Raw genomic sequence first — 115,343 nt, forward strand, 5'->3', positions numbered from 1 at the left:
GAAGTAGTAATTCCAAAAACAGGGTCTTTAAAATAACCTAAAACACTTACTGCCGTCCCGTTAGCTACAACGGTATCTTGTTTAGCTAATTTGGTAATAACTGTAGATGTATCTACTAGTTTTGAATTGATATCTAAAGTTGGGTCAACATCTAATCCAATTGTTGATGCGTTTTTGCAACCTCCTAAAATAAAAAGACTTACTAACGTGGTTAATAAGCCTGATTTAATAAATTTCATATAATTCTAAATAGTTTTAAGCAACTGATATTAATACATCAGACGCAATTTCTTGGTAAAAATTGTAATAATTTTCCAAATCTAATGTAGAATCGTATTCTAAAACGGGTTTTTCTGATTTTTTAACATAGTTTAACACCTCTTCAGATATTGTGTCGTCAGCAATAACAACGGCATCTGAATAATCAATAGCACCAATATTAAGTGATGTATGCGTTCCGTCATTATAGCTTTCTAAATCTTTACTTTCCATACCTTTCATCAAGGCTTTTTTAGTAAAATCTGCGCCTAATGAATTATCAAAACTTTGGTTATATAAAGAATAAACAATTTTAGCTTCTTTAAAAGTTGGATCGTCTTTGTAGCTGGTTTTTAGGTAAGCAGGAATCAAAGAGCTCATCCATCCATGGCAATGTACCACATCAGGTGCCCAACCTAATTTCTTAACAGTTTCTAATGCACCTTTGCAAAAGAAAATTGCCCTCTCATCATTATCTGCATAAAACTTGCCTTTATTATCATTAAAGACATATTTTCTGTGAAAGTAATCTTCATTGTCTAAGAAGTAAACCTGCATTCTTGCTGCCGGAATAGAAGCCACCTTAATGATTAAAGGGTTATCCGTTTCATCAATAATAATGTTCATCCCAGAAAGTCTGATTACTTCATGTAATCTATTCCTTCTTTCATTAATGTTACCAAAACGAGGCATAAGAATTCTAATTTCGAATCCTTTTTCTTGCATTGCTTGTGGTAATGTTCTTGTGATTTTAGAAATTTTTGTCAGTTCAAGAAATGGTGACATTTCATGTGTGATAAACAAAAGCTTGGTTTTTCCCATCCTAATCTTTGTTAAGTTTTTGTTAAGAAGTATTTTATAGAGCGCAAATATACGGAATATATAGCAATTTTTCAATTAAGCAATTAAATGCTTTGTATATTTAGAACTAATTATACACTTTTGCCGATTAAAACCTTGCATTTTTGAAAATTTTTAGAACCCAAAAACAACTGACCGATTTTTTAGGGACTTTAAATAATTCTATTCTAAAAATTGGATTTGTACCAACAATGGGTGCATTGCATCAAGGACACCTATCTTTAATCGAACAATCAAAGGAAATTTGTGATTTAACAATTGCTAGTATTTTTGTTAATCCTACTCAGTTTAATAACCCAAACGATTTATTAAAATATCCTAAACCCATTGAACAAGATATAGCCATGCTTGAAAAAGCTGGTTGTGATGTGCTTTTTAATCCTGAAACAGATGAAGTCTATACAACTGAAGAGGAAATTTGGAATTATAATGTGGGCGAACTTAACGCTTTGTTAGAAGGGGAGTTTAGACCAGGGCATTATTTAGGCGTAACACAAATTGTTTACAAATTATTTAACTGGGTTAAGCCAAATGTGGCTTTTTTTGGGCAAAAGGATTATCAACAATATTTAGTCATTAAAAAAATGGTTAAAGATTTTAATTTAAATATAGATGTTATTTCATGTTCAATTATCCGTGAAAAAGATGGCTTAGCAATGAGCTCTAGAAATATACGGCTAAATGCCGATGAACGTACCAAAGCACTAATAATCAATAAATCTTTAAAATTTGTAAAAGAAAATTTTGATCAGTTTAAGCTATCGGAACTAAAAGAACTAGCGAAAAACTTTTATAATGGTATTTATGGCGTGAAATTAGAATATCTTAAAATTTGTAAACAAAATTCATTAAAAGAGATAACTGAAGAGAAAGATAAATCTAATGCCATTGCACTAATTGCTTGTTACGTGGGCGAAACAAGGCTAATAGATAATATGATGCTTTCCTAACAATACTTTTAAATACTATTTTTTAAATTTGCATCATGATTATTGAAGTTTTAAAATCAAAAATCCATAGGGTAAAGGTTACTCAGTCTGAGTTAAATTATGTAGGTAGTATTACTATTGATGAAGATTTAATCGATGCTGCAAACATGATTCCTAATGAAAAAGTGCAAGTTGTAAATAACAACAATGGCGCTAGGTTTGAAACTTACATTATAAAAGGAGAACGTGGCAGCGGAACAATTTGCCTAAATGGTTCATGCGCTAGACTAGCCCAAATTGGAGATATAGTAATTATTGTATCTTACGCCCACTTAGAATTAGAAGAAGCTAAAAAACATGAGCCTGTTTTGGTTTTCCCTGATGAAAATAACCGTTTGATAAAATAGAAATTGAAAATAAGCCCAATTGCATTTTTAAAATATACTTTATTTTTTTTGCTGGGCATAGCAATTACCTATTACCTTTTTAAAACTCAATACCATTCTAATTTTCCGGATGATTTAGCTAACGCTGATAAGACTTGGATTTTAATAACAGCTATAACTGTTATGATTCCACATTATTTGAGAGCATTACGCTGGAAATTGTTAATTCAACCTTTAAAGAAAAGTAAAACATCAACTTTAAATGTATTTAACGCTATCATGATTGGTTATTTTGCCAATTTAGCGTTGCCAAGAGCTGGTGAAATAATGAGATGTGCCTGGCTATCTAAGAAAGAAGATTTAAGCACTGTTTCTCTGATTGGAACAGTAATTACTGAGCGAATCATTGATTTATTTGCTTTAGGGATAATTGTGTTGATGGGATTAGGTTTGTATTTTGAGATTATTCTTCATTTTACACAAGGCATTGATTTTAAGACATTAATATTATCTAAAATATATTTATTTATAGGATTAATTTTGATTTTATTGATTGGAACTTATCTGATTTTTAAAATTTTTACTTCACAAAATAAACTCGCAATTAAAATAAAAGGTTTTATAAATCAACTAAAAGAGGGATTGTTGAGTTTAAAAAAAATGGAGCAACCATTTCTGTTTAGTTTTTATACAATCGCTATTTGGTTTTTTTATGTTTTTTCTACCTATTGTGGGTTTAAAATGCTACAGGAAACTTCACATCTAACTTTATCTAATGCTTTATTAACCATTATTGGAGGTAGTTTTGGAATGATAGCTCCAATCCAAGGAGGTATAGGTGCATTTCATTTTATGGTATCTCAATGTTTAATACTTCTAAATGTTAGTGCAGGACCTGCGTTAGTTTATGCAACTATTTTACATGCCATACAAACTTTATTAGTAATCATTTTTGGTATTTTAGCATTGATAATAGGAATAGTTTATCAACCTAAACATAAAGTAGATGTTACAAAATCTTGATATTATCCAAAACAAAATATACGGTTCTTTAAAAGATTTTGAAGGGCAATTGAAGGTTTGGAAAAACGAAAATCAAAAATTGGTTTTTACCAATGGATGTTTTGATATTATGCACTTAGGTCATATAGATTATCTTTCTAAAGCTGCAGATTTAGGATCAAAATTGATTATTGGTTTAAATTCTGACGCTTCTACAAAAAACCTAAAAGGTCCAACTAGACCAATTTGTGATGAAACATCCAGATCTAGTTTATTAGCTGCTTTATTTTTTGTAGATGCAGTTATTCTATTTGATGATGAAACTCCTATAAAATTGATCTCTAACATTTTACCAAATGTTTTAGTTAAAGGCGCAGATTACACAATTGACCAGATAGTTGGCGCAAAAGAAGTTTTAGCAAACGATGGCGATGTAAAAGCAATCTCATTTTTAGAAGGATATTCTACTTCTTCTATAGAAAAGCGAATAATAAAAGCACATCAATAGACCTTCAATTTGCTATGCTTGCATAATATTTATTATATTTGAAAACAGTGTTGGTTTAACTACAGAGGTCTCGGAGCTTTTCATAAAGAAAACAGAGAATTCTTTGATTGAGATGATTCTTAAATATTTAAGGTTTGCGTTAGGGATAGCAGTGAAAATCCTTTTTGTTTTTCACAAAAAGATTGTATCCGCCAGCTGGCGGACCGACCCTTCCGCTAGCTAGTGGATGGGAAACGCCCAAATAATAAATATTTAAATCAGAAAAAATTAAATCAATCCATATTACATCTACAATCAAATTTTAATCGAACAAAAACTATCATAATTTAAAACTATGGATTTCCAGTTTACAGAGGAGCATTTAATGATACAACAGGCAGCAAGGGATTTTGCACAAACAGAATTAAAACCTGGTGTAATAGAGCGAGATGAGCATCAAAAATTTCCGACAGAGCAGGTGAGAAAATTAGGCGAGCTGGGCTTTATGGGAATGATGGTAGACCCAAAATACAATGGTGCCGGGATGGATGTAATTTCTTACGTTTTGGTAATGGAAGAGCTTTCTAAAATTGATGCTTCTACATCTGTGGTGGTTTCTGTAAATAACTCTTTGGTGTGTTACGGTTTGGAAGCTTATGCAAATGAAGCACAAAAACAAAAGTATTTAAAGCCTTTGGCAACCGGAGAAAAAATTGGTGCCTTTTGTCTTTCTGAGCCTGAAGCGGGTTCTGACGCCACTTCGCAACACACAACTGCCGAAGATATGGGGGATTATTATTTACTAAACGGAACTAAAAATTGGATTACAAATGGAAGTACTGCCTCTATATATTTAGTAATTGCACAAACGCATCCAGAAAAAGGTAGTCATGGTATAAATGCTTTGATTGTAGAACGAGGAATGGAAGGTTTTGCAATTGGACCAAAAGAAAATAAATTAGGAATTAGAGGTTCTGATACGCACTCTTTGATGTTTACAGATGTTAAAGTGCCTAAAGAAAATAGAATTGGTGCAGATGGTTTTGGATTTTCTTTTGCGATGAAAACTTTGGAAGGTGGTAGAATTGGAATTGCTGCGCAAGCATTAGGAATTGCTTCAGGTGCTTTTGAATTAGCCAAACAATACGCAAAAGAGCGCAAGACTTTTGGAAAACCAATTTCAGAACATCAGGCTATTGCGTTTAAATTGGCAGATATGGCAACAGAAATTGAAGCCGCAAGATTACTGGTTTTGAAAGCCGCCTGGCTTAAAGACCAAGGTTTACCTTATGCACAAGCAAGTTCTATGGCTAAACTTTTTGCATCTGAAGTGGCTATGAAAACCACTGTAGAAGCTGTTCAAATTCATGGTGGATATGGTTTTGTAAAAGAATACCATGTGGAACGTTTAATGCGAGATGCTAAGATTACTCAAATTTATGAAGGAACATCTGAAATTCAGAAAGTTGTAATTTCTAGGGAGATTTTGAGGTAGTTAATTTAATTCGAAATAGCTATTTAACATGATGTAAATGGCTATTTTTTTCTTTAAGAATAAATTAAAATATTAATTGTTTTATATTAACGTTTTTAATTATCACTATTCATTTTCATCACATGAAATCTCCCATTAAGTATATCCTAATCTCTCTATTTACAATCATCATTATAAATTCTTGTGATAAACCATCAAATAAATTACAAGCTGGTATTTGGCGAGGAGCATTAATAACAGAATCTGGAGCTGAAATTCCTTTCAATTTTGATGTGGTGGATAGTGAAGGGAAATATTATATAGAGATTATTAACAGTTCTGAAAGGCTTAAAGTTGATGAGATTACCCATTTAGGAGATTCTATCCATATCAAATTACCTCTTTTTGATTCTGAAATTAACGGAACTTTGGTTGATGGAAAAATAGATGGCATTTGGACAAAACATTTAGCCAATAAAGATGCTCAAATGACTTTTTACGCTCAGGCTGGTTCTGCATGGAGAATTAAAGAAAAAGCGATGCAACCAACTGTTGATGTTTCTGGCAGATGGGAAACTACTTTTATTAGTGCAGATAAAACAGATACTACTCAAGCGGTTGGCGAGTTTGTTCAAAATCAATCAAAAGTTACAGGGACTTTTTTAACCACCACTGGCGATTATCGCTACTTAGAGGGAATGGTAGAAGATAATAAATTGGTGCTTTCTACATTTGATGGTTCTCATGCCTTTTTATTTACTTCTACAATAAATCCTGATAGCACCATGTCTGACGGAAAATTTTATTCTGGCTTTTCTTCTATTGATAATTTTACCGCAAAAAGAAATGAAAAAGCCATTTTACCCGATGCTTATGGATTTACTTTTTTAAAGGATACCACCAAACAAATTGCTTTTACTTTTCCCAATTTAGAAGGGAAAAAGATTTCTTTAAGTGATTCAAAATTTAAAAATAAGGTAGTTATTCTTCAATTATTAGGTTCTTGGTGTCCAAACTGTATGGATGAAAGTGCTTTTCTAACTAAATTTTACGATAAATATCATGACAAAGGAGTGGAGATAATTGGTTTGGCTTATGAGCGCACCAAAGATTTTGAAAAATCTAAAACTAACCTTGAAGGGTTGAAAAAGCGTTTTGATATTAAATATGATATTTTAGTTACAGGTTATACCAACGATAAAGGCGAGGCTGCTAAGAGCTTACCAATGTTAAATAAAATAGCTGCTTTTCCAACCATGATTGTGATCGATAAAAAAGGAAATGTTAGAAAAATACATACCGGCTTTAGTGGTCCAGGAACTGGGAATCATTATGTGGAATTTGTGAACGAGTTTGATAAATTGATTGATGACTTATTAGCGAAGTAATTTTTATGATGCGATTAAGCTTTGTATTGTTATTATTTATCCTTTTTGCTTGTCAAAATAAATCTGCAAATGTTTTAAAAGATGAAATAAATATAGCGGTAAGTAAAGATTCTTCGTCATTGATAATTTCTAATATTGATGATTATATTCTAAGAGATCTTTCTACCGATACTTTATCAAATTCTATGTGGGCCCAAACCATTGCTGTCTATTCTAAAACAGATGATGAAGATTTGCAAGATTTAGAGAAACCCATTATTGGTAAATATGCTATTGCAGATAAAAACATCGTGTTTACACCAAATCTTTCTTTTAAAAAAGGGAAATCTTATTTAGTGGAACTTTATTTGCAAAACCCCAGCGGAGACATTACCGAGAATTTAAAGAAAAACAGCTCTTTATTTAATCAGGATGCCATCCAAAAAACTATTCAATTTTAATCGATAAAAAAATTGGCTTTAACAGATCCCTTAGCAGAAAGGATGCGTCCCAAATCTTTGGCGCAATATACTGGTCAACAACATTTAGTTGGCGAGGGAGCTGTTTTGCGCAAGGCGATTGAAAACGGACACATTCCTTCCATGATCTTTTGGGGTCCGCCCGGAGTTGGAAAAACCACTTTAGCATTTATTATTTCTCAAAATTTAGACCGTCCGTTTTTTCCTTTAAGTGCGATAAATTCTGGCGTTAAAGATGTGCGAGAGATGATTGACAAAGCCGCTCAATATAAAAAGGGTGGCATTGTTCCTATTCTTTTTATTGATGAGATTCATCGTTTTTCAAAATCGCAACAAGATTCTTTGTTGGGAGCTGTGGAGCGTGGTTTAGTGGTATTAATTGGTGCTACAACAGAAAATCCATCTTTTGAAGTGATTTCGGCTTTGCTATCTCGATGCCAAGTTTATGTGCTTAAAAACCTGACGGAGGAAGAATTGATTTCACTTTTAAAAAACGCGATTTCTCACGATGAAATCCTTCAGAAAAAAGAAATCGAGTTAAAAGAAACGGAAGCGTTAATCAGGCTTTCTGGCGGCGATGGACGTAAGCTTTTAAATATTTTTGAGCTGTTGGTAAATGCTGCTAATAATAAAAAAGTAATCATCACTAATGATTTTGTATTGACGCATATTCAGCAGAATATGGCTTTATATGATAAAACTGGCGAGCAACATTATGATATCATTTCTGCATTTATAAAATCTATCCGCGGCAGCGACCCAAATGGAGCAGTTTATTGGTTAGCGAGAATGATTGAAGGCGGCGAAGACCCTAAATTTATTGCTAGAAGACTTTTGATTTTAGCGTCAGAAGATATTGGAAATGCAAACCCGAATGCGCTCTTATTGGCAAACAATTGCTTCCAAGCTGTAAATGTAATTGGTTGGCCTGAGTCGAGAATCATACTTTCACAAGCGGTAACTTATATGGCATCATCGGCTAAAAGCAATGCATCTTATGAAGCAATCGCAAAAGCACAATCTTTGGTTAAACAAACTGGAGACTTGCCGGTTCCTTTACATTTGAGAAACGCCCCAACAAAAATGATGAAAAACATGGATTATGGTAAAGATTATAAATACGCCCATGCTTTTAAAGACAATTTTATAGACCAAGAATTTTTGCCAGAACAACTAAGCGGTACCAAGCTTTACGACCCTCAGGATAATCCTGCAGAATCAAAAATCAGGGAGCATTTAAAAAAGTTGTGGGGTAAGTATGGGTATTGATTATAAAATATATTTATACATTGCATAACAAACATAAATAAAAATTTATGTATTAGTTTTTTCAGATTTGTGAAGTCAAAAACTTTAACAATTTGAAAATGAATACAAATTCTTCAATTGAAAATCCTCCACCTAACGGTTTCAAAGAAAAGCAAACATTATATAATCTAAATCAAGATTCAACCACAGTTTTAGCCACCACAATCAATATTTTTTTGTGGATACTTTTTCTAGGAAATGCGTTCTTTTTAGCCATCAACTTTTCAAATAACCTAGTTTGGAATGTTGAAGAAATCATTCGCATTAACGGTTTCACTTTATTAATTTGGTCAACCGTTACATTTTTTAGTGCCATTTTAAGCACTTACTGTAAATACTATCTTGCTGGTTTCAAATACCAAAAAAAATTCATCGGCTTAAGCCTAGGTTTCACTTTTTCGGTAATGCTTTTTATTGCCTCTAATCACATTGCATTGTTATTATTATCATGGTTTGCAATGGGTGTTTTTATGGCGGGTTTAATAGGTATTAATGCAGAATGGAAAGAAGCGCAAGAAGCCAGAAAATTTGCGCAAAAATATTTCTTTTTAGGAACTCTGTTTTTAAGTTCCGGAGTTTTATTGTTGGCAGAAAAAACCAACACTCACACTTTAGAAGGCATCATTAAAAACGTAAATAATCTTTCTCAAATCACAATTGTCATTGCAGCTTTGTTTATCATTACCGCAGCAATTATTCAATCGGCAATTTACCCTTTCCACAGGTGGTTGCTTTCAGCAATGACGGCTCCAACACCAGCATCAGCATTGATGCATGCGGGTTTTGTAAATGGAGCAGGCATTTTATTGGCGCTTTTTGCTCCACTAATATTTGCTTCAAACACTTTTATCTTATTATTAATCATCGGCGGATTAACCGCCATTATTGCCCAGTTTACCAAGCTTTTACAAACCAACGTTAAGCAAAAACTGGGATGCTCAACCATTGCACAAATGGGTTTTATGATTATGCAATGTGGTTTGGGTTTCTTTAATACAGCGGTAGTTCACCTTATTCTTCATGGCTTTTATAAAGCTTATTTGTTTCTTGCATCAGGGGAAAACATACAACAAACCAAACCAGAAAAACCCGAGAAAATTGTGATTAAACCATTGCAAGCTATTGTGGTTCTTTTCTTTGGAATAATTGGCGCTTATCTTTTTGCAACATTAACCGGCAAAGGATTAGGTGTAAATAGTGGAATATTTTTAACCTTGATTGTAGCTATCACAGTCGGACAAATTACTTACAACATCGTCAAACAAAAAAATCTCAGCATTTGGCAAAAAGCATATATCCCGCCAATATTATTTTTATTGGGCATAGGTATTTACGCTTTGATTTATAATGGAGTAACTCATTTAATGGCAACAATGTCAATGGTTGATGTGCCTTTACCACTTAACGCTATACAAATCATATTCGGGATTATATTTTTGATAGGTTTCTTTATCATGAAACTTGGCATATACCGCAACTTTTCATGGCTTTATGTAAAGCTATTGAATGATTCGCAACCTTATCATAAAACTTTATTAATGTTTAAAAGCAAATAAATATGAGCGAGCAAAACTTTATCAAACTTATTGAAAAAGCATCTAATGTAGTTGGGAAAACATTTCCTTTATATGCTTTTGTTACCTCTAATCCCTTATCTGGTTATGAACAAGAGACCTTTTTTAATGCTACAGAAAGTGCTCAGAAATATTTTTCAGGTTCTTTTTTCCCTACTGCGGAGGTTTATAAACAAGCTTGGGATGCAAATGAAATTGACGGAAAGGTTTTAAAGAATATGCTTTTTGCTGATGGATTTACGGAAAGCCCGGCTACTTACTTACAACAACTAGTAAATCAAAAAACTTCAGTAGAAGAAAACCCAAATCATCATTTAGATACCTTAATGGTAAAATGGCTGAGTTCTTTTTTAGACGAAGGAATAGCTGAATGGGAAATGCCTAACAGAGAAGATGGTTTTTATAATGCTTGGAGAAAATTAGCAAAATATGATGGAAAGCTAAACATAAAATCCAAAAAAGAAATACCCGAATCGGCAATAGAATCATTACAACAAGCCCTTAAAGATTACTCCGATGATGAACAGTTACAAATTTTAGAATATCATATCGCAGCTTTAGCTGGCTGGACAGGCTACATAAAATATAGAGCAGAGAACAATACAGATTGGCAACAAAAATATCCTATTTCTTTAGCAGATTATTTAGCGGTTAGACTTTGGGTTGCAATTAAAATAAATGCTGAAATAATTTCGCCAACTAAAGATAGAACTTTACAAAAAGAGAAAGCAAAACTGCAATATGTTTGGTTAAAAGCTTGGGAAAAAACCTTACAAAATAAATTGGTACAAAAACTAGAGAAAAAGCAAACAACCGTTGAGGATGTGATTAAAGCAGATGAAACACCAGATGCACAACTGGTTTTTTGTATTGATACCAGATCTGAATTAATCAGAAGGCATATTGAAGCACATGGGAATTATGAAACATTTGGCTTTGCTGGTTTTTTTGGAATAGCTACAGATTATAAGGATTTAAATACCGGAATTGTTAGAAAATCTTGCCCACCAATAGTTAGTTCTGCTTATACCATTTCTGAAAAGTATCAAGATGGAAAAGCTAAAGAAATGGCAAACTTTAAAAAAACCACTGAAGAATTAAAGTTTAAAAATTACTTTCTAAAGAGATTAAAAAACATGTTGCCATCTGCATTTGGTTATGTAGAAGGTTCGGGTTTAGTTTATGGAGCTTCTTTGGTTGCGAGGTCACTTTTCCCTGGAAAGCTTTATCAAATCGAACAAAAAAACTCCAATTCTCATGAAAATTTTTGCGATGCAACACTTGAACACTGTCATTCAACAGAAAATTCTTTGGCTAATATTCCTTTAACGGAAAAAGTTGCTATTGTTTACTCTGCTTTTGCGGTAATGGGATGGCAAAAATTTGCTCCATTAGTAGTTTTCGCAGGTCATGGCAGTCATTCAAAAAACAATCCATTTGGTTCTAGTTTAGATTGTGGCGCTTGCGCAGCCAGTCCAGGAAGAAACAATGCCAGAATGTTGACAGCTTTAGCAAATTTGCCAGAAATAAAAAAAGCTTTAGCATCGGACCATAATTTGTTAATTCCAGAAAACACCTTTTTTATTGGGGCAGAACATAACACCACGACAGAAAGTATTTTATTGTTTGATAGCAATGTACCGGCATCACACCAAGAACATTTAAAAGCTTTAAAAGAGAATTTATCAAAGATTCAATTAAGAGCCATAAAAGAAAGAAGAGGACTAATTGATAACGAAATAAATCACGTCCACAAAAAAGCAAATAATTGGGCAGAAACCAGACCAGAATGGGGACTAGCAAAAAACGCAGGATTTATAATTGGGCATAGATCCTTATCAAAAAATGTAAACTTAGAGAGCAGATGCTTTCTGCAATCTTATAATTGGAAAACTGACGACAACGGCTCATTATTAGAGGCCATAATGCAAGGACCTATGACGGTTACGCAATGGATAAACAATCATTATTATTTTTCGACAGTTGATAACGATAGGTTTGGTGGAGGATCAAAAATTACACACAATGTTACTGGAGGTTTTGGTGTATTACAAGGAAATGGAGGAGATTTAAAAATAGGCATTCCCTTACAATCTGTTAATGCGACAGACGATGAAATGTTTCATCAGCCTTTAAGGTTATCAGTGATTATTGAGGCGCCGCTTGAAAGAGTTACTGCAATTTTACATAGAAACCCAAATTTGAAAAGTTTAATAACTAACGAATGGATTTATTTAATGGTGATGGATCCGCTAAAAGATGCGATTCCAAAATTGTATGTTGATGCTGCACAAATTGAGTTTGCATAATAAGTAAGCTGATTAAAGATGAAAGTTTTGGACTAAATTGAAAGCTTTCTGCTTTTAGCTTTCTGCTAAAGTGAACTCAATATTTCTCGTACCAATCAAATTTACTGTGAACAATATTCTCTTTTTCATCTTTCAGATACTTTAGAAAATGTGTTGCCGCTGGCGAATGGTTTTTACCTTTTAACCAAATCAAACTCCAAGTAGAAGTAATAGGTAATCCTTTTACAGGGATAATTTGTAAATCTTTATTATTAAGCTCGTTTTTAATCCCAATTAATGGCATAATTGAATAACCCATGCCGGCAATTACAGCTTGTTTAACCGCTTCATTAGAGGTTAATTCCATCTTTTTAAGAATAGAGACATTGTTTTTATCCATAAAATCTTGCATGGTTTGCCTTGTTCCAGATCCTTTTTCCCTAAAAATTATGGGTAGGGTGTTTAGTAGGGTTTTATCATAAATAGGTTTATGATATTCATTTTTTAAGCCTCCAACCAAATAAAGCTTATTTTGTAAAAGATCTAATTTTTCAATATTTAAATTGGTAGGTAAAACAGAAACTAAGGCGAAATCTACTTCGTTATTCTCTAAACTTTTTAAAACTCCTTTTTTATTAGTGACGTCAATCTGTAATTCTAAACCTTCATGTTGGCCTACAAAATCGGTAATAAAGAAAGGCATTACATATTGCCCTGTAGAAACTACTGATACTTTAAGTTTACCCGTTAATTGCCCTTTAAAAGCTTGTGTTTTATAATTAATGGCATGTACCTGATTCAATATGTTTTCTGCAGCTTCTGCAAGCTCTTTCCCAAAATCGGTAATGTAAATTTTACGACCAACTACTTCTGTTAAAGGAATATCAAACTGTAATTGTAAGTTCCTTAATTGTATAGAAACTGCTGGCTGTGTCAAATATAATTCTTCTGCGGCCTTGGTAACACTTTGCGTTTGTGCAATCTTTAAGAAAATGTGTAGCTGATTGAGAGTATAATTCATAAATATATGTTATGCTTACCATTACAAACATAAATAAAAACTAATGATTTAGAAAGCGCATTTTTGATTTGTAAATTAGGTGATTACCTATACAGTTATGATAAAAAAATAATAAAACATGATAAAAAAATTTAAACTAATTGAAGGGATTTTTAGTGCTTCAGACGCTAAAGAAATTTTATTAAACCTTATTGAGGAAAAAATTAAATTTCACGAATTAAGAAGTTTTAGTGATGAGGTAAAACAGGGTAAGAAGAATGATGAGTCATTATTAAAAGTTGCCGAATTAAATGATACAAAGTCTAAAATTAAAGCGTTGCTAGAAAAGGTGGAGAATGGGAAAAATCTCAAAATCAATTCATTTATTGAAATTGAAAACTAAAATTCAAGTAAATTTTAAAGCTTACAAATCGGATTCTTCTTAGATAATTTTAAAATTAGAACTTTATCACTAATTAATCGATTAAGATTAGTTAATTAGTGGCATATTAGACTTTAAATGAGGAGAAAGACAAGCGTATTACCATATATAATTTTCATTATTTTTTTAGTAATCATTAATTGGTATGTTACAAATGGATTCCAAATATTATTTCCAAATTTCTTTTTTCAAGAAACTTTTACCTCCGTTAATTTAATAATAAGCTTTTCTTTAATCGCAGCAATATTTAGGCTACAAAGCCACGGAATGGATGGTTTTTTTAAACTTGCCACGCACTTTTTTGTTGTGATTTTTGTTGCGGAAATAGTTGCATCTTTAATACTATTGGTTGGAGATATTGTGATATTAGCATTGGCATTCTTTGGCAATCATGATCCAGAAACTTTTTTACCTCTTAGGATTAATACGTTTTCAATAATTGCTTTAATTGCTTTTATCATAGTTATTCTTGTATTTATTGATGGAATTGTAAGGGGTAAATATGCCTATCGGGTAATTAAAAAAACTTTATTTTTTGATGATTTGCCACCAGCTTTCGAAGGCTTTTCCATTACTCAAATTTCTGATGTTCATTCAGGAAGTTTCAATAATAATAAGGCAGTTCAAAAAGGAATTGATTTAATTAATGCTCAAAAATCTGATTTATTAGTTTTTACCGGAGATTTAGTTAATAATAAAGCAGAAGAAATTGTTCCTTGGATTCCGCTATTTCAACAAATTAAAGCCAGCTATGGTAAATTTTCTATCCTCGGCAATCATGATTATGGTGATTACATCAAATGGCCTAATGATTTAGAGAAAAGAAAAAACTTACAAAACTTAAAGGATTATCATCAACAAATTGGCTTTAAACTATTGTTAGATGAAAATGTAACTATAGAAAAAGGCGGACAAAAAATCGATTTATTAGGAGTAGAAAACTGGGGAATTGGCTTTGGAGAAAGAGGAGATTTGAATAAAGCCTTATCAGGCACAAACCAAAATGATTTTAAGATTTTGTTATCTCATGACCCATCGCATTTTGATGCTCAAGTAAAAACCCATGCTTCAAAAATTAATCTAACATTAAGTGGACATACTCATGGAATGCAATTTGGAATTGAGGCCTTCGGGATTAAATGGAGTCCGGTGAAATACCGTTACAAGCATTGGGCTGGTTTAAAAGAAGAGCTTGGAAGGTTTTTATACATTAATAGAGGTTTTGGCTTTTTAGGTTTTTCTGGTAGGATTGGTATTTGGCCAGAAATTACGGTAATTGAGTTGAGGACTTTTAACCACAAAGCTCAATAAGAAAAAAAAGTTGCCACTAATTCACTAATAAAACACTAATCTAAATTTGAAAATTAAATTTGTCTGAATCTTGATTTTCAGGATTTAAAGATTTTCAGGATCAAATATTTTAAACTTAGATTGGTGCAATAAAATCATTTTACTTCATAAAGATTAGTGAAAATTAGTGCAATTAGTGGCAAAAAAGTCTGAATCTTGATTTTCAGGATTAAAGGATTTAATGATCAAATATTTTAAACACAGATTAGTAAAAATTGGGGCTATTAGTGGCTAAAAAAACTAACCTCGTTTCTCCAATACAGCTAAAGCCAATCTAATTTTATGATAAGGAACAGACTCCTTTAAATGTTCAAATATTGGTTTCATTATTTTGGTTTCTTTCAATGTTAAAGTTGCTTCCTTCACCATACTAACTTCATCCTCATTCACATATTTAGCTAGACTTTCTATTTTTCCGCTTAAATATAATTGTGCTAAATGTGAATAAACAGTTGCTTCTGCTATATTTCTTGTGATGGCAATTTCAGAAATGCTGATGTTTTGCTGCAACATTTTCAAGGTATCTAAATATGTACTTCCTTTCGATTTTTTAATTTCAGAAGTAGAAGAAAAATCGTTGATAGCATTTAGAAATGCTTCTCCATATTTAAAAAGTTTATGCTCCCCAACTCCCGAAATAGTTAATAATTCTTCGGCGGTAGTTGGTTTTTGACGCACCATTTCGTCTAAAGTAGCATCAGAAAAAATCACATAAGCAGGTACGTTTTCTTTTTCGGCAAAAATGCGACGTACTTTTCTTAAAGTATTAAATAACTCTTCGTAGTCACTTACAATTTTTGGTTGTCTTGTTTTTACGGTTTTTTCTACTGCTTTAATCGAGTTTAAAACAGTAAGTTCAATTTTCTTTTTGCCAAATAAAATGTCATTTCCTGCAGGAGTAATTTTTAAGGCAAAATTTTCATCATAAGCCATTTCTAAAATTCCCAAATTAAGCATTTGCATAATGTAACGCTGCCAATCAAAAAGTGGGATTTCTGCACCAGCTCCGTGGGTTTTAATTTTATCGTAACCAGCAGCGATAATTTCTTGTCTTTTACTTCCTCTTAAAACATCAACCAACATGTTCAAGCCTTCTTTTTCTCCCATTCGCATTACTGCAGATAATGCTTTTTGTACCGTTACCGTCCCATCAAAATGCTGACGTGGATTTGCGCAAACATCACAATTACCACAGTTTTGATCAGGACTTTCAGAAAAATAATTCAGTAAGATCTTCCTTCTGCAACTATCGGCTTCTGCATAATTTTGCATCCGCTTTAGCTTTTCTAAATTTACTTCGGCCATTGCGCCTTCACCAGCAAATTTATTTAGCAGTTGCAAATCGGCATAGTTATAATAAAGAATGGTTTCAGAAGGCAAACCATCCCTTCCGGCCCGGCCGATTTCTTGATAATATCCTTCAATATTTTTTGGTAAATTATAATGAATTACCCACCTCACATTAGATTTATCAATTCCCATCCCAAAAGCAACAGTAGCACAAACCACCTGTAAATCGTCATTTATAAACCTTTCTTGTACAGAAGAACGAACGGCAGCATCCATACCAGCATGGTAAAACATGGCATTTATTCCTTGGTTTTGTAAAGCTTCATAAGCCTCTTCGCATTTTTTCCGGCTTAAGCAATAAATAATGCCGCTTTGGTTTTTTCTTTCCTGTATAAAATCAATAATCTCGTTTATTTTTTCTTTTGGCTTAACGCCGATTTTCACTTCTAAGCTTAAATTTTTCCGGTCGAAAGAAGTAATAAATATTTGAGGTTTTTTTAATTTGAGTTGCTTAATAATATCTCTTCGGGTCAATTTATCTGCAGTAGCAGTTAAGGCAATAAAAGGAATCGAAGGATAACGTTCCCTCAAAAAACCCATTTGTGTGTATTCTGGTCTAAAATCATGTCCCCAAGAAGAAACACAATGTGCCTCATCAATTGCAAAAAGACTTATTTTACAAGCTTTCGTAATGATTTCTGTATCAGAAAGTAATTTTTCTGGAGATATGTAAAGTAATTTTATCTCGCCATTATGGCAACCATTTAATATCGCTTGTTGCTCCTCAAAACTTTGCGAACTGTTGTAAAAGGCCGCAGAAATTCCATTGCTCCGCAAAGCATCCACCTGGTCTTTCATCAAAGAAATCAATGGTGAAACTACAATGGCAGTTCCTGGTAAAAGCAAAGCCGGAATTTGAAAACATAAAGATTTTCCTCCGCCTGTTGGCATCAACACCAAAGAATCGGCTCCTGATAATGTTTGCTCAATAATTTCTTCCTGTTGCGGACGAAAATTCTCGTAACCAAAGTATTTTTTTAGGAGTTGATTTGGAGAGAGCATATCTTAAAATCCTAAAGATTTTTTCTCCATATAAGATTGCAAAATGATGGTTGCGGCAACAGTATCTATCAAATATTTATCCTTATGCGCTGCTTTCTTCATCCCACTTTGTGCAATAGCCGCGGCAGCCAATTTAGTAGTATAACGTTCATCCATCATAGCAATGGGAATGCTAGGGAAATTTTTTTTTAGGATGGTTATAAATCCTTTTACATTTTGAGCAGTTTGTGAAGGACTGCCATCTGTTTGTTTAGGCTCGCCCACTACAAATAATTCTACCTGTTCGGTTAACAGATATTTTTTAACGTAATCAATAATATCTTTAGGATGTATGGTTTCTAAACCGGTGGCAAACATTTGCAAAGGATCTGTAACGGCAATTCCGGTTCTCTTATTTCCATAATCAAAGCACATTATCCGCGGCATTTTTTGTTAATTTATTTTAGTAAAAGAGGTTTGCAAATGTAAAAATTTTATCTGTTTAAGGCATAAAATCGGTAGTCCAAGCAAAAGCAAATTTTTTATATTCTTAATTTATGTTTAATATTATTTCGAATATTAAACAATAGTTTAATTTAGCTTCTTAGTTTAAATTACTACTTAAAAAACCTGTATGAATAAAATTTACGCTTTGTTAATTATTTTTTTAATTATCACTTTTTCTTGTCGAAAAGATAACTCTACATTTAAGAATGGATCAAGCGGTAACGCTTCAACTGGTTCTTGTTTAATCAGTGGAGGTACTGTTGACGGTGAAAATTTAGTGCTTAAGTATCAACTAGACTCTATTATTGCTGAGGCTACCTATTCTTTAAATAGTGATGATAATCAATATCTAATTCAGGAAACACCTAAAAAGTTCATTCACACAAATAAAACTAAAGAATTAAAAAATGCAGATTATAGAGTATATCTTAATTCTTTTGGAGCTGTAGAAAAAGAAGTCAAAATAACATTGAATGCCGATAATAAAACATTTACAGAATCAAGTTCGCAATCTAATATTTATACTTACAATTCTAAAAATCTGTTAGTTAAAATGATAGGCAAGTTAGATGATGACCCCTCTGTTTATGGTACATTCGATTTAACCTATGATGCTAAAAACAGAATTAGTGAGATTACTTTAAAAGATGACACTGGAGCAAAGTATTTTACCTATAACAATTTTAAGTTTTTAGACCAGCCTAAGAAAAACAACTTAGTAACTGTAGGATTAACAGACACTTTTGGAAATAATTTTATTCCTTCCCTTAGAAACGCTTATGTTACACATTACGAAACTACATTTGAAGGAATAAGTTTAGAGCCAGATACCTACGATTTTAAATACACTTTTGGGAACAGCAATATAAAAGTTGATGGTAAATACATTCTTTTTGGCTTTGCAATAGATTTTACTGTAAACTATAATTTGATCTGTAAATAATGGGAACTTCTAAAAAAATTAAGAAGTTATTAGTAATTATATTATTATTTATCTCTTATCAAGTTAACGCACAAATTTTTATTAACGGTAAAGGACCCAGAAATTCTTACGGAGCTGGAGGTAAAACAGCAATCAGTATTTCATACGGCAGCTTATTTTGGAACGACTCTCAACAAAAAGAAATCAATGGTTCAACTGCCGGTTTAGAAGATTTTAATGTTTTATCATTTTCTGGGTTTGACAAGTTCAACTATAATATCTCTTTAAGGATTGGTCTTGAAAAAGGATTGAGTGATAAAATTTCGATTAAAAGCTACTTAACCACAGGGAGGCTTTTCAATGGAGTTTTAATAAGACCAGACTTAGAGGTAACGGATAAATCAAGAATCATCCAACTTTCTACTTACGGAAATCTGATACTCTCTAAACCAGAAAAGAAATTCAAATTTCACTTTTTATTTGGCCCCGATTTTATGTACGTAAAAAGAGACGCACTTATTAAAGATTATATCACTGCAGAAAATTCTGTTTCTGATGATTATCAAATAGATGAAAATATTTTCGAGGTTGGTGTTTCAACTGGTTTGGGTTTAAGCTATGACATTTCTAACCATGTTGTTATTTTTTCTGATGGCTTAATGGGTATTTCTCTTCCAGGAGGAGGTCTTAAAATCAGTAATTCTGGTTTAGGTTTAAAATATATTTTTTAGTAAACCCTGTTTTCTTTTCAAATTAACATTTGAGTATTTTTCTGTTAAATTTGATTGGAAATGGAAATTACTCAAGAAATTAAAGATCGATTAGCGCTGCTTCAAGAAAAATACGCCGCAATGGGACAGGATATGGTTTCCTATTTAGACGGTTTGCTTTACGCCGATTATTTAACTTATTGGGATTATATTCATTTGGATATGTTGCTAAGCCTGCAAACGCCTAAAACTTCCTTCCCCGATGAGAAAATTTTTATTCTCTATCATCAAATTACCGAACTTTATTTTAAACTGGTTTTGCATGAGTGCGAGCAAATTACACAGCATGAAAATTTGGATGTCGCGTTTTTTGCCTCTCGCTTAAAGCGGATAAATAACTATTTTGAAACCTTAACCCAATCTTTTACCATCATGATTGATGGAATGGATAAAGAGCAATTTTTGAAATTCAGAATGTCTTTATTACCCGCAAGTGGTTTCCAAAGCGGGCAATATCGTATGATAGAAATTTACTCTTCAGATTTAATCAATTTAGTAGCGAAAGATAAAAGAGAGGAATTTAAATCAGCAAATATAGATCAACAATACGAACAAATTTATTGGAGGTATGGCGCTACCGAATTGGCATCGGGAAAACAAACCCTTACTTTAAAACAATTTCAATCTAAATATGATACCTCATTTTTAACTTTATTAAAAAAAGTCGAAAAAAATAACCTTTGGCAATCTTATTTAAAACTTAAAGCTAAAGAAGGGGTTTTAACTGAAGTTGAAAATTTGTTAAAGAGACTGGATGTTTTGGTAAATGTAAACTGGCCTTTGGCACATTACAAATCTGCGGTAAGGTATTTGAATAGAGAACCAGAAGAGATTAAAGCAACAGGAGGTACCAATTGGCAAAAGTATTTGCCTCCACGTTTCCAAAAAAGGATTTTTTATCCAGAACTTTTAAGTTTAGAAGAAACCGAAGAATGGGGCAAAGCTTGGGTTTATGAGGTGTTAGCATCCTTAAAATAAAAAGAAATATTTAAACAAATTTGTAAATTGCCAGACTATTAAAGAGGAATAATCATGATAGAAACATCAAATATAAAAGTAACCAAAGCGGCAACTTCTAAATTGCCCCAAATAGATTTTGACAATTTACCATTTGGAAAAACTTTTTCTGATCATATGCTTACGGCAGATTATGCAGATGGCGAATGGAAAAATTTTGAGATTTTGCCTTTCGGCGATATTGGTTTAAGTCCTGCTATTTCTGCTTTGCATTACGGTCAATCTTTTTTTGAAGGATTAAAAGCATATCGCCATGCAGATGGGCAAATTTCTGTTTTCAGACCAGATCAAAATGCTGCTCGTTTCAATAAATCGGCAGAGCGGATGTGTATGCCAACCTTACCAGAAGATTTATTTATTGAAGGTATTTTAGCTTTGGTAAATGTAGATAAGGATTGGGTGCCCAGTAAAGAAAATTATACACTTTACATCCGTCCGTTTATGTTTGCTACCGACCCATTTTTAGGAGTTGCACCTTCTACTACTTATAAATTTATGGTGTTATTAGGCCCAACTGGTCCATATTTTTCTAAAAATTTAAGGGTTAAAATAGAAACAGAATACACTAGGGCTGCAGAAGGTGGTTTTGGTTATGCCAAAGCTGCTGGTAATTACGGTGGATCTTTATTACCAGCAAAAAAAGCAGCTCAACAAGGTTTTGATCAATTGATTTGGACAGATGCTAAATCCCATGAATATATCGAAGAAATGGGAGCTGCCAATGCGATGTTTGTTATTGATGGGAAATTGGTTACTCCTTCTACCCGTGATACCATTTTAGATGGAATTACCAGAAAAAGCATTATTGAGTTGGCAAAAGGTTTTGGAATGGAAGTAGAAGAGCGTAGAATTTCCGTTAAGGAATTATTAGAAGCCATAGCTAATGGAACTTGTACCGATGCTTTTGGAGCGGGTACTGCCGCAACTATAGCACAAGTTGCAGAGATTGAGCATGAAGGAAAAACTTATACTTTACCAAATCCAGCAGAAAGTGTTTTTGCCAATAAAATGAGAAAGGCTTTAGATGATATTAAATTTGGTAGGGTAGAGGATGTAAAGGGTTGGAATTATATGGTTTAGATTTTAATTTTGAAAATATAAAATGGTTCGTGGAAACACGAACCATTTTTGTTTAAATCTATATGCATAGATTTTTCAATTTTCTTTACATGAGAAAAGCGATATGTAAAGATTTTTCAATTTTCTATACATATACTATTACAAAGCTGCCAATTAAGCTGCTTTACGTCCTAAAATCACAATCTCATTGACTACAATTTCTGTAATGTATCTTTTAACGCCATCTTTATCATCATAAGTACGGGTTACCAGTTTTCCTTCTATGGCAACTTCACTTCCTTTGTTTAAATACTGAGCTGCAAACGCTGCTTGATTGCCCCACATTACCAATTGGTGCCATTGGGTCTCCTCTACTTTTTCTCCTTTTTGATTTTTGTAAATATCATTGGTAGCCAAATTTACTTTAGCTACTTTTTTAGATTTAGAAAATTCTTTTACTTCAGGTGCTGCACCCAAGAAACCGATTAACCTTACACTGTTTTTTAAATTAGTCATTGTCTTAAAAATTAAATTGTATATACTTGTTAACGAACAGCTAACCACCATGGCTAACCGACAAAACAAAGGTGAGAATTGTGCAGAAACCTAGTCGGATGTTAATCATTTATATCCGTATATAAACGGATAATACGGGAATTGGGTTGGAGGATTAGATATATATTTAAGTTATGTACAATATTAGCCGACCACTTACGACATTGCTTTTCACTTCATTGATGTTGTTTATGCAAGCTTGTCTGACAATTCCAAAATATAAGAAATCTGCAATTAAGCCTATCAACGACAGTCGTTTATTAGAAGGAACATATTCAAACTTTAACAATAACGGAATAAATCACAGAACTGCTTTTCAATTAATCAATTGGAAAGCAAATAAAATTAATAATGCCGACACGACAAATTTTTCTACTTTTAATATTAGAATTTTAAATGACCGAACTTTATCTTTTAATTTTTCAAATTCATTAGGCCGAACTGAAACAAAGAAAGTTAAATTTAGAGTGCAGGACAACGGTTTTTTCATTCTTAGAAATCATAATTTCAGACTGATAGGTATTCCTTATATTTTAGGCTATTACGACATTAAAAAAATGGAAATTGGATTGACAGAAAAAAACGAATTAATTATTAATGGCGTAGAAAAAGGAGAAGGTGCTATTTTAATTGTGTTGGGGTCCGGTTATCCTAAAACTAATTTCTCTCTGACTTATGAAAAAAAATAATACTGTACATAACAGCAAATTTGTACAAAAATGGCTGACGGTGGTTCAACTCAGGTTTTTCGTTAATTATTTGGTTCAGTGCGGTGCGACAATGGTTCTGCAAGCAATGCCATTTCTGCACAAATTAGCAAACCGTTATACGCAATTTTTATGAAGAAGACATTAACAGGATATATTTTGACAGACGATTATGAGAGAAAATTATGGTCAGAATGTATATTTGTTTTTGACAGTTCAGCTTTACTCAATTTTTATGAGTACTCAAATGACGCCATAAAAGAAATTAACAAGACCATTTTTAAGCAGCTTAAAGGAAGGCTTTGGATAACCAAACAAACAGAATATGAATACTTGAAAAATCGCGAAACTGTATTAGTTAAGCCAGCTAAACTTTATGACGAGTTATTATCCGTTCATTTTGATTTGAAGTCGTTTCAAACTTTCAAAAATCAGTTTAATCAATTAAAAGAAAGGACTAAAAAGACTAATAAACATCCGCATATCAAACAGGCAATATTGAATGATTTTGAAACTAAGATTGCAACCTTCGAAAAGGAAATTTCAACTTTCAAAGAGGAACTAAATAAGGAAATAGAGAAAAAGAAGACGGAAATACATAAAATCAAAACAAAAGACACGATTTTAAATCTCTTTTCTAGGTCGTTTTTAGTTGGTGCTGAATATTCCTTCGAAAAAAAGATGGAGATTGTGACAGAAGGAGAACTGAGATATAGAAATTCAATTCCACCAGGGTACGAAGACCTTAAGGAGAAAATAGGACTTCAGATATATGGGGACTTAATAATTTGGAATCAGATTCTAGATTTAGCAAAAGAGAAGAAGAAACCAATAATATTAATAATTGACGACCTGAAAATTGATTGGTGCTATAAGAATCAACGAGACAAGAACATCATTGATTCTCCAAGGGAAGAGCTGATTATGGAAATGAAGGACAAGTGTGGTGTTGAGTTTTGGTCGTACAGTTCGAATCAATTCTTAGATAAGTCCAATGATTTACTAGGAACTGTAATCGCGGAAAGTGTTATTGAAGAAGTTAAAGAATCTAACCAGTATATGATGGCTTCACGTGTTGAACAAATTGTCTATCATTGGGCTCAACAATATTTTCAAGGTGAAGTATTATATTTACAAGGACCTGACTATGGAGTAGATTTTTTAATCAAGACTCCAGAAATGCATATCGGACTTGAGGTAAAATACTATCCAAAATTTCGAAAGCAGAGCGTACAGAATTTATTAGAACACTTAATTCCTCGTTTCCGTTCAAGAGGTGTTTTAGACATTTTTGAAAAAATAATAATTGTTATTGCCTGCGAAACAAAGGAACTTGCTGAAGAAATTAATCTCACACGAAGTCAAACACTTACAGAATCAAAAATTCAGATAGTCATTGGACATATTGACCACGGACTATTTGTGACTATATAAAACTGCGTATAACACGGGTTTTGCGTTAGTGGGCGGACAGTGAGAATAGAAACATTTGAGCAATTAATAAACTTTAGTGATGGCAGATAGTTTTCGGTTTCAAAAGCCCACCAACGCAAAGCCCGAAACCGTTATAAGGCATTTTAACTAGACCGAATGGAACCAAATATTGAACAATTAAGAAAGAACTACGAACGTTTCGACGATAGAAAATTAATTCGTATTGCAACAGAAGAAGCTACTTCTTTAAGACCCGAAGCACTTGAATTAGTAAAGGAAATTATTAAAGAAAGAAATCTTTCAGAAGACGTTTTGAAAGGTGTAGAAGTTCAATTTAAAGAAGTCGACGAAAAAACTTTATCTGAATATACCGAACTACTAAGAAAACTTCCTTGTCCTGTTTGCAAATCGAATTCTGAAAAGCTAAATGCGACTATGACTGGAAATGTTATGAGCTTTATAATTATGACGAACTATGAAAAAGATATTAAAATAGCTTGTCCGAAATGTCTCGACAAATTACATAATAGAGCAATGATAAAGACAGCTTTGCTAGGCTGGTGGGGAATTCCTTGGGGAATAATAAGAACTTCACAGGCTTTAATCTTGAACAGTAAAATGAAAACTAAAAATCATTCTTTTGAGCCGACCGAGATTTTAAGTGGTTTTGTATCACAAAGAATTGGAAGAATAGAAGCAAATAGAAACAACAAAGAGGAACTTGAATCTTTAATTGAACATATTCGTTAATAACAAAACGACCTATAACATCAAATTCGCAAAAAAATGGCTGATAGTAGTTCACGTTAATTCATCAGTTATTTACTTAATTTATTTAAAGCAGGATTCGAAAGCACTCAAAAACTCATATGGAAATCTAACTTACTAATAACAAATATTTTATAGATTATTTCTTAACATCGTTTTATAAATGCTAATTTTTTTAGTAAAATTGATCTTTGTTATTTATCTAAATAAAATATTATGAGTAGAATACCACTTCCAAAATTAGAAGATAATCCATTTGTTAACCGTAAGAAGGTAACTTTTAAATTAAATAATAAGATAATCGAAGGTTTTATAACTGCAGTTCCTTACGAGTTAGCAAAAGTTGAAGTTGGTTATTATATTGAATTAGATGAAATAAAACTTGTCATTTGTTCATCAATTGATGGTTGGGTACAACTGAATAGAAAGTCTGATTTGGTTGAGTCAATAGGTAATTATATTGAAAAATATTCAGAAGAGATTGAAACTGATGAAATGAATATAAAGCAACAACAAAGTCTAATAAATAAACAAAGGTCGGATGAATTGATTAAGCATTATGAGAAGGTTATTAAAAAAACCAAGATAGCTGATATTTCAATTTAAATAGGTTAATAGTTTGTGTTTATATATAAGTTAAATTATTTATTTTAGAAATAATAATTAACCCCCATAAGCCAACCAAAATAGGGATGTTTAAGAGGTTTTATAGCACTTATATATAAGTTACATGCCATTATTACTGACTAAACTTAAGACTGAATATTGAAACAAAGACACTTTTAAGAATATCTGTAAAATATAGCTTTTTACTCCTTTTAGTTTTAATAATAGAATGGACTTTAACTAGATATTCTTTATTTAAAATCCCAGAAACCATTCCATCGACACCTATAAAGCTCGAAGGTTTATTACTTATAATTGCATTTTTGACCTTTATAATACTAGCAGAAAAGAAATATTTAAAATTAAACCCACAAGTAAGCATTTTAAAATTGACTTGTTTAGGAACAATTATATGTTTTTATACTGAAGTCATTTTTCAAATTTTAAGACAACCTTTTGTTAACACTATTTCATTTACAGGACATTTGTATTATATTTCAATTGGTGCAATTGTAATAACAATTTTTATGGGAGCAATATCTTTTTTGGTAGCTTTTCAACTAAAAACAAAACGAACGGCACAACTATTATTTTTTATAATAGGGTTTTTAATTATTATTAATTTGACCAAACATTTTATTCCTAATGCATTCGGACCTTATTGAATTTAAAAACATAACGGCATCTAACAGCAAATTGCACAAAAATGGCTGACTGTGGTTTACGTTAATTCATCAGTTATTTACTCAATTTAGTGCGGTACGACATCGGTTCCGCAAGGAATGCCATTTCTGCACAAATTAGCAAAACGTTATAGGTAAACTTAACGAACGTAACTACTGAATCAATTAATGACAATGCGAGTAATATTATATAAAACTTTATTATGGATATTCATTCTTGCAATACCTATCTTATGCTTTGGAATTTTGAACACAATGGTAAGTTTGAAATATGAAACTGACTTTAAAAATAATTGCATTTCAAAAGTAACAGGCGTCGACCTATGTGAATCATTGACGAACATAAAAATATTATTATTTTTATGTGTCATCTTTATTATCTGTCTATTGACTTTTAAGAAGAAACTTATGAATTAACTATTGAAATAAATATCTGTGAATAAAAATTCTACCTATAACAGCAAATTTGCACAAAAATGGCTGATGGTGGTTTATGTTATTTCATCAGTTATTTAATTAATTTAATGCGGTGCGACAATGGTTCTGCAAGCAATGCCATTTCTGCAAAATTTTTCAAAACGTTAGCAGTAATTATAAACGACGACAATGCTAAAATCAATTCTATTAATAATTTCAATATCGACATTGTTTTTTCGGACAGTTGACTCTTGTAGAATAACGCCGAGCAATGTGAATAAAATACTTCAATATGGGATAGATAGGAAAGTATTTTCGACAAATTGTTTAAGTCATTCAGACACGTTGACATTTTCTATCTATAAAAATGAAAGCAATATTTTTGAAGGACAAATATTTAAACTTGAAAATGGGAAGGTTGCAATTTATAGACAGTATCAAATAACAAATTCTTCCTTGGTACTGAAAAATCCAATAAAAGGAAAGACAGGTTATAACTTGGATTTCTCATTTGAATGTAGTGGTGGCAAGACAATAGGAGCTATGAAAATTAGTTGTTTCGAAAACGACTTTAAAATTTCAGATATAAACTATTTAACAAGTATAGAATAAATAACTACTGATAAACAGCAAGTTTGTACAAAAATGGCTGAACTGCTTAAAATAACTTTCTACAAATTAATTAAGTTTATGCAAGCTGAGATTGGTACTGCTTTAATGCCATTTTTATACAAACTTGCAAAACGTTATAAATAATTCTGTAAGACGTGAATAAATTTCCGACAGGCATACAAATAGAGTTTTTTAAACTTCTCAATGATGAACTATCAATTGAGAATTTTGAGCACTGGGTATATGAAACTAAAGAACTTGAATTTTTTTTTGAGCAGGATGACTATTTAGACTTTATTTCTTTAGATTTTAAAGACCGACATATTATTCACGAAATGAAAAAAATCGTGGACAAATATTTGAACTATGGAGAATATGAAAAGAGGAAAATAAATAGAATTTTAGCTGACCTGATTTCTAAAAATGACGATTTTTCAAAATCACTAATAGCAGCATACGATATGTATTGTGACGGCTATGAGTTCTTAGACAATATTGGAATGGGCTATGGACTGACCTTTGCAAATGAGTTTTTTGAATTTAAAGACTGGATGAATTTACCAATAGACGAAAAGAGCAGGAGAGTTAATGCTATCTATAAAGGAATAAAAACAGAAGCAGAAAAAGTTCAAGACTGGTTCGACAGAAAAAAAATTATTTTGACTGGAGAGGTAGACGAAATTGGACATTATGGTTATATCGACAACAGAACAATTGAAGAGAAAAAGCCGACAGGTTATTCGGTAATAAACTTAGACGAAAAGAAAAGCATTACATATAACAGCACCTTGCCAAAAGCGGGGCAGACGTGGTTACAGAAACTTTTCGGTAATTAATAAACATTGGTGCAACTTGAAAGGTTAATGTTCCGAAAGCCCCGCCTTCGAGCTGCAAAACATTAAAAAAAATGCCTACCAGAGTAAAAATATGTTGTATCAGTTCTATAGAAGAAGCTAAAATCGCTATTAAATATGGTGCATCTGCTTTGGGTCTTGTTGCAAATATGCCAAGTGGCCCAGGCGTTATTTCTGACGAATTGATCTTAACAATTTCTAAAATTGTTCCGCCTTCCATCTCAACATTTATGCTTACCAGTAAAACGGATGCCGAACAAATCATCCAACATCATAAACGAACTTTAACAAATACCATTCAGATTGTAGACGAGCTCAAAACAGGAGATTATGAAACAATTAGAAAAGCATTACCAGCAATAAAAATTGTGCAGGTAATCCACGTTATAGACGACAGGACAATAGACGAAGCAGTAAAAATTTCAGAATTTGTAGACGCTTTATTGCTAGACAGTGGAAATCCAAATTTAAAGATTAAAGAACTTGGCGGAACAGGACGAGTTCACGACTGGACCATCAGCAAAAAAATAGTTGAACAAGCCAAAGTGCCAGTTTTTCTTGCAGGTGGATTAACAGTTGACAATGTAAGGCAAGCTATTGAAGAAGTGCAACCTTTTGGTCTCGATTTGTGCAGTGGAGTAAGAACAGAACAAAAGCTTGACCCTAAAAAACTTGAAAAGTTCTTTGAGAATGTTTGGAAATAATAGGACATACTACTGAATCTAAAAAAGAACCACTTAAAAAAGTATTTAAAAATCATAAAAATCACGAGGCTATTGTAATATATCGGCTCTTATTGTATCTAATATGCTGCGTTATCATTGTATGAAGATGAGAATACTAGTTGTAATGAGGTTTATTTTAATAGTCTTTACTCTTATAGCATTTCAAATCAAATTAAATGCTCAGTCATTTAATTTCAATCAAGGAGGTTTTACCAACACTGATTACTTTATTGAAATTCCTTATACAAGGGTAAAAGGGAAAATAATTATCGAAGTTAAAATGGGTGCCGAAGTGCGGAAATTTATCTTGGATACTGGCGCACCCACTGCAATTAGCATAAGTCTTTTAGAAAAATTAAAACTTGATATTTTATCAAGTCAAGATTTTACAGACATCAATGGGAGAAAGAGCGTTTTAGAAGTTGCAAATATTAAAGAACTTAAATTGGGTGAATCAGTAGTTGCAGATATACCGGCTGTGGTATTAGATGAAAATATACTTACAAAATGTTTTGATGTAGACGGTTTAATAGGCAGTAATCTGCTTCGTAATTCAATTGTTCAATTTGATTACAAAAATAAAGTTATTAGAATTTCGAACGATATAAATAAAATAAACATATCGAATGCAAAACCTTCTGATATATTAATTGATAAGCAAAGTTCTCCCATATTTAACATTCAACTTGGAGACAAAGCCAAAGAAATGCTGCTCTTTGATTCGGGTGCAGATGAGCTTTATTCTATGAGTAACAACAATTTAGAAAAATTAAAAAAGGCTAAAGCTTTCAGCGTTATTTCTGAAAGTTTGGGTTCAAATTCTTTTGGCATAAATGGTTTAGAACGAGAATCAAAAAATTATAGATTGTTAATTCCTGAATTTAACATCATGGGATTTACTTTAAAAAATATAGTGTCAGAAACAACTTCAGATGGTAATTCAAGAATTGGTGCTCGTTTACTTGAATATGGGATGCTAACTATAAATTATAAAAACAGCAAAAGTTATTTCGAGCCATTTTCGCAAATTGCTATCAACAAGGAAGAATATTGGGACTTAAGTCCAACTTTTATGAACGGAAAATTAGTAGTAGGTAGAATTTGGTCTCAAGAATTAAAGAAAATAGCTGTTGGTGATCAAATTCTTTTTATCAACGATAAAGATATGACAAGCTTTACTGAATGTGAATTTCTTTTTAGCTCGCCATTAGCGGATATTAAAAAAGCAACTTTAAAAGTTCAAGACGCTAAAGGAGAAATACAGACAATTGAAATTAAAAAAATATAAAGCATTTTAACATTTCTACAATTTTAAAACAAAATTTATGCAAGGTCAAAATTCAGGACTTTAGGTGTAAATGCAATTTTTTTAAAAATAAAAAATAGAAAAATTCAGGATAATTGTAATTGATATGAATAGCTTTTATAAACAATCAAAAATAAGACAATGGATTGAAGCCACTCTGCTGTTATTATTAGGTTTTTGGCCAGCCATGGTTATTATTGAAAAAGGATATTCTCACCCACTATTTTATTTACTACTATTAATATATGTTCCTGTAGCACAATTTGCTTTTACACCATTCTTTAAACTAACTGGTGTTTACAACTACTATTCTCCAATGTTATTAGGTTATATGGCAAACCACCTTCAAATAGACTTACATAGCGGAACTAGTTTTGACTATCTCTTTGTGATGCGAAAATATAAACCAGGCTTTGAGATCAGAAATAGGTTATTGATGTATTATCTGGAAGGATTAATTAATCTTATCCAACAAATTGAAAATAAAAATATACCCGAGGATGTTAAAATTGTAGGTACTTCTTATTTTTTTAAAGAAAAAACATTGACTAAAATGGGATTTGAGATTACGAAATCCTCATTATTTTATAGAATAAACTTACTTGTAAACTTCATAGACTTAATTTGGATGAATTCTGTTTCTCAAGGAAAGCTGTCAATTCCTGCAATATGGAATGCAAAAACCATAAGTATTACAGGAATAAAATTAATAGAAAACAAAAAAGAGGTTGAAGAATTTTATGAAATGTTAAAAACAAAAACCAGCTTAAACTAGCCATTAATCAAAAAGCTAGCTCTTATGTTGAAGATCGTTTTAAAAAATATAAAAAAAACGCCCCAGGAAATCCTGAGGCGTTTAATATTTAAATAAAGTTTAAAAAACTTACTCAATCACACTTACTTTAATCATATTCGTTTTCCCTTTTTTCTCGATAGGAATAGCCGCTGTATTGATTACTAAATCGCCAGATTCAATTATTTTTTCGGCTACTAGGATTTTATTTACTTCGCTGATGGTTCTATCGGTACTATCAAATTTATCATAAAAGAAACCTTTAACACCCCATAACAAACTTAATGTATTTAATAAATTGATATTAGAGGTAAAGATATAAGTACCCGCTTTTGGGCGGTGACTACAAATTTGGAAAGCAGTGTAGCCAGAAGAAGTCATAGAAACTATACCTGCAGCATTAGTTTTTTGTGCCAAGAAAACCGCAGAACTACATACCGCATCAGCCATATAAGTTGCAGAAGTTTCATCTAATTCTTTTTCTTTATAATATGGATAAGAAGTATCCTCTACATGTTTAACAATTTTACTCATCGTTTCAATAACGATTAATGGAAACTCGCCAACAGAAGTCTCTCCACTTAGCATCACTGCATCTGCACCATCTAAAACTGAGTTAGCAACATCATTAACTTCTGCCCTTGTTGGGCGAGGAGTAGTGATCATGCTTTCTAACATTTGAGTTGCCACAATAACAGGTTTAGAAGCGATATTACATTTTCTTGCAATCATTTTTTGTAAAACTGGCACTTCTTCTAAAGGCATTTCAACACCTAAATCCCCACGGGCAACCATCACACCATCAGTTACTTCAATAATTGCATCTATATTATCAATGGCTTCTGGTTTTTCAATTTTGGCTATCACCCTGGCAGTTCTTCCGCTACGGCTAATTATTCTTTTTAAATCGATAATATCTTCAGCCGTACGCACAAAAGAAAGCCCAATCCACTCTACATCATTTTGTAAAGCAAAATCTAAATTGCTTAAATCTTCTTCTGTTAAAGATGGGATAGAAACCTTAGTATTTGGTAAATTTACTCCTTTACGGCTAGTTAAAACACCGCCATGTACCACCTCACAAACTACAGTCTCTTTTCTATCTGTACTTACTACTTTTAACTGCAATTTTCCATCATCTAAAAGAATAATTTCTCCTGCTTTAACGTCTTGAGGGAAAGTATCATAAGTCATGTAAATTTGATGGTCATCGCCTATACATTCTTTAGTTGTAAAAGTAATTTGGTTTCCGTTTATTAAATTGATACCGCCATCTTTTACTAAACCAATCCTAATTTTAGGTCCTTGTAAATCGGCTAAAATACCAACATTTGTTTTATATTTTTGATTGATTTCTCTGATGATATCAATTACTTTTTGATGATCTTCTACTTTTCCGTGAGAAAAATTTAATCGGCAAACATCTACTCCGGCCTTAATCATTGATAATAAAACGTCTTTATTAGATGAGGCTGGGCCAAGAGTTGCCACTATCTTGGTCTTTTTTTGAATAATTTTCATATATTTTTTAATATGGTTTTGGTCTATTTTTGAAGAATAATCTATTACTAACTTTCAAAAATAGTGTATTTTTAACACTAACTCAAATCTGATTTAAAATATCAGGTTTTCTTTCGATTTTAACTTGGCTGGATTAATATCCACAACGGCCTGTATTTCGTCTATCAGCTTTAACTGAGCAAGAAATAAATCCAAGTCTTCTTCATCAATATATTGTTTAATCAAGATAAAATAATCTGTTTCTTTCATTTCTGGAATTAAATAACCTTCCGTTCCTTTATTAGCGATAAGGTAAAACTCGCATCCAAAATCTGCTGTACAGTATAAATATTTTGAAAAATACTTTACAGGGAGGTTTTTAAATGCTAATGTTAAATCTTCATCTTTTCTAAAATCAGTTTCGGTATGTTTATTGATTACAAAACATAGCCTGTAATCTCTTAATTGAGAGGTTATGGCCAATAAATTAAAATTGAAGTCAAGTTCTAGCTTTAAAAATTTTTTAATCAAGATAATAAAGTTTAATTTCGGTGCTTGAAACCGATTTATAACATTTGTTAAACGCTGTAAAATTAGAGCAAAAACAAAAAGGTTTGATATTTAATAGAATTTATTTTTCTTTGCACAGAATTTTTAACCCTTAATTATAAGTATTATGTCTGATATCGCTTCTAGAGTAAAAGCAATTATCGTTGAAAAACTAGGTGTAGACGAAGGAGAAGTAACTCCTGAGGCTTCTTTCACTAACGATTTAGGTGCTGACTCGTTAGACACCGTTGAATTGATCATGGAATTTGAAAAAGAATTTAACGTGGCTATCCCAGATGATCAAGCTGAAACCATCAGTACTGTTGGTCAAGCTATCTCTTATTTGGAAAAAAACGTAAAGTAGTTATTGCTTAATTGAATAAATGGAGCTTAAAAGAGTTGTAGTTACAGGATTAGGGGCGCTTACTCCCATAGGAAAAACTGTTCCAGAATTTTGGGACGGTTTGATTAATGGAGTAAGCGGTGCTGCTCCCATTACACGTTTTGATACAGAAAAATTCAAGACAAAGTTTGCTTGCGAAGTAAAAGACTTTGTTGCTGAAGATTATCTGGATAAAAAAGAAGCTCGAAAATTAGACCCATTTGTTCAATATGCTTTGGTTGCTACCGAAGAAGCAGTAAAAGACGCTGGTTTAGACTTCACAAAATTAAACACTAATCGAATTGGTGTGATTTGGGGAGCCGGAATTGGCGGACTTAAAACATTTTTGGATGAGATTACCAATTTTGCCAAAGGCGATGGAACGCCAAGGTTAAATCCTTTTTTTATCCCAAAAATGATTATTGACATTGCTCCGGGACATATTTCTATGAAATATGGTTTACGTGGACCAAACTTCTCTTGCGTTTCTGCTTGTGCTTCTTCTACAAATGCTTTAATTGATGCTTTTACCTACATAAGAATGGGCAGGGCAGATATGTTTATTTCTGGCGGATCTGAAGCCATATTAAACGAAGCAGGAATTGGTGGTTTTAATGCGATGCATGCACTTTCTACCAGAAATGATGATCCAAAAACAGCTTCTCGTCCGTTTGATAAAGACCGTGATGGTTTTGTTGCCGGTGAAGGTGCAGGAACAATTATTTTAGAAGAGTTAGAACATGCAAAAGCTCGTGGTGCAAAAATCTATGCAGAAATTGTTGGTGGCGGCATGAGTGCCGATGCTAATCATATTACTGCCCCACATCCGGAAGGATTAGGTGCTAAATTAGTGATGCAATCTGCTTTGGATGATGCCGAAATGACCACATCAGATATTGATTATATTAATGTACATGGTACTTCTACGCCTTTGGGTGATATTAGCGAAACCATGGCTATTGGGGCTTTATTTGGCGAAGATGCTTACAAGCTAAATATTAGTTCTACTAAATCTATGACTGGGCATTTGCTTGGTGCAGCGGGTGCAATAGAATCTATCGCTTGTATCTTAGCAATTAAAAATGGAATTGTTCCTCCAACAATTAACCATTTTACAGATGATCCTTCATTTGATGCTAAATTAAATTTCACATTTAACAAGGCTCAAAAAAGGGATATTAATGCCGCATTATCAAATACTTTTGGTTTTGGTGGACATAATGCTTCTGTAATTTTTAAAAAATACAAAGAGTAATTTTACAAAATCTCTAAACAATCAACTCGTTTATCTTTAACGAATAAATTTTAATGCCCCTATCTAGGATATATAAACTCCATATTTCTCCAGACCGTAAATACGTAAAGGTTTTAAAAAATTTATTGGGTTTTGTGCCAGGTAATTTATCGCTTTATAAAATGGCGTTTAGGCATAAATCAATTGCATTGGTTCTAAAAAACGGGTCTAAAAATAATAATGAAAGGTTAGAATTTTTAGGTGATGCCGTTTTAGGATCTGTAGTTGCAGAAGTGCTTTTTAAACTTTACCCTTATAAAGACGAAGGTTTTTTAACAGAGATGCGCTCTAAAATTGTGAGGCGAGCAAACCTAAATCAGTTGGGTAGAAAGTTAGGTTTTGATGAATTGATAGAATTTGATAAAAAAGCTATCAACATCAGTGCAAAACACAGTTCGCTTTTAGGCGATGCATTTGAATCTTTAGTAGGAGCCGTTTATTTAGATAAGGGCTATGATTTTACTAAGGATTTCATCACTCAAAGAATTATAAAACCGCATATTGACATCCATCAGCTAGAGCTTACTGAAACTAATTTTAAAAGTAAATTGATAGAATGGTGCCAAAGGCATTCTAAAGATATTTCTTTTGAACCAATTGAAAATATAGAGGGCGATAATGATAAACTATTTAGCGTTCAGGTTTTAATTGATGGGGAAGCTATGGCAAGTGGAATAGATTACAACAAAAAGAACGCAGAGAAGATTGCCGCCGAAAAAACCTGTGAAATGGTAGGGATTTAATTATTCCTTTTCTTAAAATTCCCTTCTTAAATTTTTATATTGCTATAACTAAAATTAATTTGATTGGTTTAGGGTTATATGATTGAGCTAAAAAACATCAGTAAAACTTTCGGAGAAACACAAGCCGTCAAAAATATCAGCTTTAGCGTAAAAAAAGGAGAAACTTTAGTTTTGCTAGGGACAAGCGGATGTGGTAAAACTACAACGCTAAAAATGATAAATAGGTTGATAGAACCAGAAAATGGTGAAATTTTTATCAACGGTGAAAATATTAAAACCATCCAAGAAGAAAAACTGAGATTGGGAATAGGTTATGTGTTACAAAACCACGGATTGTTTCCTCATTTTACAATTGCGCAAAATATTGCTATTGTCCCTAAACTTTTAAAATGGGATAATGATAAAATCAACAAAAGAACCAACGAACTTTTAGAAAAACTTCATTTACCGCTTCAGATAAAAGAAAAATATCCAAACCAATTAAGTGGCGGGCAGCAACAAAGAGTTGGTTTAGCGAGGGCTTTAATGGCAAATCCGCCTATATTATTGATGGACGAACCATTAGGTGCTTTGGATCCGATTACCAGAAACCAAATAAGACAAGAGTTTTTAACTTTAGATGAATTGCTAAACAAAACAATTGTGATGGTCACCCATGATGTTGAAGAAGCTTTTGAACTTGGAGATCGGATTTGTTTAATGAACGAGGGTGAAATTTTACAAATGGGCTATCCTAACGAACTTTTAACAAGGCCAAAAAATCAATTGGTCTCTAATTTTTTAGAAGGACATAAACTAAAGCTATCCTTAAAAACCGTTTCATTAATTTCTTTATGGGATTTTTTCCCAAACCATAAAAGTGAAAATTTAGAAAGTTTAAATGCAGAATCATTTACCGTGTGGAGCGCATTAGATATTTTACAAGATAAAAAGACCATTCATCTTAATTTTAAGGGAGAACAAAAAAATCTTGATGCTATTGGATTGGTATCTGCTTTAGAAAAATACAAACAGAATGGAACAGAATAGTTTTTTTCAATTTGTTGCTCACGAATCTGATAAGTTAGTGAACCAAACTTTGGTTCATATCGGGCTTACTTTTATTTCTTTGTTGATTGCTATCAGTATTGCTTTGCCATTAGGTATTTTAATCAGCAGAAAAGCGAAACTGGCATCTCCAGTTCTGGGTTTTGCAGGTGTTTTACAAACAATTCCTAGCATCGCTTTATTAGGCGTAATGATTCCCATTTTAGGCATCGGCGTAAAGCCAGCAATTGTTGCCTTATTTTTATATGCGTTATTGCCAATTATCAGAAACACTTATACCGGAATTAAAAATATTGAGCCACAAGTTTTAGAAGCTGCTAAAGCGATGGGAATGAGCAAAGCGCAAATTTTAAAACAAGTAGAATTGCCTTTAGCTTTTCCAGTAATTATGGCTGGTATTAGAACCGCAACTGTAATAAATGTAGGAGTGGCTACGCTGGCAGCTTACATTGCTGCAGGTGGTTTGGGCGAGTTTATTTTTGGTGGTATTGCTTTAAACAATAGCAACATGATTTTAGCTGGTGCTATTCCTGCGGCATTATTGGCTATAACTTTCGATTACTTACTATCTAAAGTACAGCATATCAGTTTTAAAAATATAAAAACATACTTAGTTCTCCTTCCATTTCTTTTGATATTATGCTCGTCATTTTACTTTTTGCCTTTGGCTTTTAATGGTAAAATGCTGGCCGGATTTACACCAGAATTTATGGGTAGGCAAGATGGTGATTTAGGATTAAGGGAAATTTATGGATTAAAAATAAGGACGGTTGTAATTAGTGATGCAGTAATGTATCGGGCTGCTTTTGATAAAAAACTGGATGTAATTAGCGGTTATAGTACTGATGGAAGACTACAAGCTTTTAATTTGGCTACACTAAATGATGATAAAAATATCTTCCCGCCTTATTTTGCAGCACCCATTATCAACCAAGAAGTTTTAGAGAGGCATCCTGAATTAGAAGAAATTTTGAATTTACTTTCAGGAAAAATCGACGATAAAACCATGACTAATCTGAATTATAAAATTGATTATTTGCATCAATTACCAGAACAAGTGGCAAAAGATTTTTTAATATCGAAGAACTTATATAAAACCCCAAAAAATGGAAAAGGTGCAACCATTAAAATTGGATCTAAGATTTTTGGTGAGCAGTATATTTTGGCGCAAATGTATAAAATGTTGATAGAGGGAAATTCTGATTTACAAGTAGAAACAAAGACAGGTTTAGGCGGAACAAAAATTTGTTTTGATGCACTAACCAATCAACAAATAGATTTTTATCCAGAATATACCGGAACTGGTTTATTGGTTATTCTCCCTCAAAAACCAAAGCTTTTTGCTGTTATGATGGGTGATAAAGAAAAAGTTTATGATTACGTTCAACAAGAATTTAATAAGAACTACCGTATTAAATGGCTAAAACCAATTGGCTTTAATAATACTTATGCTTTAATGATGAGGGAAAAGCAGGCTGCCGAATTGAGAATTAAAAGTATTAGTGATTTGAAAAGAGTTTTGGAAAGGGAATAAATTGTTTGAATCTTAATTTTTAGAATTATCAAGCGTACTTAACAAGTGCAGAATATTAAAGTTTTATCTAATGTAGATTAGTGAAAATTCGTGATATTGGTGGCAAGAAGCTACTCTTCAATTGCGTTTCCTTTAAAATTGAAAACACCAGAGCCTTGTCTAATCTCGTAATAGCTAAAATCTTCATTAGCCCAAAAACCTGGTCCGTTAATAATTTTTTGAGTAGGCAAACCTTTGTTTAAGGTAATAGTGACGGGTAAATTAGAATAAAATTTTTTTGTGTTTTCATCCCAAATTAACTCTTCCGATTCAAAGGTGCTGCCTTCTGCATTGATTACGACTACATTATTTTTTAGTTGAACAACTTTTTCGTTTTCTCGCTGTATGGCATAATTAGAAGTAACCTTGGTGGTTTGTTTTAAGTTTTTATCAAATAATAAAACCTCAATACCTTTAGGCATTTCAAAATAAGGAGCGGCTGTTTTATAGTGATAAAGGATTGGAGTATTTAGTTTTGCTTTAACGTATGCAGAATCGCTGTAAATAATCTGAGCCCCTTTGGTTATCTCGACTTCGCCTTTTCTTTTTGATTCTATCTCTTTTACCTTACTTAAATCGTTTTCGCATGATGTAAAAGTCATCAGCGTAAGCAAAATAAGAAAAATATTAATTAGAGATTTCATGCTAAAATTAATCGTACTTATATTTTTGGAACCATTTATCATTGATGGTAAAGCCAAGTGTGAAGTTGTAAAAATTCTCTTTAACTAAATTATTATCCAACGTTCCTCTTTTACCAATTTCAGTAGTAAAATTGACTTTATAAAATGCTGTTCTGTTAGAAACCAATGGAAAACCTAAACCAAAATTAACTGATTTAACATCTATATCGGTATTATTAGTACGCACATAGGTTTTATCGTAATTAATTCCTAAACGATAATCCATCAATTTTAAATAATTAGTTACAGCATTAATATTTGGGGTAATTTGACCCCCAACAGAAACTCCATAGGTATTGTTTAATCCTTGATTTATGCCATTATTAGTAAATTGTGACCATTTTGCAGTTCTAAAATCGGCACCAATTAGCCATTTATTTAACCTTTCTATACTAAAACCAAAATTATGGTTTGCTGGTAGATTTAGTTTGCCACTTACCTCGTTTCTAAAAGAGATACTATCCGTTCTCGTTTCAGAATCGCCGTCTAAAATATACCTGCTAGTAAGTTGTGTAAGTTTGGTATTAAGATTAGTTTTTACGCCACCGGTGTATCCTAATGTTAATTTGGTATTTTTATTTATTAAAGCAATATATTGAGCTCCAAAATCAAAATTTAAACCGCCAACAGCATTGTCCTCTTCTGTTTTAGAGTTTAAAAATCCAATATATTCTGTGTATTCTGCTGCTCTAGTTTGTTTTAAATTACCAAAAATATAGCTCATATTAACTCCCAAGCTTAAATGCTTACCAAGGCCAAAACCATAACCCAAATAAGCTTTTGTTAAGCCACCTTCACCTTTATAAATCTGGTTAACATTAAAAGTATCTACCGTTGTTTTATTTATAAATTCATAACCTAAATTACTGTATGGTAAAATTCCAAAGCTTAAAGCTGAAGCCTTAGTAACTGGAACTGCAAAAGTAAAATGGTTTAAAGAGGCGTTGAAATTTTGCTCGGTTGAGCTTCCTTTATTTAAATTTTGAAGATTTACAGTTGCACCTACATCAAATACAGTTAATCTTATTTTAGAATATGATGCCGGATTAGAAATATTTAAATTTTGATAACCCCCATAGCTACTTATTCCATAAGCTAAGTTTCCCATCGCCCTGTTTTGTGGTAAATAGCTGCCTTTTAAGTTTCCTACACCAAATTTTGAATAAGGAGAATTGATAGTAGATTGAGCCATTACGCAACTTGTTATCGCTACAAAAAATGATAGTGCAAGTATATTTTTTTTATTTATGATCATGCTGATATTTAACAACCGTATTTAAACCTTTTAAAACCAAAAGTGGTTCGTATGAAATTAAGTGCGCAAAGATGCTGTTTTTAAATCTGGTATCAAAAAACGCTGCATCCCCACCGCATAGTATAATTTTTAAACTCGGATTTATTTCTAAATAATTTTTGATAAATCCTTCTACCTCATATATTACCCCATTAATTACGCCTGATAGCATAGAGGTGATACTATCATTACCAAAATTTTCGGCAAAAGAAGAATCTAAATCTACTAATGGCAACTTTGCCGTAAACTGGTTCATTGCCTTAAATCTCATCGAAATACCGGGAGAAATACTGCCTCCGTAATAATTAGCATTTTCATCAATTTGATCATATGTAATACAAGTACCAGCGTCAATTACCAATACATTGTTGTTTGGGAAAATATGCTTTGCGCCAATAACCGCAGCTAATCTATCTAAACCTAAACTTTGAGGGCTTTTATATTTATTATGGATTGGTATTTTTGTATCGCTATTAAATTTTATATAATTAAACTTCTCTGCAATTTGTCTTTCATCAATATCAACATCTTTTTTAACTGATGAAATAATGATACTTTCTATAAAATGAGAAGTTGTTAAGGTTTTTATATTTTGCTGTAAGGATAAGTATGATACTTCTTGAAACAATATTTCATCTTTATCAAAAACCGCTATTTTATTAGCGCTATTACCAACATCAATTACCAAATTGGCCATTTATGCGTTAACCATTTCTAATATAGATTCAAATAGAACCAACCCGTCCTGATTTCCTAAAAGCGAATCTGCTGCTCTTTCTGGGTGTGGCATCATACCAAAAACATTTCTATTTGCATTGCAAATACCGGCAATATTTTCTAAAGAACCATTTGGGTTTGCCTCTGTTGTAATATTTCCATTTTCATCACAATATCTAAACAACACTTGATCTTGGTCATTTAGTTTTTTCATTTCATCAGCATGTGCATAAAAATTTCCCTCACCGTGTGCCAAAGGAATTTTTAAAGCCTTATCTAAATCAATTTTAGATGTTATTAAACTTTTATTTGTTTGTGCTTTTATATGAACATTTTTACAGATAAATTTTCTACTGGCGTTGTGTAATAATGCTCCTGGCAATAAACCCGCTTCAGTTAAAATTTGAAATCCGTTACAGACACCCATTACGTACCCGCCTTTATTTGCAAAAGAGATTACCTCTTGCATAATTGGAGAAAAGCGGGCAATTGCCCCAGAACGTAAATAATCTCCAAAAGAAAAACCTCCTGGTAAGGCTACAAAATCTACCCCTTGTAAATCGTGGTCTTTATGCCAAAGCGGAACAACCTCTTGACCTAATATTTTATCGAAAACGTAAATAAGGTCTTGATCGCAATTAGAACCTGGAAAAACAACTACTCCAACTTTCATTTTTTAATAATTTTCTATTTATGAGGTGCTGAATAACAATACGTACAAAACTATCAAAATTTAATAGTTAAACGGGTGCTTATCTGTTAAAAAAAGTTAAACAAACTGGAAGTAAACTATAAAAATCATCATCATAAAAAATAATGTTTCGTATATCCATTTCTTTTTGGCATTCATGAAATAATAAGAAAGTACTACTGCTACTGGGGCTACACTCAATAAAAAGTGGTTTATCCTAAAATCTGCTTTTAAATAGAAAGACAGAATGGAGACTATAAAAATTAAGGTTAATAGCTGTATGGATTTCCTGACTAAAACAAAGCTTTTGAAAAAGTTTACTCTTAAAGCAATTAATCCCAATATAAAGCAGATGCTTAATGGCAAGAGCACAATATAGTCAAACAGGTTAATTTTAATGTAGAAAGGGATTTTGGTAGAAAGTGGCTTCCAAATCTCGTAGAAGCTTAATAATTTATCATTCCAATAATAATAAACGCCTAAGAAAAACATGATGGTTATGTAACCGGTAATTACACTTACCCACTCTCGCCAGTTAAATGGCTTAAACAAAATTAATGCAATCCATAACACCAATAGAAAAAGAACAAAAGGGAAATAAATTATCGTACCAATGGCTACAACTAAACCTAAATCAAACATTGCGGATATAGAATCTACAGATTTATGCTCTCTTAAAACCTTATTTAAGATAAATAAAATTAGAAAATTGACTATTAATGGCGGTGATAGAATTAGAAAGGGGGCAAAAACGCTAGAACAAACTACAAAAAGTAAAGCTGGCAAAAATGAAGCTTTCCCAAGTATGTTATAATCATTCATTATCTTATTAAAGATTAATGCCTGGGAAAAAACTATAAATGCAGCACAAATAATGTTTAATAAAGGAGATAATAACCTGTCGAAATCTAAATTGATTAAAATCCTTGAGAAAAATAAATTCACTCCAGAATTTACAACATCAGGCAAATTCCATAATATCCCAAGTCTTAAAACTATAATTAAGACAAAAAGGATAAATATGTTGAAGAAATTTAAATTTTTAAATTGCTGAATCATGCCTATGTTTTGCAGACCAACAATGATAACGATAATCTGGTAAAATTGGGCTAGGCATTTTTAATACCTGCAAATTTTTGAATGAGCGTATCAACAATCCACGCAGTTTGATCGGGGAATTCAATCTCTACTTTTTGCTCTGTATCTATCCAATTTTTTAAAACCTTAGAAAAGTTTTTATCTATTTTTTTAATGACTTTAACTCCTAATAAGCGAGCAGCTTCTGCATTACATTCTTGCTCAAACTGATTTTTCATAGGGATCATTAAAACTTTTTTACCTAAAAATAAAGCTTCTGATGGGCCTTCAAAACCGCCACCCGTTAAAAGCCCTTCGCAGTTTTCTAAGCTTTTGTTAAAGGATTGATTATCTATCGGCTTAACCAAAACATTTGCAAATTGATAATGTGTTTTTTGATGTTTACTAAATACTTCCCATTGCACATTTGGTAAAGCGTGTAAATGTTGTAATAACAATTTATCATCTACTGCAGGTAAATAAACTGTGTAATAACCATTTTTTGTTGGGTTTAAAACCCTTATTTCACTTCTAATTACTGGTGTGTAAATAAAATCGTCGTATGCTTTAAAATGAAAACCAATATGATGTGAAGTAGGAGCGTAGTATTTTAAAATAAGCTCGGCGTATTTTTCTTTTTTTAATGGTCTAGGAGATTTTGGCGAAAGAAAAGATGCTTGATGACTTAAAGAAACACTATTAATCTTTTTTAAACGGCAAGCCCAGGCAGTTATAGGTTCAAAATCATTGATTATCAAATCATAATCTTTGAAAGGGATAGAGTGCATATCCTTCCAAAGCTGTCTCAAATTCATGGCTTTAAAAGTTTTCCAATAATCAATACCACCTTTTTTGCCAAAGATGTAACTGAAACCATGAAAGCGATATTTTAAAGGTTGTGATAAAGAAACATCGGACTGAGAGCCACTTACCAGTAAATCTAATTCGCCATATTTTTGCAATAAAGGCACTATTTCCCTTGCTCTACTAATGTGTCCGTTGCCTGTGCCTTGTATGGCGAAAAGTATTTTCATTAGTTATTAAGCCACTTCTTGTTTAAATTTCTCAAAAAGCTCTTTAACGTTTAGCATATTATTTAAATCTTCTTTTTCCTCTAAAGAATCTTCTTCAGAATCTATCAAACTTGTATCATGCTTATAAATGCTCCAAACTTGATTGTTATATTCTAGGGCTGTTAAACTTTCTACCCAATCTCCAGAATTTAAATAAGTAACGCTACCTTTTTCTGTAATGATCTCTCTAATTTCTGGTTGATGAATGTGCCCACAAATTACAAAACTATATTGTTTTTCGATGGCTAATTCTGCTGCTGTTTGCTCAAATTCATTTATAAATTTTACAGCTTCTTTTACACTGGCTTTAATTTTTTGGGAGAATGAATATTTCTTTTTACCCATTTTTAATAATATCCAATTGGTAAAACTATTAATATGTATTAAAGTATCATAACCGATAGCACCTAGTTTTGCTAACCATTTAGAGTGTTGCATAGTCACATCAAAAACATCACCATGAAAAACCCAGGCTTTTTTACCATCAACATCTAAAACTAATTTGTTTAAAAGTTGAAAGCCCCCCATTTTAAAATCAGCAAATTTCCTTAACATTTCATCATGATTACCTGTAAGGTAATATACTGGAACACCATCAGTAACAAATTTTAATATTTTGCGGATAACTTTTGTATGCTCTTCTGGAAAATAAGATTTACTGAATTGCCAAATATCTATAATATCGCCGTTAAGGATCAGCATTTTTGGCTTGATGCTTTTAAGGTATTTTAAAAGTTCTTTAGCATGGCAACCATAAGTACCCAAATGCACATCAGATATTATCGCAATATCAATTTCTCTTTTAATCATTTTCAGAAATTTTAGGGAGTAGAGGTTTTGCAACCGATAAACTTAGCGGCTGGAGGATGGTTTTTTGATGAGTTTTTTTAATCCTCTTCTTCTTCAATTCTTAAATCGAAAGGACTGAAATAAAAGGCAATTATAGCTAAAACTGCTATTACTATAATTCCACAATAAAATGTTTCCATCATTATTTAATAATTTAACAAAGATGTAATTATCAAATAAACAGAATGTTAAGAAAGTGTTATCGTTAAGTTTTTGCAAAAAAAATGGGTCAACATTTTGTGCCGACCCATTTGATGTTATTTTATTAAAATAAATTATTTAGCTGGTCTTTTAAAAGCATAAGCTAACCTTACGGCAACCATTCCATTGCTTCCTGGGCTATAATCAAAGCCTTCATATCTTAAAGCAATATCCCATTTGTTATTTGCATAACCTAAACTAGGAGCATAGATAAAAGGATTTCCACCATTTTTTACAGTAGAAAAACCTACACCAACTTCTGGTTGGAAATAATAAGTATCGCCAAAAAAGAATTTAGCACCTGCCTTTAATGGAATTAATCCATCTCCAAAATTTGTACCTCCACCAATTGGCGCATAATAACCAGTTGTTAATGTTAATGATGTTCTTTGGCTTAAATCATGTTGTAAGCGTAAATCTGGTGCTAAAATAATATCTGCACCTCCAGATTTTGTTGGAACTCCTATACCTAAAGCAACACCAAGTCTTGTGGCATGTCCATCTTCACTAGATTGTGCAAAAGCACCTGCAAATGTTATTAGGGTTAAAGCAGCTGCTGCTATCATCCCTTTAAAAGTAGTTTTTTTCATTTTTGTAATTTTAAAGGACTTAAACAAGTGTTGTGCCAATTAAATTTGTTTCATAAAAACTTTGGCTTTTATTTTTGACAGTGGATTAATTTTTGCTTTAAATTTGGAAACTTAACGCATTAGATATGTTTGATAAATTATTTGAAGCCCAGCAAAAAGCTGAGGATGTAAAAAGGAGATTAGAAACTATTAGTTTAACCTCTGAAGTGGAAAATGGAGCAATTAAAGTAACTGCAACTGCATCTAAAAAAATTACTGCTATAGAAATTGATGATAATTTTATCAATGAAAATGGAAAAGAAGCTTTAGAAGAAGTTTTGGTAATTGCTATTAACAAAGTTTTGGAGCAAGCAGAAAATGTATCTCAATCTGAAATGGCTGCCGTTACCCAACAAATGATGGGTGGTTTAGGCGGAATGTTTGGACAATAATTCTTAAATAATGCAAAAAATCGGCTTTAAGCCGATTTTAAATTCTTTTTTTTGGATTATAAGCTTAAGGGTAAATAGAAACCAAAAGTGATGTTTCTACCTTGGTTATAAATCCCAAAGTTTGGGTCTGCTTCGTCCAATCTACCTGGTTTAAATCGGCTTAAATGGTCGTAATATTTTTTATCTAACAAATTATTTCCTGAAATATTAAATCTTATAATTTGTTTTCCAAGATTAAAGGATGCTCCAATGCCCGCTCTTAATAATGAATATCCACTGGTAATAGTTTCAAAGTTATCAACCCTGTTTTGAGCAAAATAATTATCTAATCCTAGTGAAAAATAACTGCTTTTTAAACCTTTAATTTTAGGTTCTATTCTAATCTCATTACGTAAACTAGCTGCTGGTATAAAAGGTAAAGGTTTATTTAATGCCAGATTTTCTGCATGTACGTAACTAAAAGTATTCTCGAAATGAAAAAAACTTGTTGGGTGAAAAATTAAGCTTACATCAGTACCATATAAGTCTGCATTATCTTGTTTATATCTAAATAGCGGTAAAGTTTCTATTTGTCCTTGTTCGTCTTCAACATCAATTGTTTCCTTATTATTTTGGGCTAAATAAATATAATTTGTCATGTAGTTATTATACACACTCAAATTAACATCAAAATATTCTGTAGCATAACCAAAAGTGGCATCAGCTTGATAGCTTCTTTCTGCTTTTAAGTCATTTGTGCCAACTTCATATCTAAATGTACCTTCATGTACACCATTAGAGCCTTGTTCTGCTGGGTTTGGAGCCCTAAAGCCACTACTTAAATTGGCTTTAAAATTAAATCTTTCATTAAATTGATGCGTGTAACCAGCTGCTCCACTTAAATTAGAATAGTTGGTTTTAAAAGCCATAAACTTTGACGCTCCATTTAAAAATAAATCTTTTCCTTGATTATTTCTATAATCAAGACGTAGCCCAGCATTAAAGCTAGAATTTTCCCAATCTTTTTTAACGTAGTAAAAAGCACCAATGCCAAAATAATTATAATCAGGAACTAAAAATTCTTGAGCTTTATTCTGGCTATGTGCATAATCTGTACTTAAACCAAAAACAGATTGCCAGCCATTTTTTTGTTCTATATAATATTTGGCGTCTAAAGTATAGGTGCTCAAATCAAAAAACAGAGAAGGAACAGCGCTCTCAAGTTCTTTCCTCACGTTGTTTTGAAAACCTAAATCCAATTTTAAATTTCCTTTATCAAACAGAAAATTACTGTTAGAAGCTATTTTGAAATGAGAAATATCCTGATTAGGAAATTGCAAGGTTCTGCTTTTGTCTTGTGCATCTGTAATAACATCACCGTTATCATCTACAAATTTTCCATTTCCATCTAAAACAGGGTCATAAAAACCTATTTTATTGTTAAAATAAGATACATTAACATGGCTATAACCCCAAGCCTTATTTAGGCCAAACATCGCTCCATAAGAGTTTTCTATAAAACCAGAATTTGGATAATAATAATCTGGCGTTTTAAAAGAAAAGGCATTTTTATAAGTGCCTCTTGCTCGCCAAACAAAGCCATCAGAATTTCCGGTTAACATTGCAGAGTTGGCTGATAAGCCACCATTAGTAGAATAATTACTCAATACTTCTCCTTTTAAAGTTCCTTCAGGTACAGTTAATGGTTCTAAAATATTAATTACTCCACCCAAAGCGTCGGCACCATAAAGTAAACTTGCAGCACCACGTAAAACTTCTATTCGGTCTGCGCTATACTGGTCAATTTCAATTCCGTGTTCATCGCCCCATTGTTGTCCTTGCTGTTTTATGCCATTATTTATAGTTACAATTCTGTTAAAAGAAAGTCCCCGGATAACAGGTTTTGAAATAGCCTGTCCAGTAGTAATTTGATTTACTCCCGCAACTTTTGAAACGGCATCAATCAAATTGCTAGAAGCTCTATCTAACATTTCATCCTTAGATAAAACACCAACAGAAGTGCTGTTTTTTTTATTATCCGCACCTGTAACTGTACCTGTAACAACTACTTCGTTAGCTTCAATTAAACTAGGTTGAAGCTCAAAAATGATATTTTTTGTTATGGCAAAATCAATAGTTTGGTTTTGATATTTGTAACCGAGATAAGAAATTTGAACTAAAAATTTTCCCTTATCGGGGATGCGATTAAAGCTGAATTTTCCATTGATATCTGCCACAGCACTAATTTTTAAATCTTGGATAGTTATTGTAGCTCCAGGTAAAGGTTCTTTTGTTTTTGCGTCAATTACTTTACCTGTAAAAATAATATCTGCTGCATGTGCGTTTGAAAAACCAATAAATAGGCCTATCAAAACATATAAAATACGTTTCATCTTAATTTTTTTTTGATATGAAAGATTGCAGGATTAACCGCTTAATTAATAAATAAAGAATTTTAAATTAAGCAATTACAGGAGGGGCTTTATTTTTTGTAAGATGAAAAAACTGAAAATAATTATCAGCTTTAAAAACGAAAGTTAAAACAGTAAATTTTTGATGTAATGTTATAGGAGTATTTTTTTGAGGTAATTCTCCTAAAAAAACCGCATCTGAAGTAGTGCAACAAGGTTTAGTGTGATTTTTTAAATGTTTATTACAACTACTACCGCAATTATCTGTAGGTATAAAATAATGGTTGTGAAAAATATTATGCAAAGGTACTGCTGCGCTCATTAATGAAAACATCAGCGCAAGCGATAGTAAACTGTTCGTTATCTTTTTTCTCAGCATTTATTGTACAAAGTTATAAAACTGTAGCTACTAAAAAGTAACATTTTCATTTCTAAATCATAACCATTAGCATAAATATTAATGCTTGATTATAATAAAGCAATATATTTGTCCAACATGAAACCAGCAGAGGTAAATCAAAAATTTTCAATATTACAACATAAATTAGCCACCCAATTTGATAATGAAAAACCTGATATTAAGGTAATTCTTTTTTTAATTGGCGTACAAGAATTGGGGCAAGGACCAAAAAAATTCAGCAAAAGACAAAAAGAAGAATTAATGCATATTGCAAATTGCAGGCTTTTTTCTGAATTAGGTTTTTATGAATTAGAAGGCACCGACCAAGATGGATGGCCACATTGGAAAATATTAAAACCAATCCCAGCTTATAATATTTTAGAACAAGAAATGTTAATGAAAACCCTAATTGTTAATTATTTTGAAGATGTTTATTCATAAAAAATTTTATATGAAAAAATTATTACTACCCATTTTTTGTTTATTCTTTTTCAGTTCTTTTGCTGCAAAACCAAAAAATACTTATATAAAAATCACCACTAATTATGGCGAAGTTTATCTAAAACTGTATAACGAAACACCAAAACATCGTGATAATTTTATAAAAATTATTAAAGACGGAACTTTAAACCAAACTCTTTTTCATAGAGTAATTCAAGAGTTTATGATTCAAGGAGGCGATCCAACTTCTAAAACCGCAAAACCTGGTCAGCAATTAGGCGATGGCGATTTAGGTTATACTATTCCCGCAGAATTTAATCCTAATTTATTCCATAAAAAAGGAGCTTTAGCTGCAGCAAGAGACAATAATCCTGAAAAAGCATCAAGCGCTTCGCAGTTTTATATAGTTCAAGGCAAAGTTTTTACAGAGGAAGAATTGGACGCAGTTGAAAAAAACAGAATGGCTGGCAGAAAAATCCCAAAAGAGCAAAGAGAAGTTTATAAAACCATTGGTGGCACCCCTCATTTAGATCAAAATTACACCGTTTTTGGAGAAGTTGTAAAAGGATTAATCATGGTTGATAACATTTGCACCGTAAAAGTTGATGGAAACAATAGGCCTTTAACCGATATCAAAATGACAGTTAGTTTAGTAGAGAAAAAAGAATTGAGAGAATTGTTGAAGGAGATAAAAAATTAATATGTGGGCGTTCGGGCGGGCTTTACACTGTAGTTTTTTGTAAAAACAAAAAAGCTGCCATTTCAATCCCTAACGCAAAGCCTAACCACCTTGCAAACCAACCACCTAAAAACCTAACAAAATGAAAATTATATCATACAATGTAAATGGAATAAGGGCTGCAATAAATAAAGAGTTTTTTGCCTGGTTACAAGCTACAGATGCTGATGTGGTTTGTTTACAAGAGATAAAAGCAACTCCAGATCAAATTGTAGATATTATTATTTTAGAACAGCTTGGGTATAAACATTATTGGTTTCCTGCCGAAAAAAAAGGATATAGCGGTACAGCAATCTTTTCTAAAATAGAACCAAATCATGTAGAATATGGTTGTGGCATAGAAGATTATGATAGAGAAGGAAGAATAATTAGAGCAGATTTTGAGGAATGCTCTGTCATCAGCGCTTACTTTCCATCTGGTAGCAGCGGAGATATACGTCAGGTTTTTAAATACAAATTTTTAGATGAAATAGCCGATTACATCAGTCGTTTAAAAGTAGATTTCCCAAAACTGGTTATTTCTGGCGATTATAACATTTGCCATAAAGCGATAGATATTCACAATCCAAAATCAAACGCTAATTCATCGGGGTTTTTGCCAGAAGAAAGGGCTTGGATGGATAGTTTCGTCCACCTAGGTTTCATAGATACTTTTCGTCATTTTAATCCAGACCCACACAATTATACTTGGTGGAGTTATAGGGCAGGAGCAAGGAATAAAAATTTAGGTTGGCGAATTGATTATCATATGGTCACTCTAGAATTAGAAAAAAACTTAAAAAGAGCAGCCATTTTACCAGAAGCAAAACATTCTGATCATTGCCCAATTTTATTAGAGCTTAGTTTTTATTAGAAATGCCAAAAATCTTCAAAAGCAGAAAAGACCAATTGTTTATTTGGATAATAATTATTGTTGTTTCGATGATGCTAACATTATCCATTTCAGATATAATTTTAAGTGGATTAAAATTAGAATCATTTGTTTTAATTTCGATAAACTTGGGGGTTTCCATTCTTTTATTTTGGATATTTTTTGGAACTAGCTATGAACTAGATAAAAAGGAATTGAAATATTTTTGCGGGCCATTTAAGGGCAAAATTTTAATTGCAGATATTAAAGAAATCACAAAAAACACCACCAAATGGGTTGGATATAAACCTGCAACCGCAAGAAAAGGAATAATTATAAAGTACAAAAAGTATGATGATATTTACATCAGTCCAGATAGTAATGTTGCTTTTATTAAAGAAATTTTGAAAATTAAAGCAAACATCAAAATTTCCTGATTTAAGTCCATCAAAATTTAGTTTTGCTTTGACAATCCATATTTGCTTTTCACCAAACAATATTGCATTTTTGCACTGCTTATAGAGAAAGACGGAGGGATTAGACCCAACGAAGTCTTAGCAACCTGTGCAAACAAGGTGCTACATTCTATCCGCAGCTGGCGGAAAAGATAAGTGGAAGTCTAACACACCTGCCCGACTTTTCAAAATAAGCCAAATAAGTATTGAGATTTTAGTATTGAGTATTGCGATATTTCGCATAGTCTCATTACGCAATTCTCACTACTCAATATTGTAAGTATGGATATCAGAAAAGAACTAGAAAAAAGAATACTCATTATCGATGGAGCAATGGGCACCATGATTCAGCAATATAAATTGACTGAGGAGGATTTTCGTGGAGAAAGATTTAAAAACCATCCATCAGATGTAAAGGGAAATAACGATTTATTAAACCTTACCCGTCCAGATGTTATAAAAGCTGTTCACGCTAAATATTTAGATGCTGGAGCAGATATTATTGAGACCAATACTTTTAGCACACAACGTATTTCCATGGCCGATTATGGCATGGAAGATTTATCTTACGAACTCAGTTTTGAGGGCGCTAGAATTGCTAAAGAAGTTGCAACCGAATACACTCAAAAAAATCCAGAAAAACCACGTTTTGTGGCTGGAGCAGTTGGTCCAACCAACCGTACTTTATCTATGTCGCCAGACGTTAATGACCCAGGTTTTAGAGCAATTTCTTTTGAAGAATTAGAAGAAGCCTACTATGAACAAGTTAGGGGTTTAGTAGATGGTGGCGCCGATTTGTTATTGGTAGAAACCATCTTTGATACGCTAAATGCCAAAGCAGCAATTTTTGCTATAAAAAAATATGAACAAGAACTAAACGAGAAGCTAACTAATAATCAAGAACTTCCACAAAATTTATCAAATTCAGTTTATCCAAAAGGACAGGCATTCTTCTCCCTTGGAGAAGGACCGAGGATGAGGCTAAAGCTCGATATCATGATTTCTGGTACCATAACAGATGCTTCCGGAAGAACATTATCCGGACAAACCGTAGAAGCATTTTTAAATTCTATGCGTCACGGCGATTTACTTTCTATTGGTTTAAACTGTGCTTTGGGAGCAAAAGATATGCGTCCACATATTGAAGAGCTTTCAGAAAAGGCAGATATGTTTGTAACTGCTTATCCAAATGCAGGTTTGCCAAACGAGTTTGGCGAATACGATGAAACCGCATCAGAAACGGCAAATTTTGTTGATGATTTTATGGCCTCGGGTTTTGTAAATGTGATTGGTGGTTGTTGTGGGACCACGCCAGATCACATTAGGGCAATGGCCGAAAAAGCTAAGAAATATCCACCAAGAAAAATCCCACAAAGAGAACCTTTTATGAGACTTTCTGGTTTAGAAGCGGTAACTATAACGCCTGAAACCATGTTTGTAAACGTTGGTGAACGTACAAATGTAACAGGTTCTCCAAAATTTTCTAAACTCATCCTTTCCGGTGATTTTGACACCGCACTTTCTATTGCCCGTCAGCAAGTAGAAGGTGGTGCGCAAGTCATTGATGTGAATATGGATGAGGGGATGTTAGATTCTGAAGCAGCAATGACCAAGTTTTTAAACCTCATTGCATCAGAACCTGATATTTCTAAACTACCTATTATGGTAGATTCTTCTAAATGGAGTGTAATTGAAGCAGGTCTAAAATGTTTGCAGGGAAAAGGAATCGTTAATTCAATATCATTAAAAGAAGGCGAAGAAAAATTTAAAGAATACGCTCATAAAATTAAACAATACGGTGCAGCCACAGTCGTAATGGCTTTTGACGAACAAGGACAAGCCGATAATTTAGAACGTAGAAAAGAAATTTGCAAACGTTCTTATGATATTTTGGTGAACGAAGTTAATTTCCCTCCACAAGATATCATCTTCGACCCTAATATTTTAACCGTTGCAACGGGATTAGAAGAGCACAACAATTACGCTGTCGATTTTATCGATGCTACCAGATGGATAAAAGAAAACCTTCCTCATGCTAAAGTTAGTGGCGGGGTTTCAAATATTTCTTTTTCTTTTAGAGGAAATAATACCGTTCGGGAAGCGATGCACTCCGCATTTTTATACCACGCGGTAAAAGCGGGTTTAGATATGGGAATTGTGAATGCCGGAATGTTAGAAGTTTATGAGGAAATCCCTAAAGAGCTTTTACAAAAAGTTGAAGATGTATTATTAAACCGTCGTCCGGATGCAACTGAGATTTTAGTAGATTATGCCGAAACAGTAAGCACAAAAGGGAAAGTTATCGTTAAAAGTGAGGAATGGCGTAATGGAACTGTTCAGGAACGTTTATCTCATTCATTAATTAAAGGAATTATTGATTACCTAGATGTTGATGTAGAAGAAGCTCGTTTACAATATGCTTTACCTATTGAAGTAATCGAAGGACCTTTAATGGATGGAATGAACATTGTTGGAGATTTATTTGGCGAAGGAAAAATGTTTTTGCCTCAGGTGGTAAAATCGGCAAGGGTAATGAAAAAAGCCGTTGCTATATTAATGCCTTATATAGAAGCTGGGAAAGTTAAAGGCACCAGTAGTAGTGCGGGTAAAATACTGATGGCAACCGTTAAAGGCGATGTTCATGATATTGGGAAAAATATTGTTGGTGTTGTTTTAGCCTGTAATAACTTTGAGGTGGTAGATTTAGGCGTGATGGTTCCTGCTGCTCGAATTATTGAAGAAGCAAAAAAACATCAGGTTGATATTATTGGTTTAAGCGGATTGATAACTCCTTCATTGGATGAAATGGTTCATTTTGCCAAAGAAATGGAGCGTGAAGGTTTTGATATTCCTTTGCTGATTGGTGGTGCAACAACTTCAAGAATTCATACCGCAGTAAAAGTTGATCCACATTACAAAGGTGCGGTTATCCATGTTTTAGATGCTTCTAGAAGTGTAGGCGTTTGTAGCAATCTACTCGCTAAAGAAACAAAACAGAACTACATCAAAACCTTAAAAGAGGATTATAACACTACCAGAGATAATTACAATAATAAGAAAGTTGTTAAAACTTTTAAGAGTATTAATGATGCCCGTAAAAATCAATATCAAATCAGTTTAAATGGTTCAATACCTAAAGCTCCAAAATTTACTGGGACAAAGGTGATTGATAATTATCCTTTAGAAGAATTAGTGCCGTATATAGATTGGACTCCTTTTTTTCATACATGGGAGTTAAGAGGCTCGTACCCAAAAATATTTGATGATAAATTTGTGGGTATTGAAGCAAAAAAATTATATGATGATGCCAAAGTTTTGTTAAAGCGCATTGTTGATGAAAAGCTATTTACAGCAAAAGCAGTATTTGGTTTTTGGCCAGCAAACTCTGTTGGAGATGATATAATTTTAGAAGTTGAAAGTGAAAAGTTGAAAGTTGAAAGCCAACAGGCCGAACTAACTAACCAACTAAAACCTAACCAACAAATCTCGATTCACACCCTTCGCCAACAGGCAGAAAAAGCTCAAGGCGAACCTTATTACGCTTTATCAGATTTTATCGCACCTAAAGAGACTGGGATACAGGATTATTTTGGAGGCTTTGCGGTAACAACTGGCCACGGCTGTGATGAACTAGCAGCTGAATTTGAAAGAGATCATGATGATTATAATAGCATCATGGCCAAGGCTTTGGCAGATAGATTGGCAGAGGCTTTCGCCGAGAAATTACATGAAATGGTGCGTAAAGATTATTGGGGTTATGCAGAAGATGAAATTTTGGACAACGAATCCTTAATAAAGGAAAAATATCAAGGCATTCGTCCTGCACCAGGCTATCCTGCTTGCCCAGATCATACAGAAAAAGGAACACTTTGGGAATTGTTAGATGCAGAAAATAAAATAGGATTAAAAATTACAGAAAGCTTTGCGATGTATCCAACTGCTGCGGTCAGTGGATTTTATTTTGCGCATCCAGAAGCCAGATATTTCGGTTTAGGAAAGATAAATAAAGACCAGGTAGAAGATTACGCAATAAGAAAAGGAATGGATTTGGAGACCGCAGAAAGGTGGTTGAGTCCGAATTTGGGATATTAAACCCCCAACCCCCTAAAGGGGAATAAACACATATAACAAAATTTAACATTTACATAAAATAATTTCCCTTTAGGGGTTAGGGGTATGAAAATTACAGACCACATAAAAAACGCAAAAGGCAAAACACTTTTCTCTTTTGAACTTTTACCACCAATCAAGGGGCAAAGTATCCAATGGATTTATGATGCGATAGACCCTTTAATGGAATTTAAACCTCCTTTTATAGATGTTACTTCTTTAAGAGAAGATTATATCTACAAAGAGAAAGAAAGTGGACTTTTAGAAAAAGTATCGTACAGAAAACGTCCTGGAACTATTGCAATTTGCGCTGCAATCATCAATAAATATGGTGTCGATGCTGTGCCACATTTAATTTGTGGTGGTTTTACCAAAGAAGAAACAGAAAATGCGTTAATAGATTTACAGTTTTTAGGTATCGATAACGTTCTTGCTCTTAGAGGAGATGCTCGTAAAGCAGATTCATCTTTTGTGCCAACCAAAGGCGGACATTGTTATGCCACTGATTTGATAAAGCATATCAAAGACCATAATTCTGGAAAATTTTTGCATGAAGATGTTGTTTCAGACTATAATAGTGATTTTTGCATTGGCGTTGCCGGTTATCCAGAGAAACATTTTGAAGCTCCAAACCTTAAAGCCGATTTCAAATTTTTGAAACAAAAGGTAGATGCCGGGGCAGAATTCATTGTTACTCAAATGTTTTTTGATAACCAAAAGTATTTCGATTTTGTAAAGAAATGTCGTGAAAATGATATTAATGTACCTATAATTCCAGGCTTAAAGCCGATAAGTGCATTAGGGCAATTAGTGGCTTTACCTAAGATTTTTCATATAGATTTACCCGAAGAACTTAGCGAAGCGGTACAAGAATGTACTAATGTAAAAGATGTTAAAAAGGTAGGAACCGAATTTATGATTCAACAATGTAAGGAGTTAATGGATTTTGGAGTGCCAGTATTGCATTTTTATACCATGGGTAAACCAGAACAGACTTATAATATAGCTAAAGCGATTTTTTAAATTTCAGAGCACACTATGGACTTTGTATTCTCAGAACTAACTATGATTTTATTATTCACCGTAATACCATTAGCGGTTTTAGTAATTGTTATAGTTTACATTAGAAACTGGATGGTGAAACAAACCAAGTTAAAAGAAGAGCAAAATAGATTGCTGAATAAAATCGCTGACAAATTAAAATAAGGATTATTATAACATAAAAACTATGTCAATCATTTCATTTATCAACATTAGTTTTCCAGAGTTAATAATGCTCTCTATAACCATTTCTATTTTTATAATTATTGTAATTTATTTTGTCTTTAAAAAAACAAAAAAATTAAAAACAAAATAACGGTTTGTTTCAGAAAATAGCTAGCTCTTTTCCGTAGTTTTTGCCTCACAAACCACAAATAATTTTTATAGTGTTTAGTTAAAGTAACTAGTAGATTCAACAATTTAAGGATTTAATTTGCCTGTTCTAAATTTTTAAACGATTGGTAAATCAGAACAGACTTACAATACTGATAAAGCGATTTTTTAGATGATAATTGTTTAATTTCATTATTAAAATCATTAATCCAAAAAATGAATTTTGTATTTTAAGAAAATTATATAAATTGTAAAAAGATTACACAGAGTTTTAAAATAATAGTCAATAAATAATCATTAACATGGGTTTAGGTGCACCAGAAATAATTTTAATCTTAATTGGATTTGTATTTCCTCTAATAGTCATTTTATTTGTGGTTCGCTATTTCAGAAAGAGCCAGAGATTAAAGCAAGAACAAGTTGAGTTGTTAAGAAAGATAGCCAATAATCGAAATTCTTAGCAAAGAATTTTGAAGACAACATTTATTTAAAAATACATCCATACCTACAAGCCTACTGATAAACATTAAAACCTATGGAAGTACATCAACACTCTCATCAACCGCATGGAAAAAAAACGTGGAGAAATTATTTTTGGGAATTTCTAATGCTTTTTTTAGCTGTTTTTTGTGGATTTTTAGCCGAGTACCAATTAGAGCACACAATTGAGCATGATAGAGAGCAACAATATATATCATCAATGATTGCTGATATGAGAGAAGATTCTGCAAAAATTAATTCTAGTATAGATTTATGTGAAAAACAGATTGCTGGTTTTGATAATCTTTTAGAGAACATTTACAACAGACCTTATACTGATAGCAGTTTGAAAGTGATGTACATCACTCAATTAAAATATACTCATAATAGATATTCTGTATTTTTTACTAAAAGAACTATTAAGCAGTTAGAAAATTCTGGTGCATTAAGGTTAATTAGGAATAAATCCGTTTCTGATAGTATAACTTTTTATAATGAAGAATGCGTTATGGCTGAAACTCAAGCAGACTATTTTGAAAAAGTTAGAATGAATAAAGTTTATGACTATTCTTTAAAACTGTTTGATAATCAATACGTTTTAGATTATAAAGGTCAAGTGTTAAAGACTTTATTTGATAATGGTTCAAAAATTACACTTTTAGATGATGATCCAAGACTCATAAAAGAATATGCAAATGCAATTACCTACGCAAGGGGTTCACTTAAGACTTATATTTTTATCCTAAAAGCTATAAAAGCAAAAATACCTACAAAGCTGAGTTTTTTAGAGGATAATAACCATTAGCTTTATAAAAAAATATAAAATTAAAAATTAAACCAACATCACATTCTGTAAAGCACTTTCTTCAAACAAAGTTTTTAATGAAGGAGTAAATAAAGACTGGTGCAAAGCATCTGCATGTCTGAGGTGATGCATATCTGAACCTATAAAATCAATCATCATATTATCTACCAATTCTTCAGCAATTTTTTGAGTTTGCTTACCATAATAACCAGATAATGAAATCGTATTTAATTGAAAATAGCAGCCGTATTCTTTAATTTTATAATAATTTTCTATCGAACCTAAATAAAGATAACGCTCTGGATGTGCCAATATCGGCTTTAAGCCTTTATCAGTTAATTTTTGGATAATGTCTTTAATATTGTTTGGATAGTTGATGTATGAAAGCTCGAAAAGGATATAATCTTTACCCATAGTCATCAGATTTCCTTTATTGATTTTAGTTTCAAAGGTTTCATCTAAATAATACTCGGCTGCAGCTTCAATTGGCATATAAATGTTTTGCTTTACTAACTCTTCTCGCAATTCATCTAATGCTTTATTGATGGTGTCCGGCGTATTACGATAATAATCAGCCATAATATGAGGCGTGGCAATCAGCTTTTTAAAACCAAGTTCTTGGAATCGCTTTACCATCATGATGGACTCCTTGACAGTTGGAGCGCCATCATCAATGCCGGGAAGAATATGCGAGTGCATATCAATCCCAATATCGCTGAAATTAAATTCTGGTGTGTTTTTCTTTGGTTTAAAAAGACCGAACATTTATCTGTTTTGGTATTGCTCCTCGTAATAATGTTGATAATTACCAGAAGTAACGTTATTTAGCCAGGTTTCGTTTGCTAAATACCAATCGACTGTTTTTTCTAAACCTTCTTCAAATTGTAAACTTGGTTCCCATCCCAATTCGTTTTTCAGTTTTTTAGCGTCGATTGCATAACGTAAATCGTGGCCAGCTCTATCGGTAACGTAGGTAATTAGTTTTTCTGATGTTCCTTCTTCACGATTTAATTTTTTATCCATCACTTTACACAATGTTCTGATTAAATCGATATTAGTCCATTCGTTATGTCCTCCAATATTATATGTTTCTCCAGATTTTGCTTTATGGAAAATCACATCAATTGCCCTTGCATGATCTTCTACCCAAAGCCAATCTCTAATATTTTCTCCTTTTCCGTAAATAGGTATGGCTTTATTTTGTTTGATATTATGGATAGAAAGGGGAATTAATTTCTCTGGAAAGTGAAAAGAACCATAATTGTTTGAACAGTTAGAAATCACACAATCCATTCCGTAAGTATCATAATACGCCCTTACAAAATGATCAGAGCTTGCTTTTGATGCAGAATATGGAGAATGTGGATCGTAAGAAGTTTCTTCGGTAAACATTTCTGTTCCTTCCCCTAAAGTTCCGTAAACTTCATCTGTAGAAACATGATAAAAACGTTTTTTATCATAGTCACCTTTCCATGATGTTTTTGCAGCGTTCAACAGATTGCAAGTTCCCACCACGTTAGTCATTACAAATTCTATTGGATTAGAAATTGAACGATCTACGTGAGATTCGGCAGCTAAATGTATAACCGCATCAAAATTTTCTTTATCAAATAAATTTTGGATAAAAGCAGCATCAACAATATCGCCCTTTACAAATTTGTAGTTTGCAGATTTCTCTACATCCAATAAATTCTCCAAATTTCCCGCATAGGTCAGTTTATCCAAGTTTACGATTTCATAATTTGGATAGGTGTTCACAAAACGCCTTACAACGTGTGAACCAATAAATCCGGCTCCGCCGGTGATGAGTATTTTCATTTGATAAGATTTGAGTATTGAGAATTGAGTATTGAGTTAGCTAACCAGATTATAAAGTCGCATATCTCAATACTCATATCTCAAATCTATTTTAAAAAGGATTCTTAGCTATATATTTTTCCCATTCCCATGCAGATTTCATCATATCATCTACATTTAATTCTGTTTTCCAGCCTAAAGCTTCTGATGATTTAGTGACATCTCCATAAACTTTTTCAATATCGCCAACTCTGCGTGGACCAATTTTGTATTTTAGTTTTTCGCCTGTCGATTTTTCAAAAGCATTGATAATTTCTAGAACTGTGGTTCCTTTTCCAGTTCCGATATTGAAAACCTCATAATTATCTTCAGACTTCCCTGCTTCCATACGTTTGATAGCTGCAACGTGTGCTTTAGCTAAATCAACAACATGAATGTAATCTCTTACACAACTCCCGTCAGCAGTATCATAATCATCACCAAAAACAGTAATTTGTTCTCTTTTTCCGATGGCTGTTTGGGTAACAAAAGGAATTAAATTTTGTGGAACACCAATTGGTAATTCACCAATTAAAGCTGTTGCATGTGCTCCAACCGGATTGAAATATCTTAGCGCAACAATGTTATAGTTTTTATTTACAGATGCAGTTTCTGCTAAAATTTCCTCAGCAATTTGTTTTGTATTCCCGTAAGGAGATTCTGCTTTTTTAACTGGTGCAGCTTCTGTTACTGGCAAAACATCGGGCTGACCGTAAACAGTACAACTTGATGAGAAAACAAAGTTTATAGGTGTATCTTTATATTGAGAAAGCAGGTTAATTAAAGAAAAAAAGTTGTTTCTGTAGTATTCTAAAGGTTTTTGAACCGATTCTCCAACAGCTTTAAAAGCCGCAAAATGGATAATTCCTTTGATATCTGAATTTGATTTGATGAAAGCCGTAACTTTAGCTTCGTCACATAAATCAAACTGATGAAATTCTGGCTTGTAACCGATTATTTTTTCTATTTGATCTAATATTTTGATTGATGAATTAGATAAATCATCAACAATTACTGGAGTATAACCTGCATTATAAAGTTCTACAACGGTATGCGAACCTATAAATCCTGTTCCTCCTGTTACTAAAATCTTTGTTCCCATTATTTATTATAATTCGTAAAGTCTTTGTGATCGATTTTATCCAATTGCTCTTGAGTTAGGGTCTTAAAATATTCGTAAGTGATTTTTAAACCTTCTGCCCTGTTCACTTTTGGTTCCCAGTTTAATAACGCTCTTGCCTTAGTAATATCTGGCTGACGTTGTCTTGGGTCATCTTGAGGAAGTGGTTTATAAATTACTTTTTGGTTTGTTCCAGTCAATTTAATAATCTCTTCTGCAAACTGACCAATGGTAATTTCATCTGGGTTTCCTATGTTAACTGGTTGCGCATAATCAGACATTAACAACCTGTAAATTCCTTCTACCAAATCATCAACATAACAGAAAGAACGGGTTTGTGTTCCATCTCCAAAAACCGTTAAATCTTCTCCACGTAGAGCCTGACCTACAAATGCCGGTAAAACACGTCCATCATTTAATCGCATTCTTGGCCCGTAAGTATTAAAAATTCTTACAATTCTGGTTTCAACACCATGAAAAGTATGATAAGCCATTGTGATAGCTTCTTGGAAACGTTTCGCTTCATCATACACACCACGAGGGCCAACAGGGTTTACATTTCCCCAATATTCTTCTGGTTGAGGATTTACAGCTGGATCTCCATAAACTTCTGAAGTAGAAGCAATGATCAATCTCGCATTTTTAACTCGGGCTAAACCCAAAAGATTATGAATTCCCAAAGAACCAACTTTTAAAGTCTGGATCGGAATTTTTAAATAATCTATAGGACTTGCAGGTGAAGCAAAGTGTAAGATATAATCCAATTCTCCAGCTACATGTACAAATTTTGAAACATCATGATGATGAAATTCAAAATCTTCTAGCGGAAAAAGATGTTCGATATTGGCTAAATCGCCAGTAATCAAATTATCCATCGCAATTACATAATAGCCCTCTTTTATAAACCTATCGCACAAATGCGAACCTAAAAAACCTGCCGCACCAGTAATTAAAACTCTTTTTTTAACGCTCATTTTTATGTTTTTATGCTTCTTAATTTACTGTTGCCCTGCCAATACTATTATAATAATATCCTAAATCAATCATTTTATGAAGATCGTAAAGGTTTCTTCCATCAAAAATTACTTTTGAAGCCATTTTTTCTTCCATTTGCTTAAAATCCGGATTTCTAAATGCTTGCCATTCTGTTGCGATAATTAAAGCATCGGCACCTTCTAAAGCTTCATAAGCATTATCGGCGAAGGCCAAAATATCACCTTTCATTTTTCTTACATTTTCCATTCCCTCTGGATCGTAAGCAACAATCTCAGCCCCTGCTTTCGTCAATTCGTCAATTATGTACAAAGCTGGTGCTTCTCGGATATCGTCGGTTTCTGGCTTAAATGCCAAACCCCAAAGTGCAAATTTCTTTCCCTTAACATCGTTGTTGTAATATTTCATCATCTTCTCAACGATCTTTAGTTTTTGGCTCTGATTTACTTCCATTACCGCATCCAAGATCTTGAAATCATAATCATATTCTTTTGATGATAAAGCCAAAGCTTGAACATCTTTTGGGAAGCAACTACCACCATAACCAATGCCTGGAAATAAGAATCGCTTTCCAATTCTATCATCGGCACCAACGCCTCTTCGCACCATATCAACATCAGCACCTACCAATTCGCAAAGGTTGGCAACCTCGTTCATGAAAGTGATTTTTGTTGCCAAAAATGAATTAGCAGCATATTTTGTTAATTCAGAAGAACGTTCGTCCATAAAAATAACTGGATTTCCAGAACGAACATACGGAGCGTAAAGTTCTTCCATCAATTTTTTAGCCCTATCACTTCTTGTTCCTACCACCACTCTATCTGGCTTCATAAAATCATCAACTGCAACACCTTCTCTTAAAAACTCAGGGTTAGAAACCACATCAACTTCTACCAAAGTATTTTCTTCAAAAGCGGCTCTAACTTTATCTGCAGTACCAACCGGAACTGTGGATTTGGTAACGATAACTTTATAATCTGTAATCAGATTTGCAATATCTTTTGCAGCGCCCAAAACATAGCTCAAGTCCGCTTTTCCGTCTCCCCCCGGAGGAGTTGGCAATGCTAAAAATATGATGACAGCATCTTTTATGGCTTCAGCTAAATCTGTTGTGAACTTGATACGACCTTGTTCTATATTTCTATGGAAAAGAATATCAAGGCCTGGTTCGTAGATGGGAAGCTCCCCATTCTTCATCTTATTTACTTTTTCCTCAACTATATCTACACAGGTTACATTGTTTCCGGTTTCAGCTAAACAAGTTCCGGTCACTAAACCAACATATCCTGTCCCGATTACTGCTATATTCATATTTTTATTGCTGTATTTTCTTAAATTTCTTTAAACTTGACGAAGTTAATAATTCGAGAGATAAATGCCTATATTTTATAACATTGGGATTAAGTTTTATTATTTTTTAGTATGGATAGTTTCTTTTTTTAATAGAAAAGCAAAACTTTGGATTGATGGGAGAATGAATTGGCGTTCAAAATTTAACCCTAATCATTTGCATAAAAACATTTGGTTTCACTTTGCTTCTTTAGGAGAATTTGAACAGGGAAAGCCACTTTTACAAGCGGTTAGAAAAAGATTTCCTGATAAAAAAATTGTAATTACCTTTTTCTCTCCTTCCGGATATGAGGTTAGAAAAAACTCTCTTTTGGGAGATTATATCCTTTATCTTCCTTTAGATACTGCAAAAAATGCTCAAGATTTTCTAAATATTTTTAAGCCTGAAATTGCGGTTTTTAACAAGTACGAGTTCTGGAATTATTTTTTTAAGGAGTTAAAAAAACAGCAAATCCCACTATATATTACTTCTGCAATCTTTAGGAAAGAGCAATTGTTTTTTAAGCCTTACGGCGATTTTTATCGCTCTATCTTAAAATGTGTCACCCATTTTTTTGTTCAAAATCAAACCTCAGCAGATTTATTAAATGGAATTGGTTTAAATAATTTTACCATTAGTGGTGATACCCGTTTTGATAGCGTAGCAGATTTGGCTCAAACTAGAAAGGATTTCCCCATAATCGAAAACTTTAAAGACAATCAAAAAATTTTTATCGGTGGAAGCACATGGCTTGAGGATGAAAAACTAATTGCCCAATACATTTTATCACCACCAAAAGGTTGGAAATTTATTATAGCTCCACATGAAATATCAGAAACAAACATCAAAAGTTTACAGCATCTTTTAAATAATGAAGTAATTCGATATTCTGAAATTAACGAGGCATCATCCATAAAAGATGCTAAATTTTTAATAATTGATAATATCGGGATGCTTTCTTCTTTATATGCTTATGCAGATGTTGCATATATTGGTGGAGGTTTTGGAGCAGGAATTCATAATACTTTAGAGGCAGCTGCTTATGGATTACCAGTGATTTTTGGGCCTAGATATCGAAAATTTAAAGAGGCAATTGATTTGGTTTCTTTAAAAGGAGGATTTACAATTAGCAATCAAGAAGAGTTAAATGAGGTTTTAAATAAATTAATTTCTAATGAAGACTTTAGAAAACAATCTGGAGAAATCGCAAAGATTTATGTGGATCAAAATATTGGAGCTACTCAGATGATTATGGATGAAGTTTTTGGGAAATTGTCTGGATCTTGATTAACAGGATTTTAGGATTATCTTGATTCCTATTTTAAGAAGAAAAAATTCAAATAGCAAACAATCCTTTTTATCCTTTAATCAAGAAAATCAAGATTCCGACAAAGAGATTAGCGATTATTAGTGGCAAAACTTTACTGCTTTTTCACATACTTCAACACCAATAAATTTTGAGCATTATGACCCAAACCACTAATATTATTTTGAAAAAGATTGACCGATTGATCGTAAAATAAAACCACAACTGGTGCTTCATCCATCACCAATTGATCCATTTTTTGATACAGTTTAAAACGGTCTTTATCATTCTTTATATAATTAAGTTCCTCATACATTCTATCAAATCGTGGATTGTTAAAGCTGGTATAATTGGGGCCAATTGGAACATAATTTTTAGAATAAAACATAGAAAGATAGATCTCCCCATCCGCATAATCGGCAATCCAACTTCCTCTAAAAAAATTGGTTTCTCTTTTGGCAATTGTTTCCCGTAAAGAAGCGCTTTGGTTTACTTCAATTTTAGAACTTATACCTACATTATTAAGCTCACCCTGTATAAATTCAATTAAATCTTTATATGTTGTGGTAGTGCTTAAAGTCAATTCCTTCATTCCAATCCCATTCGGGAATCCTGCTTCTTTTAATAATTGCCTCGCTTTTTCAGGATTATAATCATAACCTTTTACAGCTTTTGCATCAAAACCAGGCATTCCTGCAGGGATAAATCCAGCCGTTCCTGGAATTCCTATACTATTTCTTAAATATTTAACTAAGCGTTCTTTATTGATAGCATAATTAATAGCCTGGCGTACTTTTTTATATTTAGTTGGGGAGTTTTTTACGATAGCTAAACTGCTATCCACTAACATTCCCAAATATTCTGTATTCAAATAAGGACCTTTAACCAATTGAAATTTGCCTTTATACCGCGAAGTCATATTACCACTTTTGGTTAAAATATCATCGCGATAGCTGCCATCAATGCTATTAAAATAATCTAAATCCTTTTTCAAGAATTCCATAAAGGCAGTTTGTTTATCAGGGATGAAAGTGGCTTTTACAGCATCTAAATATGGTAATCTAATTCCCTTGCTGTCTTTTTCAAAATAATTCTCATATTTTAACAACACTAAAACTTCGCTTTCTTTCCAATATTTAAATTTAAATGGACCAGTACCAATTGGATGCGTCCTAAATTCTTTGCCATATTTATCGGCAACCTCATGTGGTACAACCGAACAATATTGTGCAGATAACATCGATAAAAAAGGAGGGAAAGGTTTATTTAATTTGATGATAAAAGTTGAATCGTTTGAGGCAATAAAATCATCTTTTCCATTCACTTTGTCATTAAAAATCCAAGCTCCTGAAGAGGTCATTTTAGGGTCAATTATTCTTGAAAAAGAATATTTGAAATCTGAAGCAACTGCCTTTCTTCCTTTACCGTTTTTAAAAATATCATCATCATGAAAGAAAACATCATCTCTTAAATGAAATGTGTAAGTTTTACCATCCTCAGATATTTCCCAACTTTTTGCAACACTGGGTTTAATATTTAAGCTATCATCAATTTGTACCAAACTGCTAAAAATTTGGTTACACATCCATAAAACGTTTTGGTTACGGGCAAAGCTGGATCTAATGATGTTAATCCTTGGTCCAAATTGATATTGAAAACCGTTTTATTACTTTTTTTTTCATCGGATTTACATCCAAATAAAAAGAATAAACTCATTACAAAAAGCAGATAGAGATAAATGGGTTTTAAACGCTTCACAAAAATCAAATATTTATATTTGGCAAAATACCCAAAAATGCAAAACAAAAGAATCATTTCCTTATTACCTGCTGCTACTGAAATTATTTGCGCATTAGGTTTACAAGAAAATTTAGTCGGTAGGTCGCATGAATGTGATTATCCAAAAGAAATACAAAACCTCTCAATTTGTTCTGATGCTAAATTTATTTCGGGAAATGATAGTGCAAAAATAGATGCTCAGGTAAAAGTAATATTGACGGATGCACTGTCGATTTATAAAATCGACAAAGAGTTAATCACTTCATTAAAACCAGATTTTATCATCACCCAAAACCAATGCGAAGTCTGTGCAGTTTCAGAAAAAGATGTAGAATTTGCATTAAGTGATTTAGTAAATTCCGATGTTAAATTAATCTCACTTCAGCCAAATACGCTTGATGACATTTTAAGGGAAATAAAAGAAGTTGCTATTCAATTAGATGTGGAAGAAAAAGGAAACGAGTTAGTTGAAGAGTTAGAGGAGAGAATTGATATCGTAAAACATAAATTAAAATTTTTTCCTGATCAGCCAAAAGTGGCAATAATAGAATGGCTTTCGCCGATTATGGTTGCTGGCAATTGGATTCCAGAATTGGTAGAAATTGCTGGTGGGAAATCCATATTAGCAGAAAATGGAAAACACTCGCCATTTGTAGAATGGCAACAAATTTATGATGAAAACCCAACTATAATAATTGTCGCACCTTGCGGATTTACCATTAACAGAACTTTACAAGAGATAGATTTATTATTAAACCAACCAGGCTGGAGAGATTTAGATGCTGTAAAAAATAATCGAGTTTACATTGCCGATGGTAATGCCTATTTTAACAGAAGCGGACCACGAATTATAGATACTATTGAAATGTTGGCCGAAATGATTACGCCAAAATATTTTGCTTTTGGTTATGAAGGCGAAGGATGGATAAAGTTTGAAAGTTAATCTCATATTTGATTCACCATCAAATTTGTATCTCAAAATAATTTTACTACATTTGCATTGATTCGAAAGAGGGGGCACATTGTCCCCTCTTTCTATTTAACAAAAAATCAAATTTAAATGAGTGTCGAGAAAAGAATAAGGGAATTAATAGCCGAAAAACTGGCCGATCGTCCTGATCTTTTTGTGGTAGAAATTAAGATAGTCAACAATAAAAATGTAACTATTTTATTAGATGGAGATAATGGTGTAGGCATTCATGATTGTGCTTTGGTGAGTCGTCATGTAGGTTTTCATTTAGAAGAAGAGAACTTAATTGATAATGCATACACCTTAGAAGTGGGTTCGCCAGGTTTGGATACCCCGCTAACTTTAGATAGGCAGTTTCAAAAAAATATAGGCAGACTTTTAGAAATTAAACTGAAAGAAGGAAAACAAACTGAAGGGAAATTGCTTGCCGCAGATGAAAATAGCCTCACCATTATGGAGGTGGTAAAAGAAAAAGGCAAAAAAAGTAAAGAAGCAGAAAAAAATATTAATAAAGATGAGATTACCGAAGTAAAAGTTGGGGTCTCTTTTAAATAACAAGAAGATTTATAATAGCAATGATAGCAAATGGAAAGCATTAATTTAATCGATTCGTTTCAAGAGTTTAAGGACTTCAAGAATATTGACAGACCAACGGTAATAAGTGTTTTGGAAGAAGTTTTCCGAAGTATGTTACGAAAGCGTTTTGGTACTGATGAGAATTGCGATGTAATTGTAAATCCAGATAATGGAGATTTAGAGATTTGGAGAACAAGAACTGTAATGGAAGATGGTTTTTCTGAAGATGATGATTTGGAAATTGAATTGGCAGAAGTACAAAAAATTGATGCTGATTTAGAAGTTGGTGATGATTTCATTGAACAGATTACTTTAGAAAGTTTTGGTAGAAGAGCAATTTTAGCTGCCCGCCAAACCTTGGTTTCTAAAATCTTAGAATTAGAGAAAGACGAAATCTTCAAAAACTATAAAGATAGAGTTGGAGAAATTGTATCCGGAGAGGTTTATCAAGTTTGGAAAAAAGAAACTTTGGTAATTGACGACGAAGGAAACGAATTAATCCTACCTAAAACAGAACAAATACCTGCAGATTATTTCAAAAAAGGAGATACGGTTAGAGCAGTTGTTGATAAGGTAGAAATGCTGAACAGCAACCCGAAAATCATTATTTCCAGAACTGCACCAGCATTTTTACAACGTTTGTTTGAATTAGAAGTTCCAGAGATTTTTGATGGATTAATTACCATTAAGAAAATTGTTAGAGAGCCAGGAGAAAGAGCAAAAGTTGCGGTAGAATCTTATGATGATAGGATTGACCCTGTTGGAGCTTGTGTGGGAATGAAAGGTTCAAGAATACATGGTATTGTAAGAGAATTAAGAAATGAAAATATTGATGTGATCAACTTCACAAATAATATCTCATTATATATCCAAAGAGCACTTTCACCAGCAAAAATCACTTCTATTAAATTAGATGATGAAACCATGAGAGCTGCCGTTTATTTAAAACCAGACCAGGTTTCTTTAGCCATTGGTAGAGGTGGACATAACATAAAATTGGCTGGAAAATTGACCGGATACGAAATTGACGTTTATCGTGAATCATCAGAAGAAGAAGAGGATGTAGATTTAGAAGAATTCTCTGATGAAATTGATGGATGGATCATTGATGAATTTAAGAAAATAGGTTTAGATACTGCAAAAAGTGTGATAGCTTTATCTGCTGCTGATTTGGTAAAACGTACAGATTTAGAAGTAGAGACTATTGAAGAAGTGCTTGGAATTTTACGTTCTGAGTTTGAATAGCTTTTTGTTTTGTAGTAATAAACGTACTTTTGTGTAATAATAGCTTAGAAAGAAAAGATTAAATGTCAGAAGACAAAAATTTAGGAATATTAAAAGTTGCAAAAGAACTGAACATTGGTTTAGGTACCATCGCTGAGTTTTTAAATGGCCAAGGCTTTAAAGTAGAAGCAAGGCCAAATACTAAGCTATCTGGCGATATGTACAATGCTCTTTTGAAAGAATACCAGGGAGATAAAATCCTCAGGGAAGAAGCAAAAAGCATTGTTATAGGAAAAATACGTCGTGATGATGTTAGCAATGCTGTAGAAACACCAACCTCACCTCCTAAAAGAGAAGAGGAAGCTGAAGAAATTTTAATAAAAAATACGGGCTACACTCCGCCTGTATTACCTGAGGTTAAAAAAGAAGAACCAAAACAAGAAATTGTAAAGGAAGATACTTCATCAAACCCGGGAGTTAAAATAGTAGGTAAAATTGATTTAGATAGCCTAAATTCTAAAACACGTCCTGATAAAAAATCTTTTAAAGAACAAGCTCAAGAACCTAAAGCAGCGGTAAAACCAGAAGTTAAGGAAGAACCGAAACAAGAGGTAGTTGAAGAAAAACCGGTTGTAGAAGAAAAGCCTAAACAGGAAGAAACTATAAAAGCAGAAACTCCAAAGGTAGAAGAAACTCCAAAAACGGAAGCTCCAAAACCAGAAAAAGAGGTTGTTGTAGAAAGTAAAAAAGAAGAAGCAGCCCCAATAAAAGAACAAAAAACAGAGGAAGTAAAACCTGCTGTAGAAAATAATATAGCTCCTCCTGCTGCTGCAGAGGAAGAAGATGAAGTAATAAGAGCAAAAGCGAAGCAATTAACAGGTCCAAAAGTTATTGGCCGAATAGAACTTCCGGTTGATAGAAAAAAAGACCAGCCAGTTGCTTCTTCATCTAACCCAAATACAGCAGATAACAAACGAAAAAGAAAACGCAAACCTACACCAGGTGGTGGCGCACCAGGAGCCGGCGGCGGCAATCGTCCACAAGGACAAGGACAAGGTCAAACCGGAACTCCAGCTCAAAGTGGCGGAGGTTATCAAGGAAATAGACCAAATACTGGAGGTGGCGCAGGTCAAGGGCAGAGTAACAGACCTGTAGTTCCGGGAGCAAGACCTCCACATAGAAGAGGACAACCAGTTCCACCAAAAGCAGAACCAACTGAAAAAGAAATACAAGACCAAATTAAAGCAACGCTTGCTAGATTAAGTGGTGCTGGTAAATCTGGTAAATTTGCACAACGTTCTAAATTACGTCGTCAAAAACGTGATGATGTTGCCGCTACAGCTGAGGAAAGATTAGCTGCAGAGGAAATGGATTCTAAAGTATTGAAGACAACAGAGTTTGTTACTGCAAACGAGTTGGCTACAATGATGGATGTAACTGTTACTGAAATTATCGCAACCTGTATGAGTTTAGGTTTATTCGTATCCATTAATCAAAGACTGGATGCAGAAACTTTAACTATCGTTGCAGATGAATTTGGTTACGAAATACAATTTGTTGGTGCAGAAGAAGAAGAAATAAATCTTGAAGAAGCAGATGCAGAAGGTTCATTAATATCAAGATCTCCAATTGTTACCGTAATGGGTCACGTAGATCATGGTAAAACATCTTTACTTGATTTTATCCGTAAAGCAAACGTAATTTCTGGAGAAGCCGGAGGTATTACACAGCATATTGGTGCTTACGAAGTAAAAGTTGATGAAGATAAAAGCATCACTTTCTTAGATACACCGGGTCACGAAGCCTTTACGGCGATGAGAGCCCGTGGTGCTAAAGTAACCGACGTTGCAATTATCGTAATTGCTGCGGATGATACCGTGATGCCACAAACTACAGAAGCAATTAACCACGCATTGGCCGCTAATTTGCCAATGGTTTTTGCCTTCAACAAAATGGATAAGCCAGGAGCAAATCCTGATAAGATACGTGAGCAATTATCTGCAATGAATATTCTGGTAGAAGAGTGGGGTGGTAAATACCAAACCCAGGAAATCTCTGCCAAATCTGGGATGAACATTGATAAATTGTTAGAAAAAGTATCCTTAGAAGCAGAATTATTAGAATTAAAAGCAAATCCAAATAAAAGAGCAGTAGGTACTGTAATTGAGGCTCAATTAGATAAAGGAAGAGGCTATGTGGCTACCGTATTGGTAGAAGCAGGTACTTTAAGAATTGGTGATCCTATTCTTGCAGGTTCATATAGTGGTAGGGTAAAAGCACTTTACAATGAAAGAGGAGCAAGGGTAGACGAAGTTGGTCCATCACAACCAGTACAAGTTTTAGGTTTTGCCGGAGCGCCACAAGCGGGTGATCGTTTTAACGGAGTAGAAAGCGAACCAGAAGCAAGGGATATTGCAAACAAACGTTTACAGTTACAACGCGAACAAGGTTTACGTACTCAAAAACACATCACACTTGATGAAATTGGTCGTCGTCTAGCGATTGGTAACTTTAAAGAATTGAACATCATTATTAAAGGTGATGTGGATGGTTCTGTAGAAGCATTATCAGATTCATTACAAAAACTATCTACTGAGCAAATTCAGGTTAAGATTGTTCATAAAGCGGTTGGTCCGATCTCAGAATCTGATGTTTTATTAGCAACAGCTTCTGATGCAATTATTATTGGTTTCCAGGTGAGACCAAGTGCAGGAGCAAGGAAATTAGCAGAACAAGAAGAAATTGATGTAAGGTTATATTCTATCATTTACAAAGCTATCGATGAGATTAAAGCAGCGATGGAAGGTATGTTGGCTCCAGAATTTGAAGAGAAAATTGTTGCTAACGTTGAGATTAGAGAGACCTTCAAAATTACTAAAGTGGGTACCATTGCAGGTTGTATGGTGTTAGACGGAACCATTCATAGAAACAGTAAAATCAGGATTATCCGTGAGGGAGTTGTGGTTTATACTGGAGAGCTGGAATCTTTAAAACGTTTCAAAGACGATGTGAAAGAAGTGGCGAGAGGTTATGAATGTGGTTTAAACATCAAAGGTTATAATGATATCCAGGTAAATGATATTGTTGAAGCTTACGAACAAGTAGAGATAAAAAGGAAGTTGTAAATTTTTTTTAAAAATAAGTGAAGCCGTTCAATTTTAAATTGAGCGGCTTTTTTTGTTTGAGAAGTTTTTTGTAATTTATTATTATATTCAAAGATTAAAAATATCGAGAATTTTTTAAACTAACAATTAAAAATCATTTCTTATTACTATGAGATTAAGTAGCGTTGAAATAAATAATTTTAAAAGTATTAGAGAAATTATAATTCCTTTCGACGCTTATGGTCAAGGAATCAATAGGAGTAACACAAATTTTTTGGTAGGTCTAAATGAAAGCGGGAAAAGCGCTATTATTCATGCTATAAGTTTAATTGATAGCGGATTAGAAGATTTAGATTATGATGTTTATTGTTCGCTTGAAGCACAAGATGAAGATGAATATATAGACATCTACGGACATTTTAAACTAGATGAACAACAATCATGGAAAAAATTAATTACAAAAAAATTTAGTCTAGATACTGATACTTGGGAAAAAATTGAAATTATAAGTTTTACGAAAAATGTCTATAAGAATAAAGATAGAGGTTATCAATTTAGTTACTCAATCAAAATCAATGCTCAAGAATTGTCTTTATATAATTATGTAATAACAAAGAGTAACCCTGCAACAGCGGATGGAACAACTAAAGTCACTGAAACAATTGGAGTACTAAGTAAGGTGAATGATATTAAAGAAATTATTACTAGAGATAACGCTTCAAGTTTTTTAAAGACAAATCAAAGATTATTATTACCATCAGAATTGGAGTCATGGATATTATTACAAGTGAAAGAAAATTTTATAAGCCAGCTTCCGAAAATTCAAAGTTGGAAAGCTAGTTCTGATTTTCTTATAAATGAACAGATTAATTTAAGTGAGTTTAAAGAAAATCCTTCAATATCGATTCCGCTTAAAAATATTTTTAACGTTTTTGGAAAAAAAACTGATTCTGATATAAAAGCAACTATAGAAAATGCTTTAAAAAATCAAGCTCGTAGAGATGAATTAGAAGAACGATTATCTGATTCAACAACAAAATTTATTAATAAAATTTGGAAAGAACATAAAATAAAAATTAGGATATCAATAAATTCAGAAACTTGCCAAGTTTTAGTAGAAGATAAAGACAAAAAATTTAACTACTACAACATGACCCAGCGTAGTGATGGCTTTAAGCAATTCATATCACTTATTCTTTCAATATCTGCTCAGAACGATTCAAATAATTTGCAAAATACTATCCTTTTAATAGATGAACCTGAAATACACTTACATCCTAGTGGAATAAAATACATGAGAGATGAAATTTTAAAAATCGGCAAAAATAACACAGTTTTAGTATCTACACACAGTCAATTTATGATTGATACTCTATCGCCTGAAAGAAATTTTATTGTAACGAAAAACAAATCTAATACAGAAATTAATCAAGTGAGTAAAACAGCTAATATCATCGATGATAACGTTTTAACTGCAGCTTTTGGTTTAAATATTTTTAAAGAATTGATTCCTAATAACATAATTGTGGTTGAAGGAGGAGATGATAAGACTATAATCTCACATGCGTTTCATCAATTGTATACCGGATTTTTTTTCGCAATCAAAAGTGCAGGAGGGGCAAGTAAGATGCCTGGATTTGCTAGACTTCTCCAAAATGAAAATATTTCTTCATTTTTTATTTTTGATGCGGATAAAGAAGGAAGAGATAATAAAGGCAATATTTTAGATTCACAAAAGGACTTTTATAGTTCAAAAAATGTATTCACTTTAAAAGACATCCTTAATTCTTTACCGAATGATTCTACTATTGAAGATTTATATCCATCTCAGTTTGTAAAAAGTTATTTTGAAGCTGAAATGAATCAAACTTTCATTATTGATGAAAATAATGCTGTCATTATACAATTGAAGCAGCAATGTGAAGCGTTAAAAAACAAGCAAAAGTTAGAATCTTTTAAAATAAAATTATCTAATAAGTTTTGTGAAGATTTTAACTCATCTAAGTCTATTCAAAAGTTAGAGCGTCTTAATAATTTAATGAAGTCTTTAAAAAATAAAATTGAGGAATATAAAATTTTATAAAAACGTATTGCCATTTCTCTACAATTTAGCAAACCGTTGATTATTAAATCAAAAAAATCCAAAACCAACAAAAAACCACATAAATTTGAAGCAAATGAAAAGAGCCATATTGATAACCTTAACACTAGCAACCACTTTTTTTCTTGGTTTCGCTTTCAAATCAATTACAACAACTAAAAACAGCAATAAAATGAAAAAAGTAACAGGAATTGGGGGCGTTTTTTTTAAATGCAAAGACCCAAAAAAAATGACTGAATGGTATCATAAACATCTTGGTTTAGAAACTAATCCTTACGGTGCAACTTTTGAATGGTATGAGGGCGCTGACAGCACAAAAAAAGCCCAAACACAATGGACACCATTTGCTGAAGACACAAAATATTTTGAGCCATCCACTAAAGATTTTATGATAAACTATCGGGTTGAAAACCTGGAAGAACTTGTTAAAGAATTACAAAAAGAGGGTGTAACAATTGTCGATAAAATGGAAACTTACGACTATGGTAAATTTATTCATATTTTAGATGAAGAAGGAAATAAGGTTCAATTGTGGGAAGCAATCGACTAGAAATTAACAGATTGAAATAGTTGTTTAGTTGACTAAAAGAAATCAATAGCGATGATGCAAAATAACAACCTTGATTATATTAATTATCGAATAGCCATTCCCGAAGAATATAAAAAAGTATTTACCCACTTTTATTTTGCAAAAAACACCAGCAGTGAAATCATCACTAAAAAGTTGATTCCATCTTATCAAACTATTTTAATCTTCAGCTTTGGAGAAAATCCATATTTTCAATCGAAACAAAACCCGTATTTAGAAGTAAATAAATACTTAATGTTGGGTCCAATAAAGCATATCATTGAATATTCTTTGCCGCCCAATGCAGAGATGCTATTGGTAAATTTTAAGGATGATGCCTTTTTTCGTTTCTTCGGAAATGCTACCATTGCAGAGCAAGTTCCCATGGTGCCTGATGAATTATTAAAGGAAGATTCCTTTATGATTTTATGGAATGAGCTGAATAAAATCAATGATATACAAGAAAGGGTAAATCAGATTTTAAAGTTTAGTACACCTTATTTCGAAAACCAAAGTAAAATTGCCGAGCAAATCGTAAATTTTAGCAATCAAGCCTTAAATCCTATAAAATCTATTGCCAGTCAAAATAATCAAACCGAACGTAATACACAGCTAAACCATCAAAAGCATTTTGGTTATTCTGCTAAAGAATATAATCGTTACCTCAGGTTTATAAAAGCAATAGCGCTCATAGATAACGTTGCTTATACAAATGCTAAAATAGATTGGTTTGTAATTATTGCCGAATGCGGATATTACGACCAAAGCCAACTCATCAATGATTTTAAACACTTTATAGATCTTAGCCCAACTAAATACCATAAGTTTCAACAAGATATTTGCAATCCTAAATCCTGATTTCGTTTTCTTACAATTTCAGTTCACATTGGTACCATACCTTTGAATCATCAATCAATCTTAATTATTTAACAATTAAAATATAGAATCATGAAACAAACAATTTTAGGTGCAGGTGGAGCAATTGGTGTTGAACTTGCAAAAGCATTAGCTGAATATACAACAGACATTAAATTGGTGAGTAGAAATCCCAAAAAGGTAAATGAAACAGATACTTTATTTCCTGCCGACCTTACCAAAAAAGAGGAAGTGTTTGAAGCCGTAAAGGGTTCCGCTATCACTTATGTAGCCATAGGATTTCCTTACAAAACAAGTACATGGAAAGAACAATGGACACCATTTATTCAAAACGTAGTGGATGCCTGTCTAAAATATAATTCTAAGTTGGTTTTTTTCGACAATGTTTATGCAATTGGTGGTAACAACGTAAATCATATTACAGAAAGCTCTCCAATTAGTCCAACAAGTAAAAAAGGTAAAATTAGGGCTGCGGTAGACCAGATTATTTTGGAAAATATGGAGAAAAATAATTTGCAGGCAATTATTGCCAGGTCACCAGATTTTTTTGGAGGTACTGCCACACAATCAAGTATGATTATGAACCTTGCTTATGACAATCTTGTAAAAGACAAAAAAGCACAATGGTTTTGTAATGCTAAATTATGTCACAGTATGGGTTATGTTCCTGATCTTGCAAAAGGAACAGCAATGCTAGGAAATAAAGCAGATGCCTACAATCAAATCTGGAATTTACCAACAGACCCACAGCGAATAACAGGTGAAGAATGGATTAACCTTTTTGTAAAAGAATTAGGTAAAGAAAATAAATTTACGGTATTGCCTAATTGGTTAGTAAAAGGAATTGGAATGTTTGTTCCTATCATGAAAGAATTGGCGGAGATGAATTATCAATATGATAGAGATTATTTCTTTGATAGTGCTAAGTTTAACAAATACTTCAATTACACTCCCACAACTCATGCTGTTGCCGTAAAACAAGCTGTTAAACAAATAAATGATCATCAGGATAAAACAACCATTAGCTAGCAATAGAGTCAAAAAATTGCGGGAGTTCTGAAAGTATAACCGCAAATTTTTAAACTTTCTTAAACATTATTAATAAATGAATAAAAAACAAAAAAATACAATCCCATCATCTCCAATTCAAAAACAAGAAAATACTACAGGATTGCCGGATCAATTAAAAGAAGGAGTCGAAAATCTTTCTGGTTATTCTTTGGATGATGTAAAAGTGCATTATAATGCTAATCAACCAGCTCAATTGCAGGCTTATGTGTATGCCCAAGGAAGTGATATCAATTTGGAGGCTAACCAGGAAAAACATTTACCTCATGAAGCGTGGCATGTTGTTCAGCAAAAGCAGGGAAGGGTAAAATCTACAATGCAAATGAGAGGAGAATTAATTGTAAATGATGATGAAGGTTTAGAAAAAGAAGCGGATGTAATGGGAAATAAGGCATTAAGATTTCGGCAAAAAGGAAGAAATATTTAATCAGAAATATTTAAAAATAGCTTTTGAAATAAGGTCAAATGATCATTCTTTTTAAACTACTTTAAAGCCGAAATATCCAAAAATCAATTCCATCAGATTTAATTCTATCTTTGCGCCCTTTCATTGGTATATTCCAAAATAATTATTTCTATGATATTGAATGTCAAAGCTTCCAAAAGAGCATAAATTTATTGATTTTTCAGATTACGGTAGGCCCATTGCAAGGCTAATTGCCAACTCCCTAAAGAACACAAATTTTACTGCCATCCATGTTACCATCGGTTTTATTATATCGGGTTTAATTGCCATATTTTGTATCATTACCGGTTATTATTGGTTAGCTGCATTCTTTCTAATCTTTAAATCTATTTTAGATGCTGCAGATGGCGAATTGGCTCGTTTAAAACAAAAACCTTCATATACCGGTCGTTACCTAGATTCTGTTGCCGATATTATTTTAAATGCGATGTTCTTTATTTCCATTTGGTTTATCAGTAACAATACCATTTGGATATGCCTATTGGCATTTTTAGGATTGCAATTACAAGGCACACTTTACAATTATTATTATGTTATTCTAAGAAATAAAGTGGACGGCGACACCACAAGTAGGGTTTTTGAATATAATACTCCAATTGCTTTAAAGGGCGAAGCACAAAAGCATGTAAATGTTCTTTTTGGATTGTATAAATTACTTTATGGCGCTTTTGATAAAACCATTTATACTTTAGATAGCAATGCAGATTTAGGTAAGATATTACCCAATTGGTTAATGACAGGTATTTCTACTTTTGGTTTAGGTTTCCAATTATTGATTATCGCATTGATGCTTGTGCTGGGTTTAAAAGCATTTATTTTACCTTTCTTTTTAACTTACACCTTAATGGTTTTTGTTTTTATTGGGATAAGAAAGCTTTTTTATTAGCGTTTATCGGCAAATCAAATATTAACAATAAATATTTACTGATCTTCCTCTTTCTTAGGATTAATGATAGGAGATTTCATGGTTTTGGTTCTCTCTTCCGTATCATCTTGTTTAGCAGATTCGTCTCTTTTTCTTCCAAACGTTTTGCTGATAAACTCTTTAAAAGTATCGTACTCTTGCACATAAACTAAACCTGTTCCTGCTATATTAATATCGCCGTTAAGGTTAAAAAAATCTCTATTAGATGGACGTTGGAAAACTTTAGCTACAAAACTTCCATCTTTTCTAATATCATAGGTTGCCTGGGCATCTATGGTTACATCTTTTAAGGAAGTGCTAAAAAGATTATTATTAAAATAGCTGTCGTCAGTTGTATTGCTGATGAAACTTCCAGAAAACTTTACCCTATTATTAAATATGCTGTATCCAAAACCCAGTTCACTTAAAGAGCGAAGGTTAAAATCTAGATTTTTTAGCCCTAAAGACTGAGAAACAATACTGTTTAACTTGCTAAGACCTAGCTCTAAACCAGAACCAATTAATGTTTGATTATCAATACCGATACCTGCGCTAGAATTACCATTAAAACTATTACGCACTACTAAATTTATTACTTGTTGGGCTTCATTGTCTTTATCATCTAAATATCCCTGTAACTCAGTTTTATAGCCAGAGTTGTTAGGGAATTCTAAACCAAAAGTAATGGTAGGGTTTAAGAGCGAACCTTTCAAGATCATTTCTGCCTCTGCTAAAACCCTTGTATTTCTACTTTCATCAGGTAATGTTCTTCCTGCTGCAGCGTAAAGTGGAGCAATTGCAGCCCTGGTAGAGTAGACAGCATTTAAATTAATTTCCGCATCAGAAGGATTGCCTGTCCATCTTATCGTTCCTCCTTTACTAATGTCAAAGGTTTTATTGATGATATTATTTGCGGTAAAATCAAACTGACCCTGGTTAATGATGTAATCGCCCTTCATCTCAAAATCGCCAAGACTGGTAATTTTTAAATTTAATTGCGCATTACCAACTCCAGAAAGATTTCCAACTTCTGTTAAAATATTTGCTTTAGACCCTTCATCAACGGTTAAATCAAACTCCATGGTTAAGCCTTTAAAATAGTTCTCTTGAACTTTATTGTTAAGTGAAGAATCTTTAGCTACGTAAATCACAAAATCATTAGAGCTAACTGTAGATGCACCATTTAATGGGATTGTAAACTCTGTTCCTTCTTCAGTTTTGGCTTTGATATTAATCCTCATGGCATCAGTAGGGCCCATAAAACTAAATTTACCAGTACCATAAGCTATACCGTAATAAATAGGATTTTCTTTAGCCGAAGTATTAAGCGCCATAAAATTATTAGCTTCTATGTCAATACGGATATCCGGATTACTAGGATTTGTCATATCAACTGTGCCATTTGCAGTCGCTTTATTTCCTCTAATATCTACCAAATCAAGGTTTTCAACTTTAATGATGCTATTATCTACAGTAACTTTATCATTAATGGTATAAGCGGTGTTTAAATAATTTACGGTTAAACCGGAGTTGATAAGGGTTAAACTTCCATTAATTTGAGGATTACTAAATTTGCCCGTAACCTTTAAATCTGAAGAAACCTGACCTTTTAATCGAGACACCAAATTTTTTACGAAAGGCTCTACTATAACTAATTCGGTTTTGTCTAAAATTAAATCGAGGTTTAAATTATTTGTTTCACTTTTAATATCAACATCTCCTTTAATATCCATGGTTTTACTAGCATCTTTAAATATGGTAGCGTCAACATCAATTTTATTGTTTTTGTTATCGTAAACAGTAGCTAATTTTAAATCTCCAATAGCCGTATTGTTATATTTTAAAGAATCTACAGTAATATCAGATTTAATATTTGGAGTGCCTAAAATAGCAGATAGATGCGCATCGCCATTCATAATCCCACTTAAATTAACACCAAACCCTTTTGTTAGCTGACTTAAAGAAGCCATTTTTAAATCTTTGATAACTACTTCCAGGTCATCATCTGGGTTTTTAGAAATTGCCCCGTTAACAGCAAGTAATTGTTTATCGCTGCTGAGTTCAAAATTGTCAATGATAGTCCTGTTGTCCTCAAATTTTATCCTCACTTTATCCTGTATTTTCCAAACCTGATTATCGATAATTACATCAGAAGGGAGCAAACTTAATTTAGCCAAAGTGTCTGTTCCAAACTCTACCAATCCGTATAAATCGAGTTGGTTAACCGCATCTTTATCAGCTAATTTTAAGTTGAAACTTAAACTGTCGTCTCTTAAAGTATTTTGGATAATTACGTTTTGCACATATATGCCACCTTTAGAAACCTCAATTTTATCCATAGAAATAATGGCTTCTAAAGATTTGCTATTGGTGTTTTGATCTAAGATGATGTTATTAAAGGTAGTGCCATTATAAGTTAACGTTTTTATAAAACCGTTTAAGCTAACAGAATCTTTGGCAGAATTAAAACGGCCATTAAAAGCACCTCTTTCGGGGATTTTTAACTCAGGAATAAATAAGCTAGAGATATAATCAAAGTTTTTCAAATCAACCTTAAACTCAAAATTCTGATTATTTGCGGCTACAATTTTTCCTCGGTAAGAAGGGATATATTTTTTTAGGATTTTTTTAAACGATGATGGTAAAGTGCTTAAATCATACTCGCCTTTTATACTTGCATCACCAACATCAGAAGTTAAGGCCAAAACCCTGTCTGTTCCAATTCCTTTTGCCATTAAATAAACAGAATCTATCACAACAGATTTTTCTGTATTGGTAAACCTAATATCATTTATAGTAAAATCACCTTGAATATTTTCCAGGCTATTTCCACTAAAATCTGTGTTTATTTTTGCCTCTACCTGTATGGTATCTTTGGTGAAGTTTAGGATATGGAGATTTGCTTTTTGGATATCAGCCTTAAAATTAAACTCTGGTAATTTGGGGTTTAAATTTGCTTTTCCGTCAAAATTAAGTTTAATGTTTTTATCATTAACAGATAGTTTCCCATTAAAAACTTGGTTGTTAATATCACCATCAATTTTAATAGTATGGTATCTATAATTATTATAGTCAAAATAGGTAACATCAGCTTTAAGCTTTTCATAAAGATTGTCCACATTAAAGCCTCTGCCATTTACGTTTGCAACAAACGATGTTCTGTTTATGCTGGGCACATCAATTAAATCTCCAAGGTTAAAATCTATAGCCTGTACCTTTCCTGTGTAAGAGGGTATATTTCGGTTATTGATTTTCATGTTAACATCAGATTTTACCCTGCCTAATTTGGTTTTAAAATCGCCATAGGCTACAAAATCATTTACAAAACCAGTAAAGGAACCCACAAAATTGATGTTACCAAACTTTTTAATTACAGTTGGAACTTGGGTAGATTTTTTGCCTGTTGCTTTTTCAATAATATAATCGATATCTGCTTTATTGGTATAAACCTGCTTAAAATCTAAATCTAAAAAAGTGTTTTTTATATCAGGCAAACCCTTAGCCTGAAAATTTCCTTTTACATAAGAAGTCTTACCTAATTTAATAATTAAATCTTTAGCTCTTAAATCATTTACTTTTCCTTTTATATTTCCGGTAACATCTAAAACCAGTTTAGAATTAGAAAGTTGAGGAACAAAAAAAGCAATATCTTTAGCGTAAATTTTAGAATTTTTAAAATGCCCTTCTAAAGTTACTTTATTTTCTACATCGTCAAAATCAGCGAAATCCTTAAATTTCATACTGAAATAGTTGGTTAGCAAAGTATTAGGAGTCTTTAAATACAGGTTTTCGAGCACTATTTTGTTAGAATCAATAGTGGCGGAAGCAGTTAAATCGTTTAAAATAAAACCACTTTTTTCTTTAAATTTTAAGTGATTAATTTGCGCCTTTAAGATGTAATTTTTGGTATCTAAATTATTAATTGCTGTACTTAAGCCTTTTATATAAACATCATCATAATTTATAGAGCCATTATATAGGGTGTCTGGTGTTCTATAATTTTTATATTTAAAATCAAGATTGTTGATTTTAATATTATTAATTAAAATATCGAAAGGTTTTTTAGCAGTTGTATCTACATTCCCGGTATTAAAATAATTAATGATAAATGAAAGATTGGTGGTGCTGTCTTTATAGGCTTTAAGATAAAATTTGCTGTTATCTAAATTGATTTGATCTAAAGTAATTTTCCTTTCAGAAAAAGGAGAAAAATAAGAAATATCAATATTTAATTTTCCAGCACTTAAAAGAGTGTCCTTATCTAAATCCTGAATATAAACGCCTTCTAAAATTACAGAACTAAAAGGTTTAAGGTAAAGTTTATCAATATCTACCGTAGTTTTCCATTCGTTAGATAAATATTTTGTTGCTTTTTTTGCTGCCCAAGTTTGTACGCTTTCAAATTGAAAGGAAAAGATAATCCCAGCTATCAGTAAAATGAAAGCTAGCAATACATAAAGCATTATTTTGAATACTTTTTTAATAGTTTTGTGTTTTAAAAAATAATAAACTCATACTTGTGTCAATTGTTCTCGGAATAGAATCATCTTGTGATGAAACCTCAGCATCTATCTGCATAGACGGAAAAATAGTCTCAAATATTATTGCCAACCAAACAATTCACGAACAATATGGAGGAGTTGTCCCAGAATTAGCTTCCAGGGTTCATCAACAAAACATTGTACCGGCCGTTCACGAAGCAATTCTAGCTGCGAAAATAAACAAAAAACACATAGATGCAGTAGCTTTTACACGTGGCCCAGGATTATTAGGATCGTTGTTAGTTGGCACTTGCTTTTCTAAAGCATTTGCATTAGCAAATAGCATTCCTTTAATTGAAGTAAATCATATGCAGGCGCATATATTAGCCCATTTTATAGATGAGCCTAAACCAAAATTTCCTTTTTTATGCCTAACCGTTTCAGGAGGTCATACACAAATTGTTTTGGTAAAAGATTATTTTGATATGGAAATTGTTGGCGAAACATTAGACGATGCCGCTGGCGAAGCTTTTGATAAAACAGCAAAGATTTTGAATTTACCATATCCTGGTGGCCCTTTAATTGATAAATATGCAAAGTTGGGAGATCCAAATAGATTCAAATTCCCTGAACCTAAAATTGAAGGTTTAAACTTTAGTTTTAGTGGTTTAAAAACTGCAATTCTTTATTTTGTGAGAGATCATGTAAAAGAAAATCCAAACTTTTTACAAGAGAATTTAAATGATGTTTGCGCATCCGTTCAAAGTAGAATTGTTTCTATTTTATTAAATAAATTTAAGAGAGCAGCAGAGCAATATCAAATAAAGGATTTAGCAATTGCTGGCGGAGTTTCAGCAAATTCTGGTTTAAGGGAAGGATTAACAAATTTAGGAAAACAATTAAATTGCAATGTTTTTATCCGCAATTTCAATATTGTACGGATAATGCCGCGATGATTGCCATTGCGGGCTATTATAAATTTTTAGCGAAGGATTTTGTAGGGCAGGATGTTGCTCCATTGGCGAGGATGCCTTTTTAGTTTAACCACTCCGTCATGTCGACGATAGGAGACATATCACGAATAGGTTTTCAGTTAGAATGGCAACCTTGCTAATGAGATGTCTCGATGCCTTGACATGACGGACGGAAATTGAATTTAATTTAACATGAAATATCTTATCGTAGGATTAGGGAATATAGGTCAGGAATATGCGGATAATCGCCATAATATTGGTTTTATGGTTTTAGACCAATTGGCTAAAGAGGCAGGTGCAACTTTTAGCACCATGAAATTGGCGGCTTACACAGAAATTAACTATAAAGGAAGAACGTTATGCCTGATAAAGCCAACAACTTATATGAATTTAAGTGGAAAAGCAGTAAGGCATTGGATGCAGGAATTGAAAATCCCTATAGAAAATGTGTTGATTATTGTGGATGATTTAGCCATTCCTTTTGGAAAGATAAAATTGAAACCAAAAGGAAGCCCGGCAGGTCATAACGGTTTAAAAAGTATCGAGGGCATTTTGGGTTCTAATGAATATCCCAGGATAAAATTTGGCATCAGCGATAATTATCCTAAAGGCCGACAAGTAGATTATGTTTTAAGTGGTTTTGATAAAGATGAAATACTTGCTTTGCCTGCTTTGATTGATAAATCTATCAATATGATAAAATCGTTTTGTACTATAGGAACGGAGTTGACGATGACTAATTTTAATTAATAATTTTGTCTGAATCCCGATTTGCAGGATTAAAGATAAGGAGGATACTTTTAAACTTAATATTATACGAGATGCAGAAATCCTATTAATCCTAAAATCGAGAAAATCAAGATTCTGACAATTAGAACTATAGGAATCTTAAATAAAGAAAATCAAGATTCTGACGATAAAAAATTTAACAAATCAATAATGAAAACAAAAATTTACGGTATTCCTAATTGTGGTTCGGTAAAAAAAGCCCGTACTTTTTTTGAAGATAATCATATCGATTATGATTTTCACGATTATAAGAAACTCGGCGTAAGCCAAGAAAGTTTAGAAAAATGGTGCAATGAATTTGGATGGGAAAACGTTTTAAATAGAAAAGGATTAACATGGCGAGGACTTGATGAAACCGTTAAAATTGAAATAAAAGATGCGATTTCTGCCATAAAATTAATGAAAGATAATACTAGTGCCATCAAAAGACCCGTTTTAGAAAGCGATAAAGGCAACTCAGTTGGGTTTGATGAAAAGCAATATGAAAAACTTTATCTTTAATAGGATTGTATAATTAGCGTTAAAAAATGTTAAGCGTTTGTTATTTAAAAGATAATAACAGACTTTTGTAAAGATGAAAAACCTCATTATCATTTTGTTAAGTTTATTACCATTTATGTTAAAAGCACAAATGAGAATAGAAGGTACGGCCTATGATGCCGATAGCCGTAACAAACTGAAATTGGTTTTTGTGAACAATCTTACACAAAGAGAAGTTGACCACACCGGGCAAAAAGGAGATTTTGTTTTAAAGGCAGATTTGGGCGATTTAATTGTTTTTTCTTGCCCAGGCTACCAAAACGATACTTTGGTTTTAGAAAATATGAGACCAAAATTAGTTTTAATGAGACCAAGTTTAATTGTTTTGGATGAAGTAATTGTGAGCGCAAAAAGTAGAGTACCAGAAAATGTACGTTCAGCTTATTCATCTGCATATTCATTAGCAAATACTACAGTTTTAACCCAGGATGGTAAATTAAGCTTAGGAAATGCTTTTGGTAAACAATCTCAACAGAAAAGAGCATTCCAAAAATTTATGGATAAAGAGTTAAATGAGAAAACTATAGATCAAAAATTTAACCCTGACCTGGTAAGCGACCTAACAAAAATAAAAGGACAATTGCTGGAAGATTTTATGTCTTATTATCGCCCAACTTACTCACAAGTGGCAGATATGAGTGAGGTAGAATTAAGAACCTATATTGTAAAATCTTATAATGAATACATAAGGCTGCCGGCCGAGAATAGGATTTATCCAAATCTTCCTAGAACCACTTTTAGTGGTAGTTTTTAATTGCGTAACATTTCTATCATAATAAACCTTAATCATATCGATTATTTATATTGCTTTTTTATTCAAATCCATTCCATGTTAAAATTAAGATTAATAGGTGCTTTTAGCATCGCAATTTGTTTTTTGGGCTTTCAATCAATAGCACAAACACAAACGCCAGCAGCTTCAACAAATAATTATGATTATTTAGAGGCTTTCAAACCATTCTTTTATTCAGAAAACGGGAATACTTACCGTTCTGCAGGCGGACAACCAGGTCACCAATATTGGCAAAACAGACCTGACTATCAGTTAACAGCGTCTTTAGATAATGATGCAAATAAGATTACAGGTTCAGAAATTTTGACTTACACTAATAACAGTCCTGATGATTTAGGTTTTATCTGGATGAATATAGATCAGAATTTATTTAAGCAATCTTCTCGAGGAACAGCCATAGTTCCACCCACAGGAAGCCGTAATGGTAGCCGTGGTCAAGTTTTTGAAGGCGGTCATCAATTAGGTTTAGTGCGTTTGATGAGTTTAAACGGCAAAAACCAAGAAGTTGATTTAAAATATATGTTTGAGGATACACGTCTTCAAATCTTTTTGCCAGAAAATCTAAAAGCAAACGGCGGAGTTTTAAAACTAAAAATTAATTTTTCATACATCTCTCCAGAGTATGGATCTGACAGAATGGGTGTTTTAGAAACCAAAAACGGAAAAATATTTACTCAAGCCCAATGGTATCCACGTATGTGCGTTTATGACGATGTAACTGGATGGAATACAATTCCATATACTGGTCCAAGTGAGTTTTATTTAGATTATGGCGATTTTGATATCAAGATTACTGCACCGGCTAATCATATTGTAGTTTGCTCTGGTGAATTGCAAAACGCAAAAGAAGTTTATACAGCAGAACAAGTAAAAAGGTGGGATGCATCAGCAAAAAGTGATGCAACCGTAATGATTCGTAGCGCTAACGAAGTTACTGATAAAGCTTCTCGCCCTTCGGATAAAAATGAACTGACTTGGCATTTTAAGTTGCAAAATGCTAGAGATGTTGCATGGGCTTCGTCTCCAGCGTTTATTATTGATGCTGCCAAAATGAACTTACCAAGCGGTAAAAAATCATTGGCTATTTCTGCATACCCTGTAGAAAGTGCCGGAATTGATGCATGGAGCAGATCAACTGAATATGTTAAGAAATCCATCGAATCTAACTCTAATAAATGGTATGAATATACTTATGGTGCAGCTACAAATGTTGCCGGTAATGAAGGTGGTATGGAATATCCAGGAATTGTTTTTTGTGGATGGAAATCTAAAAAAGCAAGCCTTTGGGGAGTAACAGATCATGAGTTTGGACACAACTGGTTCCCAATGATCGTTGGCTCTAATGAGCGTTTGTATGCATGGATGGACGAAGGATTCAATACTTTTATTAATACCTTAACCACTAAAAGTTTCAATAGCGGAGAGTACGCTCCAAAAGCAGCTGTAGATATGCACAAAACAGCTACTTATTTAATGAACCCTATGTTTGAACCTATTATGGTAAGCCCAGATAATATGAAAGAATCTCATATTGGCGTACTCTGTTATTTTAAACCAGGAACAGGTTTAACAATATTAAGAGAACAAATTTTAGGTCCAGAGCGTTTTGATAGGGCTTTTAAAACTTACATTGACAGATGGGCATTTAAACACCCAACTCCAAATGATTTTTTTAGAACGATTGAAAACGTAGCAGGTGAAAATTTAAATTGGTTTTGGAGAGGCTGGTTCGCTAACAACTGGAAAGCAGATATTTCTGTAAATGATGTAAAATACATTAAGGATGATGCTAAGAATGGAGTCTTTATTACAATTGGCTGTAATGAAAAAATGCCATTGCCTATAAGCTTAGAAATTAAATTGGCAAGCGGTAAAACAGAAATGATCAAATTGCCAGTAGAAATTTGGGAACGTAACAAAACTTGGACTTTCCAATATCCATCAACAGAAAAAATTGCTTCTGTTACTTTTGATCCTGAACACGCATTGCCAGATACAAATTCTGCAAATGATGTTTGGACAAGCAACTAAATAATATTTCTATAAAGTTTTGAAAAGGCAAACTATTTTAGTTTGCCTTTTTTGTTTAATATACTTTTTGAAATAAATTTATTTGGGCGTTTCCCATCCGCTAGCTAGCGGATGGGTCGGGCTATCCATTACAATCTTTTTGCGAAAAACAAAAAGGATTTTCACTACTATCCCTAACGCAAAAAGACTTATTTGAATTCATCTAAAAATCTATTAAAAAAATCATTAATAGAATTTTTCTATATTTATCATCATGACAATAGTTCAATTAGAATATGCAGTTGCGGTTGATACTTATCGGAGTTTTGTATTAGCTGCAGAAAAATGTTTTGTTACCCAGCCTACATTGAGTATGCAAATCCAAAAATTAGAAGAACAATTAGAAGTTAAACTTTTTGATCGCTCAAGACAGCCTGTAATCCCTACCGAAATTGGAATTGAAGTGATAGAACAAGCAAGAATTCTTTTGCAAGAAAGTTATAAAATAAAAGAAATTATTGAAGAGAGAAAGGGCGAATTAGCAGGCGAATTGAAAATTGGTGTAATTCCTACAATCGCTCCCTATCTCTTACCTCAAGTTATAGGTGGCTTTATGGAAAAATATCCAAAAGTGAAATTGACTATATCAGAGCTCACCACAGAAACAATTATCCAACAATTAAAAGTAAATCTTTTGGATTGTGGTATTTTGGCAACTCCACTACATGAAAACGGTTTAACAGAACGCCCTGTATTTTATGAAAACTTTGTAAGCTATTTGTCTAAACACAGTCCAATTTTTAAGAAAAAAGCCATTACCACAAATGATTTAGATGTAGATAATCTTTGGCTTTTAAATGAAGGACATTGCATGCGTAATCAGGTTTTAAATATTTGCAAGCATAAAAATTCTAACGGTGCAAAATTAGAGTACAACACAGGAAGTATAGAGACATTAATTAAAATGGTTGATTTGAACGACGGCATTACCATTTTACCTGAACTTTCCCTTCAAGATTTTTCTGTAAAGCAGTTGGATAAAGTCCGTTATTTTAAGAGCCCTGAACCTAGCAGAGAAGTAAGTATCGTTACCAATAATAACTTCATTAAAAAAAGGGTTATTGATGCTTTAGAAGAAGAAATTTTGAATTCTATCCCAAAAAGGATGAAAACAAAAAAGAAGAAAGAGATTATAGAGATTTGATGAAATGTTTTAGAGTGTGTTTTGTGAATTTTTAGACGGAGAATAATATCGCCCCTCTGAGGCTTTTTAAATATTGAGGTTTAGTTTACCATAATTTCGCCCCACTGGGGCTAAAAATTCTTAATTTATTGAATTTTATAAATACAAAGTCCCAGAGAGACGACATTATGGTAGAAAAAATTGAATTTTTTTTTAGAATGCCGTAGGTATGACATTATTTAACACGATTAATAAATAGTTATATTCAATAATCACTTTCCATTTTACCAATCATTTTTGCAACACGTTCTTCTACAGTTTCGGTACTTAATTTTTCCCTGCTCAACCTATCTACCATTACGGGGAAAGCAAAAGGAGAAGGTCCATTTGTGTTTTTAATGATATGCTTTTGCGATTGAATCCTTTGTAAAGCCTCACGCATCCTAAATTCTTCTAATTGAAAAGCCAAAGCTTCATTATAGGCTTGTCTTACCAATAAATTATCATTTTCATACTCGTTAAATACGTCAAATAATAAAGAAGAATTAGATTGTAAATGCTTGTTAGACATATTTTTACCAGGAAAACCAGTGAAAATTAATCCTGCAATGTGTGCAATATCTCTAAATTTTCTTCTCGCCATTTCATTGGCATTTAAACTATGCTGAATGTCGTCTAGTAGGTTTTTATCGCTAAATAAACCATTTAAAATGGACTGTTCTAAAGGCATTGCTTCATCTGTAAGCAGCTCAAAACCATAATCGTTCATGGCAATAGAAAAAGAAGCACTTTTCAATTTAGTCATCCGGTAGGCAAAGAGAGAAGCTAAACCTTCATGCACCAACCTGCCTTCAAAAGGATAGAAAAAATAATGAAAACCACTTCTGCTTTCAACAATCTCTATTAAAAATTCGTCTTTAAAGGGTAAGTGAGATTGTGCAATTTGTCTATCAAATAATGGGCGTAAAGCTTTTACTTCTTCATCTTCTTCTACTCCTAAGGCTACTTCATCTAATTTTTGCCTAAAAACGGCAGAAAGTTGCGAGGATAATGGCATTCTGCTTCCTGCCCAACTCGCAATCAAACCTTTGTTTTTCTTACTGACTTTTACATAAGCAGTCATATCTTTAAATCGGATAAATTCTAAACTTCTACCGGCAAACCAAAAGGTATCACCTGTTTTTAATTTAGAAATAAATCCTTCTTCAACAGAACCTAAACTTCCGCCAGATTGAAATTTAACCCTCACATTTACATCGCCAGTAATGGTTCCCATGCTTAAGCGATGTCTCATGGCAACTCTTTTATCGTTCACTTTAAAAACTCCTTCTTCTATTTCTACTTTTAAAAATTCATCATAAGCACTTAAAGATTTCCCTCCACGGGTGATGAATTGTAAAATATCATGGAACTCATTTCGGGTTAAATCGGCGTAAGCAAAAGTATTGATGATTTGTTGATAGGTTTCTTCCGCTTTAAAACCATCTGAAACAGCAAGTGTAACCAAATACTGTATCAGTACATCATAAGCTAATAAAACAGGATCTCGGCTTTCAAATATTTCATGTTCAATTCCGTATTTTAAAGCAGCACCTTCCAGTAGTTCTAAAGAATGTGTAGGGACAAAATAAGCTTTAGAAATAGCTCCAGGATGATGCCCGCTTCTGCCAGCCCTTTGCATAAAACGGGCAACGCCTTTCGGGCTGCCAATTTGTATCACGGTATCAACAGGTCGAAAATCTACACCTAAATCTAAACTAGAAGTACAAACAACCAATTTTAAAATTGCTGCATGAAGCGCCTCCTCTACCCAAGCTCTTAATTCATTATCTAAAGAACCGTGATGCATGGCCATGACCCCAGCATATTCTGGATAGTTATCTAAAATAGCATGATACCAAATTTCAGATTGTGCCCTTGTATTGGTAAAAATTAATGTGGTCTTACTGTTAGCCACAATCTCCATTACTTCAGGCAAAAGTTTAAGACCAATGTGCCCGCTCCAGCTATATTTTTCTACGTTTTCTGGTATGATAGATTTGATTTCTAGCTTTTTTGCGATGTTTGCCCGTACCATTTTTTTTCTATCCAAAGAAAAATTTGGACCTAATAGCACATCACCCGCTTCTTCTAAATTACCAATAGTTGCACTGATACCCCAGATTTTTAAGTTTAAAGCAGAAGACTGAAGGCTGAGAGTTTGTTTTTCGCTTTTTTCTTTTTGCTTTAAGCTTTTTAACCTTGATAAGCCTAACTCTACCTGAACGCCCCTTTTTGTGCCTAACAATTCATGCCATTCATCAATCACTACTGCCCGTAAATTTTTGAATGTTTTAGGATACTCCTTTTGAGCTAACATTAAATGTAAACTTTCTGGTGTTGTCAGTAAAACTTCTGGTGGTTTTCTTTTTATGGCTTGTTTATCCGCAGAAGAAGTATCACCAGTTCTTGTTCCAATTTTCCATGGGATACCTAAATCATCAACCACAGACTGCATGGCTTTTTGAATATCATTGGTTAATGCTCTTAATGGCGTAATCCATAAAAGCATTAACCCACTATTTAATTTTTGCTGATAAGTTTCAGGATTTTCATTGATATATTCTATAATAAAAGGCAAAAACATAGCAAAGGTTTTTCCGCTGCCAGTTGGGGCGTTAAGCAATCCCGAAAAACCTTTCAAATAGCTATCCATCATCTCTTTTTGAAATGGAAATTGCTCCCATTTTTTTAAAAGATACCATTCTTGGATGAGCCGCTCTCCTTTAGAAATTGCCATGAATTAAAAATACTATTTAAGCTAATTTGTTTGCAAAGGGAAAGCCAAAGTTTTGAAAAAGGATTTTTTGTAAAGTGATAGCTGCGTTAACGATAGAAACGGCATCCTTTTTTTGCACTAGCCGGTAAGCAAGTAGCAAAAAAGATATAGTGGTCCGCCAGCTGGCGGATAAACGCCCTTAATAAATTAATACGCTTGCACTAAAACTTCAGTAGGTATTTGTAATTGATCATGCAACTTTCTAATCATATTTAAAGAAAGCTTTCTTTTTTTATTTAAAATTTCACTAACCCTACTTTTTAGCCCAATAACTTTCACTAAATCGTTTGGAGTATAGCCCATTTGTTCCATTCTAAATTTTAAGGCTTCAATTGGGTCTGGCAAATCTATTGGGAAATTCACATCCTCATAATTTTCAATTAAGATGCTTAAAATCTCCAACTCATCACCTTCGGGAGTATTTAAATCTGCATCAAATATGATTTCTAACCTTTCTAAAGCAGCTTTATAATCGGATTCTGATTTTATGGGTTTAATGGTCATAATTTTTAAATTTTATTAGCGTCAACTTTATCATATTCAGCATGTGTCCCTACAAATCGAATCCAAATCATAGCATACTTATAGCTTACTTTCACTATGATTCTATATTTATTTCCCTTTATGTTAAACACTACACGATTATCTTGTAAAATGCTAGCATTAGGATAAACTATTTTAATATCAATTGGAGACTTAAATAGACTGTCGCTGATTTCTTTATACCAAGATTTTAATTGCTGCTCGCTATCAGAATGTCTTTCCCAAAATTCTCGTAAAATGCCCTTAGAAATTATCCTCATTTTAATACTGGACAAATATAATAAAAAAGTTCCCGTAACGGGAATTGCGTTTCTGATTTCTATTCTTCTAACAACCTACTATCAATTTCCTTAGTAGCTTTCGCACCTAATTTCTTTAAATTCTCTACACGGTTAATCAAATTTCCATTGCCCAAAGTGAGTTTGCCCATCGCTTCGCCATAAACTTTTTGAGATTTATCTAAATGATCACCAACTTTTTGTAAATCAGTTACAAAGCCAACAAATTTATCATAAAGCTGACCTGCTTTGGTAGCAATATCTATGGCGTTTTTGGTTTGCTGTTCTTGTTTCCAGATGGAAGCAACGGTTTTTAAAGTTGCTAAAAGGGTAGAAGGTGTTACAATAACCACTTTTTTATTCCAGGCAAAATCAAACAAATCCTGATCATATTGTACCGCAATGGCAAAAGAAGATTCTATTGGGATAAATAAAAGCACAAATTCTGGTGAATTTATTTGATATAAATCCTGATAGTTTTTAATGCTTAAACCCATAATATGAGATTTAATAGAAGCAATATGCTGCTTGGTAAATGTTAATCTGTCTTCCTCATTTTCTGCAGAAACCAACTTTTCATAAGCAATCAGTGATACTTTAGAATCTATAACGATATGTTTTTGCTCGGGTAAAAAAACCACCATATCTGGCAATAATCTATTCCCATCGGCAGCTACATAATTGCTTTGCTTGGTATAATTCACGCCTTCTAACAAGCCAGAACCTTCCATTAGTTTATCCAAAACCATTTCGCCCCAGTTCCCCTGTTTTTTATTGTCACCTTTTAAGGCTCTTGTTAAATTATGCGCTTCGTCGCTAATTTGTTTGTTCAGTTCCATTAGTTTGGATAGTTCACCTTTTAAAATGTTCCGCTCATCAGATTCTGATTTGTAAACTTTCTCAACCTTATCTTCAAAAGCTTTAATGTTTTCTTTCAATGGATTTAGTAAAATATCGAGGTTGGTTCGGTTGGTTTCTGTAAACTCTGCAGTTTTTTGTTTAAGGATTTGAGCGGCAATCAGTTCAAAATCTTTGGAGAATTTTACCTGTGTTTCGGTAATAAACTTTTCTTGTTGATGCAAACGTTGCTGTTCAGCTTTGCAAGCTTCTTCAATTTTTGAAACTTGTTGTTTTTCTTGGGTGAGCTGGGAAATTAGTTCATTTTTCTCTTCTTCTAAACGATAAATCCTATGTAAAAAGCGATTTTCATTTTCCTGTTTCTCTTCTTTTGCGCTTAAAACCTTTTGCTCTTCTACAGCTAATTCTGTTTTGAGTTGGTTATATTCCTCAATAGCAATTCCTCCTATAATTTTTGGTTTTTTTACAAATAAAATTATTGCAATAACTAAAATAATGACAGCTATAATGATTGGGAGAAATTCCATTGATGTTTGGTTTAAAATCAAAAATAGGAAAATTGAGGTAAGTAATTTTGATGATTTTTGTCTGAATCACGATTTTTAGGATTCAAAGATTAACAGGATGATTTGCTTACTGAAGAATTGATAAGATAAATCAAGAGTTCAATTTTCAATTAATAATCCACCAATAATCATCCAATAAATCCTAAAATCCCTTTTATCAAGATTCAGACAATTAAGAAGCGTGAAAACATTTATAAAAAAAGCCGCTTTTCAGCAGCTTTTTTGTGGTCCCGACGAGAATCGAACTCATATCTAAAGTTTAGGAAACTTCTATTCTATCCGTTGAACTACGGGACCATTATTTTGGCAAAGATTTCAAAAATTCTTTGCCAATTCCACTTTTATAATATATTTCTTTTTATCTGGCTGCTTGTCTGCCAACTATAGATTCATTATAAATTAATTTCCAGGGTCTATATCCTTTAGTGGATTTCGTTTTACCTGAATTGTGTTCTTTTAATCTTTTATCTAAGTTGGAACTAAAACCAACATAAATTCTATTATCTTTCTCACTAATCAGGGCATAAACATAATAAACTTCTTCCACATTTAAAGTTTAGGAAACTTCCCTGCCTGCCGGTAGGCAAGGTATTCTATCCGTTGAACTACGGGACCAATCTATTTGCGATTAGAGAATTTTAGATTTACGATTAATACACAAATCTAAAATAGTAAATCATTATTCTAAAATCATCTAACCACACTCCCAACTCCAAATTCTTCTTTTGGAGCGACAAAAGTAAGTTTTCCATCCGAATTTTCGGCCATTAAAACCATTCCTTGTGAAATTATACCTTTAATTTCTCTTGGCGCAAGGTTTATCAAAATACTTACCTGCTGTCCAACAATCTTTTCGGGGTCAAAAAACTCTGCGATTCCTGAAACAACCGTTCTTTGGTCTAAGCCGGTATCAATCGTTAATTTCAATAGTTTTTTTGTTTTCGCAACCTTTTCTGCAGTTAAGATTTTTCCTGTTCTAATATCCAAGGCAGAAAAATCATCAAAGCTAATATCTGCTTTTGCAGGGGTTACTTCAGATTTAATTGCAGCTAAAGCTTCCGTTTTTTTATCTTCCAACTTTTTAATTTGTGCTTCCACAACTTCATCTTCTATTTTTTCAAATAATAAGGTCGCAGGGTTTAATTGATGTCCGTCTTTAAAAATAATTTCCTCATCATAACTCAAAACATCCCTCTCTATATTTAACATCCCAAAAAGCTTTTTGGAAGAATAAGGTAAAAAAGCTTGAGACAAAGTTGCTAAATGGGCAATGATGTGCAAACAGTTTTGCAAAACTTCTCTGGCTTCTTCAGGACTTTCCTTAAAAGTTTTCCAAGGCTCATTTTCTGTTAAATACCTGTTTCCTAAACGGGCAATATCCATCACGCTAGCAATAGCGTTTCTAAATTTAAAATCACCTAAATAAATATCAACATCATCATAAGCTTTCCCAATTTCATCAAATAAAGATTGGTTTTTTATTTTTTCTCCACCTAAAACTTTCCCTTCAAAGTATTTGTGCATCAAAATCATTACCCTATTCACAAAATTCCCTAAAATGGCCACCAACTCATTATTCACCCTCGCTTGGTAATCTTTCCAGGTAAACTCGCTATCACTGGTTTCGGGCATAATAGAAGTTAAAACATAACGCAATTCGTCTTGCTTGTTAGGAAATTCTTCTAAATATTCATGCAACCAAACGGCGTGATTTCTTGAGGTAGAAAGTTTATCGCCTTCTAAATTCAAAAACTCATTTGCAGGTACTTGGGTTGGCAAAATATAATCGCCGTGGGCATGTAAAATAGAAGGAAAAGTAATACAATGAAAAACAATATTATCCTTACCTATAAAATGTATCAGACAAGAATTATCGGCTTCATTTGGTTGTTCTTTCCAATATAATTGCCAGTCTTTATTATGATCAATTGCCCATTGTTTGGTAGCAGAAATATAGCCGATTGGTGCATCCATCCACACATAAAGCTTCTTACCTTCCGCTTCTTGCAAAGGCACATCAATTCCCCAATCTAAATCACGCGTCATGGATCGAGGCTGTAAACCTTGCTTTAACCAGGAACTACATTGGCCATAAACATTTGTTTTCCAAATATCTTTTTTGCCTTCTAACAGCCATTTTTCTAGCCAAGGCTGATATTTATCCAATGGCAAATACCAATGTTTGGTAGGTTTTAAAATTGGAGCGTTTCCGCTTAAAGTAGATCGTGGATTGATTAAATCTGTCGGACTAAGCGAAGTGCCACATTTTTCGCATTGATCGCCGTAAGCGTTATCATTACCGCAATTAGGACAAGTCCCAATGATGTATCTATCCGCTAAAAACTGTTGATATTCCTCATCAAAATATTGATCAGAAAATTTTTCTATAAATTCTCCTTTTTCATAAAGATTCAAGAAAAATTCTTGCGAAAGATCATGATGAATGGCAGAAGAAGTACGGTGATAAATATCAAAAGCAATCCCAAAATCCTCAAAACTTTGTTTTATTTGATGATGGTATTGATCAATAATTGCTTGAGGAGTAGTGCCTTCCTTCTTCGCTTTTATAGTAATTGCCGCTCCATGTTCGTCAGAACCACAAACGTAAACCACATCTTTTTTTTGTAAGCGCAAATGCCTCACAAAAATATCCGCAGGCAAATAAGCACCAGCCAAATGCCCAATATGTAAAGGTCCGTTTGCGTAAGGCAAAGCAGAAGTAATGGTATATCTCTTAAAATCTTTTTGAGTCAAAACAGAAATTGTGTTTGTTTTATTAATTTGCAAAGATAATTGATATTGATTAAATAAAATTATTAAAGAAAAAGATAAATAATTTGTGCGTTTTAACACGCTATCCGCTCATACTACACAGGCATTAGCCACAAGCCGGTATCCGCTGCTATCGTTAACGCCTTATAAAATCTTATAAAAAATTAAATCATGATACAACCTCCACAATTAAAAAAAGGAGATAAAATTGCCATTACTTGCCCTGCTAAAAGTTTAAAAGCACCTATGACAGATGCTATAAAATTGCTAGAATCTTGGGGATTAGAAGTGGTTTTGGGGGAGAGTGTAAATTCAGTTTTTCATCAATTTGCGGGTAAAGATGAATTACGGGCTGCCGATATGCAAAAATTCATAGATGATGAAAGCATAAAAGCAATTATTGCTGCCCGAGGTGGTTACGGTTGCATCCGGATTGTTGATGAGATTGATTGGAAACCTTTATTGGTAAACCCAAAATGGATTATTGGCTTTAGTGACATTACCGTTTTTCATTTACAATTGCAAAGTTTGGGTTTACAGAGTTTACACGCACAAATGCCGGTTAATATCAGCGAAAGCAGCAAAGAAGGATTAGAAAGCTTAAGAAAGGTATTGTTTGGCGAGAATTTAGAATATGAGATTGAAGCTAATGATAGAAATAAAATCGGCGAAAGCCAAGCAGAATTAATTGGTGGAAATTTAAGTTTGTTAGTGGCTTGTCTAAATTCGAAAAGTGATATTTCTTACGATGGAAAAATTCTTTTTGTAGAGGAAGTTGGCGAATATGAATATGCTATTGATAGGATGATGCGAACTTTAGATAGAGCTGGAAAACTGAAAAATTTGGCTGGTTTAATTGTCGGTGGTTTCACCGACATTAAAATAAATGATATTCCTTTTGGTTTTTCTGCTTATGAAATTATTGAAGAAATAGTTTCTAAATATCATTATCCGGTTTGTTATCATTTCCCAGCCGGGCATTTACCCGACAACAGAGCCTTAATTTTTGGAGAAAAAGTTAGATTAATAGTTAGCAAAGAAAGTGTTCAAATAAATTTTAAATAATGGCATATTTTTCAAAAGCATACAATTATAAAGATTTAGGACTGTTAATAGGTCGAATTGGTTTGGGAGGCATGATGATTTTTCATGGGTTACCAAAATTAATGGGCGGACCAGAAAAATGGGAAGCTTTAGGAGGTTCAATGCAAAGTTTGGGAATTACGTTTTTGCCTACCTTTTGGGGATTTATGGCTGGCTTTGCCGAGGGTATTGGTGGATTATTAATTGTTTTAGGTTTACTTTTTAGACCTGCAGCCATATTAATCATCTTGACCTTAATTGTTGCAGCTGCTAGTCATTTTGCAGGTGGCGATGGTTGGAAAGGCGCAGCCCATGCAATAGAAACAGGTTTAGCTTTTTTTGTTTTATTTTTTGTGGGTCCTGGGAAATATAGCGTAGATAAAAGATGAATTGATGTGTATTAAAATCTCACTTATAAATTAATTCATGTTATTACTTAATTACTTGCGCTAACGATTGGAACGGCGTCCTTTTTTGCTTTTCTGCAAAAAAGATAAAGTGGTCCGCCAGCTGGCGGATAAAACGCCCATATCGTTTTTATTACCAAAATATAATCGAAATCTCTTTAATACTATCTAAAAAGATAGAATCTAATACAGTACTCACTAATAATAATTAGCAAAACAAAAGATCCATTATTTTAAATTAAAACCTCGGTAATAAAACAGATGTGCTACTTTTGGGGCATGAATATTTTAATCCTTGGTTCTGGTGGCAGAGAAAGTGCATTCGCTTGGAAAATCTCCCAAAGCAATTTATGTAGCAACTTATTTATCGCTCCAGGCAATGCTGGTACTGGTGCTTACGGAAAAAACATTGCGCTAAAAACTACTGATTTTGAAGGAATAAAAGATTTTGTTTTAAAAAATAAAGTCGATTTAGTTTTAGTTGGACCAGAGGAGCCTCTCGTAAAAGGCATCCATGATTTCTTTTTAGCAGATGAAGATTTAAAAAACATTGCAGTTATAGGACCTAAAAAAGATGGGGCACAATTAGAAGGAAGCAAAGATTTTTCTAAAATCTTTATGGAGAAATATAATATTCCAACTGCACATTCTCACACTTTTACCATTGAAACTTTAAGAGAAGGGTTAAATTATCTTAAACATCATCATATGCCAGTGGTTTTAAAAGCTGATGGTTTGGCAGCCGGTAAAGGAGTTTTGATTTGTACCAATTTACAGGAAGCGCAACATGAACTTACTTTGATGTTGGCAGAAGCAAAATTTGGGGCCGCAAGTGAAAAAGTGGTAATTGAAGAATTTTTGACAGGGATTGAGCTTTCTGTTTTTGTAGTTACTGATGGTGAAGATTATGTTATTTTACCTTCTGCAAAAGATTATAAAAGAATTGGTGAAGCCGATACTGGTTTAAATACAGGAGGAATGGGTTCTGTTTCTCCGGTTCCATTTGCTGATGCTTCTTTTATAAAAAAGGTGGAAGAAACAATTGTAATCCCAACTATTAATGGGTTAAAATCAGAGAACATTAATTATAAAGGTTTTATTTTTATCGGTTTGATGAATGATAATGGCGAACCAAAGGTGATAGAATACAATTGTCGCATGGGCGATCCGGAAACAGAAAGTGTTTTGCCAAGGATTGAAAGTGATTTTGTAGAACTTTTAAAGGCTGTAGCAGATGTTAAGATAAAAGATTATCAATTGAAGATTTCTTATAAAACTGCCGCAAGTGTGATGTTGGTTTCGGCTGGTTACCCGGGAGAATATATAAAAGGAAAAACAATTACGGGCTTAGAGAATATTAGGGAGAGTATTGTTTTTCATGCAGGTACAGATATGGATAATGGATTGGTTAAAACCGATGGTGGCAGGGTATTAGCAGTTACAACTTTGCAGGACAATCTTTTTGAGGCATTACAACAGGCTACTGCCGATGCTGGAAGGGTTTATTATGATGGCGCAACTTTTAGAAAAGATATTGGTTTTGATTTATTGTAGATTTTTGAGTAAAAAATCCCTCATACATAGAGAATCAAATATTTAGAAATAAACTTTTATCTTTATTTTTACGTATTAAGTTTAAAATTGAATAATGAATATAGCGGGGAGATACATTTTAGGATTATTAGCAACTTTAATGGTGCTATCATCTTGTCGTAATAATTACGAATGGATTAACATCAATCCAGAAAAAATTCAAAAAGCTAGAAAATACGTACCACAAAGTGAGAAGGTAAATCAGGTTGATATCACTATCGATTTAAAGGAAAAAGATAAAACCGTTTATTATAGCGAGCCAACAGGTTTTTTTGCTGATCAAGAAAAATCATCCTTAGCGAACAGCCCGACTGCTGAAAAAAAAAAAACAAAGTCTACATTAAAAAAAAGAAGCTTTTTAGCATCTAGTAATTCGGTTGTATCAACCTCAAATAAAATAGAAAAAAAACAATCAAATAAACCTTTGATTGTGTCTAAATCTGCTACTGCAACAAAACTGAATGGGGCTTTAAAATTACCTTCAAAACCTTTATCAAAATCTAAAGAAGCCTTAAAATCCGTTAACGGCAATTTAAAACCTATTAGCAAAACAGCTTCTGAAATACGCTCATTGGCATTTAATGATATAAAATCTAAAAATCCTGAAATAGAATCTAAATCAAATCAAAATATAAAAAGAGGTCAAAGTTTATTGTGGGTAGGTTTAGTTTTAGGGATAGCAGGTTTGGCATTAGGCTTCATTTTCGGAAGGTCAGCTTTTATCATTTCAATAGTAGGAGTAGTTTTCGCTGCTATTGGATTTTTTATTCAGCGCTAATATTACTTTCTGATAGACTTAAAATAAAAAACGCCCTTAACATTTAGTTAAAAGCGTTTTATAAAAACTATACTTATAGTTAAACAGCTTCAGGCTTCTTGTCTTTATAATAACCTTTTTCAAGCTTTTCCCTTACTTCACTAAATGCATTGAGTGTTCTTTCTACATCTTCTAGTGTGTGCATTGCAGTTGGGATTAACCTTAACATGATTAACCCTTTTGGGATAACTGGGTAAATTACTATAGAACAGAAAATACCAAAATTTTCTCTTAAATCCATTGTTATTGCTGTGGCCTCACTCAATTCTCCTTTAAAAAAGACTGGTGTAACTACAGAATTGGTATTGCCAATATTAAAACCTTTTTCTTTTAAACCGCTTTGTAAGGCTGTTGCAACTTCCCAAAGTTTTGCTTTAAGCTCTGGTTTAGTTTGTAAAAGTTCTAAACGCTTTTTTAATCCTATAACCATCGGCATCGGTAAAGATTTCGCAAAAGTCTGCGAACGCATATTATACCTTAAATAGTTGGTAATCTCTTCTGTTGATGCGATGAAAGCGCCAATACCAGCCATAGATTTTGCAAAAGTACCAAAGTAAACATCTACTCCTGCTAAACAATCTTGTTCTTCATGCGTACCTGCTCCTGTTTTACCCATGGTGCCAAAACCATGTGCATCATCAATTAACAAGCGAAATTTAAAATCTTTTTTAAAATCAATAATCTCTTTTAGTTTACCTTGAGCACCAGACATTCCGAAAACACCTTCAGTAATTACTAAAATTCCGCCGCCAGATAGTTCAGTTAATTTAGTAGCCCGTTCTAATTGCTTTTTAAGGCTATCCATATCGTTATGAAGATAAACAAAGCGTTTACCCATATGCAGACGTACACCATCAATAATACAAGCGTGAGATTCTGCATCATAAACAATAACATCATTTCTATCAACTAAAGCATCAATGGCAGATAAAATTCCCTGATACCCATAGTTTAAAAGAAAAGCATCTTCAAAACCTGTAAATTCTGCCAATGATTTTTCTAAGGCTTCATGGTGATTAGAATTTCCCGACATCATCCTAGCGCCCATAGGATACGCCATTCCGTAATCTCTAGCTGCTTGCGCATCCGTCTCTCTTACTTCGGGATGGTTTGCCAAACCTAAGTAATTATTTAGACTCCAAACTAAATGTTCTTTGCCCCTAAAAGTCATGTGAGGTGCAATTTCTCCTTCCAATTTAGGAAAAGAAAAATATCCATGAGACCATTTTTGGTGCTGACCTAGAGGGCCCATGTTTTTCGCTATCTTCTCAAAAATATCCAAAATATTATTTTTTTATGTGTGTGAATCTTAATAGAAACGCTGCAAATTTACAGTTTTACAAATGATTATCAAAAATCTTGCTAGTGTTAATAGGGTTAATTTTAGTGATCTTTATCAGTTTCTGGTTAGCTCGCCTCTAATTGAAGTGCCTAATCTCCTTAACAATCTTTCCTTTGGGTAATTTCTTCCTAATAAATACATCAGTTTGGTTACCGCAGCTTCAAAGGTCATGTCATAACCATTGATAACGCCCATTTTTTTAAGCTCACTACTTGTGGCATATCTGCCCATTTCTACAGATCCAACTTTACATTGGGAAATGTCTAAGATTATTTTCCCGTTTTGGATGGCTTTTTTGAGTTTATCTAAAAACCATTTTGCAGTAGTTGTATTTCCCGTACCAAAGCTTTCCATAATAATCGCTTCGGCATCAGAGTCTAAAACAGCATCAACAATTTGCGGACTGATACCCGGATATAGTTTTAAAACGCCAATGTTATTACTCACATTAGTGTGAACTTTAAAAATTGATTTTTCTAATTTTCCGATAACAGCATCATTATATTTGATATGAACCCCTGCTTCTACTAAAACCGGATAGTTTGGAGATCTGAAAGCTTCAAATTTTGCGGAATTATATTTAAAAGTTCGGTTTGCCCTAAAAAGTTTATTCTCAAAATATATACAAACTTCTGGCACTCTTGCCTTGCCATCTTCCAATTTAGCCGAAGCTATCTCTAATGCGGTAATAAAATTTTCTTTCGCATCTGTACGTACCTCAGAAATGGGCAATTGCGAACCTGTAAAAATTACTGGTTTTGCCAAACCTTCTAGCATAAAGCTTAAAGCAGAAGCCGTAAAGGCCATTGTATCCGAACCATGAAGGATCAAAAAACCATCATGATCTTCATAATTATCAGATATTAATTTTGCCAAAAACGCCCATATCTCGGGCGTCATGTCTGATGAATCAATAATTGGATTGAAAGAATGAACCGTTAATTCATAATTCATACGCCTTAATTCTGGCACATTTTCTATAATCTGCTCAAATGTAAACGGCACTAATGCATGAGTTTCTGGATTTGTGATCATGCCTATTGTACCACCGGTATAAATCACAAATATTTTTGTCATACTGATTAAGATTAATGATTAGTACAAATAAACAATTTTAAAATCTAAACCCCGAAAATTTTGAATGAATTAGCTGTAGTAATTTCAGCAACTTCCTCTAAAGAAATATTTTTTATATCAGCAATTTTTTGTGCTATATATATTAAATAAGAACTTTCATTAGGTTTACCTCTGTAAGGTGTGGGTGCTAAATAAGGTGCATCCGTCTCTAAAACTATATGTTTTAAATCTATTTCTTCTACCACCTTATCTAATCCAGCTTTTTTATAGGTTACTACTCCACCTATTCCTAAATTAAAACCTAAATTAATTGCTGTGTTTGCCTGGTTTAAATCACCAGTAAAACAATGAAATATCCCTCTTAATTTATCATCTTTTTGAAAGTTTAAAATCTCAAATACTTCATCAAATGCTTCTCTGCAATGTATTACAATTGGTAAATCTAAATTCTTAGCCCAGTTTATTTGCGTAATAAATGCTTGTTGCTGCTGTTTTAAAAATGTTTTATCCCAATATAAATCAATACCAATCTCGCCTATGGCATAAATTTTACTTTTTTCTATATGTTGATTTATTATAGATAACTCTTCCTCAAAATTTTCTGAGACATCGCATGGGTGCAAACCCAGCATAGGAAAACAATTTTTAGGATAAGCATTTGCCAAATCCATAACCAACGATATCGATTGGCTGCTTACATTTGGTAGAAATAACCGTGTAATCTTATTGCTAAGACACCTTTCCATTTGCTCAGCCCTTTCTTTTTCGTCAGTTATATAATATAAATGTGTGTGAGTATCAGTAAGTATCATGATGCAAATTTAAAATTATAGCCCTATTAGTAGTGTTGAAATTGGTTTTACAATTTTAAACAATTGCTCATATATTTCGCTATATAGGAAACAGGCTAAATAAAAAACCCCTTCTTTTTGGGAAGGGGTTCAAATATCATTATAAATAGTATTAATTAGCTGGCGCAGGCATTACTGGGGCAGTAACAGCATTTGGATTATGGAAAACATTTACCAATTCTAATTCGAAAATTAAAGGAGTAAAGGGACCTATTAAACCACCTGGCATTCCTTGCTCACCATAAGCCATATTAGAAGGAATTAAAACCGTTGCTTTTCCTCCTTTTTTCATTTGTAAAACACCTTGCTCAAATCCTGGGATAATACCACCTCTACCTAATACTACACTTAATGGAGCATAAGGAGCCCTTTGTGGGTTATACATATTATTTTTCTTAGCAACATCTTCTAAACTGGTGTCAAAAACTTTACCCGATAATATTTTACCAGTGTAATTAACCAAAACGCTATCTCCTGTTACTGGTTGCTCGCCTTTACCTTCAATTGTATTTACTATTTGTACTCCAGAAGGTAACTTTGCAGTTTTCAATTTATTATCATCAATATATTTTTGCAGTTTCACAACTTCACCTTTTTTAGCTTTTTCTCCTTCAGCTTTAAAATAGGTCTCAACCTTGGTTTGAAAGGCTTGCATATTAGCAGTATCTTTATGTATAACCTCCTCAACCTTAACAGTATAAATTAAGTATTTACCTTTTATGCCTGCTGGTCTTGGTTGTCCTTTTGCTTCTGCAGAATCTAAATTGATTTTAATTGTTGCACTATCTCCTTTAGTTAACATTTTAAGTGCATAAAAAATATCGCCATCATAAACTGGTTTTGGGAAATAAGCTTCAGAAGGGCGTCCCATTTCATAAGAATTGAAAAGAGAAGAATCTCCCTCAGTTTTAGCAACAATATTTAAACTTATAAAATCGCCTTCTTTAATTGAATCGCTTTTAACATCATTATGGATGCTATACTCTAAACCGGCTGGCCCTTTTTTTAAACCACCATTACATGCAGCAAAGCCTAAAGCTGCTACGGTTAATATTAATAATCCTTTTTTCATTCTTTTATATTGTGTTTTTTAATTGCATTCAATAATCCCCAAAGGGATTTTTTCATTTCTAAATTATCATTGCAAAAGTAACTCTTTATATTCTGGTAAAATAGATTTGAATTTTTGTACCACCTTATCAAAATTTTCACTTGATTGTCCACCAGCAGCATTTCTATGCCCACCGCCTTCAAAATACTTTTTACATATTTCATTTGCAGGGAAAGTACCAACAGATCTTAAAGAAAGTTTAACCCTATCGCTACGCTCAACTATGAAAGCAGCTAATTTAATGCCGTTTATAGATAGCGCATAATTCACAACACCTTCAGTTTCTCCAGTTTGTATATCAAACTTTTTAATATCTGCCTTGCTTACGCTGATAATAGCAGTATTATATTCCCTTAAAACCTCTAGTTTATTACTTAAGCAATAACCTAAAAACTTTAATCTTCCTTCAGTAGCATTATCATAAACTTGTTGATGTATTTTCCAATTTTCTGCACCTGCATCTATTAAACCTGCAACTATACGATGCAAATCTGAAGTTACATTAGGAAAGCGGAACGATCCAGAATCTGTCATGATACCAGTATACAAACAAGTAGCTACGTCTTTATTTATTAATTCGCCATCGTTTAAATAATTAACGATAAAATCATAAATCAACTGAGCAGTAGCACAAGCATTAATGTTCCAGTGTCTAAAATCATCAAAGCCTTCTGGTTCTAGATGATGATCTATCATTATTTTTAATGCCGAAGATTTTTTAACTTCTTCTCCTAATTCGTTTATTCTGGACAGGGCATTAAAATCTAAGCAAAAAATGAGCTCGGCTTCTGCCACTAACTTTTTACTTTCCTCTACTTTATCAGTAAAAATTATAACTTCTGGATTGTTAGGTAGCCATTGCAAAAAATAAGGATAATCGGTTGGAGTAATTACTTTTACATAATGTCCTTTTTGTATTAGATAATTAAATAAGCCTAAAGATGAGCCCATTGCATCGCCATCTGGCTTATGATGCGTGGTAATAACAATCTTACATGGCTGTGCTAATTTTTGTTTTAGCGTATCTAAATCAATCATCAAATTTTATGAAAGGGCGAAGTTAAACAATCTATCTGAAATTAAATGCAATACTTTTTGTTACGATTTTAAAAGCCTACTTTTGCAGCAATTTTTAAAAAACATAGAGATGGCAAATAACAGAACTTTTACGATGATTAAACCAGATGCTGTAGCAAACGGGCACATCGGAGCAATTTTAAACGATATAACAGCAGGCGGTTTTAAAATAGTGGCAATGAAATACTTAAAATTAACTCCAGAAAAGGCAGGCGAATTTTATGCAGTACATAAAGAACGTGGTTTTTACGGAGAGTTGGTTAGTTTCATGTCATCAGGACCAATTGTAGCTGCTATTTTAGAGAAGGATAATGCTGTAGAGGATTTCAGAAAATTAATTGGAGCTACTAATCCTGCAGATGCAGCAGAAGGAACCATCCGTCAGAAATATGCTAAATCAATTGATGCTAATGCAGTCCATGGATCAGATTCTGATGAAAATGCCGAAATAGAAGGAAATTTCTATTTTACAGATGCAGAGAAATTTTAATTTTCAAATCTACAAATAACATGTAGCTTCGGTTTTTAAGCCGGAGCTTTTTTGTTTACCTTAGAAATAAAAATCAATGAAAATCATTTCTAAACCATATATCATATTTTTCTTTGTGGTGCTTTTTATATCCCCAATTATAGGGATGGGATTAATGAAAGAGGAATTCACAGCTACTTTTGCAGCTAGAGCTTTGTTTACTGCAACATTGGCCACAGTTTTATTCTTTATGTTTAGCAGAAGGATGAATACAAAAAAGTAGTTATAGGAAAATAATTTCTTTTACCACTTCTGCTCCAGCCTTTTCGTTAAGATTACCAATAATTTGTTGCCGCATTATAGTAAGTTCGTTTTTTACAACCGAAGATTCTATCCTAACAAATAATTTTTTATCCCTAATAAATATTTCTTTTGTACGGTTTGCAACTGCCTTACCAACAACTTCTTCCCAAGATTTTACTGCAAATGTTTCATCAAACTTACCTTTTAAGTGGTAAACTTTTAGCATTTGTTGCATGGCCTCTTTCAAAGTTTTGTCGTTAGTTCTGCTCATGTTTTATAATGCCTTTGTTTATATGGTATAAATTTAGGCTAACGCCGATGTTCACAAAAATACGCTTAATTCTTTCGGCATTTGTATCAGTGATAAACAATTGGCCGAAATCATCATGAGAAACCATCTCCATTAATTTAGTGATGCGTAAATCATCAAGCTTATCAAAAATATCATCTAACAAAAGCATCGGCTTAAAGCCAACCTTTTGATAAATAAATGAATATTTAGCCAATTTAAGTGCTATTAAAAATGATTTTTGTTGCCCTTGAGAACCAAATTTTTTTAGTGGCATCCCTTCATGAACTTGAAAAATTAACTCATCACGATGAATTCCTTGAGATGTTCTTTGTAATACCCTGTCTTTTTCCAGATTTTTTTTGAGGATACTTTTAAGATCATCATCAAATAATGGCGACTGGTAAATAAGCTCAACAACTTCGGCTTCGCCAGATAAATATTGATAATGCTGATTAAAAACAGGAGTAAAGATTTCCATAAAGGATTTACGTTGCTCAAAAATCTTAGTACCTGATATAATTAATTGATCATCAAATATCTCTAATAAAGTTGGGTCGTAACGGCCGCTATCTGCAATTTGTTTTAAAAGTGCGTTGCGATTTAATAATGTTTTATTGTAAAAAATCAGATCATCTAAATATTGATGATTAGTTAAAGATATTACGGTATCGATAAATTTGCGCCTTTCTTCACTTCCTTCCAATATCAAACTGATATCGTTTGGAGAAATCATGACTAAAGGAAAAAGTCCAATATGTTCTGATAACCGATTGTATTCTTTTTTATTCTTTTTAAATTGTTTTTTATGATTTTTCTTAACGCCGCAAGCAATTAATTCTTCCTTATTGTTTTTTTCAAAAACTCCCTGCAACATAAACAAATCTCTGTCTTGTTTAATTTGTTGACTATCTATGGGGTTAAAATAACTTTTACACATAGATAGATAATGCACTGCATCTAAAAGATTGGTTTTTCCAGCTCCATTATTACCTGTAAAAGCATTAGCACCATCAATAAAACTTAGCTCTGCTTCATCGTAATTTTTAAAATTTACTAAAGAAAGTTTTTTGATATACATGCAGCTAAATTATAAAAATAGGAAGTCTTAACCTTAAAAATATAAAAAAGATGTCTTTTTGAAGTTGATAAACACTAATTAATACGTTTTAAACTACCTTTAAAAGCGGTTATTCTACTATATTACAATAATTTATATAAATGGGTTGTTGTTTTTGCTGAAAACACTATTTTTGCAATCTTTAATAGAACCCTAAAATGTCAAAAACAGAAATCGAACAACCGTTACAACTTTCAAACTCAATGAGTAGAACTAGCTTTTTTATTCAGGAGAATAGAAAAAGTCTTTTGGTTATTGGCGGAACAGTGATTGGATTAATATTATTATTTTTTGCTTATCAAACATTTTATTTAGCACCAAGGGAAACCGAAGCTATAAACCAAATGTTTAAGGCACAACAATATTGGGAGCAAAAAGATTGGGATAAAGCCATAAAAGGCGATGGAAATTTCCCTGGTTTTGAAAAAATCATATCAGAATATGATAATACAAAATCTGCTAATCTTGCCTATTACTATTTAGGTATTGCCTATTTAAATAAAGGCGAATACCAAAAAGCGGCAGAAAACTTAACAAATTATAGTGGTTCTGACCCTATCTTAGCTCCTGAAGCTTTAGGCGCTGCTGGTGATGCTTATGTAGAATTAAAAAATTATGATGACGCTATAACTTTCTATAAAAAAGCTGCATCTAAAGGAGATAATCTATTTGCCGCTCCAATCTATCTTAAAAAATTAGGTTTGGTTTATGAAGAACAAAAAGACTTTAAATCTGCAGTAGATACATATACAAAAATTAAAAACGATTATCCGGAAAGCTCAACAGCAACTAATATTGATATGTATATTGCAAGGGCAGAAGGTAAATTATAATAATGTTTAAATGAATGATCTTAAAGGTTAGCTTAAAAAGGCTAGCCTTTTTTATTTTTGAGCTATGGCATCACACCTAAAAAATTTATCAGATTTTTCTCATACTACTGTTCCATCCGGGAAAAATTATCGTTTTGGTATTGTTGTAGCATCATGGAATGCAGAAGTAACAGGTGCATTATATAAAGGTGCTTACGAATCTTTATTAAAATATAACGTAGCTGAAAGAGATATTATATCTATAGAAGTTGCTGGAAGTTTTGAATTAATAGCAGCTGCAGATCAGCTGCTTGATAATAGAGATTTAGATGCTGTTATCTGTTTAGGTTGTGTAATACAAGGAGAAACAAGACATTTTGATTTTATTTGTAATGCAGTTGCAAACGGTTTAGCAAATGTAGGCCTAAAGCATACAAAACCCGTGATATTTGGTGTGTTAACTACTGATAATCAACAGCAAGCAATGGATAGGGCTGGTGGTAAACATGGAAATAAAGGAACGGAAGCAGGTATCACAGCCATTAAAATGGCAGCTCTAAAATTAGAGTTTAAATAATTTAACAGCTATATTAAAATTCTTTATCTTTATAAGATATTGTAAATGAAACTTTAACGTTACATTAGCGTATTAACTCTAGCACATATAAAACTTAATGCCAACAAAATGAAAAAAGTAGTTTACATTGTACTCGCCTTAATGATAACAGGAGCTGTTTTGCAGTCATGTTCATCCAAACTTTGCCCAGCTTACAATTCATACCCAGAAGCTAGAGGAAGAAGATAAAACAATTTATTGTCTTTGCTGTTTTAATAAAAACAAATTTTTATGAGAAAAACAACGTTACTATTTGCATTTTTCTTTGCAATAGTATTTTCGTTAAGTGCGCAAAACCTCCCCAATAAAGATGTAGTGTTAGAAAAGGTATGGAAGGCTGTTGGAGGTAAATCTGCTTTTGAAAAAAGCAGGTATCTAGAATTTACATTTGCTCCAATTAGGCAAGGTAATCAATCAGCTGGCCGTCATCACATTTGGGATAGATATACTGGAGATTACCGTTTTGAATCTACTGCAGATAATGGAACAAAAACTGTAGTTCTTTTTAACGTAAACAATAAAAAGGGAAAAGCTTATGAAAATGGGAATTTACTTCCCGATAGCACTTCAAATAAAATAATAAACAGGGCTTATGCCGCTTACATTAATGACAGTTATTGGTTAATGTCGCCATTAAAACTGCAAGACGAAGGCGTAAATACTCAATTAGAAGATAACCAAGAAATTAACAACCAAACTTGTAATGTCATTCATTTAAACTTTGATAAAGTTGGTTTAACACCAGGCGATCAGTATTGGATGTACGTTAATGAGAAAACCGGTGAAATTATTCAGTGGAAATTTCTTTTACAAAACCAAAAAAACTCCTCTATATTTGAGTGGGAACCTTATCAGGATTTGGGCAATGGCTTAAAACTTTCCGTAAAAAAAACAAATAAAGAAAGTAGTACATCTATTTACTTTCCTGTTGCTAAAGTATTGCAAAAGGTAGATAATAACATATTTACAAAACCATGAGTTGGATTAAATTAGAGGATAATAAACAGTTGCAAGAAATAAAATCGAACAGTGGATATAGCGTGATATTTAAACACAGCACTCGTTGTTCCATTAGCATGATGGCAAAAAAAAGAGTAGATATGGATTTGGATGATTTACCTGAAACCGTAAAGCCTTATTTTTTGGATTTAATCAGCCATCGTGATATATCAAAAGAAATAGCTGACTTGTTTCAAGTTCATCATGAGTCGCCGCAACTACTTTTAATTAAAGACGGCGAATGTATATTGGATCAATCTCATGGAAATATATCAATTGACGAAACTCTAGAATTTATTAAATAATAACTCCAGAATTTCAATTTAAAACCTATACTTAACTAATCTCGTTATTATTTTCAAATAATAAACCTACCTATTTAAAGCATTTGCATGTATATTATCCTATTTTTTATTGCCCATTGGTTTCTTTCTTTATTTGTACAAACTTTCTTTTTACATCGTTATGCATCGCATAAAATGTTTAATTTAAATCCATTTTGGTATAGATTCTTTTACATTCTTACCTATGTTGGGCAAGGTGCATCTTATTTAAAACCAAAGGCTTATGCCATTATGCACCGTATGCACCATGCTTTTTCTGATACGGAAAAAGATCCTCACTCACCTCATTTTTTTGAGGATGTTTTTCAGATGATGTGGAATACCAGGGGCCAGTACCAAATTTTCGAGAAAGACTTAGAACAGCCAGAACCACAATTTAGAGGAGAGTATCCAGAATGGAAGTTTATAGATAATATAGGCACTTCTACTTATTCTAGAATTGGTTTTGCAATTTTATATGTGGTTTTTTATGCTTTTTTTGCGACACAATGGTGGATGTGGTTATTGCTTCCTTTTCATTTTGCGATGGGGCCTTTACATGGAGCTGTTGTAAACTGGTGTGGCCATAAGTACGGTTATTCAAATTTCGATAATCAAGATAAATCAAAAAACACAACTCCATTTGATTTTTTGATGTTGGGAGAATTGTTTCAAAACAATCATCACAAATTCCCAAATAGCCCAAATTTTGGCAAAAAATGGTTCGAAATTGATCCTGTTTATCCTATCATGAAAGTGATGCATTGGTGTAGGATAATTAGGTTTAGAAAAGTTTAATCTGGGCGCTTTACAGGCTTTTCTCTATATCTTTTTTATCCCAGATTCACTGGGCCATTTCAAATAAAAAAGGATGCCGTTCCAATCCTTAGCGCAAAAAAAAAATTACTATGAAAATGATGACCAATTTGGTTTCTAGTTCAAAAACATTGATAAGATAAAATTATCAAATTGTTATTAATTCATTTTAATATTGTAATTGATAAAAAATTTATGCTCTTTTGCTTTACAATACAGGTCTAAAGCCCTGATAGTTAAATAAAATGACACAAACTCATCTACATACTGCCAAATGCCCTGTTTCCCAAAAGGAAATTGCATTTACTATGTTTATTTGTTTACCTGCTTCTAGTGCAATCTCATTACGACGAAGACCGCAATATATTCCCAGATTTTAAGCCAAACTGCGAATATTAAATTTCCTTAAACCATTAAATAAGTGGTTACCAATCAATTTTTTATTTTAAAAATGTGGATGTCATTTCCACTCAAAATAAATGCACATTAACGATTTTAATATTATAGTTGCAGGTTCGCAACATATCGGTTTTGCCGAAACCATTTGCGAAGAAATGGCAAATTCTGCAAAAGCTCGTGGTACTGGTATTGCCAAACGCTCGCCAGAATATATTTCTAACAAAATGTTAGAAGGGAAAGCTGTAATCGCAATTCATAGAGATGGTACTTGGGCAGGATTTTGTTATATCGAAACCTGGAGCCATGGCGATTTTGTTGCAAATTCAGGTTTAATAGTAAATCCAATTTATAGAAAAGCGGGTTTAGCAAAGGCTATAAAAACTAAAGTATTTGCGCTTTCCCGTCAGAAATATCCAAAGTCTAAAATCTTTGGTTTAACAACTGGTTTGGCAGTAATGAAGATCAACTCTGATTTAGGTTATGAACCAGTAACTTATTCTGAGTTGACTCAAGATGAAAACTTTTGGCAAGGCTGCAAAAGCTGTGTGAATTATGATATTTTGATGAGTAAAGGTCGACAAAATTGTATGTGTACTGCTATGCTTTATGATCCAGAAGAAAAGAAATCTTTAGAGGAAGAAAGATTAAAAAATATCACACATAAAGCCTCTTTATTAGAGCGAATAGAACAGAAATTAAAAAGCTTCACCAAAATTGTTGCTATAAGTTTAACAAGTTAATTAGTATTAAGTCTCAATACGCTGTACTCAAATCTCGATACTCAAAAAAATGAAAAAGAAAGTTGTTTTAGCATTTAGTGGAGGTTTAGATACCTCATTTTGTTGCATATACTTAACTAAAGATTTGGATTTAGAAGTCCATTCTGTAATTGTAAATACAGGTGGTTTTTCTAAAGAAGAGTTAAAGCAGATTGAAGAAAAGGCATATAGTTTAGGAGTGACTTCTCATCATGCTGTAGATGCAGTAAAAGGCTATTATGATTCTTGCCTTAAATATTTGGTTTTTGGCAATGTCTTAAAAAATAATACTTATCCACTTTCCGTCAGTGCTGAACGCGTTACCCAAGCGACTGCAATCGCCAATTATGCTAAGGAAATAGATGCAGATTTTGTTGCTCACGGTAGCACCGGAGCAGGAAACGACCAAGTTCGTTTTGATATGATTTTTAATATCCTGATTCCTAAAGTAGGAATTATTACACCTATAAGGGATTTAAAATTAAGCAGAGAAGCAGAGATTGAATATTTGCACAAACATGGTATAGAAATAAATGCAGAAAAAGCTAAATATTCTATTAATAAAGGCATTTGGGGAACATCTGTTGGTGGTAAGGAGACCTTATCTTCTAAAGGAATGTTACCCGAAGAAGCTTGGCCAACACAAATGACCAAATCAGAACCTGAAAATTTAGAACTTGAATTTATAAAGGGAGAATTGGTTGGGGTGAATGCAAAAAAATTCAATCATCCATCAGAAGCAATTCAGGCTTTACAAGAAATTGCTGCTCCTTTTGGAGTTGGGAGAGATATTCACGTTGGCGATACAATTATTGGAATTAAAGGTAGAGTAGGATTTGAAGCAGCAGCACCGATGGTAATTATTAAAGCACATCATGCTTTAGAAAAACATACGCTTACCAAATGGCAGTTGAGTTGGAAAGACCAATTATCTATGTTCTACGGAAACTGGATGCATGAAGGTCAGTTTCACGACCCAATTATGAGAGACATTGAAGCTTTTTTACAAAACACTCAAAAAACGGTAAATGGAAAAGTGTTTGTTCAATTGTTACCTTATCGTTTTTTAATTATCGGAATAGAATCTGAAAACGATTTGATGAGCAGCAAATTTGGTAGCTATGGAGAAATGAACGAAGGTTATACCGGTGATGATGTTAAAGGTTTTTCTAAAATTTTTGGCAATCAGGTAAGTATTTGGCATAAAGTGAATGAAGGGATAAATGATGATTAAGGTTGGAATTATAGGCGGTGCTGGTTATACAGGTGGCGAGTTATTAAGGATATTAATTAATCATCCAAACGTAGAAATTGCTTTTACACATAGTAACAGTAATGCCGGAAATTTAATTTCTGATGTTCATACGGATTTATTAGGCGATACCGATTTAAAATTCACCAATCAACTTTCGCAAGAAATTGATGTGCTTTTTCTTTGCGTTGGTCATGGCGATGCTAGAAAGTTTTTAGAAGCCAATCCAATTAGTGCTAATATCAAAATCATTGACCTTTCTCAGGATTTCCGTTTGAAAGCAAAAAGCTTAAAGCCAAAAGCAGAAAGCCAAATTGACAAGCAGCCTTCTGCCTTAAGCCTTAATCCTTCGGCCTTTATTTACGGTTTGCCCGAACTTAATAAAGAGGCTATAAAAAATGCTCATAATATTGCAAATCCAGGTTGTTTTGCGACTTGCTTGCAATTGGGTTTATTGCCTTTGGCAAAAGCAGGTTTATTAAAATCAGAAGTACATATTTCTGCAACAACAGGTTCTACCGGTGCCGGTCAAAAACCCGGAGCAACATCGCATTTCAGTTGGAGAAACAATAACTTATCAGTTTATAAGGCTTTTGAACATCAGCATTTGAATGAAATCGGCGAAAGCCTTTTGCAGTTGCAAGCTAATTTTGATAAAGACATCAATTTCATTCCTTATCGTGGTGCTTTCCCCCGTGGAATCATGGCTTCAGCATATATAGAGTGTGATTTAAGCTTAGAAGAAGCAGAAAAAATCTATACAGATTTTTATACAGATGCTCCGTTTACTCATATCAGCAAAGCAAACATTGATTTAAAGCAAGTGGTAAACACCAATAAATGCTTAATTCATTTAGAGAAACACGGCAATAAGCTGATGATTATATCCATCATCGATAATTTATTAAAAGGCGCATCAGGGCAAGCTGTTCAAAATATGAATTTGATGTTTGGATTAGAAGAGACGGCGGGTTTGAGGTTGAAAGCGATTGGG

At 32.9% G+C, this 115,343-nt stretch carries 108 protein-coding genes, 1 tRNA gene, 1 pseudogene and 1 riboswitch (2 of these 111 running past the window's edge); of the genes and pseudogenes, 71 read left to right on the forward strand and 39 right to left on the reverse strand.

The window, feature by feature from the left end; genetic code table 11:
• Positions 1 to 239 carry the 5' portion of a DUF4270 domain-containing protein gene (locus A5893_RS14200; protein ID WP_068823249.1) on the reverse strand. Its footprint begins 1,174 nt before the window's first position, so 239 of the gene's 1,413 nt are visible here — the first part of the coding sequence; it begins with the start codon at positions 237 to 239; its stop codon lies beyond the left edge, outside the window.
• 16 nt (positions 240 to 255) lie between these two features.
• Positions 256 to 1,080, reverse strand: coding sequence for a glycogen/starch synthase (locus tag A5893_RS14205; RefSeq protein WP_068823250.1), 825 nt, complete (start codon positions 1,078 to 1,080; stop codon positions 256 to 258).
• A 143-nt stretch (positions 1,081 to 1,223) separates the two neighbouring features.
• Here A5893_RS14205 and panC point away from each other — a divergent pair, with 143 nt between their 5' ends.
• The 10 genes from panC (at position 1,224) to A5893_RS14255 (ending at position 12,434) form a co-directional block, all read left to right on the forward strand.
• Entirely contained in the window at positions 1,224 to 2,069 is an 846-nt protein-coding gene (panC, locus tag A5893_RS14210; protein WP_068823251.1) for a pantoate--beta-alanine ligase, read from the forward strand.
• A 35-nt stretch (positions 2,070 to 2,104) separates the two neighbouring features.
• Complete coding sequence (gene panD, locus A5893_RS14215) at positions 2,105 to 2,455, forward strand: aspartate 1-decarboxylase (protein ID WP_068823252.1); 351 nt, start codon at positions 2,105 to 2,107, stop codon at positions 2,453 to 2,455.
• 3 nt (positions 2,456 to 2,458) lie between these two features.
• Entirely contained in the window at positions 2,459 to 3,457 is a 999-nt protein-coding gene (locus tag A5893_RS14220) for a lysylphosphatidylglycerol synthase transmembrane domain-containing protein (protein ID WP_068823253.1), read from the forward strand.
• Positions 3,441 to 3,944 (forward strand): D-glycero-beta-D-manno-heptose 1-phosphate adenylyltransferase, encoded by a 504-nt coding sequence (rfaE2, locus tag A5893_RS14225; protein WP_068823254.1) that lies wholly within the window; start codon positions 3,441 to 3,443, stop codon positions 3,942 to 3,944. The genes A5893_RS14220 and rfaE2 overlap by 17 nt, the downstream gene beginning before the upstream one ends.
• A 334-nt stretch (positions 3,945 to 4,278) precedes the next feature.
• Positions 4,279 to 5,418, forward strand: a complete 1,140-nt coding sequence (locus A5893_RS14230; protein WP_068823255.1) for an acyl-CoA dehydrogenase family protein — start codon at positions 4,279 to 4,281, stop codon at positions 5,416 to 5,418.
• Between the two features lie 122 nt (positions 5,419 to 5,540).
• Entirely contained in the window at positions 5,541 to 6,785 is a 1,245-nt protein-coding gene (locus tag A5893_RS14235; protein ID WP_068823256.1) for a peroxiredoxin family protein, read from the forward strand.
• A 5-nt stretch (positions 6,786 to 6,790) separates the two neighbouring features.
• Positions 6,791 to 7,225, forward strand: coding sequence for a hypothetical protein (locus A5893_RS14240; RefSeq protein ID WP_068823257.1), 435 nt, complete (start codon positions 6,791 to 6,793; stop codon positions 7,223 to 7,225).
• Positions 7,226 to 7,237: 12 nt separating this feature from the next.
• On the forward strand, positions 7,238 to 8,512 hold the full coding sequence (locus A5893_RS14245) for a replication-associated recombination protein A (RefSeq protein ID WP_198342335.1): 1,275 nt from the start codon (positions 7,238 to 7,240) through the stop codon (positions 8,510 to 8,512).
• 98 nt (positions 8,513 to 8,610) lie between these two features.
• Positions 8,611 to 10,107, forward strand: coding sequence for a proton-conducting transporter transmembrane domain-containing protein (locus tag A5893_RS14250; protein WP_068823258.1), 1,497 nt, complete (start codon positions 8,611 to 8,613; stop codon positions 10,105 to 10,107).
• A gap of 2 nt (positions 10,108 to 10,109) precedes the next feature.
• Complete coding sequence (locus A5893_RS14255; RefSeq protein WP_068823259.1) at positions 10,110 to 12,434, forward strand: DUF2309 domain-containing protein; 2,325 nt, start codon at positions 10,110 to 10,112, stop codon at positions 12,432 to 12,434.
• A gap of 76 nt (positions 12,435 to 12,510) precedes the next feature.
• Here the strand turns inward: A5893_RS14255 and A5893_RS14260 are convergent, their stop codons facing one another.
• Positions 12,511 to 13,434 (reverse strand): LysR family transcriptional regulator, encoded by a 924-nt coding sequence (locus A5893_RS14260; protein ID WP_068823260.1) that lies wholly within the window; start codon positions 13,432 to 13,434, stop codon positions 12,511 to 12,513.
• Between the two features lie 118 nt (positions 13,435 to 13,552).
• On the opposite strand from A5893_RS14260, the gene A5893_RS14265 reads away from it, so the two are divergent.
• Both A5893_RS14265 and A5893_RS14270 read left to right on the forward strand, forming a co-directional pair.
• On the forward strand, positions 13,553 to 13,816 hold the full coding sequence (locus A5893_RS14265) for a hypothetical protein (protein WP_068823261.1): 264 nt from the start codon (positions 13,553 to 13,555) through the stop codon (positions 13,814 to 13,816).
• Positions 13,817 to 13,933: 117 nt separating this feature from the next.
• Positions 13,934 to 15,166 (forward strand): metallophosphoesterase, encoded by a 1,233-nt coding sequence (locus A5893_RS14270; protein WP_068823262.1) that lies wholly within the window; start codon positions 13,934 to 13,936, stop codon positions 15,164 to 15,166.
• A gap of 279 nt (positions 15,167 to 15,445) precedes the next feature.
• Here A5893_RS14270 and recQ read toward each other — a convergent pair whose 3' ends face one another.
• Both recQ and ruvX read right to left on the reverse strand, forming a co-directional pair.
• Positions 15,446 to 17,557, reverse strand: a complete 2,112-nt coding sequence (gene recQ, locus A5893_RS14275; RefSeq protein ID WP_068823263.1) for a DNA helicase RecQ — start codon at positions 17,555 to 17,557, stop codon at positions 15,446 to 15,448.
• A gap of 3 nt (positions 17,558 to 17,560) precedes the next feature.
• Positions 17,561 to 17,983: a Holliday junction resolvase RuvX gene (ruvX, locus tag A5893_RS14280; RefSeq protein ID WP_068823264.1), complete on the reverse strand. Its 423-nt coding sequence runs from the start codon at positions 17,981 to 17,983 to the stop codon at positions 17,561 to 17,563.
• A 187-nt stretch (positions 17,984 to 18,170) separates the two neighbouring features.
• Between ruvX and A5893_RS14285 the strand changes: the two genes are divergently transcribed.
• Genes A5893_RS14285 through A5893_RS14300 form a run of 4 tightly spaced genes read left to right on the forward strand, consistent with a single transcriptional unit; the run spans position 18,171 to position 21,832 of the window.
• Positions 18,171 to 18,986, forward strand: coding sequence for a hypothetical protein (locus A5893_RS14285; RefSeq protein WP_068823265.1), 816 nt, complete (start codon positions 18,171 to 18,173; stop codon positions 18,984 to 18,986).
• On the forward strand, positions 18,986 to 19,696 hold the full coding sequence (locus tag A5893_RS14290) for a hypothetical protein (protein WP_068823266.1): 711 nt from the start codon (positions 18,986 to 18,988) through the stop codon (positions 19,694 to 19,696). Before A5893_RS14285 ends, A5893_RS14290 begins: the two co-directional genes overlap by 1 nt.
• A 60-nt stretch (positions 19,697 to 19,756) precedes the next feature.
• Entirely contained in the window at positions 19,757 to 20,713 is a 957-nt protein-coding gene (locus A5893_RS14295) for a tryptophan 2,3-dioxygenase family protein (RefSeq protein WP_068823267.1), read from the forward strand.
• Between the two features lie 54 nt (positions 20,714 to 20,767).
• Positions 20,768 to 21,832, forward strand: a complete 1,065-nt coding sequence (locus A5893_RS14300; RefSeq protein ID WP_068823268.1) for a branched-chain amino acid aminotransferase — start codon at positions 20,768 to 20,770, stop codon at positions 21,830 to 21,832.
• A 153-nt stretch (positions 21,833 to 21,985) separates the two neighbouring features.
• Here A5893_RS14300 and A5893_RS14305 read toward each other — a convergent pair whose 3' ends face one another.
• Positions 21,986 to 22,327, reverse strand: a complete 342-nt coding sequence (locus A5893_RS14305; RefSeq protein ID WP_068823269.1) for a single-stranded DNA-binding protein — start codon at positions 22,325 to 22,327, stop codon at positions 21,986 to 21,988.
• Between the two features lie 173 nt (positions 22,328 to 22,500).
• Here A5893_RS14305 and A5893_RS14310 point away from each other — a divergent pair, with 173 nt between their 5' ends.
• The 10 genes from A5893_RS14310 (at position 22,501) to A5893_RS14365 (ending at position 31,253) form a co-directional block, all read left to right on the forward strand.
• Positions 22,501 to 23,055 (forward strand): hypothetical protein, encoded by a 555-nt coding sequence (locus A5893_RS14310; protein ID WP_157687564.1) that lies wholly within the window; start codon positions 22,501 to 22,503, stop codon positions 23,053 to 23,055.
• A 150-nt stretch (positions 23,056 to 23,205) separates the two neighbouring features.
• On the forward strand, positions 23,206 to 24,507 hold the full coding sequence (locus A5893_RS14315; protein ID WP_068823271.1) for a PIN-like domain-containing protein: 1,302 nt from the start codon (positions 23,206 to 23,208) through the stop codon (positions 24,505 to 24,507).
• Positions 24,508 to 24,663: 156 nt separating this feature from the next.
• Positions 24,664 to 25,257, forward strand: a complete 594-nt coding sequence (locus A5893_RS14320; RefSeq protein WP_068823272.1) for a hypothetical protein — start codon at positions 24,664 to 24,666, stop codon at positions 25,255 to 25,257.
• A 234-nt stretch (positions 25,258 to 25,491) separates the two neighbouring features.
• Positions 25,492 to 25,881 carry a hypothetical protein gene (locus A5893_RS14325; RefSeq protein ID WP_068823273.1) on the forward strand — a complete coding sequence of 130 codons (390 nt, stop codon included), beginning with the start codon at positions 25,492 to 25,494 and terminating at the stop codon, positions 25,879 to 25,881.
• Positions 25,882 to 27,088: 1,207 nt separating this feature from the next.
• Positions 27,089 to 27,229 (forward strand): hypothetical protein, encoded by a 141-nt coding sequence (locus tag A5893_RS14340; protein WP_157687565.1) that lies wholly within the window; start codon positions 27,089 to 27,091, stop codon positions 27,227 to 27,229.
• Between the two features lie 25 nt (positions 27,230 to 27,254).
• Complete coding sequence (locus A5893_RS17920) at positions 27,255 to 27,593, forward strand: hypothetical protein (RefSeq protein WP_068823277.1); 339 nt, start codon at positions 27,255 to 27,257, stop codon at positions 27,591 to 27,593.
• Positions 27,594 to 27,748: 155 nt separating this feature from the next.
• Positions 27,749 to 28,429, forward strand: a complete 681-nt coding sequence (locus A5893_RS14350) for a hypothetical protein (protein WP_068823278.1) — start codon at positions 27,749 to 27,751, stop codon at positions 28,427 to 28,429.
• A 71-nt stretch (positions 28,430 to 28,500) separates the two neighbouring features.
• Positions 28,501 to 29,151: a phosphoribosylanthranilate isomerase gene (locus A5893_RS14355; protein WP_068823279.1), complete on the forward strand. Its 651-nt coding sequence runs from the start codon at positions 28,501 to 28,503 to the stop codon at positions 29,149 to 29,151.
• Positions 29,152 to 29,278: 127 nt separating this feature from the next.
• Positions 29,279 to 30,460 carry a retropepsin-like aspartic protease gene (locus A5893_RS14360; protein WP_157687566.1) on the forward strand — a complete coding sequence of 394 codons (1,182 nt, stop codon included), beginning with the start codon at positions 29,279 to 29,281 and terminating at the stop codon, positions 30,458 to 30,460.
• A 124-nt stretch (positions 30,461 to 30,584) separates the two neighbouring features.
• On the forward strand, positions 30,585 to 31,253 hold the full coding sequence (locus A5893_RS14365; protein ID WP_068823281.1) for a hypothetical protein: 669 nt from the start codon (positions 30,585 to 30,587) through the stop codon (positions 31,251 to 31,253).
• Between the two features lie 108 nt (positions 31,254 to 31,361).
• Here the strand turns inward: A5893_RS14365 and pyk are convergent, their stop codons facing one another.
• Positions 31,362 to 32,792, reverse strand: a complete 1,431-nt coding sequence (gene pyk / locus A5893_RS14370) for a pyruvate kinase (protein ID WP_068823282.1) — start codon at positions 32,790 to 32,792, stop codon at positions 31,362 to 31,364.
• 93 nt (positions 32,793 to 32,885) lie between these two features.
• Positions 32,886 to 33,302, reverse strand: a complete 417-nt coding sequence (locus A5893_RS14375) for an IPExxxVDY family protein (RefSeq protein WP_068823283.1) — start codon at positions 33,300 to 33,302, stop codon at positions 32,886 to 32,888.
• 145 nt (positions 33,303 to 33,447) lie between these two features.
• Between A5893_RS14375 and A5893_RS14380 the strand changes: the two genes are divergently transcribed.
• The 5 genes from A5893_RS14380 (at position 33,448) to A5893_RS14400 (ending at position 38,320) form a co-directional block, all read left to right on the forward strand.
• Entirely contained in the window at positions 33,448 to 33,684 is a 237-nt protein-coding gene (locus A5893_RS14380; protein ID WP_068823284.1) for an acyl carrier protein, read from the forward strand.
• A gap of 19 nt (positions 33,685 to 33,703) precedes the next feature.
• Positions 33,704 to 34,957, forward strand: a complete 1,254-nt coding sequence (gene fabF / locus A5893_RS14385) for a beta-ketoacyl-ACP synthase II (protein WP_068823285.1) — start codon at positions 33,704 to 33,706, stop codon at positions 34,955 to 34,957.
• A 53-nt stretch (positions 34,958 to 35,010) separates the two neighbouring features.
• A complete protein-coding gene (gene rnc / locus A5893_RS14390; RefSeq protein WP_068823286.1) occupies positions 35,011 to 35,739 on the forward strand; it encodes a ribonuclease III in 729 nt (242 codons plus the stop codon).
• Positions 35,740 to 35,817: 78 nt separating this feature from the next.
• Complete coding sequence (locus tag A5893_RS14395; RefSeq protein WP_068823287.1) at positions 35,818 to 36,768, forward strand: ABC transporter ATP-binding protein; 951 nt, start codon at positions 35,818 to 35,820, stop codon at positions 36,766 to 36,768.
• A complete protein-coding gene (locus A5893_RS14400; RefSeq protein ID WP_068823288.1) occupies positions 36,755 to 38,320 on the forward strand; it encodes an ABC transporter permease/substrate-binding protein in 1,566 nt (521 codons plus the stop codon). The genes A5893_RS14395 and A5893_RS14400 overlap by 14 nt, the downstream gene beginning before the upstream one ends.
• Before the next feature lie 110 nt (positions 38,321 to 38,430).
• Here A5893_RS14400 and lptC read toward each other — a convergent pair whose 3' ends face one another.
• From lptC to A5893_RS14440, 8 genes are all read right to left on the reverse strand, one after another.
• Positions 38,431 to 39,003, reverse strand: coding sequence for an LPS export ABC transporter periplasmic protein LptC (gene lptC / locus A5893_RS14405; RefSeq protein WP_068823442.1), 573 nt, complete (start codon positions 39,001 to 39,003; stop codon positions 38,431 to 38,433).
• Between the two features lie 7 nt (positions 39,004 to 39,010).
• Complete coding sequence (locus A5893_RS14410; RefSeq protein WP_068823289.1) at positions 39,011 to 40,297, reverse strand: PorV/PorQ family protein; 1,287 nt, start codon at positions 40,295 to 40,297, stop codon at positions 39,011 to 39,013.
• Positions 40,284 to 41,033 carry a type III pantothenate kinase gene (locus tag A5893_RS14415; RefSeq protein ID WP_068823290.1) on the reverse strand — a complete coding sequence of 250 codons (750 nt, stop codon included), beginning with the start codon at positions 41,031 to 41,033 and terminating at the stop codon, positions 40,284 to 40,286. Before A5893_RS14415 ends, A5893_RS14410 begins: the two co-directional genes overlap by 14 nt.
• Entirely contained in the window at positions 41,034 to 41,726 is a 693-nt protein-coding gene (gene purQ / locus A5893_RS14420; protein ID WP_068823291.1) for a phosphoribosylformylglycinamidine synthase subunit PurQ, read from the reverse strand.
• A 96-nt stretch (positions 41,727 to 41,822) separates the two neighbouring features.
• The gene (locus A5893_RS14425; protein ID WP_068823292.1) at positions 41,823 to 42,803 is read right to left on the reverse strand and encodes a DUF6427 family protein; all 981 of its coding nucleotides are present in this window, start codon (positions 42,801 to 42,803) and stop codon (positions 41,823 to 41,825) included.
• A gap of 50 nt (positions 42,804 to 42,853) precedes the next feature.
• Complete coding sequence (locus tag A5893_RS14430; protein ID WP_068823293.1) at positions 42,854 to 43,855, reverse strand: glycosyltransferase family protein; 1,002 nt, start codon at positions 43,853 to 43,855, stop codon at positions 42,854 to 42,856.
• 6 nt (positions 43,856 to 43,861) lie between these two features.
• Complete coding sequence (locus A5893_RS14435; RefSeq protein ID WP_068823294.1) at positions 43,862 to 44,704, reverse strand: UDP-2,3-diacylglucosamine diphosphatase; 843 nt, start codon at positions 44,702 to 44,704, stop codon at positions 43,862 to 43,864.
• Positions 44,705 to 45,018: 314 nt separating this feature from the next.
• Positions 45,019 to 45,534: a hypothetical protein gene (locus A5893_RS14440; RefSeq protein ID WP_068823295.1), complete on the reverse strand. Its 516-nt coding sequence runs from the start codon at positions 45,532 to 45,534 to the stop codon at positions 45,019 to 45,021.
• 125 nt (positions 45,535 to 45,659) lie between these two features.
• On the opposite strand from A5893_RS14440, the gene A5893_RS14445 reads away from it, so the two are divergent.
• Positions 45,660 to 45,965, forward strand: coding sequence for a YbaB/EbfC family nucleoid-associated protein (locus A5893_RS14445; protein WP_068823296.1), 306 nt, complete (start codon positions 45,660 to 45,662; stop codon positions 45,963 to 45,965).
• Positions 45,966 to 46,021: 56 nt separating this feature from the next.
• Here A5893_RS14445 and A5893_RS14450 read toward each other — a convergent pair whose 3' ends face one another.
• Together A5893_RS14450 and A5893_RS14455 are read right to left on the reverse strand one after the other, a co-directional pair.
• A complete protein-coding gene (locus A5893_RS14450) occupies positions 46,022 to 48,337 on the reverse strand; it encodes a TonB-dependent receptor (RefSeq protein ID WP_068823297.1) in 2,316 nt (771 codons plus the stop codon).
• Between the two features lie 67 nt (positions 48,338 to 48,404).
• On the reverse strand, positions 48,405 to 48,677 hold the full coding sequence (locus tag A5893_RS14455; protein WP_157687567.1) for a hypothetical protein: 273 nt from the start codon (positions 48,675 to 48,677) through the stop codon (positions 48,405 to 48,407).
• Between the two features lie 174 nt (positions 48,678 to 48,851).
• Here A5893_RS14455 and A5893_RS14460 point away from each other — a divergent pair, with 174 nt between their 5' ends.
• The 8 genes from A5893_RS14460 to A5893_RS14490 all read left to right on the forward strand — a co-directional run bounded on the left by A5893_RS14460 (position 48,852) and on the right by A5893_RS14490 (position 58,009).
• Positions 48,852 to 49,196: a hypothetical protein gene (locus A5893_RS14460; protein ID WP_068823299.1), complete on the forward strand. Its 345-nt coding sequence runs from the start codon at positions 48,852 to 48,854 to the stop codon at positions 49,194 to 49,196.
• 10 nt (positions 49,197 to 49,206) lie between these two features.
• Positions 49,207 to 49,896 (forward strand): peptidylprolyl isomerase, encoded by a 690-nt coding sequence (locus tag A5893_RS14465; protein ID WP_068823443.1) that lies wholly within the window; start codon positions 49,207 to 49,209, stop codon positions 49,894 to 49,896.
• A 121-nt stretch (positions 49,897 to 50,017) separates the two neighbouring features.
• A complete protein-coding gene (locus A5893_RS14470) occupies positions 50,018 to 50,788 on the forward strand; it encodes an exodeoxyribonuclease III (RefSeq protein WP_068823300.1) in 771 nt (256 codons plus the stop codon).
• 2 nt (positions 50,789 to 50,790) lie between these two features.
• On the forward strand, positions 50,791 to 51,222 hold the full coding sequence (locus tag A5893_RS14475) for a PH domain-containing protein (RefSeq protein WP_068823301.1): 432 nt from the start codon (positions 50,791 to 50,793) through the stop codon (positions 51,220 to 51,222).
• A 76-nt stretch (positions 51,223 to 51,298) separates the two neighbouring features.
• A riboswitch (SAM riboswitch) is annotated at positions 51,299 to 51,399 on the forward strand.
• Positions 51,400 to 51,522: 123 nt separating this feature from the next.
• On the forward strand, positions 51,523 to 55,332 hold the full coding sequence (metH, locus tag A5893_RS14480) for a methionine synthase (RefSeq protein ID WP_068823302.1): 3,810 nt from the start codon (positions 51,523 to 51,525) through the stop codon (positions 55,330 to 55,332).
• An 84-nt stretch (positions 55,333 to 55,416) separates the two neighbouring features.
• Positions 55,417 to 56,373, forward strand: coding sequence for a methylenetetrahydrofolate reductase [NAD(P)H] (gene metF, locus A5893_RS14485; RefSeq protein ID WP_068823303.1), 957 nt, complete (start codon positions 55,417 to 55,419; stop codon positions 56,371 to 56,373).
• A gap of 15 nt (positions 56,374 to 56,388) precedes the next feature.
• Positions 56,389 to 56,556: a hypothetical protein gene (locus A5893_RS17725; RefSeq protein WP_157687568.1), complete on the forward strand. Its 168-nt coding sequence runs from the start codon at positions 56,389 to 56,391 to the stop codon at positions 56,554 to 56,556.
• 703 nt (positions 56,557 to 57,259) lie between these two features.
• Positions 57,260 to 58,009 carry a hypothetical protein gene (locus A5893_RS14490; protein WP_068823304.1) on the forward strand — a complete coding sequence of 250 codons (750 nt, stop codon included), beginning with the start codon at positions 57,260 to 57,262 and terminating at the stop codon, positions 58,007 to 58,009.
• A gap of 27 nt (positions 58,010 to 58,036) precedes the next feature.
• Here A5893_RS14490 and A5893_RS14495 read toward each other — a convergent pair whose 3' ends face one another.
• From A5893_RS14495 to A5893_RS14515, 5 genes are all read right to left on the reverse strand, one after another.
• Entirely contained in the window at positions 58,037 to 58,774 is a 738-nt protein-coding gene (locus A5893_RS14495) for a tyrosine-protein phosphatase (RefSeq protein WP_068823305.1), read from the reverse strand.
• Positions 58,775 to 59,827, reverse strand: coding sequence for a dTDP-glucose 4,6-dehydratase (rfbB, locus tag A5893_RS14500; RefSeq protein ID WP_068823306.1), 1,053 nt, complete (start codon positions 59,825 to 59,827; stop codon positions 58,775 to 58,777). It abuts the gene before it with no gap.
• A 91-nt stretch (positions 59,828 to 59,918) separates the two neighbouring features.
• On the reverse strand, positions 59,919 to 60,947 hold the full coding sequence (gene galE / locus A5893_RS14505; protein ID WP_068823307.1) for a UDP-glucose 4-epimerase GalE: 1,029 nt from the start codon (positions 60,945 to 60,947) through the stop codon (positions 59,919 to 59,921).
• Positions 60,947 to 61,939 carry a UDP-glucuronic acid decarboxylase family protein gene (locus A5893_RS14510; protein ID WP_068823308.1) on the reverse strand — a complete coding sequence of 331 codons (993 nt, stop codon included), beginning with the start codon at positions 61,937 to 61,939 and terminating at the stop codon, positions 60,947 to 60,949. Before A5893_RS14510 ends, galE begins: the two co-directional genes overlap by 1 nt.
• 19 nt (positions 61,940 to 61,958) lie before the next feature.
• The gene (locus A5893_RS14515) at positions 61,959 to 63,269 is read right to left on the reverse strand and encodes a UDP-glucose dehydrogenase family protein (protein WP_068823309.1); all 1,311 of its coding nucleotides are present in this window, start codon (positions 63,267 to 63,269) and stop codon (positions 61,959 to 61,961) included.
• Between the two features lie 64 nt (positions 63,270 to 63,333).
• Here A5893_RS14515 and A5893_RS14520 point away from each other — a divergent pair, with 64 nt between their 5' ends.
• Positions 63,334 to 64,575 carry a 3-deoxy-D-manno-octulosonic acid transferase gene (locus A5893_RS14520; RefSeq protein WP_068823310.1) on the forward strand — a complete coding sequence of 414 codons (1,242 nt, stop codon included), beginning with the start codon at positions 63,334 to 63,336 and terminating at the stop codon, positions 64,573 to 64,575.
• 134 nt (positions 64,576 to 64,709) lie between these two features.
• On the opposite strand, the gene A5893_RS14525 is transcribed toward A5893_RS14520, so the two are convergent.
• Complete coding sequence (locus A5893_RS14525; protein WP_232456869.1) at positions 64,710 to 66,179, reverse strand: ABC transporter substrate-binding protein; 1,470 nt, start codon at positions 66,177 to 66,179, stop codon at positions 64,710 to 64,712.
• Positions 66,180 to 66,389: 210 nt separating this feature from the next.
• On the opposite strand from A5893_RS14525, the gene A5893_RS14530 reads away from it, so the two are divergent.
• The 10 genes from A5893_RS14530 (at position 66,390) to A5893_RS14575 (ending at position 78,212) form a co-directional block, all read left to right on the forward strand.
• Positions 66,390 to 67,316 carry a cobalamin-binding protein gene (locus A5893_RS14530; protein ID WP_068823444.1) on the forward strand — a complete coding sequence of 309 codons (927 nt, stop codon included), beginning with the start codon at positions 66,390 to 66,392 and terminating at the stop codon, positions 67,314 to 67,316.
• Positions 67,317 to 67,433: 117 nt separating this feature from the next.
• Complete coding sequence (gene rimP, locus A5893_RS14535) at positions 67,434 to 67,898, forward strand: ribosome assembly cofactor RimP (RefSeq protein WP_068823311.1); 465 nt, start codon at positions 67,434 to 67,436, stop codon at positions 67,896 to 67,898.
• Positions 67,899 to 67,928: 30 nt separating this feature from the next.
• Complete coding sequence (gene nusA, locus A5893_RS14540) at positions 67,929 to 69,164, forward strand: transcription termination factor NusA (protein WP_068823312.1); 1,236 nt, start codon at positions 67,929 to 67,931, stop codon at positions 69,162 to 69,164.
• Between the two features lie 62 nt (positions 69,165 to 69,226).
• Entirely contained in the window at positions 69,227 to 72,268 is a 3,042-nt protein-coding gene (gene infB, locus A5893_RS14545; RefSeq protein WP_068823313.1) for a translation initiation factor IF-2, read from the forward strand.
• Positions 72,269 to 72,416: 148 nt separating this feature from the next.
• A complete protein-coding gene (locus tag A5893_RS14550; protein WP_068823314.1) occupies positions 72,417 to 74,330 on the forward strand; it encodes an AAA family ATPase in 1,914 nt (637 codons plus the stop codon).
• A 94-nt stretch (positions 74,331 to 74,424) separates the two neighbouring features.
• Positions 74,425 to 74,898: a VOC family protein gene (locus tag A5893_RS14555; protein ID WP_198342336.1), complete on the forward strand. Its 474-nt coding sequence runs from the start codon at positions 74,425 to 74,427 to the stop codon at positions 74,896 to 74,898.
• Between the two features lie 51 nt (positions 74,899 to 74,949).
• A complete protein-coding gene (locus tag A5893_RS14560) occupies positions 74,950 to 75,774 on the forward strand; it encodes a helix-turn-helix domain-containing protein (RefSeq protein WP_232456870.1) in 825 nt (274 codons plus the stop codon).
• Between the two features lie 90 nt (positions 75,775 to 75,864).
• Positions 75,865 to 76,821, forward strand: coding sequence for an NAD-dependent epimerase/dehydratase family protein (locus A5893_RS14565; protein WP_068823316.1), 957 nt, complete (start codon positions 75,865 to 75,867; stop codon positions 76,819 to 76,821).
• Between the two features lie 76 nt (positions 76,822 to 76,897).
• Positions 76,898 to 77,287, forward strand: coding sequence for an eCIS core domain-containing protein (locus tag A5893_RS14570; RefSeq protein WP_068823317.1), 390 nt, complete (start codon positions 76,898 to 76,900; stop codon positions 77,285 to 77,287).
• A 160-nt stretch (positions 77,288 to 77,447) separates the two neighbouring features.
• The gene (locus A5893_RS14575; protein ID WP_068823318.1) at positions 77,448 to 78,212 is read left to right on the forward strand and encodes a CDP-alcohol phosphatidyltransferase family protein; all 765 of its coding nucleotides are present in this window, start codon (positions 77,448 to 77,450) and stop codon (positions 78,210 to 78,212) included.
• Between the two features lie 35 nt (positions 78,213 to 78,247).
• Here A5893_RS14575 and A5893_RS14580 read toward each other — a convergent pair whose 3' ends face one another.
• Positions 78,248 to 82,693, reverse strand: coding sequence for a translocation/assembly module TamB domain-containing protein (locus A5893_RS14580; RefSeq protein WP_232456871.1), 4,446 nt, complete (start codon positions 82,691 to 82,693; stop codon positions 78,248 to 78,250).
• A gap of 56 nt (positions 82,694 to 82,749) precedes the next feature.
• Between A5893_RS14580 and tsaD the strand changes: the two are divergent.
• From tsaD to A5893_RS14610, 6 genes and pseudogenes are all read left to right on the forward strand, one after another.
• Positions 82,750 to 83,750 (forward strand): annotated as a pseudogene (gene tsaD, locus A5893_RS14585) (tRNA (adenosine(37)-N6)-threonylcarbamoyltransferase complex transferase subunit TsaD).
• 127 nt (positions 83,751 to 83,877) lie between these two features.
• Positions 83,878 to 84,435 carry an aminoacyl-tRNA hydrolase gene (gene pth, locus A5893_RS14590; RefSeq protein WP_068823319.1) on the forward strand — a complete coding sequence of 186 codons (558 nt, stop codon included), beginning with the start codon at positions 83,878 to 83,880 and terminating at the stop codon, positions 84,433 to 84,435.
• 189 nt (positions 84,436 to 84,624) lie between these two features.
• Entirely contained in the window at positions 84,625 to 84,975 is a 351-nt protein-coding gene (locus A5893_RS14595; protein ID WP_068823320.1) for a Spx/MgsR family RNA polymerase-binding regulatory protein, read from the forward strand.
• 73 nt (positions 84,976 to 85,048) lie between these two features.
• A complete protein-coding gene (locus A5893_RS14600) occupies positions 85,049 to 85,768 on the forward strand; it encodes a hypothetical protein (protein ID WP_068823321.1) in 720 nt (239 codons plus the stop codon).
• Between the two features lie 75 nt (positions 85,769 to 85,843).
• On the forward strand, positions 85,844 to 87,838 hold the full coding sequence (locus tag A5893_RS14605) for a M1 family metallopeptidase (protein ID WP_198342337.1): 1,995 nt from the start codon (positions 85,844 to 85,846) through the stop codon (positions 87,836 to 87,838).
• A gap of 253 nt (positions 87,839 to 88,091) precedes the next feature.
• Positions 88,092 to 89,021: a hydrogen peroxide-inducible genes activator gene (locus A5893_RS14610; protein ID WP_068823322.1), complete on the forward strand. Its 930-nt coding sequence runs from the start codon at positions 88,092 to 88,094 to the stop codon at positions 89,019 to 89,021.
• 244 nt (positions 89,022 to 89,265) lie between these two features.
• On the opposite strand, the gene A5893_RS14615 is transcribed toward A5893_RS14610, so the two are convergent.
• The 7 genes from A5893_RS14615 to metG all read right to left on the reverse strand — a co-directional run bounded on the left by A5893_RS14615 (position 89,266) and on the right by metG (position 96,817).
• A complete protein-coding gene (locus A5893_RS14615) occupies positions 89,266 to 91,779 on the reverse strand; it encodes a ligase-associated DNA damage response DEXH box helicase (RefSeq protein ID WP_068823323.1) in 2,514 nt (837 codons plus the stop codon).
• A 186-nt stretch (positions 91,780 to 91,965) separates the two neighbouring features.
• The gene (locus A5893_RS14620; RefSeq protein WP_068823324.1) at positions 91,966 to 92,322 is read right to left on the reverse strand and encodes a helix-turn-helix domain-containing protein; all 357 of its coding nucleotides are present in this window, start codon (positions 92,320 to 92,322) and stop codon (positions 91,966 to 91,968) included.
• 5 nt (positions 92,323 to 92,327) lie between these two features.
• Positions 92,328 to 92,621, reverse strand: a complete 294-nt coding sequence (locus A5893_RS14625; protein ID WP_068823325.1) for a type II toxin-antitoxin system HigB family toxin — start codon at positions 92,619 to 92,621, stop codon at positions 92,328 to 92,330.
• Between the two features lie 59 nt (positions 92,622 to 92,680).
• Positions 92,681 to 94,024, reverse strand: coding sequence for a DNA recombination protein RmuC (locus tag A5893_RS14630; protein ID WP_068823326.1), 1,344 nt, complete (start codon positions 94,022 to 94,024; stop codon positions 92,681 to 92,683).
• Between the two features lie 264 nt (positions 94,025 to 94,288).
• A tRNA-Arg gene (locus A5893_RS14635) sits at positions 94,289 to 94,360 on the reverse strand.
• A gap of 61 nt (positions 94,361 to 94,421) precedes the next feature.
• Entirely contained in the window at positions 94,422 to 94,610 is a 189-nt protein-coding gene (locus A5893_RS14640) for a GIY-YIG nuclease family protein (protein ID WP_068823327.1), read from the reverse strand.
• Between the two features lie 143 nt (positions 94,611 to 94,753).
• Entirely contained in the window at positions 94,754 to 96,817 is a 2,064-nt protein-coding gene (gene metG, locus A5893_RS14645) for a methionine--tRNA ligase (protein WP_068823448.1), read from the reverse strand.
• A gap of 189 nt (positions 96,818 to 97,006) precedes the next feature.
• Here metG and A5893_RS14650 point away from each other — a divergent pair, with 189 nt between their 5' ends.
• From A5893_RS14650 to A5893_RS14665, 4 genes are all read left to right on the forward strand, one after another.
• Entirely contained in the window at positions 97,007 to 97,900 is an 894-nt protein-coding gene (locus A5893_RS14650; RefSeq protein ID WP_068823328.1) for a S66 peptidase family protein, read from the forward strand.
• Positions 97,900 to 98,307: a DoxX family protein gene (locus tag A5893_RS14655; RefSeq protein WP_068823329.1), complete on the forward strand. Its 408-nt coding sequence runs from the start codon at positions 97,900 to 97,902 to the stop codon at positions 98,305 to 98,307. The genes A5893_RS14650 and A5893_RS14655 overlap by 1 nt, the downstream gene beginning before the upstream one ends.
• 297 nt (positions 98,308 to 98,604) lie before the next feature.
• Positions 98,605 to 99,879, forward strand: a complete 1,275-nt coding sequence (gene purD / locus A5893_RS14660) for a phosphoribosylamine--glycine ligase (RefSeq protein WP_068823330.1) — start codon at positions 98,605 to 98,607, stop codon at positions 99,877 to 99,879.
• Positions 99,880 to 99,973: 94 nt separating this feature from the next.
• Positions 99,974 to 100,696, forward strand: coding sequence for a hypothetical protein (locus A5893_RS14665; protein WP_068823331.1), 723 nt, complete (start codon positions 99,974 to 99,976; stop codon positions 100,694 to 100,696).
• A gap of 79 nt (positions 100,697 to 100,775) precedes the next feature.
• Here the strand turns inward: A5893_RS14665 and A5893_RS14670 are convergent, their stop codons facing one another.
• From A5893_RS14670 to A5893_RS14690, 5 genes are all read right to left on the reverse strand, one after another.
• Entirely contained in the window at positions 100,776 to 102,017 is a 1,242-nt protein-coding gene (locus A5893_RS14670) for an aminotransferase class I/II-fold pyridoxal phosphate-dependent enzyme (RefSeq protein ID WP_068823332.1), read from the reverse strand.
• Between the two features lie 114 nt (positions 102,018 to 102,131).
• Positions 102,132 to 103,154, reverse strand: a complete 1,023-nt coding sequence (locus A5893_RS14675) for an asparaginase (RefSeq protein ID WP_068823333.1) — start codon at positions 103,152 to 103,154, stop codon at positions 102,132 to 102,134.
• Positions 103,155 to 103,198: 44 nt separating this feature from the next.
• Positions 103,199 to 103,966 (reverse strand): TatD family hydrolase, encoded by a 768-nt coding sequence (locus A5893_RS14680; RefSeq protein WP_068823334.1) that lies wholly within the window; start codon positions 103,964 to 103,966, stop codon positions 103,199 to 103,201.
• A gap of 151 nt (positions 103,967 to 104,117) precedes the next feature.
• Positions 104,118 to 105,077: an FKBP-type peptidyl-prolyl cis-trans isomerase gene (locus tag A5893_RS14685; RefSeq protein ID WP_068823335.1), complete on the reverse strand. Its 960-nt coding sequence runs from the start codon at positions 105,075 to 105,077 to the stop codon at positions 104,118 to 104,120.
• Between the two features lie 66 nt (positions 105,078 to 105,143).
• On the reverse strand, positions 105,144 to 106,154 hold the full coding sequence (locus A5893_RS14690; RefSeq protein ID WP_068823336.1) for a DHH family phosphoesterase: 1,011 nt from the start codon (positions 106,152 to 106,154) through the stop codon (positions 105,144 to 105,146).
• 109 nt (positions 106,155 to 106,263) lie between these two features.
• Between A5893_RS14690 and A5893_RS14695 the strand changes: the two genes are divergently transcribed.
• Both A5893_RS14695 and A5893_RS14700 read left to right on the forward strand, forming a co-directional pair.
• A complete protein-coding gene (locus A5893_RS14695) occupies positions 106,264 to 106,683 on the forward strand; it encodes a nucleoside-diphosphate kinase (RefSeq protein WP_068823337.1) in 420 nt (139 codons plus the stop codon).
• Between the two features lie 76 nt (positions 106,684 to 106,759).
• Positions 106,760 to 106,945 carry a hypothetical protein gene (locus tag A5893_RS14700; RefSeq protein WP_068823338.1) on the forward strand — a complete coding sequence of 62 codons (186 nt, stop codon included), beginning with the start codon at positions 106,760 to 106,762 and terminating at the stop codon, positions 106,943 to 106,945.
• Here A5893_RS14700 and A5893_RS14705 read toward each other — a convergent pair whose 3' ends face one another.
• Together A5893_RS14705 and recF are read right to left on the reverse strand one after the other, a co-directional pair.
• Entirely contained in the window at positions 106,946 to 107,236 is a 291-nt protein-coding gene (locus tag A5893_RS14705; protein WP_068823339.1) for a DUF721 domain-containing protein, read from the reverse strand.
• Positions 107,223 to 108,335 carry a DNA replication/repair protein RecF gene (gene recF, locus A5893_RS14710; RefSeq protein WP_068823340.1) on the reverse strand — a complete coding sequence of 371 codons (1,113 nt, stop codon included), beginning with the start codon at positions 108,333 to 108,335 and terminating at the stop codon, positions 107,223 to 107,225. The genes A5893_RS14705 and recF overlap by 14 nt, the downstream gene beginning before the upstream one ends.
• Before the next feature lie 197 nt (positions 108,336 to 108,532).
• On the opposite strand from recF, the gene A5893_RS14715 reads away from it, so the two are divergent.
• The 8 genes from A5893_RS14715 to argC all read left to right on the forward strand — a co-directional run.
• Positions 108,533 to 109,207 carry a tetratricopeptide repeat protein gene (locus tag A5893_RS14715; RefSeq protein ID WP_068823341.1) on the forward strand — a complete coding sequence of 225 codons (675 nt, stop codon included), beginning with the start codon at positions 108,533 to 108,535 and terminating at the stop codon, positions 109,205 to 109,207.
• Between the two features lie 64 nt (positions 109,208 to 109,271).
• Positions 109,272 to 109,763, forward strand: a complete 492-nt coding sequence (ribH, locus tag A5893_RS14720) for a 6,7-dimethyl-8-ribityllumazine synthase (RefSeq protein WP_068823342.1) — start codon at positions 109,272 to 109,274, stop codon at positions 109,761 to 109,763.
• Between the two features lie 270 nt (positions 109,764 to 110,033).
• The gene (locus tag A5893_RS14725; RefSeq protein WP_068823343.1) at positions 110,034 to 110,780 is read left to right on the forward strand and encodes a DUF6503 family protein; all 747 of its coding nucleotides are present in this window, start codon (positions 110,034 to 110,036) and stop codon (positions 110,778 to 110,780) included.
• Positions 110,777 to 111,106 (forward strand): bacillithiol system redox-active protein YtxJ, encoded by a 330-nt coding sequence (ytxJ, locus tag A5893_RS14730; protein ID WP_068823344.1) that lies wholly within the window; start codon positions 110,777 to 110,779, stop codon positions 111,104 to 111,106. The genes A5893_RS14725 and ytxJ overlap by 4 nt, the downstream gene beginning before the upstream one ends.
• Positions 111,107 to 111,193: 87 nt before the next feature.
• Positions 111,194 to 111,922, forward strand: coding sequence for an acyl-CoA desaturase (locus A5893_RS14735; protein ID WP_068823345.1), 729 nt, complete (start codon positions 111,194 to 111,196; stop codon positions 111,920 to 111,922).
• A 497-nt stretch (positions 111,923 to 112,419) separates the two neighbouring features.
• Positions 112,420 to 113,079, forward strand: coding sequence for an N-acetyltransferase (locus A5893_RS14740; protein ID WP_068823346.1), 660 nt, complete (start codon positions 112,420 to 112,422; stop codon positions 113,077 to 113,079).
• A gap of 49 nt (positions 113,080 to 113,128) precedes the next feature.
• Positions 113,129 to 114,331: an argininosuccinate synthase gene (gene argG, locus A5893_RS14745; RefSeq protein ID WP_068823347.1), complete on the forward strand. Its 1,203-nt coding sequence runs from the start codon at positions 113,129 to 113,131 to the stop codon at positions 114,329 to 114,331.
• A protein-coding gene (argC, locus tag A5893_RS14750; protein ID WP_068823348.1) for an N-acetyl-gamma-glutamyl-phosphate reductase crosses the window boundary here: on the forward strand, positions 114,321 to 115,343 show its 5' portion. 6 nt of this gene lie beyond the right edge of the window; 1,023 of the gene's 1,029 nt are visible here — the first part of the coding sequence; it begins with the start codon at positions 114,321 to 114,323; the stop codon falls past the right edge of the window. Before argG ends, argC begins: the two co-directional genes overlap by 11 nt.

This window comes from Pedobacter psychrophilus (genome assembly GCF_001652725.1).
GTDB classification, from domain to species: Bacteria; Bacteroidota; Bacteroidia; order Sphingobacteriales; family Sphingobacteriaceae; genus Pseudopedobacter; species Pseudopedobacter psychrophilus.

Coding starts and splice junctions, on each gene's coding strand:
- A5893_RS14735 (WP_068823345.1), top strand. CDS start 111,194: ATGTATATTATCCTATTTTTTATTGCCCATTGGTTTCTTTCTTTATTT.
- A5893_RS14325 (WP_068823273.1), top strand. CDS start 25,492: ATGAGTAGAATACCACTTCCAAAATTAGAAGATAATCCATTTGTTAAC.
- A5893_RS14265 (WP_068823261.1), top strand. CDS start 13,553: ATGATAAAAAAATTTAAACTAATTGAAGGGATTTTTAGTGCTTCAGAC.
- A5893_RS14305 (WP_068823269.1), bottom strand. CDS start 22,327: ATGACTAATTTAAAAAACAGTGTAAGGTTAATCGGTTTCTTGGGTGCA.
- A5893_RS14620 (WP_068823324.1), bottom strand. CDS start 92,322: ATGACCATTAAACCCATAAAATCAGAATCCGATTATAAAGCTGCTTTA.
- A5893_RS14565 (WP_068823316.1), top strand. CDS start 75,865: ATGAAACAAACAATTTTAGGTGCAGGTGGAGCAATTGGTGTTGAACTT.
- pth (WP_068823319.1), top strand. CDS start 83,878: ATGAAATATCTTATCGTAGGATTAGGGAATATAGGTCAGGAATATGCG.
- A5893_RS14475 (WP_068823301.1), top strand. CDS start 50,791: ATGCCAAAAATCTTCAAAAGCAGAAAAGACCAATTGTTTATTTGGATA.
- A5893_RS14455 (WP_157687567.1), bottom strand. CDS start 48,677: ATGAGCGCAGCAGTACCTTTGCATAATATTTTTCACAACCATTATTTT.
- A5893_RS14550 (WP_068823314.1), top strand. CDS start 72,417: ATGAGATTAAGTAGCGTTGAAATAAATAATTTTAAAAGTATTAGAGAA.
- A5893_RS14380 (WP_068823284.1), top strand. CDS start 33,448: ATGTCTGATATCGCTTCTAGAGTAAAAGCAATTATCGTTGAAAAACTA.
- ytxJ (WP_068823344.1), top strand. CDS start 110,777: ATGAGTTGGATTAAATTAGAGGATAATAAACAGTTGCAAGAAATAAAA.
- A5893_RS14205 (WP_068823250.1), bottom strand. CDS start 1,080: ATGGGAAAAACCAAGCTTTTGTTTATCACACATGAAATGTCACCATTT.
- ruvX (WP_068823264.1), bottom strand. CDS start 17,983: ATGCCGCGGATAATGTGCTTTGATTATGGAAATAAGAGAACCGGAATT.
- A5893_RS14570 (WP_068823317.1), top strand. CDS start 76,898: ATGAATAAAAAACAAAAAAATACAATCCCATCATCTCCAATTCAAAAA.
- A5893_RS14600 (WP_068823321.1), top strand. CDS start 85,049: ATGAAAAACCTCATTATCATTTTGTTAAGTTTATTACCATTTATGTTA.
- A5893_RS14515 (WP_068823309.1), bottom strand. CDS start 63,269: ATGAATATAGCAGTAATCGGGACAGGATATGTTGGTTTAGTGACCGGA.
- A5893_RS14555 (WP_198342336.1), top strand. CDS start 74,425: ATGAAAAGAGCCATATTGATAACCTTAACACTAGCAACCACTTTTTTT.
- A5893_RS14235 (WP_068823256.1), top strand. CDS start 5,541: ATGAAATCTCCCATTAAGTATATCCTAATCTCTCTATTTACAATCATC.
- A5893_RS14495 (WP_068823305.1), bottom strand. CDS start 58,774: ATGTTCGGTCTTTTTAAACCAAAGAAAAACACACCAGAATTTAATTTC.
- A5893_RS14250 (WP_068823258.1), top strand. CDS start 8,611: ATGAATACAAATTCTTCAATTGAAAATCCTCCACCTAACGGTTTCAAA.
- A5893_RS14650 (WP_068823328.1), top strand. CDS start 97,007: ATGATACAACCTCCACAATTAAAAAAAGGAGATAAAATTGCCATTACT.
- A5893_RS14700 (WP_068823338.1), top strand. CDS start 106,760: ATGAAAATCATTTCTAAACCATATATCATATTTTTCTTTGTGGTGCTT.
- A5893_RS14675 (WP_068823333.1), bottom strand. CDS start 103,154: ATGACAAAAATATTTGTGATTTATACCGGTGGTACAATAGGCATGATC.
- A5893_RS14470 (WP_068823300.1), top strand. CDS start 50,018: ATGAAAATTATATCATACAATGTAAATGGAATAAGGGCTGCAATAAAT.
- A5893_RS14270 (WP_068823262.1), top strand. CDS start 13,934: ATGAGGAGAAAGACAAGCGTATTACCATATATAATTTTCATTATTTTT.
- A5893_RS14400 (WP_068823288.1), top strand. CDS start 36,755: ATGGAACAGAATAGTTTTTTTCAATTTGTTGCTCACGAATCTGATAAG.
- panD (WP_068823252.1), top strand. CDS start 2,105: ATGATTATTGAAGTTTTAAAATCAAAAATCCATAGGGTAAAGGTTACT.
- A5893_RS14715 (WP_068823341.1), top strand. CDS start 108,533: ATGTCAAAAACAGAAATCGAACAACCGTTACAACTTTCAAACTCAATG.
- rimP (WP_068823311.1), top strand. CDS start 67,434: ATGAGTGTCGAGAAAAGAATAAGGGAATTAATAGCCGAAAAACTGGCC.
- A5893_RS14450 (WP_068823297.1), bottom strand. CDS start 48,337: ATGAAACGTATTTTATATGTTTTGATAGGCCTATTTATTGGTTTTTCA.
- A5893_RS14255 (WP_068823259.1), top strand. CDS start 10,110: ATGAGCGAGCAAAACTTTATCAAACTTATTGAAAAAGCATCTAATGTA.
- pyk (WP_068823282.1), bottom strand. CDS start 32,792: ATGAAAATTATTCAAAAAAAGACCAAGATAGTGGCAACTCTTGGCCCA.
- A5893_RS17725 (WP_157687568.1), top strand. CDS start 56,389: ATGGACTTTGTATTCTCAGAACTAACTATGATTTTATTATTCACCGTA.
- metH (WP_068823302.1), top strand. CDS start 51,523: ATGGATATCAGAAAAGAACTAGAAAAAAGAATACTCATTATCGATGGA.
- A5893_RS14610 (WP_068823322.1), top strand. CDS start 88,092: ATGACAATAGTTCAATTAGAATATGCAGTTGCGGTTGATACTTATCGG.
- A5893_RS14365 (WP_068823281.1), top strand. CDS start 30,585: ATGAATAGCTTTTATAAACAATCAAAAATAAGACAATGGATTGAAGCC.
- lptC (WP_068823442.1), bottom strand. CDS start 39,003: ATGAAATCTCTAATTAATATTTTTCTTATTTTGCTTACGCTGATGACT.
- A5893_RS14285 (WP_068823265.1), top strand. CDS start 18,171: ATGAATAAAATTTACGCTTTGTTAATTATTTTTTTAATTATCACTTTT.
- A5893_RS14460 (WP_068823299.1), top strand. CDS start 48,852: ATGAAACCAGCAGAGGTAAATCAAAAATTTTCAATATTACAACATAAA.
- purD (WP_068823330.1), top strand. CDS start 98,605: ATGAATATTTTAATCCTTGGTTCTGGTGGCAGAGAAAGTGCATTCGCT.
- A5893_RS14395 (WP_068823287.1), top strand. CDS start 35,818: ATGATTGAGCTAAAAAACATCAGTAAAACTTTCGGAGAAACACAAGCC.
- A5893_RS14625 (WP_068823325.1), bottom strand. CDS start 92,621: ATGAGGATAATTTCTAAGGGCATTTTACGAGAATTTTGGGAAAGACAT.
- metF (WP_068823303.1), top strand. CDS start 55,417: ATGAAAATTACAGACCACATAAAAAACGCAAAAGGCAAAACACTTTTC.
- A5893_RS14300 (WP_068823268.1), top strand. CDS start 20,768: ATGATAGAAACATCAAATATAAAAGTAACCAAAGCGGCAACTTCTAAA.
- rnc (WP_068823286.1), top strand. CDS start 35,011: ATGCCCCTATCTAGGATATATAAACTCCATATTTCTCCAGACCGTAAA.
- rfbB (WP_068823306.1), bottom strand. CDS start 59,827: ATGAAAATACTCATCACCGGCGGAGCCGGATTTATTGGTTCACACGTT.
- A5893_RS14665 (WP_068823331.1), top strand. CDS start 99,974: ATGAATATAGCGGGGAGATACATTTTAGGATTATTAGCAACTTTAATG.
- A5893_RS14740 (WP_068823346.1), top strand. CDS start 112,420: ATGCACATTAACGATTTTAATATTATAGTTGCAGGTTCGCAACATATC.
- recQ (WP_068823263.1), bottom strand. CDS start 17,557: ATGCTCTCTCCAAATCAACTCCTAAAAAAATACTTTGGTTACGAGAAT.
- A5893_RS14435 (WP_068823294.1), bottom strand. CDS start 44,704: ATGATTAAAAGAGAAATTGATATTGCGATAATATCTGATGTGCATTTG.
- A5893_RS14695 (WP_068823337.1), top strand. CDS start 106,264: ATGGCAAATAACAGAACTTTTACGATGATTAAACCAGATGCTGTAGCA.
- A5893_RS14445 (WP_068823296.1), top strand. CDS start 45,660: ATGTTTGATAAATTATTTGAAGCCCAGCAAAAAGCTGAGGATGTAAAA.
- A5893_RS14580 (WP_232456871.1), bottom strand. CDS start 82,693: ATGCTTTATGTATTGCTAGCTTTCATTTTACTGATAGCTGGGATTATC.
- recF (WP_068823340.1), bottom strand. CDS start 108,335: ATGTATATCAAAAAACTTTCTTTAGTAAATTTTAAAAATTACGATGAA.
- nusA (WP_068823312.1), top strand. CDS start 67,929: ATGGAAAGCATTAATTTAATCGATTCGTTTCAAGAGTTTAAGGACTTC.
- A5893_RS14595 (WP_068823320.1), top strand. CDS start 84,625: ATGAAAACAAAAATTTACGGTATTCCTAATTGTGGTTCGGTAAAAAAA.
- A5893_RS14685 (WP_068823335.1), bottom strand. CDS start 105,077: ATGAAAAAAGGATTATTAATATTAACCGTAGCAGCTTTAGGCTTTGCT.
- A5893_RS14575 (WP_068823318.1), top strand. CDS start 77,448: ATGTCAAAGCTTCCAAAAGAGCATAAATTTATTGATTTTTCAGATTAC.
- A5893_RS14605 (WP_198342337.1), top strand. CDS start 85,844: ATGTTAAAATTAAGATTAATAGGTGCTTTTAGCATCGCAATTTGTTTT.
- A5893_RS14315 (WP_068823271.1), top strand. CDS start 23,206: ATGAAGAAGACATTAACAGGATATATTTTGACAGACGATTATGAGAGA.
- argG (WP_068823347.1), top strand. CDS start 113,129: ATGAAAAAGAAAGTTGTTTTAGCATTTAGTGGAGGTTTAGATACCTCA.
- A5893_RS14615 (WP_068823323.1), bottom strand. CDS start 91,779: ATGGCAATTTCTAAAGGAGAGCGGCTCATCCAAGAATGGTATCTTTTA.
- A5893_RS14340 (WP_157687565.1), top strand. CDS start 27,089: ATGCGGTGCGACAATGGTTCTGCAAGCAATGCCATTTCTGCAAAATTT.
- A5893_RS14490 (WP_068823304.1), top strand. CDS start 57,260: ATGGAAGTACATCAACACTCTCATCAACCGCATGGAAAAAAAACGTGG.
- A5893_RS14360 (WP_157687566.1), top strand. CDS start 29,279: ATGAGAATACTAGTTGTAATGAGGTTTATTTTAATAGTCTTTACTCTT.
- A5893_RS14260 (WP_068823260.1), bottom strand. CDS start 13,434: ATGAATTATACTCTCAATCAGCTACACATTTTCTTAAAGATTGCACAA.
- A5893_RS14295 (WP_068823267.1), top strand. CDS start 19,757: ATGGAAATTACTCAAGAAATTAAAGATCGATTAGCGCTGCTTCAAGAA.
- A5893_RS14725 (WP_068823343.1), top strand. CDS start 110,034: ATGAGAAAAACAACGTTACTATTTGCATTTTTCTTTGCAATAGTATTT.
- A5893_RS14240 (WP_068823257.1), top strand. CDS start 6,791: ATGATGCGATTAAGCTTTGTATTGTTATTATTTATCCTTTTTGCTTGT.
- A5893_RS14525 (WP_232456869.1), bottom strand. CDS start 66,179: ATGTGTAACCAAATTTTTAGCAGTTTGGTACAAATTGATGATAGCTTA.
- A5893_RS14520 (WP_068823310.1), top strand. CDS start 63,334: ATGCCTATATTTTATAACATTGGGATTAAGTTTTATTATTTTTTAGTA.
- fabF (WP_068823285.1), top strand. CDS start 33,704: ATGGAGCTTAAAAGAGTTGTAGTTACAGGATTAGGGGCGCTTACTCCC.
- rfaE2 (WP_068823254.1), top strand. CDS start 3,441: ATGTTACAAAATCTTGATATTATCCAAAACAAAATATACGGTTCTTTA.
- galE (WP_068823307.1), bottom strand. CDS start 60,947: ATGGGAACAAAGATTTTAGTAACAGGAGGAACAGGATTTATAGGTTCG.
- A5893_RS14410 (WP_068823289.1), bottom strand. CDS start 40,297: ATGATCATAAATAAAAAAAATATACTTGCACTATCATTTTTTGTAGCG.
- infB (WP_068823313.1), top strand. CDS start 69,227: ATGTCAGAAGACAAAAATTTAGGAATATTAAAAGTTGCAAAAGAACTG.
- A5893_RS14510 (WP_068823308.1), bottom strand. CDS start 61,939: ATGAGCGTTAAAAAAAGAGTTTTAATTACTGGTGCGGCAGGTTTTTTA.
- A5893_RS14440 (WP_068823295.1), bottom strand. CDS start 45,534: ATGAAAAAAACTACTTTTAAAGGGATGATAGCAGCAGCTGCTTTAACC.
- A5893_RS14705 (WP_068823339.1), bottom strand. CDS start 107,236: ATGAGCAGAACTAACGACAAAACTTTGAAAGAGGCCATGCAACAAATG.
- A5893_RS14465 (WP_068823443.1), top strand. CDS start 49,207: ATGAAAAAATTATTACTACCCATTTTTTGTTTATTCTTTTTCAGTTCT.
- A5893_RS14415 (WP_068823290.1), bottom strand. CDS start 41,033: ATGGCCAATTTGGTAATTGATGTTGGTAATAGCGCTAATAAAATAGCG.
- A5893_RS14560 (WP_232456870.1), top strand. CDS start 74,950: ATGATGCAAAATAACAACCTTGATTATATTAATTATCGAATAGCCATT.
- A5893_RS14630 (WP_068823326.1), bottom strand. CDS start 94,024: ATGGAATTTCTCCCAATCATTATAGCTGTCATTATTTTAGTTATTGCA.
- A5893_RS14530 (WP_068823444.1), top strand. CDS start 66,390: ATGCAAAACAAAAGAATCATTTCCTTATTACCTGCTGCTACTGAAATT.
- A5893_RS14690 (WP_068823336.1), bottom strand. CDS start 106,154: ATGATTGATTTAGATACGCTAAAACAAAAATTAGCACAGCCATGTAAG.
- A5893_RS14430 (WP_068823293.1), bottom strand. CDS start 43,855: ATGAAAATACTTTTCGCCATACAAGGCACAGGCAACGGACACATTAGT.
- A5893_RS14680 (WP_068823334.1), bottom strand. CDS start 103,966: ATGATACTTACTGATACTCACACACATTTATATTATATAACTGACGAA.
- ribH (WP_068823342.1), top strand. CDS start 109,272: ATGGCATCACACCTAAAAAATTTATCAGATTTTTCTCATACTACTGTT.
- A5893_RS14310 (WP_157687564.1), top strand. CDS start 22,501: ATGTACAATATTAGCCGACCACTTACGACATTGCTTTTCACTTCATTG.
- A5893_RS14355 (WP_068823279.1), top strand. CDS start 28,501: ATGCCTACCAGAGTAAAAATATGTTGTATCAGTTCTATAGAAGAAGCT.
- purQ (WP_068823291.1), bottom strand. CDS start 41,726: ATGAAAGTTGGAGTAGTTGTTTTTCCAGGTTCTAATTGCGATCAAGAC.
- A5893_RS14655 (WP_068823329.1), top strand. CDS start 97,900: ATGGCATATTTTTCAAAAGCATACAATTATAAAGATTTAGGACTGTTA.
- A5893_RS14425 (WP_068823292.1), bottom strand. CDS start 42,803: ATGATTCAGCAATTTAAAAATTTAAATTTCTTCAACATATTTATCCTT.
- A5893_RS14320 (WP_068823272.1), top strand. CDS start 24,664: ATGGAACCAAATATTGAACAATTAAGAAAGAACTACGAACGTTTCGAC.
- A5893_RS14230 (WP_068823255.1), top strand. CDS start 4,279: ATGGATTTCCAGTTTACAGAGGAGCATTTAATGATACAACAGGCAGCA.
- A5893_RS14290 (WP_068823266.1), top strand. CDS start 18,986: ATGGGAACTTCTAAAAAAATTAAGAAGTTATTAGTAATTATATTATTA.